Below are 114,463 nucleotides of genomic sequence, written 5' to 3'. Positions count from 1 at the left end.
GGCGGTCGGGGTGGAGGCGCCGGAGCTGCCGGGGCTGCCGGACTCGGTCAATGTGGTCCGGGGAGAGGTGCAGGAGTCGTACAGGACGGGCCTGTTCCTGGTGCGGCCGGACGGCTATGTCGGCTGGGCGGGCGAGACGAGCGACGGGTTGCGGGAGTACGTCGGGCGAGCGGGCCTCTAGTCACGCACGCGGCGCTGTCCCTGGCCCCAGGTCACGCACCGGGCGCCATCCCTGGTCCAGGTCACGCACTGGCCCCTGGTCCCCGGTCACGCACCGGCGAGCGACAGCTTCACCGCGAACCCGAGGAACAGCGCCCCGGCCGCCGAGGTCGCCCCCGCCGACAGTCGCCTGCGCCGCCGGAAGGCACTCGCCAGCTTTGTGCCGCTGAATATCAGCGCGGTCAGGTACAGGAAGCTCGCGAGCTGCGCGAACGCGCCGAGGACGACGAACGACAGCGCCGGGTAGGCGTACCCGGGGTCGACGAACTGCACGAAGAAGGCGACGAAGAACAGGATCGCCTTGGGGTTGAGGAGGCTGATGACGAAGGCGCGGCGGTAGGGCCGCTCGTCGGCGGCACCGGCATCGGCGGCCTCCTCGACGACCGTCTCCCGCCGAGCCCGCCACATCCCCAGGGCGGCTCGCATCATCCCGATCGCCAGCCAGGTCAGATACCCGGCCCCGGCGTACTTCACGATCCCGAACAAAACGGCGTTGGCCTGCAACAGCGAGGCGACTCCGGCCGCCGACAACGTCATCAGCACGGTGTCCCCGCACCACACGCCGGCCGCGGCGGTGTACCCGGCCCGCACACCGCGCCGGGCGGCGACGGACAGCACGTACAGGGAGTTGGGGCCGGGGAGCAGGACGATCAGGACAAGTCCTGCCAAGTAGGTGGGGAGATCGATGACGCCGAGCATGTCGGGAGTGTCGCACGCGGGTACGACAGCCGTCCGACGTGTCTCACGTCCTGGGCCCGGCCCCGGCCCCGGCCGCTTCGGACGACCAGCGGGAAGGGATCCAGATGGCAGACCCCGCCCACGAACTGCCCCTGGGCGAGGTCCAGCCACGGCTTGGGGCGGTCGCCCCGAACCGCATCGGTGAGCAGCTTCACGACGCCGGTGATCGGCTTGGTGGGCAGGACGACCCAGTCGACGTAGCAAGGGACGGTCAGTCGGACCAGCGGGGCCGCCGGCTCCGGGCCGGATTTCCCCCTGAATTCCGTACCGGGCCGCACCCCGAACACGGGCTGCAGGTCCGACGGCTTCTTCTTGTGCTGCGGCTGTGTCCGCGGTAGTTCGGAATTGGGACGGCCGAACTTCTCGATGCCCATGTGCGCCTCCTGGCAACGGGCCGGTGTGCCGGTGTGCCGGACAGAACGCTCCCGGCCGCCGGCCGGTTCCCGGATTTTCCGGGAAATCCCAGTTCAGAAGGCATCCGAGGGCACGTAGGACCCCCACACCTCCCGCAGCGCGTTGCACACCTCGCCCACCGTCGCCCGGGCCCGGAGTGCGTCCTTCATCGGGTACAGGACGTTGTCCTGGCCCTCGGCGGCCTTCGTCAGGGCGGCCAGTGCGGAGTCCACTGCGGCCTGGTCGCGCTCCGCACGGAGTTTCGCGAGCCGTTGCGCCTGCTGGGCCTCGATGGCGGGGTCGACGCGGAGGGGTTCGTACGGTTCCTCCTCATCGAGCTGGAAGCGGTTGACGCCGACCACGACCCGCTCGCCGGCATCCGTCTCCTGCGCGATCCGGTAGGCGCTGTGTTCGATCTCGTTCTTCTGGAAGCCGTGTTCGATGGCCGCAACGGCTCCACCGAGGTCCTCGACTCTCCGCATCAGATCGACCGTCGCGGCCTCGACGTCGTCGGTCATCCTCTCGATGACATACGAGCCCGCGAAGGGGTCGACCGTCGCCGTCACGTCCGTCTCGTAGGCCAGCACCTGCTGGGTGCGCAGGGCCAGGCGGGCCGACTTGTCCGTCGGGAGCGCGATGGCCTCGTCGAAGGAGTTGGTGTGGAGGGACTGGGTGCCGCCGAGGACCGCCGCCAGGCCCTGGACGGCGACCCGCACGAGGTTCACCTCGGGCTGCTGGGCCGTCAGCTGCACACCCGCCGTCTGGGTGTGGAAGCGCAGCATCAGGGACTTGGGGTTCCGCGCGCCGAACTCGTCCCGCATCACGCGGGCCCAGATCCTGCGCGCCGCGCGGAACTTGGCGACCTCCTCCAGGATCGTCGTACGGGCGACGAAGAAGAACGACAGGCGGGGTGCGAAGTCGTCGACGTCCATGCCGGCGGCGACCGCCGTGCGGACGTACTCGATGCCGTCCGCCAGGGTGAACGCGATCTCCTGCGCGGGGCTCGCGCCCGCTTCGGCCATGTGGTAGCCGGAGATCGAGATGGTGTTCCACTTCGGGATCTCGGCCCTGCAGTACTTGAAGATGTCGGCGGTCAGACGGAGGGAGGGCTTGGGCGGGAAGATGTACGTGCCGCGCGCGATGTACTCCTTGAGCACGTCGTTCTGGATCGTGCCGGTCAGCCGGTCCGCCGGGACTCCCTGTTCCTCCGCCACCAGTTGGTACAGCAGGAGCAGCAGCGCGGCCGGGGCGTTGATCGTCATCGACGTCGACACCTGGTCCAGCGGGATCCCGCCGAACAGCACCCGCATGTCGTCGATCGAGTCGATCGCCACGCCCACCTTGCCGACCTCGCCGTGCGCGATCGGGGCGTCGGAGTCGTGGCCCATCTGGGTGGGCAGGTCGAAGGCGACCGACAGGCCCGTCGTGCCGTGCGCGATCAGGTCGCGGTAACGGGCGTTCGACTCCCGCGCCGTGCCGAAGCCCGCGTACTGGCGCATCGTCCAGGGACGGCCGGTGTACATCGTGGGGTAAACGCCCCGGGTGAAGGGGTACGAGCCGGGTTCGCCCAGCTTCTCGGCCGCGTCCCAGCCGGTCAGCGCGTCCGGTCCGTAGACCGGCTCGATGGGCAGTCCGGACTCCGACTCGCGCGCCATGGTGCCGCCTCCCGCGTCGGGACCCCCGCTCACCGGGTCGTCCCCTGAGTTCAACCATGCCGCGTAGTTCGCGACCGGTCACGCGCGGGGAACATCTCAGGTGACATCGGGGTGGTCGGTGTGAGACGCCGGGGGTCGGGATGCGTACCAAAAGCATGGGGATGGGAAGCAGGAACGCCGTACTCGCCGCGGGCGCCGCGCTCACCGTGCTGCTGAGCGGCTGCACGGTGCAGGCCTCCGGCAAGGAGCGGCACTCGCCGATCCGGATAGAGCTGCCGGACCGCAGCCCGTCCCCGAAGTCCTCCCCGCCCGGCGACGACAAGCCGGGCACCACGCCCCCGGCCGCGGCATCCGCCGTGCTCTGGCAGCGGGGCGACACCGGCCGTGACGTACGCGAGCTCCAGGCCCGCCTCCGGCAGGTCGCCTGGCTCTTCGACGGGCCCACCGGGACGTACGACGACCTGACCGAGCAGGCGGTCAGGGGCTTCCAGGGCAAGCGCGGGCTACCGAAGACGGGGAGGACCGACGAGGCCACCTGGCAGCGGCTGCTGAAGATGACGCGTGAACCCGGCAAATGGGACCTGTACCTGATGGGCGGGCAGCCGGCCGACGAGCCGGACGCGCGGTGCCTGACCGGCCGGGTGCTGTGCATCAGCAAGTCGAGCCGGACGCTGCGCTGGATGGTCGACGGGCGGACGGTCCTGACGGCGCCGGTGCGCTTCGGGGCGGAGTACACCCCGACTCGGGAGGGTGTGTTCAGCATCTACTGGAAGTCCCGGCACCATGTGTCGACGCTCTATGACTCGCCCATGCCGTACGCGATGTTCTTCAGCGGCGGCCAGGCGGTGCACTACTCGTCCGACTTCGCGGCCAGGGGGTACGCGGGCGCCTCGCACGGCTGCGTCAACGTGGCGGACGAGCGGGCGATCTCGGAGATGTTCGCCCAGGTGCGGGACGGCGACAAGGTCGTCGTCCACTGGTGAGGCACGGGGCACTGAAGAGATGGGGCGCGGGCGGGACCGGGGGAACGTGTCCCGCCCGCGCCGATGCACGAGCCGCAGGTACGGGGGGAACCCCGGCTCTGTGCGACGGCCGATGACCAGTCGGCTCACTCTCATCAGCGCCGGTGGAGCCGAAAACGTCACTCCCGATGCGAAGATTTTTCAACGAGTTACAAAACCGCAGGTCAGAGGCTTGTTACGAGAATGACCGCGTCGGCCCGTCAACCCGACCCGCTGCACCGAGCCACGACGACGTCCGCGGGATGCCCCGCTCAGAGCGCGCTGTACGACGGCTTCGGCACCAGGGGCGTACGCAGCTGGACGTGGCCCGGCAGGAGGCGGGGCCCGGTCGACGGGGTCCTGGCGGCGCGGACCGTGTGGTGGCCGATGCCGATGCCCTTGAGCCCCTTGCCGATCACCCGGCCGTCGTCGCTGCCCTTGCCCCGGCCCTTGCCGTCGTCCTGGTCGTCGTCGCCCTTGCCCTTGCCCTGCTCGTCGTCCTGACCCTGATCCTGGCCGCCCTGGGCCCGGGTGCTCTCACCAGCGCCGGTCAGGACGCCCTTGCAGTACTTCCACACGCGTGCGGAGCTGCCCGCCGCGCTCTCCAGGGCGCGCCGGCGGTCGCGGGACAGATCCTTGCCGTCGCGTACGTCACGGCAGGCCGGGACGGCCTTCCGCCAGCCGACGGACGGCCCGTCCTGGTCCTCGCCGGCGGCTCCGCGGTCCTTCGCCTCGCCGCCGGGCGCCGCGTCCTGGCTGCTGCCGGGGCCGGTGGGCGCCTTGTCGGTGCCGTCGGGCGTGGGCACGTCCCGCCTGCCGATCTCCGGCGTGGGCGAGAGGAGGGGCCGGTCGGGCGGTACGGCCGCCGAGGCGGTACCGGCGGGACGGCCCGGCTCGTCTCCGCCGAACGGCGTCCGCAGAACTCCGGTTCCGGCCGCGACCGCGACCCCGCCGACCATGCCGACGGCCAGCGCGGCGGCGAGACCCAGCCGCAGGGGACGGCCCCAGCGGGGGCGACGGGCGGCACGCCCGGGGGCGCCGATCCGGACGAGCCCGACATCGGCGGCATCCAAGGCGGGCGAGCCGGAGCGGTGACCGGCTGTAGTGGCAACGTCGTCATGGTTCGCGCGCGCGGCACGGAACGCCGCCAACGCGGCCGCTTCTCCGGGGAGTTCGGCGCTGCTCGGCGCGGGTTCGGCGGTCAGCGCCTCAAGCGTTTTGGCGAGCTGTTCGGCCTCGTCGCGATGGGCCGCCCCGACAGCTTCGAGTGACTCTCCGCTCAGCAAGCGCTCCGCCGTTTCGCGGTCCAGCCACCTGTACTGCTCGTCGGCCATCACACATCCTTCTGCGTCCGCGAACGCAGATGCGTCACACTCGCGGACGTCACCGCACGGTCGCGGGGTGCTCGCTGGGGAGGCAGGGCGTCGAGGACCCCGGCCGATTCCGGATCGTCGCCGAGCAGCTCGGCGAGCCGCTTCAGGCCGCGGTGCGCGGCGGTCCGTACGGCACCCGGCCGTTTGCCGAGGGTCTCCGCGGCCGTCTTGGCGTCGAGGCCCACGACCACGCGCAGGACGACGGCCTCGGCCTGGTCCTGCGGCAGCCGTGCGATGAGGGAGAGGGTGCCGTCGGTGGCGAGGGCCTCCATGGCCTCGCCCGCGGTGTCGGACTCGGCGGCCTTGCCGGTCAGCTCCGTCTCGTCGCCGCCGATCGCGGGGCGGCGGCCGCGCATGCGTATGTGGTCCAGCGCGCGGTTGCGGGCTATTCGGGCGGCCCAGCCGCGGAAGCGGTCCGCGTCCCCGCTGAACCGCTCCAGGTCACGCGCTATCTGCAGCCATGCCTCCGACGCGACGTCCTCGGCGTCGGGATCGCCGACCAGCGTCCGCACGTACCCGAGCAACCGCGGGTGCACGGAGCGGTACACAGTCCGGAACGCGGTCTCGTCTCCGTCCTGTGCCGCAAGCACCGCGGCAGTCAACTCCGCGTCGTCCCCCAGCACTGGATTACCTCAATTGATGGTTGCGGTGCCAAGACCGCAGGTCGTTGCGGTGGTCTTACAGCCTCCGCGTCCGGCGCGAAAGGCACGTTACGGCCTGAAAGCGCTGCTCGTCCATGTCCGTACAACATGCAACTACCTGGGAATCCGCGAAGTGCGCGCCCAGGTGTGACAGAAAACGCAGTCATGGCGCTGTAGAGAGTACGGGCCGCCGCGCGGCCCGTGCCGCGCGACGGCCGGGGCCTCTCCTGTGGGGGGTGGCGGCCCCGGCCGTTGCCTCGGCGCGCGGAATCGCGCCGCACGGCATGTGGGTATCCGTGATCGACATGGCATGTGGGTACGCGTGATCGACCCGGGGCAGCCCCGAGGCGGTCGGTCAGTTCTTCTTCCCGGACTTCTCAGCACTCTCGGTGCTCTCGGCACCCCCGGCGCTCCCGGTACTCCCGGCGCTCCCGCCGGACGCCTTGTCTCCGCCGCCCGCCTCCTGGCCGCTGCCGGTGGCGTCGTTGCCCGTGCTGCCGTTCCCTGTGTCGCCGTTGCCGGTGCTGCCGCCCCCCGTGGCGCCGTTGCCCGTGGTGGCACTGCTCCCGTCGGCCTGCCTGGTCGGCCTGCTCTTCGCCGCCGCCAGCTGCTCGGCGCAGTACGCGGCCACCTTGTCCGCGCCGCCCGCCGCGGCGGTGAGCCGCTGCCAGGCCGTCGCGTCCAGGGCCTGGCCGCTGCCCTTGACCTGGTCGTAGGCGCGGCATCTGGCCTCGGTGTCCTGGGCGGTGGCCGGGTGGCCGTCCCTGCCGGAGGCCCTGCCGGACGTCGCGGAGGAGGGCCCGGTGGCCGGCCGGTCGGGGCCGGTGGCCGACGGGGTGGGCCTGCCCTTGTCGTCGGCGGGGTTGTCCGACGAATCGGACGAGCCGATCGCCGCGAAGGCCACGCCGCCGAGCGTGAGGCTCGCGGCGAACAGGGAGAGAGTGGTCTTCAGCGACAGCGCCAGCCGCCGCCGATTCCGGGGCCGCCAGTCGTCCCGGCGCCGGGTGCGCGCCCGGTGGACCCCGGCGTCCCGGGCGGCCCGGAACGCGGCCACGGCGCGCTGCTCGCCCTCGCTGTCCACGCGGTACCCGCGGAGCACGGCTGCGAAGAGCAGCGCCTCCAGCGCGGCGTCGTCGAACACCACGGCCGGGGCGGACGCGCGGTCGGCGGTGTGACCGGCCTGGTTGCCGGGCCCGGTGCCGAAGGCCACGCCGTCAGGGTGCACGCGCCGACGGCCGGGGGACCCACCGCCGCTCTGCTGTTCACCCATGTCCGTTTCCGTTCCTGTCCGACCTGATTCGTATGGGGGTTGCGTAACGCACGTGTCGTATGTGATCTACGCGACCTGTGTGACAACTGTGGACACACGTGCTCGTAGAGCCAGTACGTCCGACACGGCCTGTACGACTCATCGCACGCCGTCTCGTGTCACCGAGACGCCGATGCGTCGCACTGGCCGACGCCGTCGCCCTCACTGTTCATTTCGATTCCCCCAGCGTCCGGGGGCCGTCATCCGTCACACTTGCGACGCCCAGCTGCTTCGCCAGGCGCTTCAGACCGCGGTACGCGGCCGTCCGCACCGCACCCGGGCGCTTGCCCAGGACGCGTGCCGCGGTGGGCGCGTCGAGTCCGACGACGACCCGGAGCAGCACCGCCTCGGCCTGATCCCGCGGCAGCCCGCCGACCAGGTCCAGGGCCCGTTCCGTGGAGATCGACTCCAGGGCCTGGTCGTGCGTGCTGTGCGGGCCGGGCAGCTCCAGCACGTCCTGCTCCAGCGCCGACGAGCGAGGCCGTACCTTCTGCCTGCGCAGATGGTCCAGCGCCCGGTGCCGGGCGATGGTCGCGCTCCAGCCCCGGAACCCGGCTCCGTCACCCTTGAACCGGCCGAGGTCCCGGGAGATCTCCAGCCAGGCGTCCGACGCCACGTCCTCCGCGTCGTCCCCGACCAGCCCGCGCAGGTACCCGAGCAGTCCCGGCTGCACCAGCCGGTACGCGACGGCGAAGGCGGTCTCGTCACCTTCCTGGGCCCGCGCGACGGCCGCGCCCAATTCCCCGTCGTGCGCGCGCACGCGGCGGGGTTCTCCTCCCTGGCCCAAGAACTGTCCTCGTCCGTACCGGTTCGTGACGAATCCGCACCTTGCGGTACGCCCATCCTGTCGACGTCCCTCCACGCACTTCAGCGCCCGGCTTCACAGAAGTGTCACAGGGCGCGTGTCACAGCCCCTCCGGCAGCACGACGGCTCCCGTGTACGGCCCCGAGGTCCGCTCGGTCACCTCCTGGCCGTAGCGGATGCTCCCCGTCCCGCTCGGGATGCGCAGGACGCACCGGAAGGTGTGCGAGACGACCCGGTACGTCGAGGAGTCGAGGACGAGCGTCTCCTCGGCGCGCTCCACGGTGATCGCGCTCTGAGGTGCCGTGACCCCGGCCGCGCGCAACTGCTTCAGGGTCGGGGCGAGTTCGCGCAGCGCCTTGCGCACGACACCCTGGTCCCGTACGGCGGGCAGCGCGGCGGACGCCGTACGGACGCGCAGCTCGATCCGCCGCCCGGAGGCGCTGTGGGAGACCGCGTCGCCGTAGTCCTCGAAGGCGTCGAGGGCGGCCAGGGGGTCCTCGACCTTGGCCGCGATCTCCGGGTCGGTCACAGGCCCGTGCCGCCAGCCGGCGTCGCCCTCCTTGACGTGACCGACGCCGTCGACGACGTAGACCGCCTCGGACCTGGTCACGCCCTTGCTGGTGCGGATGCGGCCGGTCGAGTGCAGCGCCCACGGCTCGCCGGTCGTGCGGCGCACGGTCGCGGAGTAGGTCGCGCCGCTGGTCCGGCCCTGGAGGACCAGGTCCTCGCCGCCCCGCACGGCGAACCGCCATCCCTTCTGCGCGGCCATCGCCTTCTCTGCCAGTGCGAGGTAGTCCGCGGCGGTCGACGGCTTCGCCGGCTCGGCGGAGGTCTCGGTGGAGGGCGCGGCGGTGGTTCCGGTGGAGCTCTCGGCGGCGGCCCGGCGAGCCGGATCGGCGGGCCGCGTGTCGTCCGCCGCGCAGCCCGTGAGTGCGGCGGAGACGAGAAGGGAGACCGGGAGCAGGGCCGTCACGGCGAGGCGTCCGCTCATGCGACGGCTCTCCGGGCCCGGCCGTGCAGGGTCAGGTAGAAGGTCTGCAGCGACTCGCCGGGGCCGCCGAGTTCGAACCGGTTGTGGACCTTGCCGAGCGGGTTCCAGGCCCGTCCGTCCGGCATGCGCACCCCGACCCGCTGGCCGAAGTAGGCGCACTGGTCGGGGTCGAGGTCCACCCACACCGCCCCGGCGCGACGTACGAGCACCTCACCGACGTAGGCCCCGAGGCCGAGCAGCGGCTCCTGGGCCCGCTCCCGGTCGGCGCCGCCCTTGCGCAGTCCGTCGATCAGGAAGTCGACGATGCGCAGGCTGGCCACCGAGTAGTCCAGCGGCAGCCGGCTGCGGGCGGTGGCACGGGTGACGAAGGTCGCCGCGCAGCGGCGCATCTCCCGGGCGCACGGCGTGCGTTCGTCCACTGTCCTCATGCTCATGGGACCCCCACCCCTTGTCTCGATCGGCGGAAGGCCCTCTTCTGGTCCTCCCGCTGATCAAGCGGGCGTCACCGCATGAACATCACGGGTGGCGCACGTGTTCATTCGCACACAGCGAAGTCACAGGATCCGTACAACCTTTGGATGGCTCGCGCGTCCGCGACACAGACGGTCACGTACAACCATCACCGGTCCCGACGAGTCAGAACCGAGCACGAGGTGGGTCTCAGGGGTGGCATACGATGCGCCCGCCACCCCTCGTAAAATTCTCATAAGAGGATGTACACGTCATGTCTATCCGCAGTCCATTCCGCCCCCTTGGCGGCATATCCGCCGTCGTCGCCCTGCTCGCGGTCGGCGCCGTGGGGTGCTCGGACATCTCGGATGCCGTCGACAGCGCCAAGGACGGCGCGAAGAAGGTGGCCCGCCAGCGGTCGGTGTTCTCGCTGGACATCGGGGACTGCTACAACCCGAACGGGGCGGCCGAGGGCGAGGCGGTCGCCGTCGAGGTCGTGCCCTGCGAGGAGGCCCACGAGGCCCAGGTCGTCGGCGAGTTCTCGGTCGACGAGGTGAAGACGTACCCCGGCGACGACGGCGTCTCGGCGATCGCCGACAAGCGCTGCCCGGTCGAGGCGGGGAAGTTCGCCCCGGACACCTGGGCGCTCCCCAAGGGGGTCGCGGTCTTCTACTACACCCCGACCAAGGAGAGCTGGGCGACCGGTGACCGCGCCGTGAGCTGCACCTACACCAAGGAATCGGGCACGATCACCGGCTCGTTGAAGCCCGGCTCCCTCAAGCCCGAGCAGACCACGTTCCTGAACGGTTCGAACGCTGTCTACGACGCCCTGTGGGCGAACCAGTCCGAGAAGGACACCGTCGAGGACGACCTGCCCGGCTACAAGGCGCAGGCCAAGGCCGTCGCGGCGGCCCTCGACGCCCACCTCAAGGGCCTCAAGGACGTCAAGGGCGCGGAGGTCGCCAAGCTCCGCGCGTCGCTGACGAAGACGGCCGCGCACTGGAAGACGGCCGCCGACGCCGCCGACGCCGACGCGTTCTACATCGCCTACGACGCCGCCTTCACCGGCATCGACCCGAACAAGACGGTCGCCGCCCGCAAGGAGCTGGGCCTGGCCACCACGGTCCCGGCCGACGAGGCCGAGGTCTGGGCGAGCTGACACCCGTCTCCGCCCGCGGGGCCGCGTCCGTCGAGGGCGCGGCCCCGCCGCTTGTTGTGAATCGGTGACGGTTTCTGCAAGTTGTGCGCTGTCTGTAGATGCCACCTGTGTGACAGGTGATGCGACCGTGACCATTTACCAGGGGTGGGACAGTTGAGTCCTCGTAGGACCCATGCGTACAAACCGCTCAGTCTGAAGAGACGTGCTTGGCTGACGGTGGGCGCCGTCGTGCTGAGCGGGGCGGGCGTCGTGACGTACGCCATGGCGGATCCGTCCGCGCCGGCCGACGCCAAGGGCGAGAGCCGCGAGCCGTCGGTGCACACGCTCAAGCTCAAGGACCGCGGCTCCGGCCGCAAGGGCCTGGCCAGGCAGGACACCGAACGGTTCAGCGCGGTGGCGCTGACCTGGAACGACCCCGAGGCGACGGCCAAGGGCACGCCCGAGGTACGCACCCGGGACATCGAGACCGGCAAGTGGTCGGGCTGGCAGCAGGTCACGGCCGAGCCGAGCCAGGCCGACGGCGCGGAGGGCGAACGGGCGGCCCTGCGCGGCGGTACGGAGTCGGTGTGGACCGGCGACTCCGACGGCATCGAGGTGCGCGTCGTGAACGCGGACGGCACCGAGGTGGGCGGCCAGCCGGCCGGCATGGACGTCAAGCTGCTCGACCCCGGCACGGACCCGGAGGGCGCGAGCGCGATCCGCCCGGCCGCCTTCGAGGCGGAGGAGACCACCGCGCCGGCCACGGAGAACCCGACGCCGACCGACCCGGTCACGCCGACGGAGACGGTCACACCGACGGAAACGGTTCTGCCGACCGACACGGCCACACCGACCGACCCCCCGGCGCCCACGGACACCCCGACGCCGACCGGCACGCCCACCGAGTCCGCCTCCCCGACCGCCTCCCCGAGCCCGACCTCCACGGTCCCGGCGCCCCGGCCCTCGACGGTCGTCAAGCCGCCGGTCATCACGCAGGCCGAGTGGGGCGCGTCCACGGACTACGACGGCACTCCCGAGTACGGCACCGAGATCAAGGCCGCCGTCGTGCACCACACCGGTGTCGACAGCGACAACACCCTGTCCTGCGGCGAGTCCCGGGCCCGGATGCGCACCATCCAGCAGGAACATTTCTCCCGCGGCTACTTCGACATCGGCTACAACTTCGTCGTCGACAGGTGCGGCCAGATCTTCGAGGGCCGCAGCGGCGGCACGGACCTGCCGGTGATCGGCGCGCACGACGCCGGGTTCAACACCGACACGGTCGGCATCTCGTACATCGGCAACTACGAGTCGGCCACGCCCAGCCGCGCCGGCCTGGACGCCATCGCGCGGATCGTGGCCTGGAAGTTCGGCATGTACGGCATCGACCCGACCGGCAAGGTGACCCTGACGTCCGGCGTCGACCAGGGCTACAGCGGCAACAAGATCCCGAAGGGCACGTCGGTCACGCTGCCCCGCGTCCTCGGCCACCGGGACACCAACACCACGGCCTGCCCCGGCGCCAACCTCTACTCCAGGCTCAGCCGGATCGCCCAGGTCGCCAAGACCCCGGGTATCTCGCACGCCCTGGCCACCTCGGACTTCGACCGTGACGGCATCACCGACCTGGTCGCCGGCACGCCCCGCGCGCTGAGCAACGGCGGCGCCGTCACCGTCGTCCCGGGCGGCCTCGACGGCCCGGTCCCCGCCTCGAAGCGCACCCTCACCCAGAACAGCCCCGGTGTCCCCGGCTCCCACGAGTCCGGCGACAGCTTCGGCGCCGCGACCGCCTGGGGCGACGTCAACGGCGACGGCTACGCCGACCTCGCGATCGGCGCGCCCGGCGAGGACGACACCAGCGGCCACGCGGACCGGGGCCAGGTCACGGTCATGTACGGCCCGGCGCTGAACACCGGCTTCTCGTACACCACGTCGGGCAGCGTCACGGCGGCCGGCGCCAAGCTCGGCTCGACGGTCGCGGTCGGCGACTTCAACGGCGACGGCAAGGCGGACGTGTTCGCGGCCGGCACCGGCAAGGGCGGCAACTGGAACGCGCGGCTCACCGGCGGCGCGACGGCGACGGGCACACTGACCACGGCCACCGGCTCCGTCGCCTACCTGGACGCCGCGACCGGCGACTTCAACCGGGACGGCTACGCGGACGTCGCCCTCAACTACCGCGACACGGGCGGCATCTCCCGCGTGATCCGTTTCGCGGGCTCGGCGACCGGCCTCACCAAGGCGGGCGTGCTCTCCGTCAAGGGCGGCCGCTCCATCGCCGCGGGCGACGTCAACGGCAACGGCTACGACGACATCGTCATCGGCCAGCCGGTCGCGGCGGAGTCGGGCGGCCTCTCGGGCGGCCAGATCACCATGGTCCCGGGCACGTCGACGGGCTTCACCACGACCGGCATGACCACCATCCACCAGGACAGCGCGAACGTCGCGGGCGGCAACGAGTCCGGTGACCTGTTCGGCGCCTCCGTCTCGGTCGGCGACTACAACGCCGACGGCTTCGCCGACGCCCTCACCGGCGTCCCCGGCGAGGACTTCCCGCGCGGCGGTGTCAACCAGTCCGACGCGGGTGACGTACTGCTGGTCAAGGGCACGTCGACCGGCCTGACCGGCACCGGCTCGATCCGCCTGTCGCAGGAGACGTCCGGCGTCCCCGGCACCGCGGAGACCGGCGACCTGTTCGGCTCATCGGTCTCGCTGAGCGACCTGTCGGGCTACGGCCGCGCGGACCTGACGCTCGGCGCCGAGGGCGAGGACGGCACGGACGGCATCCTGCTGTACCTCCCGAGCAACAGCACGGGCCTCGGCTACTCCCAGGCGGTCATCTACAGCAAGACCGCCCTGGGCACCCCGACGGACGGCCACCTGGGCCAGACGCTGACGCCGTAACCGTCCGATCCACCTGACCCGGCCGGGACCCCGCCCATTCACGGGTCCCGGCCGAGTCATGTCCACACCGGTCGGCTACGACCGCGTCGCGTCCCGGCACAGCAGCCGCAGCGACCCGTCGCCCGCGAAACACCGGCGCGCCTCGTCGATCGGGTCCCACATCCGGCCGTCCGGCGTACGGATCCAGTGGTCGCCGCCCGTCGCCCACCACTCGGCGCCGGTCTGACGGACGATCACCTCACCGGCGTACGCGCCGAGACCGCGCAGTGTGCTCTCCACGGCGGCGTACGGCGTTCCCTCGCCGCGCAGGTTCTCGATCATCCGGTCGACCCGCCACAGGCTCTGCGCCGAGTAGTCGAGCCGCAGCCGCGCTCCCTCGCGCATCACCGCCACCGCGTCCGCCGCCCACCGCACCGGCTTGGCGGCGGCTGTGGGCCTGGTCTCCTGCTGAGTCGTCACATCCAGGAAGAGCGTGGCCGAACGTCATTTCGTCACCCGGATCCGGGGGCTTTCCAGGACCGGTGCAGGACCGCCCCACGCCACCCTCACGACCGGCACAGGACTCCCCCAGGAACCAGGTTTACGCGCAAGTCCAAGTTGACACGAGGGTGACGATTCACCGCTCCCGTGCGCTCCAGTCACTGATGAGCATGTACTTCCATCTCCGGGCGGTGCCGCCCTCGGCACTGCGCAACAGCGCCACCTGGTTCCAGCGCCTCTTCGAGGACGACTGGGACACCGTGCGGGATCGGATAGGCCGCCATCGCGAGGAGGTGCTCGACAAGCTCTACGGCGACGTCGAACTCCTCTACTGCGGCATCCCCCCGAACCACGCGTCGGAAGGCCCGCGCACCCAGGTGGTCCTCGGCGGCCGACCGGTGTTCCACTCCGACCCGGCCCTGCCCCCGTTCATGCTGCTCACCGCGGCCCAGGTGACCGGGGTCGCCGAGTTCCTCAGAACGGCCGACTTCGACGACCTGTGGCGGCACACGCGTGTGCATCTGCTGCGGCCGTACCGCACGTCGGACGTGGAGCCCGAGGCACGCGGCCTGTTCGCGGCGACCCACCGCGACCTGACCGCCTTCTACGCGCAGACGGCGCAGTACGGGGATGCGGTGGTGAAGTGGCTGATGATCTGACGGGGACGGCAGGATCAGGGCGTCAGCCCTTCCCCCGGGCCCGCCGTGACACCACGGCCCGCAGCACCCGGCGCCCCTCGGTCGACACCTCCAGCGCCCGGCGCAACCCGCCCGCGCCGTGCCCGGCGAGGATCTCCAGCACGCTGACCTGGCGGCGAAGTTCGGCGGCGACGAGCGGCGACATGCCCTCCGCACGGCCCACGACGGGCGCCCCGCTCGCGCGCACGGAGTTGAGCGCCTGGGGAAGCGCGCCGCCCGAGGACGCGTCCTCCTTGGCCGGGTCGAGCAGCCGGTGTATCTGCAGCGAGGCGACCGAGCAGGCGTCGGCCCATATCCGCGCCTCGGCGGCGGACCGTACGGCCGGGGCGGCGGCCAGCATCCGCCGGGCGAGCAGCGCGGCCTCGTCCTCCAGGTCCTCGTCGTCCACCACCTCGGCGATGCCCAGCTTGGCGCGCACCTGCTCCAGCAGCCCGCCCCAGGCGGCGGGGTCCCCGCCGGTCGCGAGGTTGGCCCACAGCGGCCGCAACACCTCGTCGTCGCCGCCCAGCAAGGGCACACACCGATCCAAACAAGCCAACCCGCTGGTGGCCAGTCCGCGTTCGTCGGCCTGAGCGATCAGTTCCACCAGGCTCATCCACGCCTCCCTAAGCGGGTGATCTTTGAGGGTCGGGGTCCCCGCACAGGCCCCTGGCAGGCCCCTTCCCTTACCGAGGCCACACCTCCCCTTACTGCGTGCGACGGCCCGTGAGTGTCACAGGGGCACGACGCCGAGCCGGTCGAGCAGCCGGAAGAAGATGTTTTCGGCCAAAGGGTCCGCATCAGCGGTGAGTACGTCGACGAGCGACCCGGCGTTCACCTCGTGCCCGGCCTCGGCGGCCCAGGCGACGGCCCGTTCGGCGGCGTCACCGGGTTCGAGGAAGTAGTCCTCCAGCGTGAGGCCCCCGTCCCCGGCGGCGAGGTACCCGGCCATCGCGGCCCGCGCCAGACAGGTCGTCCACGCCCCGCTCTCCGGCGCCGCCGCCTCCACGACGACGCAGTCGCTGTCCATGACGTACCCGAAGAGCGCGGGCGCCCCGGTCTCCTGGGCCAGTGCGTTCATGCTCCCGATGTCACCGCCGCTGCTCGGGTACTCCCAGACCTGCCAGCCGCCCGGCGCCTCGTCACGCAGGGCCATGCCCTCGGCGCCCGCCAGCGCGTCCAGCTCCGTCAGCGGCCGCTCCCCGCGGCCCACGACGAAGTACCCCCAGTAGCCCATCCCGGTTCCCCCTGGCTGTTCGGTTCGGCTCGGGCCGAATACACCACAGTCGTACGGAGGCCCGCAGCCGTATGGGGCAATCCACAGCCTCAGCCGAGCCGGTCGGCGAGTGCCCTGAACTGGGCCCAGGACAGTTCCGGGCGTCCGGAGTCCCACAGTTTCTGCACCGTCGCCCGCAGCGGCATCCGGATTCCGGCGGCGACCTGGGCCTGGGTCTGCGAGTTCGCCAGATCGCACCAGACCGCGAAGGACCCGCCCAGGATCTGGCCGTCGTAGCTGCTCGGCACGGCCACCGTGCCCCGCACCACCCGCGGCGTCCACTGCCGGTAGATCCGCTCGCCCGTCGGATAGACGAAGGTCTGCGGCTGCCCCAGCACGTAGTAGAGGAACTCGTCGTTGTAGTTGATGACCTTGCGCCCGGCACGCAGATACTCCAACGGCTTCCGTGCGCCGATCTCCTTGCCGGTCCAGTACGCCACCTGGAGCCGCTTGTCCGGCTGGACGGAGGTGTCCCGGAAGAACCCGTCGTTCCACGCCCGCACCGTGCGGCCGTGGGCGCGGACGGTGGCGGCGCGGTCGTTGAGCCACCCGGTCGTGAGGTCGGCGACGGTGCCGCCGGAGCCGTACGCCTTCCGTGCGGCGGCGGCGAGCTGCGGGTAGGACGCCTGGGGGTTGGACACGACCAGCGCCTGGTACTCGTCGCCGCCGAGGTGCCACTGGCCGCCGGGGAACAGGTCGGCGTACTCGTTCAGCAGATCGTCGACGATCCGGGCGGACTCGCCCTTGGAGATGTCGATGGCACCGCGCGTGGCGACCCCCGAGACGTTGCGCAGCTGCAGGTCGGGGTGCGCGGCGATGACGGCACCCAGATGCCCCGGCGAGTCGATCTCGGGCACGACGGTGATGTGCCGGGCGGCCGCCAGCTGCACGATCTTCCTGACCTGGGCCTTGGTGAGGTGCTGCTGGGACACGATCTCGGGATGCGAGGCGGACTCGATCCGGAAGCCCTGGTCGTCGGAGAAGTGCAGGCCCAACTGGTTGAACTTCAGGTCGCCCAGCTCCCGCACCCGGTCCTCGATCCAGTCCGCGGTGAAGTGCTTGCGGGCGATGTCGAGCATGAACCCGCGCACCGGCTTGGCCGGCGCGTCCCGCACGACGCCCTCCGGCGCCGTACCCCCGCCGTGCACCTCCTGCTTCAGCGTCCGGGTCCCGTAGAAGACGCCCGCCTCACCCGGCCCGCTGATGGCGACACGCCCGTCGCGCACGGTCATCGTGTACGACTCCGGGCCCGCGCCCTTGCCACCGCTCAGCGCCAGCCGCACGTCCCCGGCGCGCACGTCCTCCTTCTCACCGGCGTACGTCAGCCCCAGCTCACCGGCGATGAGCCGCCCCTCGTCGGCGAGCTTCGAGTCGCTGACGACGACACGCTCCCCGCGCGCGGGACGCCAGCCGGGGCCACGCGCGGCGGTGTGGGAACTCACGGCGGGGATCGTCCGGGGAGCCTTGGAGAGCGGATACGACCGGGTGGGTGACGGAGTCGGCGCGGCCGGCTCCTTCGGCGCGGCGGACGAAGCGGACTGGGAGGTGCCCGGCGCCGTGCGCCCCTGCTCCGAACGGCCCGATCCTCCGTCGCCGCCGGTGGCCAGGAGCCCGAGGCTCACCCCGGCCGCGACCGTCACGACGACCATCGCGACGATCAGCACCCACGACTGCGTCAGCGCCCTCTTCGCCGGTGACCGGCGCCTGTGCTTGTGCTGGCTCACGGCGCCAACCTAGGCCCTGCGTCCGCTTTGAGGCGTCCACCACACGTTCCGAAACTCTCCCGTTCGACTGAAATTCGGGCATCCGTCGGACACGTCACGTCCACTCTCGATAACGTGAGCACCACTCCTTTCCCAAAATCCTCTGCCGAAACCCACGTGACGCCCACATACCTTCCTGGCCGAGTCGCCATACCGTCGCTCCCCGAGCAGACCCGCACTCCACCGTCCCCGACGGCCCTGGAGTCCTTCAACACCGCCCCCACCGAAGAGGTCCGCCAGACTCTCCTCACCTGCCTGCACAGCCCTCGCTGGGCGGATCGCCTCGCGAGCCATCGCCCGTATCCCGACGTCGACTCCCTCTTGGCGGCTTCCGACGAGGCGGCGTACGACCTGGCTCCGGGGGATCTTGCGGAGGCACTGGCAGGAGAAACGTTGCCGGCGCTGCCGGAGGGTGTGTACGGGGCGGCACATACGGCGATGAGCGCCGCGAATGCCGCGTACGAGGCGAAGTTCGGCCATGCGTTCGTCATCTGCCTGGACGGCCTGGCACCGAACGAGGCCCTGGACCACGTACTGGCGGGCATCCGGTCACGTTTGACGAACGATCCGGAGGAGGAGCGGGTGGTGGCAGCCGAGGAACTCCGGCGCCTGGCAAAGGGGCGTCTGGTGAACGCCCTCAGGGGCGCGGGGAACGGCGCGACCAGCCACAACGAACCGGCAGCCGGCGAATAACAGGACGCCTCACCCCATTAGCCGCCAATACCCCATCCGCGTGCCACTTTGATCACATACCCAGCCCCCCGCTAAGCCGCGCAGCAACACGTGGATACGATGCTGAGGGCCGGTGGACCGTACCCGGCCGGGCCCGACCGACAGCACAAGCCGGCGCGGCCCCAATCCCCGCTCCCGGAGGAACTTCCGTGCCGGCTGGAACGCTGTACCGCGGCCGGGAAGGAATGTGGTCCTGGGTGGCTCATCGAGTCACCGGCGTCCTCATTTTCTTCTTCCTGTTCGTTCACGTGCTGGACACCGCCCTCGTCCGTGTCTCCCCCGAGGACTACGACAAGGTCGTAGCCACGTACAAGACGCCCGTCGTCGCGCTGCTGGAGTACGGCCTAGTCGCCGCCATCCTCTTCCACGCGCTCAACGGCCTGCGCGTCATCGCCGTCGACTTCTGGTCGAAGGGCCCGCGCTACCAGAAGCAGATGCTCTGGTCCGTAGTCGGCCTCTGGCTGGTCCTGATGCTCGGGGCGATCTACCCCGTGCTCGGCCACGCCGCTCGTGAACTGTTCGGGAGCTGACGCGCATGTCCACCACCGAGAAGACCGCCGACGTGTCCGGGATCGGCCCCGTCGAGGGCGCCGAGCTCTACAACGTCGACAACCCGGCCCCCTACATCGAGGCCCCGCGCAAGCGCACCAAGAAGACCCCGAGGTCCACCCGGGGCAACTTCGAGATGGCCGCCTGGCTGTTCATGCGCCTGTCCGGCGTCGTGCTGGTCGTCCTGGTCCTCGGCCACCTGCTGATCCAGCTGGTGCTGGACGGCGGCGTGTCCAAGATCGGCTTCGCCTTCGTGGCCGGCCGCTGGGCGTCCCCGTTCTGGCAGGTCTGGGACCTGCTGATGCTGTGGCTCGCCATGCTGCACGGCGCCAACGGCCTGCGCACGGTCATCAACGACTACGCGGAGCGCGCGAACACCCGGCTGTGGCTGAAGGGCCTGCTCTACACCGCCACGGTGTTCACCATCCTGCTGGGCACGCTGGTGATCTTCACCTTCGACCCGAACATCCGCTAGGCACGGGGCTGAGGCAACCACCATGAAGATCCACAAGTACGACACCGTCATCGTCGGCGCCGGTGGCGCGGGCATGCGCGCGGCCATCGAGTCCACGAAGCGCAGCCGCACCGCGGTGCTGACCAAGCTGTACCCCACCCGCTCCCACACGGGCGCCGCGCAGGGCGGCATGGCCGCCGCGCTGGCCAACGTGGAGGAGGACAACTGGGAGTGGCACACCTTCGACACGGTCAAGGGCGGTGACTACCTGGTCGACCAGGACGCCGCCGAGATCCTGGCGAAGGAGGCCATCGACTCGGTCCTCGACCTGGAGAAGATGGGCCTGCCGTTCAACCGCACCCCGAACGGCACCATCGACCAGCGCCGCTTCGGCGGTCACAGCCGTAACCACGGCGAGGCCCCGGTCCGCCGATCCTGCTACGCCGCGGACCGCACCGGCCACATGATCCTCCAGACGCTGTACCAGAACTGCGTCAAGGAGGGTGTGGAGTTCTTCAACGAGTTCTACGTCCTGGACCAGCTGATCACCGAGGTCGACGGCGTCAAGAGGTCGGCCGGTGTCGTGGCGTACGAGCTGGCGACCGGCGAGATCCACGTCTTCCAGGCGAAGGCCGTGATCTACGCGTCCGGCGGCTGCGGCAAGTTCTTCAAGGTGACGTCGAACGCGCACACCCTGACCGGTGACGGCCAGGCCGCCGTCTACCGTCGCGGGCTGCCGCTGGAGGACATGGAGTTCTTCCAGTTCCACCCGACCGGCATCTGGCGCATGGGCATCCTGCTGACGGAGGGCGCCCGTGGTGAGGGCGGCATCCTCCGCAACAAGGACGGCGAGCGCTTCATGGAGAAGTACGCGCCGGTCATGAAGGACCTCGCGTCCCGTGACGTCGTCTCGCGCTCCATCTACACGGAGATCCGCGAGGGCCGCGGCTGCGGTCCCGAGGGCGACCACGTCTACCTCGACCTCACGCATCTCCCGCCGGAGCAGCTGGACGCCAAGCTCCCGGACATCACGGAGTTCGCGCGGACGTACCTCGGTATCGAGCCCTACACGGACCCGATCCCGATCCAGCCCACCGCGCACTACGCCATGGGCGGCATCCCGACGAACGTCGAGGGTGAGGTCCTTCTCGACAACACCACGGTCGTCCCGGGCCTGTACGCGGCCGGCGAGGTCGCGTGTGTGTCGGTGCACGGCGCCAACCGTCTGGGCACGAACTCCCTCCTGGACATCAACGTGTTCGGCCGCCGTGCGGGTATCGCCGCCGCCGAGTACAGCCAGAAGGCGGAGTTCGTCGAGCTGCCCGAGGACCCGGCGCAGCTGGTGATCGACCAGGTCGAGAACCTGCGCACGTCGACGGGCACCGAGCGGGTGGCGACGCTCCGCAAGGAGCTCCAGGAGACCATGGACGCCAACGTCATGGTGTTCCGCACGGAGCAGACCATCAAGACGGCGGTCGAGAAGATCGCGGAGCTGCGCGAGCGCTACAAGAACGTCTCGATCCAGGACAAGGGCAAGCGGTTCAACACCGACCTGCTGGAGGCCATCGAGCTGGGCAACCTGCTCGACCTGGCCGAGGTCATGGCCGTGTCCGCCCTGGCCCGCAAGGAGTCGCGCGGCGGTCACTACCGCGAGGACTACCCGAACCGCGACGACGTCAACTTCATGCGCCACACCATGGCGTACCGCGAGGTGGGCGACGACGGCACCGAGTCCGTCCGTCTCGACTACAAGCCGGTCGTCCAGACCCGCTACCAGCCGATGGAGCGTAAGTACTGATGGCAACCCCTGTTCTGGACAAGGTGGAGGCCGAGTCCGCCGCGTCCCCGTACATCACGGTCACCTTCCGGGTCCGCCGCTTCAACCCGGAGGTCTCGGCCGAGGCGGTCTGGGAAGACTTCCAGCTGGAGATCGACCCCAAGGAGCGCGTCCTCGACGGCCTCCACAAGATCAAGTGGGACCTGGACGGCACGCTGACCTTCCGTCGCTCGTGCGCCCACGGCATCTGCGGCTCCGACGCGATGCGGATCAACGGCAAGAACCGCCTCGCGTGCAAGACGCTGATCAAGGACATCAACCCCGAGAAGCCGATCACGGTCGAGCCCATCAAGGGCCTCACGGTCCTGAAGGACCTCGTGGTCGACATGGAGCCGTTCTTCCAGGCGTACCGCGACGTCATGCCCTTCCTCATCACGAAGGACACGAACGAGCCGACGCGCGAGCGTTTCCAGACGGCCGAGGACCGCGAGCGCTTCGACGACACCACGAAGTGCATCCTCTGCGCGGCGTGCACGTCGTCCTGCCCGGTCTTCTGGAACGACGGCCAGTACTTCGGCCCGGCCGCCATCGTCAACGCGCACCGCTTCATCTTCGACTCGCGTGACGAGGCGGGCGAGCAGCGTCTGGAGATCCTCAACGACAAGGACGGCGTCTGGCGCTGCCGCACGACCTTCAACTGCACGGACGCCTGCCCGCGCGGTATCGAGGTCACCAAGGCGATCGCCGAGGTCAAGAAGGCGCTGATCACGCGCCGCTTCTGAGCGCTGTTCTCCTTCTACGGTGATGTGGCCCCGTTTCCCGGATGCGTAACCGGGAAACGGGGCCCTCGCTGTCTCACCCCACCTCACCGCCATGTCAACGCCTGTGGCCTGAAAGGCAGTTGAGGTAGTTGAGAGTTCAAGTCAGACTCCGCTCATGGCACTCCTGAGAAGAGCGGCCGCGGTCCTGTCGGCCACGACAGCCGTACTGCTCGCGATACCCCCCACCGCCTCGGCGGCCCCCGCCCCCTACGGGATCCTCGCCAGGGAGAACTTCGACCGCCTCCCCCTGGGCCCGGTGACGGAGGGCCCCGGCTGGACCACCGACACCTCCGACGGCACCCTGACCGTCGCCGCCAACGCCACGGGCCGCGAACTCCGCCTCCACACCGAGGGCAACGGCCGGGCCTTCCTCGTCTTCCCCGGCCTCACCACACCCGGGAACAGCTACTGGGCCCGGCTGCGCCTGCGTGTCGACGCCTTCCCCACCGCCCCCGACTGGGCGCACTGGACCCTCGCCGAGGCGTCCGGCTCGGACTCCCCGACCCTCGTGCGCCCTCTGGGCGGCCAGTACGCCCCCACCGACAAGGGCAACTTCTGGGGCGTCGGCTCCGACCTCGGCCCCACGGGTGACTGGACGTCCTGGAAGACCTCCGCACCGGCCGAGGCCGGCAGGTGGAGTTGCGCGGAGTTCCACCTGGACGCCGCCGACAACCGCGTCACGGTCTACTTCGACGGCGTCGAGCAGCCTGATCTGACCGTCTCCACGAACCAGCACGGCGGCACGTCGGACCCGTTCACCTTCCCGACCTTCGACAAGCTGAAGCTGGGCTGGCAGCTGTACCAGGCCGACCCGACGCCGTCGTCGTACGACATCCGGATGGACGACATCGCGGTGAGCACACGGCGAGTGTCCTGCTCATAGCTGGCTCAGGATCGTCGGATCCGTGATCTTCGTGTCGTCGGCCAGCATCATCGCCTTGCTCAGGATCACCGCCAGCATCCGGTCGCCCTCGTAGGGCAGGTAACCCGTCTGCGGGGCGGCCGGGCTGGACTTGGGGACGATGCACAGGTACTGGTCGTTCGGGGTCATGAGGATGTTGCCCGAGCCGAGGTGGATCTTGTACGTGTGGCGTTCGCCCTTCACGTGCAGGAACCGGCCCTCGATGGTGCAGCGGTCGGCGATCGCCAGCCGCGGTATCAGGCGTTCGAGAAGGGCCCTACGGGTCTGCGCGCTCTGGTTGAGGTCACCGAAGCCGTACGACGTCCAGTACTCGCGGAAGCGGCCGTCGGGGCCGCCGTCCTGCCAGGTCGGGTCGTTGCCGACGCTCGCCACGCCGACGAACAGGTCCACGTCGCGCAGGACTTCGGAGAGGACCAGGGGCGGGACGTCGGACAACGGCAGCGGGTCGACCGGGTCCGTGCCGTCGCGCAGCCACATGTGGTACTCGCCGCCGCAGCAGTGCGCCGAGTTCCGCGGGGCGTCGAGGGGGTAGAAGCGGACCTGGTCGGTGCGCAGCCGCAGGAAGCTGCCGGACTCGGTGATGTCCTCGTAGTGCTCGCCCCCGTCGCCGGCGATCCAGTACTCGGCACGCAGACCCCACTGCGGCAGCTCCCGGACGGCGGGCGGCGCCTCGTCGTCCACGGCCAGGCGCAGCTTGTTGTGCCAGCCCCGGATCGCGGCCAGGGAGTGGAACTGGTGCTGGCGCAGGACATGCGCGGCGAAGCGGTTGGAGTACGTCCCCGTCGCGCGCTCGGCGTCCGTGAGCAGGTACACCTCGCGGTGGGCCTGCTTGAAGGGCTGGGTGATGCCGTGCCGCTCCAGCCAGTCCCGCCAGGCGACGATCTCGGCGGGTTCATGGCCTACGGGGTGCCAGAGCGCGACCCACGTGCCCTCGGTCACCGGCGTGTCGGCCAGCGTCCGCAGCTCACCGTCCGCGTACCCGACCGTCGTACCGTCGACCGTCCACAGCAGACGCCGGGCCAGGGTGCCGACCAGCGGGTGGTCCAGGTAGCGCTCGCGCCACGCGGCGTACGGCCAGGTGCGGCGGGCCAGGAACTGGCGGTCCAGGCGTTCGCTCTGTGCCGAGAGCATCTTGTCGAGGTCCTTGACCGCCGCCTTCAGCTCCCTGAGCTCGTCGGCGTGGTCGCGTCGTACGGCGGCGGGGACGCTCTTGACCGCCTTGCCCTGCGCGTTTCGCCAGCTCAGCACGGCCTTGGGGCCCCGTACTTCCAGCAGTGCCGTGACCTCGCCGAGCCGGTGCTCCGCGCGGCCCACCTCGGTCAGGCCGTAGGCCGGCACGGCCATTTCCTCCACCTCCTCGCGGCCGAGGCCCAGCGCCTGCGCGCGGGCGTCCAGGCCGGCGTTGAGGAGCTTGAGGGTGCCCTTGAAGGTGACGCGGGTGGCCAGACGGGCGAGTTCGGCGAGGGCCGCCTCGCCGTCGATACGGGCCAGGGCGTTGACCGCCGCGTTGGCGACCTTGGGGTTCACCGGTCCGAGGCCCGCGACCTTGCGCAACGACGTCTCGACGAGGGAGCCCAGGGTGCGGGCGGTCTCGGGGTGCGCGGGGAGGAGGGCGAGCAGCCAGGTCAGGCCGCGCAGGGCATCGGCGTTGTACGGGTCGAAGACAGCGTTGGAATCCGGCCCGTAAGTCAGGCCGAGCAGCGGGCGGGTGCGTGGCCGGCCCACCAGGCGCAACCAGGACAGCAGCCGCTCCCGCACCTCGTCGGCGCCGAGGGGCTCGATCAGCGCGTGGCCGGCCTTGTCCCACTTCGCGGCCGGGCGCGTGGTCGTGGCGGTGGCCGCGTGGGCGAGCAGCCGGCGCCAGTCGGCACCGAGCTCGGCCGCGTCGGCGAGGGCCTGGTCGGACCATGCCTCGCCCGGGTTCACGGCGGGGCCGTCCAGCTTCGCGACCAGTGCGCCCAGACGCTTCTTGCCCTGCCACAACGTCAGGCACGAGCGGCGGGCCACGGCGACGAAGCCGGCGGGCAGCTCCCGCCCGTCGGCGAGCTCCAGTTCGGCCAGTCGGACGAGCTCGTCCGTGTCCCACATCACCTCCTGCTCCGCGACCAGAGCGATCCGCGCGGACCGGGTGTCGACCGGCTGCTCCTCGGAACTCGGCCGTCCCGCCAGGAGACCGGCGACCAGAAGCACGAGCCGGCCGCGCGGGGCCGTGTCGTACCCCAGCTCGTGGTAGCGGGCGGCGAGCCCGTGCACGACCTGCGCCTGGAACCCGGCGTCCGCGGCCACGATCGCGTCGATGACCTCGCGGCCCCGCGGACCCCATCGGCCGCCGGTCATCTCGGCGAGCGCGAGCAGTTCGGGAACGATCCGCTCGGCGTCCTCGGCGGCGACGAGGGGGAGGACGTCTCGGACCAGCCGGGTGTACTCGGGGGTCGCGTCGTTCATCAGCCACCCACCAGCGGTACGAGCTTGAGAAACGTGATCTCGGTGCCGAGCGCGAGCTCGATCTCAGTGTCGAGGTCGGTGACCTGACGGTCTCCCACGAGCACGAGGAAGCCGTTGCCCGCGAAGGCCTTGAGCGCGAGCTCGGTCTGGGTCTCGGGGTCTATCCGGCGGGGGGTGCGCAGCGCGTACCCGTTCAGCACGCGCTCGGCGTCCTGCGGCTGCACCAGGCCCTGGAAGACCTCCGGCGTACGCGCGTTGTACTCGGCGACCTCCTGGAACACCCGGCGCCGGATCAACTCGCGCACGGTGAGCCGCTCCTCGGCGATCTCCAGCCCCCAGCCGTCGCTGCGGCTCCCGCTTGTCGTCTCGTCGACGAACCTCACGATTCCCATGACGCCGACAGTACGAGCCAGCACTGACAATCACGCATTCCGGCCGATCATCCCCTTATTCTGACGCCATGTCAGATGACGAGTCGTACGAGTTGCTCGGGTTCGACAACGTGCTGCTGCCGGTCGGCGACCTCGGCGAGGCCGTCCGGTTCTACGAGCGGGCCGGGTTCACGGTCGGGTTCCGGCTGGACGAGGCCGGGATCGCCGGACTGAAGGTCGGGGGCGAGATGCCCGGGATTCTGCTGCGGCACGAGGAGACGCTGGCCCACCGGTCGCCCCCCTGGCTGTGCCCGCGGCTGTGGCTGGAGGTGCCGGACGCGCGGGCGGCGGGGCGGGCGTTGGCCGAGGCGGGTGTCGCGCCGCTCGACGAGCCCATCTCCATGGCCACCGGCTGGACCGTCGAGATCGCCGACCCCTGGGGCAATGTCGTCGGGTTCACGGACTACTCCAAGCGGCCGGAGCTCGGTCGCAGGCCGTGACGCCACGCCCGGCGGGGACGTGACAGAGGCCTCATCCCGTTGAGTTGAACATGTTCAAAGACAGGCCCTACAGTTTTCCCTGTCAGCGTTTTGAACGCGTTCAAGAAGGGGGAAGGCCATGGACCGCACGGTCATCGCCTACGTCATCTACCTGGTCGTCAGCATCGGCCTGACCATCTGGGTCGCCCGCACTCTCAGCCGCAACGGCCGGATCTTCCTCGCCGACGTGCTGCGCGGCAACGAAAAGCTCGCCGACGCCGTGAACCACCTTCTGGTGGTCGGCTTCTACCTCGTCAACCTCGGCTTCGTCGCCCTGTACCTGAGCGACGACGACACCGTCCTCGACACACGCGGCATCTTCGAGGCCCTGTCGACCAAGCTCGGTGTGGTGCTGCTGCTGCTCGGCGTGATGCACCTGGGCAACGTCTACGTGCTCAACAAGATCCGGCGGCGCGGCGTGCTGGAGCGGGAGCAGGTGCCCCCGGTCGCCCCGCAGGACTGGGTCGCCCCGTCGGCCGGGGCGTGACCCGGTGGCCGGGAAGACGGAGCCGGGAGGCGGGCTCGCGGACGGCGGCACCTTCGCGGCGGGCGGGCCGCACGCCCGGAGCACCGGGCCCGCCGCCCCGGTCCGCCGGCTGACCGTCCTCTACGACGCCGAGTGCTCCCTGTGCACCTTCCTGCGCGCCTGGCTCGTGAAGCAGCCGCAGTTGGTGCCGCTGGAGATGGTGCCGGCCGGGTCCGAGGAGGCCCGGCGGCGCCACCCCGACCTCGACCACGGCGCCACGCTCGACGACATCACCGTCGTCGGCGACGCGGGGCAGGTCTACCGGGGCACCGCCGCCTGGGTCGTCACGCTGTGGGCGCTGCGCGAGCACAGGGGACTCGCGCATCGCCTCAGCACCCCGGCCGGGGCACGGCTCGCCAAGGGTGCCGTGCTCGCCGCCGCCAAGTGGCGCGGGGCGCAGCAGGGCGGGACGCAATGGGGCGGGCGGGGCTACCGGCGCGCGGAGGGGTGGTCGTACGACCCGAGTCAGGGCTGGACGTACTACCCGCCCAACTGCGACGACGGTACCTGCGCCACCCGGCCCAATCCGTCCTGAACGCCTCTGCGCCGGACTCCGTTTTGGCATGCGCCCTTCCAAAACGGTGCTGGGGTTGGCACGCTGCCTCCCGGTTCTCCACTCCGCACTCGCACCGACTGACGGTCAGCCAGGCGGCCCGCCCGGTCGCCCGGTTCCCCCATCGCAGAAGGAGTACGCGTGAGAGGCATAGCCCACGTCACCCGCATACCCCGCCCCTTGCTCGGCGCCCTGGTCGGCGTCACCGCACTGCTCACCGCAGGTGCCCTGGCCACACCCGCGGGCGCCGCGCCGAGGGCCGACGGCTCCAACGGGGTCAGCTCGGTCTCGACCGGCGCGCAGACACAGGCCCGGGACTTCTGGACGGCGGAACGGATGCGCGAGGCCGCCCCGCTGGACCTGGTGAGCGTCAACGGCCACCACGACAACGTCTCGAAGCCCCTCAAGGGCGCGGCGACCACCGTCGCGCCCAGCGCCCCGGCCAAGGCGCTCAAGAAGGCCGCGTCCGGCATCGGTCCGATGGCCTTCCCGAACGGCGGCGGCCAGTGGACCGGCGGCGGCGCCGTCGTCTCCACGGCGGGCCGCGTGTTCTTCACCTACCAGGGCCGTACGGCGTCGTGTTCCGGCAACGCCGTCACCAGCGCCAACAAGAGCACCGTCATCACGGCCGGCCACTGCGTGAAGCTGGACGGCGCCTGGCACACCAACTGGGTCTTCGTGCCCGGCTACCACGACGGGCAGGCCCCGTACGGCCGGTGGACCGCGTCGAAGACCCTGTCCACCCCGCAGTGGACGGCGAGCGAGGACATCAACTACGACGTCGGCGCGGCCGTCGTCGCCCCGCTGGACGGCAAGTCGCTCACGGACGTCGTCGGCGGGCAGGGGCTGGCCTTCAACACCGGCTACAACCTGCGCATGTACTCGTTCGGATTCCCGGCCGCCGCCCCGTACGACGGCGAGAAGCTCATCTACTGCAACGGCAACACCAACCGCGACTTCCTGCTGTCGAACGACCACGGCATGAACTGCAACATGACCGGCGGCTCCAGCGGCGGCCCCTGGTTCACGCAGTTCAACGAGTCCACGGGCACCGGCCTGCTGTCCTCGGTGAACAGCTTCAAGTACAACTTCCTGCCCAACCGGATGTACGGCCCGTACTTCGGGGCCGACGCCCAGAACCTCTACCAGACGGCACAGGCCTCCTGACGGACGGCCGAAACACCACTCGTTAGGCTCTCGTTCCGTGCCCTCGAAGAACGACAGCCCTGAACAGGGCGACACGCCCAGCAAGTCCGAGCAGACCCGTGCGCTGATCCTGGAGACCGCCATGCGGCTGTTCCAGGAGCGGGGCTACGACAAGACGACCATGCGGGCGATCGCCCAGGAGGCCGGAGTCTCCGTCGGCAACGCGTACTACTACTTCGCGGGCAAGGAACACCTGATCCAGGGCTTCTACGACCGGATCGCCGCCGAGCACCAGGCGGCGATCCGGGGCGTCCTGGCCCGCGAGACCGACCTGGAGGCGCGGCTCGCGGGGGTGCTGAAGGTGTGGCTGGACATCGCCACGCCGTACCACGAGTTCGCGGTGCAGTTCTTCAAGAACGCCGCCGATCCCGACAGCCCGCTCAGCCCCTTCTCCGCCGAGTCGGAGCACGCGCGCGTGGAGGCCATCAACATCCAGCGGCAGGTGCTGGCGGGCGCGACGAAGACCAAGGTGCCCGAGGAGCTGCGGGACGTTCTGCCGGAGCTGATGTGGCTGGCCCAGATGGGGCTCGTCCTGTACTGGATCTTCGACCGGACCGAGGGCCGCGAGCGCAGCTACCGGCTCGCCGAGCGGGGCGCCCGGCTGACCGCGCGGGGGGTCTCTCTGGCACGGTTCCGGGTGCTGCGCCCGCTGGTGCGCGAGGTGCACGAGCTGTTCACGGACTTCCTGCCGGGGATGACCAACGCGATTCCGGATCCGGCGAAGAAGAAGGCGGACAAGGCGGATAGGCCGGACAAGAAAACCGACGGCAAGGGGGCGCCCGCCGAGGACGAACGCCCCTGAAACCGCCTCCGGCGATGCTCAGTTGACGGCGTCCACCTCGCCCTCGGCCAGCTCCACGTCGTACACCAGCGGCCCGTCCGCCACGACCACCTGCCCGGCCCGGGAGCCGTACGACTCGGCGCTCGTCGCCAGCAGATACGTCCCCGGCGCGGGCACCGAGACGATGTACGAGCCGTCGGCCAGGGAGGACACCCGGTCCAGCTGACGCCCGCCCTTCGTCAGCAGCGTCACCGCGGCGCCGTCGACCGGCTCACCGTCGGTGCCCCGGACGAACCCGTGGACGACGGAGGTCCGGCCCGTCACGGCCGGCTCCTGCTCGGCCTCCACGGCTGCCTCCTCCTTGGGCTCGACCGCGAGATGCGGCAGCCGCTTCTCCAGCCAGTCCGGCAGCCACCAGTTGGCGTTGCCGAGCATGTGCATCGCGGCCGGCACCAGCGCCGTACGCAGGATGAACGCGTCGAGGGCGACGGCCGCCGCGAGGCCGATGCCCGCCATCGCGCCCTCCATGTCGCCGCTCAGCACGAACGCGCTGAACACACAGATCATGATCAGGGCGGCGGAGTTGATGACCCGGCTGGTCTCCGCGAGGCCGACGCGCACCGCGCGCGCGTTGTCCTTGGTGTGCACCCACTCCTCGTGCATCCGGCTCACCAGGAACACCTGGTAGTCCATGGAGAGGCCGAACAGCAGGGACAGCATGATGACCGGCAGGAACGACGTGATCGGCCCTTCCTTGCCGACGCCGATCAGCTCGGTGCCCCAGCCCCACTGGAAGATCGCCACCAGGACACCGAAGGACGCGGCGGCCGCGATGAGGTTCATCAGGGCGGCCGTCAGCGGCACCACCAGCGAGCGGAACGCCACCAGCAGGAGCAGGAAGCCGAGCGCGATGATCGTCGCCACGAAGTACGGCAGACGATCGCCGGTCACCGAGGCGAAGTCCTTGAAGACGGCCGTCACGCCGCCGACATGGGCCTCGGCGCCGGACCGCGGGATCACGTCGTCGCGCAGCCGGTCGATGAGCTGGTCCGTCTGCTCGGACTGGGGCGAGGTGGTCGGGACGACCTGGATCACCGTGACGCCGTTGGCGGGCGGCACGGCGGCCGCCTGGGCGACGCCCTCGGCCGACCGGATGCCGTTGACCAGACCTTCGGGCGCGTCACCCTCGACGACCACCTGGAGCGGACCGTTGAAGCCGGGGCCGAAGCCCTCGGCGAGCAGGTCGTAGGCCTGCCGGGTGGTCTGCGACTCCTGGTGGTTGCCCTGGTCGGTGGCGCCGAGGCGCAGCGACAGCACGGGGATCGCCAGGGCCGCCATCACTACGACGGCCAGCGCCGCGACCGGCCGCGGGTGCCTTTGCACATACGACGACCAGCGCGCCGCGAGGCCGCTCGTCTCCGCCGGTTCCGGTCCCGCCGCGGCGAGCCGGCGCCGCTGCCGGCGGCTGAGCACCCGCATGCCGAGCAGGCCGAGGAGCGCGGGCAGCAGGGTGATCGCGGCCAGCACGCTCAGGACGACGGTGAGCGAGGTCGCGACGACCACACCGTCCAGGAACCGCATGTTCATCACCAGCATTCCGGCCAACGCGATGCATACCGTGCCGCCCGCGAACAGCACCGCGCGGCCGGAGGTGTTGAGGGCGGTCACGGCCGCCTCCTGCGGCTTCATGCCGCGCAGGATGCCGCGCCGGTGCCGGGTGACGATGAACAGGGCGTAGTCGATGCCGACGCCGAGGCCGATCAGCGAGCCGAGCAGCGGGGCCACTTCGGGCACGTCCGTGACATGGCTCATCAGCATCGTCGCGATCATGCCGGTGCCGACGCCCGCGATCGCCACGACGATCGGCAGCAGCATCGCGAAGAGCGAGCCGAAGGCGAGGAACAGCACGACCGCCGCCGCGAGGATGCCGACCGCCTCCGCGATGCCCTGCGGCGGCTCCTGGGTGCGGGCGACGGCCTGGCCGCCCAGCTCGACCCGGAGTCCGTCGGTCTCGGCGGCCTGCGCCTTGTCGACGACGTCCTCGATCAGCTCCTTGGGGACGGCGTTCGCCTGCTCGGTGAAGGTGATCTGGGCGTATGCGATGCGCCCGTCCCGGCTGATCTGCGCGGCTCCTTGTGCCGCGTACGGGTCCGTGACCTCTCCGACCCCCTTCATCCGACCGATCTCGTCGAGCGCGGGCTCGATCCGGGACCGTACGGAATCGTCCCGTACCGATCCGTCGTCCACCTTCCACACCACCGTGTCGGTGTCGCCCGCGCGCTCCGGGAAGGCCTTCTCCATCAGGTCGTACGCGGTCGTGGAGTCCGTGTTCGGGAGGGAGAAGACGTTCGCGTAGTTCGTGCCCGCGGCCGAACTCGCCGCGCCCAGGCCGAACAGTGCCCCCAACCACAGCAACAGGACCACCAGCCGGTGCCGATAGCACCACCGTGCCAATGCCGCCACGCTCAACGCTCCTTATTCGGTTCGGTCGGTCCCCCAGGTCCTGGGCAACAGGATTGGCGGTGGCACGCGCGCGTGGCAGGCGCCGGCCATGACTCTCAAGGAACTCCAATGCGGCCGGCCCACCCGACTGTCAGTGGCCCCGCCGATACTGGGGGCATGACGACGGCTCACGGCACCGTGCTGGTCGTGGAGGACGAGGAGAGCATCGCGGACGTCCTCGCGATCGCCCTGCGCTACCACCGCTTCGAGGTCATGATCGCGGGCACGGTCCGCGAGGCGCTCGCCCTCGCCGAGCGCACCCGGCCCGACGTGGCGCTGCTCGACGTCATGCTCCCGGACGGCGACGGCCGCGCCCTCGGCCGTGAGCTGCGCGAGCGCCGCCCCGACCTGGCGCTGGTCTTCCTCACCGCGCGCGACTCGCCCGCCGAGATCGTCGGCGCCCTCGGCTTCGGCGACGACTACATCACCAAGCCGTTCGACGTCGACGTCGTCATCGCCCGGATCACGGCCGTACTGCGCCGCACCCGCCCGGCCGACGTCCTGCCGCAGCGCCCGCCGCTCAGCTACGGCGACCTGGAGCTGGACGAGACGACGTACTCGGTGCGCCGCGCGGGCCGCACCGTCGAACTCACCCCCACCGAGTACGCGTTGCTGCGGTTCCTGGTGCGCAACGGCGGCCGGATCGTGCCCAAGGAGCAACTCCTGCGCCATGTCTGGCAGTACGAGCACACTCCGCCCGAATCGACCGTCGTGGAGACCTACATCAGCTATCTGCGGCGCAAGCTGGACGCCCTGGGACCGCCGGTGATCACCACCCGGCGGGGCGTCGGATACGGGCTGGCATGAGGGCCCTGAGGATCTTCGAGATCTGCCGCCGGCGCGGCATCCGCTCGCTGCGCGGCAAGCTGACGCTGGCCAACGTGGCACTGCTGGCCGTCGGCATCGTCGTCGCGACCGCGGTCAGCCTGATGACCGCGCGGTTCTATCTGCTCGACAAGGTCGACACCGAGCTGAAAAGCGCGCGCACCACGCTGGCCAACGCCGGGTTCACCCTGCAGCAGATCGAGTCGCTCAGCGAACTGGGCATCGCGCTGGACAAGTTCACCGGCGACGGTGCCACGGACACGGACCCGCTGCCGAGCCCCACCATGGTGTACGTGGCGGTCGACTCCGCGGGCGAGCCGGTGGCCCTCGGCCCGCTGAAGCCGACACCCCGCCAGCACGCGCTCGCCGCCGCCGCGAAGGACCCGGTGGCCCTCGCCGCCGACGGGGAGCCGCGGGACGTACGGGTCGAGGGGGACCGCCACCGGATGGTCGGCGCCCGGCTGTCGGACGGCACCGTCGTGCTGATCGCCGTCCCGACCGAGGGCCTGCACGAGGGCATGGGCAAGGCGCTCAGGATGGACCTGGCCGTCGGCACCCTGCTGCTCGCGCTGCTCGGCTGTCTGACCATGTTCAGCGTGCGCCGCCGGATGCGGCCGCTGGAGGACATGGTGGAGACCTCGTCGGCGATAGCCGAGGGCGATCTGACCCGGCGCATCCCCTCCAACAGCGACCCGACCCTGGAGGTCGAACAGCTGCGGGTGGCCCTCAACTCCATGCTCCACCAGGTGGAGTCGGCGTACCGCACGCGCGAGCGCAGCACGGCCCAGCTGCGCCGCTTCGTCGGCGACGCCTCGCACGAGCTGCGCACCCCGCTGTCCGCGATACGCGGCTATCTCCAGCTGTACGACAAGGGGATGCTGCCGGACCCGGCCGAGCGCAAGCGGGTCTGGGACCGGATGAACGGTGAGGTCGACCGCATGGGCCGCCTCGTCGACGAGCTGCTCACCCTCGCCCGCCTCGACCAGCGGCCCGAACTGCGGTTCCGCAACGTCGACTTGAGCCGTCTGGTGCGCGACGCCGCCGAGGATCTGCGGGTCCAGCAGCCGGAGCGGCCGATATCCGTCGGCGCCGACGGCGCCCTGCTCGTGCGCGCCGACGAGTCCGGGCTGCGCCAGGTCCTCGGCAACCTGCTGAGCAACGTCCGCATCCACACGCCCGCCGATGTGCCGGTGCGGCTGGGGGTGGAGCGGGTCGACGGCGTCGTACGGCTGTGTGTGCAGGACGAGGGGCCGGGGCTGTGCGAGGAGGACGCGGCGCGTGTCTTCGACCGGTTCTTCCGGGCCGGCGGGGGTGCGGGGAGCGGGCTGGGGATGGCGATCGTGCAAGGAGTGGTGGAGTCCCACGGCGGTGCGGTGGCGGTGCGGACGGCGCCGGGTGAGGGGCTGGCGGTGACGGTGACGTTGCCGTCGCGGGGACGTTGACGCTGTCGTCGCGGGGACGGTGGCATTGCCGTCGCGGGGACGTTGACGCTGTCGTCGCGGGGACGGTGGCATTGCCGTCGCGGGGACGGTGACGCTGTCGTCGCGGGGACGGTGGCATTGCCGTCGCGGGAACGGTTCCGGCAGGTGCGGCTTCACGGTCGTAAAACTTTGCCGCGTCTCATGGGCCGGCGTTGGCGAGGATCAGCACCCACACCGTCTTTCCGTGCCGTCCCCGGCTCCACACGCCCCACGCCGCGGCCAGGTTCTCCACCAGATGCAGGCCCCGGCCGGTCTCGTCCCACTCCCTCACCAGCCGTAACCGGGGCTCGACCTGCCCCTCGTCGGACACCTCGATCAGACAGGAACCGTCGGCGAGCGCGGTCACGGCGACCTCGAACTCGCGCTCCAGGAGAGGGCCGTGGCGTACGACGTTGGTGGCCAGCTCGGAGACGAGCAGTACCGCGTCCTCCAGCGCCGGATCCCGCGGCCCGTGCCCCCAGTCGGCCAGGTGCTCCCGGACCCGGCGCCGGGCGAGACCGACGGACGCCGGGTGCCGGGGCAGCCGAAAGGCGTTGCGTCTCAACACGTTTGCTCCTCACCCAGCGCACACCTCCGTCACATGGTGCAGTGCCGAGCGGCGCCCTGGCATCACCGGGAGGAACGTCCAGCGGCGAGATCGCGTCAGATCCAGCTGAGACGCCAGAGGCGGAAGACACCGGTGCCGTCCGACAGATACTGACCGCCCCCGACGTCCTCACTGGTGACGACGTACTCCTTGGCCTGCCACAGCGGGATCACCGGGACGTCGCGAGCCACGGCCTCCTGCACCGAACGGAAGTCCCGGGTGGCCTCGCCGCGGTCGGCGTACTGCTGGCTGGCCGTGATCAGCTGGTCGACGGTCTTGTTGCTGTAGCCGGTGTTCATGGTGGCGTCGGTTCCGATGAGCGGGCCGCCGTAGGTGTCCGGGTCGGGGAAGTCGGCGACCCAGCCGACGGCGTACGCGTCCAGCCGGCCGCTCGCCCAGCGCTTCTGGAAGTCGGTCCACTCGTAGCCCTTGGCCGTCACCTCGAACAGGCCGCCCGCCTCCAACTGCCGCTTGAGCTCGGCGGCTTCCTCGGCGCTCGCGGCACCGCGGCCGGTGGCGTAGCCGTAGGTGAAGCGGACGGGCAGGCTGACGCCGGCCTCGGTGAGCAGGGTGCGCGCCTTGGCGGTGCTGAGCTCGGGATAGGTGTCGAAGAACGACGTCGTATGGCCGGTGATGCCGGTCGGGATCAGCGAATACAGCGGGTCGACGGTGCCCTTGTACACGGTGGCCGCCAGCCTCCCGCGGTCGACCAGCCAGGCCATGGCCTGGCGGACCCGGACGTCGTGCAGGGGCGAGTCCTGGCGGGTGTCGAGGTACAGGTTGCGGATCTCGGAGCTGTCCGCCTCGGAGACACGCTGGCCCGGGTCGGCGGCGTTCAGGCCGGCGAGGACCTCGGGCGGCAGCGTGCGGGTGGCGACGTCGACCCGCTTCGCCTTCCAGGCCTGGTCGAGCGCGTCCGCGTCGGCGTAATAGCGCAGTTCGACGGGGCGGCCGGTGCCGCCGAGGGCGCCCTGGTAGCGCGAGTTGGGGGCGAGGACCGCCTGCTTCTCCTTCGTGTACTCGGTCAGGGTGTACGGGCCGGTGCCGTCGACACCGTTGTCGGTGCGCAGACCGTCGGCCGGATACTTGTCACGGTCGACGATGGAGCCCGCCCCGGTGGCCACCTTGAGCGGGAACGTGGCGTCGGGCGACGACAGATGGAAGGTGACCGTACGGCCGCTCGTGGTCACCGAGCCGAGCGTGTCCAGCAGCGAGGACGGGCCGACATCCGACTTGATCCGCTTGACCCGGTCGAACGAGTACTTGACGTCCTGCGCGGTCATGACGCGCCCGCTCGGGAACGTGAGGCCGTCGCGCAGTTCGCAGCGGTAGGTGCTCAGTTCGGTGCCGACGAACACGCAATTCCGGGCCGCGTCCGGGACGGGTGTGCTGCCGCCCGGCTCGAAGGTCAGCAGTGACTGGAAGACGTTGTTGAACAACGCCCAGGATCCCGCGTCATAGGCGCCGGCCGGATCGAGTGACGTCACCGCGTCCGTCGTACCGACCGTGATGGTCCTGCCCTGGTCGTCCTGCGACGGCAACAACTGCCAGCCGCCCACAGCGACGGCCGCCAGGACAAGCAGTGTCGCAAGAATCCGCATGCGAACCGAACGCATGGGTGCCCTCTCCCCAGGCCCTCGAAGGGCCCCCGCATGAGCAATGGAATTCGCCACTCCCCTTTAGTGGCGCGCACACCTAATCACACCGGTTTCACCACGGGGAAGGGGATTCTGGTGACATGGGAAAGAACTTACCTACAGGCGTTTCCAGCGGATTTCACAGGCAATTCACAGACTGTCCGCCGGCATTCCGGGACCCTGCGCAGTCAGGCCTGACGGGACGCCAGCTCGATCACCGTGATGTCCGACGGAGCGCCCACGCGCGTGGGCGGGCCCCAGGCGCCCGCGCCCCGGCTCACATACAACTGGGTGTCGCCGTAACGCTCCAGGCCGGCCAGGGTCGGATTCGCCAGTTCCGCTATGAGGTTGCCGGGCCAGAGCTGGCCGCCGTGGGTGTGACCGGAGAGCTGGAGGTCGACACCGTGGTCGACGGCGTCGTGGATCTGGACGGGCTGATGGGCGAGGAGCACGCACGCACGTGCCGTGTCCCGGTCGCCGAGGGCCTGGGCGAAGTCGGGGCCCTGGCCCTCGCTCTCGCCCGCGACGTCGTTGACACCGGCCAGGTCGAAGTGGGGCAGCTCGGTACGGGCGTTCTCCAGCGGGCGCAGGCCCAGTCGGCGTACCTCCTCGACCCACTGCCCGGCGCCCGAGAAGTACTCGTGGTTGCCGGTCACGAAGAACGTGCCGTGCCGGGCCCGGAGTTGGGCCAGCGGGGCCGCCGCCGGGCCGAGGTCCTGCACGCTGCCGTCCACCAGGTCGCCGACGACCGCGATGAGGTCGGGCTGGGTGCCGTTGATCGTGTCGACGACCTTCTGGGCGAAGCCCCGGCCGAGCACCGGGCCCAGGTGGACGTCGCTGACGACCGCGATCCGGTAACCGTGCGCCGCGCGCGGGAGCTTGGCCAGCGGGACGGTGACCCGCTTCACCTTCGGACCGCGCAGCACGCCGTACGTGCCGTAGCCGACGGTACCGACGGCGGCCGTGGCGACGGCACCGGCGACGACTCTGGAGACGAAGAGACGGCGGCTGGGGGTGGTGGGGGTCGAGGGTGATTCGGTCGTGGGGGTGGCGGTCGTGGAGGTGGCGGTCGCGGGGGTCGGCGCCGGGTCCGGGGCGGCCGTATGCGTCGGAGCCGGGGCGGAGGACGAGGCGAGCGGCTGCTTCTCGGCCGTCTCTGTGGCCGCCGTCACTCCCGCGGGCACCGGCTTCTGCTCCGGCCCCGGCGCCCGTACGACCTCCTCCGCGCGTGCCCGCCGTTCGAGCCGGCGCCGCAGCAGTGGCCGTACGACCTCACCGGCCAGCACGCCCAGCAGCAGGTATATCGACAGGGCCAGCCACAGGAAGCCCGGCCAGGCCAGGACCTGCTGGAGCCAGAACGGCGCGCCCGTGCGCTCGGCGACCAGGGCGCCCACCGTCAGCGCCCATCCACCGGCGATCACCACCACACCCGCGCGGCGCACGAACCCGGGACCGCGGGTCGTGTCGCGGAACAGACGGCGCCACAGCCACCAGTTGCCCGCCACCAGGACGGACAGCACGAGCAGCGCGACAAGCGCGAAGACGATGACCACGCCGACGTTCCCTTTCCGTTGTGTGACGAGTGAACGCCTGAGGTCCTGGCCGAGTTCCTATGACGTCCGGCGCAGTGCGCGCACTCCGCGCAACCCGATGACGCCGACGACCGTCCCCAATACGAAGGAGACGACGGCGAGCATCAGGTGCACCCAGAAGTAGGCCGTCGGGTGCCCGTCGTCGAAGGCGAGCCCACTGCTGTCCTTGATCAGGTTTTTGACGAAAGTGACCCAGATGACCCAGCTCCACACCCCGAAGGCGAGCAGGAACCAGGAGACGGGGCGGCTGAGCTTCATGAGTTCAGTATCACCGGCTGCTGTCCGGCCCTCCGAGCGGGGTGGGGACAGAAGCGCGACTTCCATGGCCACGGCATGTACGTTCTCCGTCGTGCCCGCACCCAAGAAGACCGCCAGGCGAACCCTGCTGGTCACCTCCGCCGTCGTCTCGTCCCTCGCGCTGACCGCGCCCGTCTCCCACGCGGCCCCCAAGCCGTCACCGAGTACGAGCCCGTCGGCCACTCCCCCGGCGAACATGTCGACCGTGGGCGGCGAGCGACTGGGGCAGCCCGGTACCCAGGCGAATCTCGCGAGCGGCGTCCCCGTGCTGCCCAAGGACGTGACCGCCCGCTCCTGGATCGTCGCCGACGCCGAGTCCGGTGATGTGCTCGCCGCGCACAACGCGCACTGGCGGCTGGCCCCCGCCAGCACCATGAAGATGCTGTTCGCCGACACGGTGCTGCCGAAGTTCCCGAAGAGCGTGGAGCGCAAGGTCGTCCCGTCCGACCTGGCGGACATCGGGTCCGGTTCCAGCATGGTCGGGATAAAGGAGGGCGAGACGTACTCCGTCCACGACCTCTGGCTCGGGGTGTTCCTGCGCTCCGGCAACGACGCCGTGCATGTGCTGTCCAAGATGAACGGCGGAATCGACAAGACCGTCAAGGAGATGAACGAGCACGCCGAGGAGCTGCAGGCCCTCGACACGCACGCGGTGTCCCCCGACGGTTACGACGCTCCGCACCAGGTCTCGTCGGCGTACGACCTGACCCTGATCGCCCGCTCCGGGCTGCAGAAGAAGGACTTCCGCGAGTACTGCTCGACGGTCACCGCCAAGTTCCCGGGCGAGACCAAGAAGAGCAAGAAGGGCAAGTCAGTCCGCGAGTCGTTCGAGATCCAGAACACCAACAGGCTGCTGGCCGGCGACAGCGACATCCCCGTCTACCAGGGCATCGCGGGCGTCAAGAACGGCAACACCACCAACGCCGGCGCCACCTTCACCGGTGTGGCGGAGCGGAACGGCAAGGTGCTGCTCGTCACGGTCATGAACCCGGAGAAGAGCGAGCACAACGAGGTCTACAAGGAGACCTCCAAGCTCTTCGACTGGGGCTTCAAGGCGGCCGGCAAGGTGCAGCCGGTGGGTGAGCTGGTGCCGCCGAAGAGCGCGGCGCAGTCCAGCGCCCAGCCGGGTGCGAACGACTCCGGGGAGGCCGGTGGCTCCGGTGACGGGTCCTCGAAGTCGGCGGTGGGCGCCTCGGCGGCGAACGGCTCCGGCGGCATCGGGATCGCACTCGGGATCACCGGCGGGGTGCTGGTGCTGCTCGCGGGAGGTGCGTTCCTGATCAACCGCCGGTGGCCGCTGCCCGACCTGGTGCGCCGCCGGGGTCGTTCCTGACACCGGGTCGCCCGGACTCCTTCGTCGGGCCCGCCGGTTCCTCGGACTCGGCGGGCTCGGCTGACTCGGTCGAGTCGGCCGAGTCGGCCGAGTCGGTCGGCTCGGCGGAGGAGCCCTCGGATTCGTCGCCGAGTTCGGTCTCCTTGCTCTGCGTCGCCGTCCAGGCCGCGCAGAACACGACCAGCTTCGCGGTGAAGTTGATCCACAGCAGCAGGGCGACCGGCACGCCGAACGCGCCGTACATGCTCTTCGTGGCGACGCCCTGCATATAGCTGCTGAGCAGTAGTTTCAGCAGTTCGAAGCCGATCGCGCCGATCAGCGCGGCCACCAGCAGCCGGCGGCGCGGCGGTTCCACTCCGGGCAGCAGGGTCAGGACGTACAGCAGGAGCAGGAAGTCGGCGAGTACGGCGACCAGGAACGCGGCGATCTGCAGCAGCACGCCGCCCCAGCCGCCCTCGTCGATGCCCATCTGCCGGGTGATCCAGCCGACCAGGGAGGACGCGACCGTGGAGGCCGCGATCGTCACCAGGACGGCGCCGCCGAAGCCGACCAGGACGCCCGTGTCCTTGGCCTTGCGCAGGACGGGGTTCTCCTCCTCGTCCGGCAGTTCCCACACCGCGCGCAGGCACTCGCGCATGTTGCCGACCCAGCTGATGCCGGTGAACAGCAGGACGGCGCCGGCGATGAGACCGACGGTGCCGGCGTTCTGGACCAGGTCGTCGATGTTGAGCTGGTCGGAGATGCCGGGCACCTGGTCGGCGAGCTTGTCCTCCAGTCTGTCCTGCTGATCCTGGCTGAGTGTCGCGGCGGCGACCGCGGCGGCCAGCGTCAGCAGCGGGAAGAGTGCGACGAAGCTGATGAACGTCATCGCGGCGGCCAGCCGTGTCCACTTCACGCGGTCCATACGCTCGTACGAACGCCACGCGTGCGTGGTCATCAACCAGGCCACCACGGGCCCGACGCCGGGAAGTTTCTTCAGCCAGTCCATGATCCGACTCTGCCCTCCGTCCGGAAGACCAACGTCCGAGTGCCCCAAAACCTCAGGACAGTAGCCAGTGCCATACCAATACCCGCTCCGGAGACGGTGTCCGCACGCTGGGACGTGAATCCGAGGCAGTAGTGACTCACGGTGAGACACAGCAGCTGTACGGCCGCTCCGGCGATGTTCACCGCGACGAACACGGCGTAGGGGCGCACGCCCGTCGGGTGGGCGTGGCGGTAGGTGCCGAGGGCGTTGCCGACGTAGGCGACGGTGCAGCCGGCGACGAAGGAGAGGGCCTTGGCGGTGAGGGGGCCGAGGGCGACGGGGCCGCGCAGGAAGGTGAAGAGGGCGAGGTCGACGGCGTAGGCGAGGAGGCCGACGGTGGCGAAGCCGAGGAGTTCGCGGCGGGTGGTGCTCGGGCCCGCCCTCTCCCGCGCGGGTGCGTCTTCCCGTTCCGGCGACCACGCGCGTGTACGTGACGGTTCGCTTGGGTCGGCCCACGCGCGCGTGCCTACCAATCGGCCACCGCCAGCCCGTACATCGCCAGCCACACCACCCCGATGAGGGCGAGCGCGCGGTCCCGCAGGACGACGTCCTCGGGTTCGCCGGCCGTACCGCGGTCGGCGAAGACGGCGTAGCGCAGGATCGCGAGGATGAAGGCGACCATGGACAGCTGCCGCCAGGGCAGCACGCCGGTGTGCGGGACGCCGCCCTCCTCCATGGCCCACAGGCAGTACCCGAGGACGGCGACGCCGGCCGCCAGCTGCCAGACGAAGCGCAGGTAGCCGGTGGTGTACTCGGTGAGCAGCGCGCGCGTGGCGCCCGCTTTCCCGGCCATCTGCACGGCCTCGGAGTAGCGCTTGGCCGACACCATGAACAGCGCCCCGAACCCGGTCGTGATCAGGAACCAGCGCGACAGGGGGATGCCCAGCGCGAGCCCGCCGACCATCGCCCGCATCAGGAACCCGGTCGTGACGACGGCGAGGTCGACGACCAGGACGTGCTTGAGGCTGACGCAGTACGCCAGTTGCATGCCGATGTACGCCGTGAGCAGGACGGCGACGGCGGGCGAGGTCAGCCAGGCCGCGGCGGCCGGCGCGAGGACGGCGAGGGCGCCTCCCACGGCGTAGGCGACGGGCACGGGGACCTGTCCGGCGGCGACCGGGCGGTGGCGCTTGGTGGGGTGTGCGCGGTCGGCCTCGGCATCGCGGGCGTCGTTGATCAGGTAGACGGCGGCAGCGCAGGCCGTGAACAGGGCGAAGACGAGGGCGAGTTGGATCAGGGCGTGGGTCGAGAAGAGCCGGCCCGCGGCGGCCGGGGCGGCGATGACCAGGACGTTCTTGATCCATTGTTTGGGGCGTGCGGTCTTCAGGAGGCCTCTCGGCAGGGCGCGGAGGCCGCGGCTGCGGGGCGGCGGTGCGGACTGGCGGGGGCGCGTGCGCTGCTCGTGGAGCGCCGCCTGTCTGGTGCGTGCGTCACCCGTGAGGGGCGCGGTCTCAGGCATGGGTGCCCCCTCTCCTCATCCAGCCCGCTCCGAGGCATGCGGCGAGCACCCCCAGGGCGGCGCCGGCCGCCACGTCCGAGGGGTAGTGCACGCCGACGACCAGGCGTGACGCGCACATCGCGGCGGCGAGCGGCGGGATCGCGTACGCGCCGAGAGCGCCGTAGGAGACGGCGGCCGCCGCGGCGGAGGTCGCGTGGGAGCTGGGGAAGGAGTGCCGACCGACGGTGCGCACGAGGGGCTCGACATGCGCCGGGCGTGGACGCCGCACCACCCTTTTCACCCCCATGCTGACGAGGTGCGCGCCCGCGGTGAGCGCCGTACCGCGCAACCAGGCGCCGCGCCGCCCACCGTCCACGACGGCCCCCGCCAGGCCCGCCGCCAGCCACAGCACACCGTGCTCACCCGCCCGGGAGAGGACTCGCGCGGCGGAGGCGACGCGGGGGTCACGGCCACGGGCATGGAACGCCGAAAGGATTCGGCAGTCCGCGCGCCCGAGGCTTCCGGGGTCCGTGTCCGGCCGGCTTCGGTGGTCCGCGTCGACGAGGTGATCCATGTGGACTCACTGTTCACGCCGAGGACGCGAGAATTACGGCAATATTGAACGACATCCCATTAATCACCCATTTTGGGGAGAGATGGAATGTTTCAGAACTAATCGATCGCAAATGGACGCTACGGTCGCCGACATGCCTGCCGAGACCGTCTCCTCAGTCACGGGATGGGGCCGCACAGCCCCCACCACCGCCCGTCTGATCCGCCCACGGACGTACGAGGAGGCCGCGACCGCCGTCCGGGACTGCGGAGCCCGCGGGGGCATCCCGAGGGGCCTGGGACGGGCGTACGGGGACGCGGCGCAGAACGCCGGGGGCACGGTGTTCGACATGACCGGCCTGGACCGCATCCACGCGATCGACGCCGACGGCGGCACCGTGCTGTGCGACGCGGGTGTCTCACTGCACCGGCTGATGGAGGTCCTGCTGCCGCTCGGCTGGTTCGTGCCGGTGACGCCCGGCACCCGCTATGTCACGGTCGGCGGCGCGATCGGCGCCGACATCCACGGCAAGAACCACCATGTCTCGGGCGCCTTCTCCCGCCATGTCCTCTCCCTGGAGCTCCTGACCGCCGACGGCGCGATCCGCACCGTCCGCCGCGGTACGCCGCTGTTCGACGCGACCACCGGCGGCATGGGGCTGACCGGCGTGATCCTGACCGCGACGGTCCAGCTCCAGCCGGTCGAGACCTCGCTGATGACGGTCGACACGGAACGCGCGCGGGACCTCGACGACCTGATGGCCCGCCTGGTCGCCACCGACGACCACTACCGCTACTCGGTCGCGTGGATCGACCTGCTGGCACGCGGCGCGGCCATGGGACGCGCCGTCCTCACACGCGGCGACCACGCCCCCCTGGACGCGCTGCGCGACGGCACGCGCGCGCGTAGAGACCCGCTCGCCTTCCGCCCCGCCCGCCTCCCCGCCGCGCCCGCCCGCCTCCCGGAAGGGCTGCTGAGCCGCCGTACCGTGGGCTGGTTCAACGAGCTCTGGTACCGCAGGGCGCCACGCGCGCGTACCGGCGAACTGCAGAAACTCGCCAGTTTCTTCCACCCGCTGGACGGCGTGCCCCACTGGAACCGGATCTACGGCCGGGGCGGCCTCGTGCAGTACCAGTTCGTCGTCGGACGCGGCCAGGAGGACACCCTGCGGCGGATCGTGCGGCGCGTCTGCGAGCACCGGTGCCCGTCCTTCCTCGCCGTCCTCAAGCGCTTCGGGGACGCCGACCCCGGCTGGCTCTCCTTCCCCGTGTCCGGCTGGACGCTCGCCCTGGACATCCCGGCCGGCCTGCCAGGCCTCGCCGCACTCCTCGACGAGCTGGACGAGGAGGTGGCCACGGCCGGCGGGCGCGTCTACCTCGCCAAGGACGCCCGGCTGCGGCCCGAGCTGCTCGCCTCGATGTACCCGCGCGTGGACGACTTCCGCGCGCTGCGCGCCGAGCTGGACCCGCACGGGGTGTTCGTGTCGGACCTGGCCCGCCGCCTCCGCCTCTAGGGGGAAGCCCCCCAGCACCCGCCCTCAGATCTCCCGCACTCCCAGACCCCTAGGAGCTGTCGTGAAGGACGCCTTCGGCATCCCCCAGTCCCTGCTCGTCCTCGGCGGTACGTCCGAGATCGCGCTGGCCACCACACGCCGTCTGATCGCGCGCCGTACCCGCACGGTCTGGCTGGCGGGCCGCCCGTCGCCCGCGCTGGAACAGGCCGCGGCCGACCTGCGGGGCCTCGGCGCGGACGTACGCACGGTGGCCTTCGACGCGCTGGACCCCGAGTCCCACGAGCCGGTGCTCGGCAAGGTCTTCGCGGAGGGCGACGTCGACATGGTCCTGCTGGCCTTCGGAGTCCTCGGCGACCAGGCACGCGACGAGCGCGAGCCGCTCAGCGCCGTGCGGGTCGCCCAGACCAACTACACGGGCGCCGTCTCGGCGGCCCTGGTCAGCGCGAGCGCCCTCCAGTCCCAGGGCCACGGCTCACTCGTCGTCCTCTCCTCCGTCGCCGGCGAGCGGGCCCGCCGCGCCAACTTCATCTACGGCTCCAGCAAGGCCGGCCTCGACACCTTCTGCCAGGGCCTGGGCGACGCCCTGCACGGCACCGGCGTCCACGTGATGGTCGTACGCCCCGGATTCGTCCGCTCGAAGATGACCGCGGGCCTGGAGGAGACCCCCCTCGCGACCACACCGGAAGCTGTGGCGACAGCGATCGAACTGGGCCTGCGCCGCCGCTCGGAGACGGTGTGGGTACCGGGCGCCCTCAGGCTGGTGATGTCAGCACTACGGCACGCTCCGCGGGCGCTGTTTCGTCGCTTGCCGCTCTAGGTGTGCCGTTCGGGCAGGGGGTTCTGCGGCGGCCCAAGGGGCGCGGGGCTCTATTGATATGCGGCTCCGCCGCGCGGGCGCGACCAGCCACAACGCACCCGCGGCCGACCGACGACCCCACGCGGCACCCCCGCCCGGCTCAACCGGCGGAGCTGGCCCGCTCCACATGCCCCGCCTGCGGCGGCACCATCGAGCTGCCGAAGGCGAAGTCCCTGAGCTTGCGCCACACGCCGTCGGCGCCCTGTTCGTAGAGGGCGAAGCCGGTGCAGGGCCAGCCGGCCTCGTAGTCGGCGAGTTCCTCGAAGGCGCGGTCCATCGACTCCTCGTCGATGCCGTGGGCGACCGTGACATGCGGGTGGTACGGGAACTGCAGTTCGCGCGCCACGGGCCCGGAGGCGTCGCGGACCTGCTTCTGCAGCCAGGTGCAGGCCTCGGCGCCCTCGACGACCTGGACGAAGACGACCGGCGAAAGGGGCCGGAAGGTGCCGGTGCCGGACAGTCGCATCGGGAAGGGGCGGCCGGCCGACGCGACCTCGACAAGATGCGCCTCGATCGCGGGCAGCAGCGAGGAGTCGACCTCTGTCGGCGGCAGCAGCGTGACATGCGTGGGGATGCCGTGAGCAGCGGCGTCGCCGAAGCCCGCGCGCCGCTCCTGGAGCAGGCTGCCGTGAGGCTCCGGGACCGCGATCGACACACCGATCGTTACGGTCCCCACGTCGTCTCCTGTCGTCTGTCGGTGAGCTCGCCCGTCGCGAGAAGCTCGTCCTGTTGTGAGCTCATGCCCTGTTGGTGAGCGTGAGTGGCCACTGATGCGGCCATTCGGCTATCGACTGTACGGCCACGGCTGTGCTGCGGGCAGGCGCAACCGTAGTGATGTGCAGCGCTGTGCGGTGGTACGGCCGTGTTCCGGCCGTGTGCCGTGGCGCGGACTCAGTGCTTGGCGGGCAGGAAGCCCACCCTGTCGTACGCCTGGGAGAGCGTCTCCGCGGCGACGGCGCGCGCCTTCTCCGCGCCCTTGGCCAGGATCGAGTCCAGCGTCTCGGGGTCGTCCAGATACTGCTGGGTACGCTCCCGGAAGGGCGTCACGAACTCGACCATGACCTCGGCGAGGTCCGTCTTGAGCGCACCGTAGCCCTTGCCCTCGTACCTCTGCTCCAGTTCCGCGATTCCCGTCCCCGTGAGGGTCGAGTAGATGGTGAGCAGGTTGCTGACGCCCGGCTTGTTCTCGGCGTCGTAGCGGATGACGGTGTCGGTGTCGGTGACCGCGCTCTTGACCTTCTTGGCGGTGGCCTTGGGCTCGTCTAGCAGGTTGATGAGGCCCTTCGGCGTGGACGCCGACTTGCTCATCTTGATCGCCGGGTCCTGAAGGTCGTAGATCTTCGCCGTCTCCTTGAGGATGTACGGCTTCGGGACGGTGAAGGTCTGGCCGAAACGGCCGTTGAAGCGCTCGGCGAGGTCACGGGTGAGCTCGATGTGCTGGCGCTGGTCCTCGCCGACCGGGACCTCGTTGGCCTGGTACAGCAGGATGTCCGCGACCTGCAGGATCGGGTAGGTGAACAGGCCGACCGAGGCCCGGTCCGCGCCCTGCTTGGCGGACTTGTCCTTGAACTGGGTCATACGGGAGGCCTCGCCGAAGCCGGTGAGGCAGTTCATGACCCAGGCGAGCTGGGCGTGCTCGGGGACGTGGCTCTGGACGAAGAGCGTGCAGCGCTCGGGGTCGAGACCGGCAGCGAGGAGCTGCGCGGCGGCGAGCCGAGTGTTGGAGCGCAGCTCGGCCGGGTCCTGCGGGACCGTGATCGCGTGCAGGTCGACGACCATGTAGAACGCGTCGTGGGACTCCTGCAGGGCCACCCACTGGCGGACGGCGCCGAGGTAGTTGCCGAGGTGGAACGAGCCTGCGGTGGGCTGGATTCCGGAGAGCACGCGGGGACGATCAGAGGCCATGTTCACCATTCTCTCAGGTGCGGGGGGCCGATCCGGAACTGGTCGGAAACAGATGGGAACCGATCCGTCTTCCGCGGTGTAACAAGAGTGTGAGGACGCGGGAGGGGGGCCGCATCGTCGATGAGGCCGCGGTGATCGCACGCGTACGCGCCGGGGAGCCGGAGGCGTACGCGCAGCTGGTGCGGGCCCATACGGGCATCGCGCTCAGGGCGGCCGCGGCGCTCGGGGCGGGTGCGGACGCGGAGGACGTGGTGCAGCAGGCCTTCGTCAAGGCGTACTGCTCGCTGGGCCGGTTCAACGACGGCTCGGCGTTCAAGCCATGGCTGCTGGCGATCGTCGCCAATGAGACGAGGAACACAGTGCGCACGGCGGCCCGCCAGCGCACGCTCGCCGGCCGTGAGGCGGCGTTCGCGGAGGCGGAGCCACTGATACCGGAATCGGCCGACCCTGCGGTCGCCGCGCTGGAGATAGAGCGCCGCGCCGCACTGCAGGCCGCCTTGGAGAAGCTGAGCGAGGAGCATCGCCTGGTCGTCACCTACCGCTATCTCCTGGAGATGGACGAGTCCGAGACGGCCCAGGCCCTGGGCTGGCCCCGGGGCACCGTGAAATCCCGGCTGAACCGCGCGCTGCGGAAGCTGGGGCGCTTGCTGCCGGATTTTCAGCCTCGGGAAGGGGGTGATGAGCATGAGTGACGGAAGGACGCCGTACGACGGTGACGGACGGCAGGCGTACGAGCGGGAGGGCGCCGGTGATCGCAGGCGGAGCCCGGAGGCCGCGCGGCTGCCGGAGGAGCTGAGGGCGCTCGGGCGGTCGCTGGACGCGCCGGGCGCGGCGGACGGCGCCGAGACGATGGTCGAGCGGGTGCTCGGGCAGATACTCGCGGAGCAGGTGCCGGTTCCGGTGGCCGAGCCGCCGGGGGCCGCCGAGCGGCTGCGGGCGGTGCGGCGCTGGACACGGCTGCGGTGGCGGTCGCTGACAGCGGCCCTGTGCGGCCTGCTGACAGTGCTCGTGCTCACGCCCCCGGTGCGGGCGGCGGTCTTCGACTGGTTCGGCTTCGCCGGGGTCGAGGTGCGGTACGACCCGTCGGCGGTGCCTTCGCCCGGCGCCGAGGTCCCGGGCTGCGGCCGGTCGACGTCGCTCGCGCAGGCGGAGCGCCGGGCCGGCTTCGAGGCCCTGGTACCCCGGCAGCTCGGGGCCCCGGGCACGGCTGTGGTGGCCGGTGAGCCGCGAGGGCGCTTCCTGGTGAGCCTGTGCTGGCGCGAGGACGGGCGCACGATACGGCTGGACGAGCGCCGGGCGAGCCTGGACATCAGTTTCGCCAAGACGGTGCGCGAACAGCCGGAATGGATCTCCCTGGACACGAACACCTCGGAGGGCGGCTCAGCCGACACGGCCCTGTGGTTCGCCCGGCCGCACCTGCTCACCTACTGGCTGGTGGATGGGAGCGGGGAGCGCTACACGCGCGAGGAGCGCACAGCCGGGCCCACGCTGCTGTGGATGCACCGGGCCGGGGGCGAGGCCGTGACGCTGCGGCTGGAAGGGGTCGCGTCGAAGGAGCGGGCGGTGGAGATCGCGCGATCCCTCGGGTAGCCGTCCGAGCCGCCTCGACATGACCGGTCCGGACATGGCCGGTCTGAAATGGCCGGTCTGAAATGGCCGGTCGGGAAATGGCCGGTCGGGACATGGTCGGTCGGGACATGGTCGGTCGGGACATGGTCGATCTGAAATGGCCGGTCCGGACATCGCCAGTCGGGGAGCCGTCGAAAACCGCCCCGCGGCCTCCGAGCAGCCAGCGGAAAAAGGTGGTCCGGGAGTGGGAACCCAGGCGGGTCGGGCGGTGTACCAGAAGTGAGATGCGGCTCGGGACGGGCCGCACGGGGATCGCTCTGCTTGGGGGTTGGAATGTTCCGACATGGGGTCGGTGGCTTGGGAGACCGGCTGCGAGCGCAGGACGTCGGCTGCTCGGGAGATGGCTCGCCCGAGCGCAGGGGCGGCTGGAAGGTGCGGTGCCGTGAACTCACGGCGCTGACCGGGGCGTTGGGGGCGGCGTTCGCCTTGCTGCTGTGGGGCGCCGCGTCCCCCGCGTCGGCCGGCGGACCGACGAGCGTGCTCCTGGTCTCACCGGAGAGCAGGGAGACGGCCGCGCTGTACTACTCGGACAAGGAGTACGACGAGCTGGCGCGACTGCTCGGCTCACCGGGCAGCGGCACACGTGACAAGCCGCCCGAGGCCGATCTGACGGCATCCCGGCAGATCAACATCACCTGGATGGTCCATGACGTGACGCCCTGGCGCCTCGACCAGGTCTACTCGGCCCACAAGGGACAGGGCGTCTGGATACACACGGCAGCGAAGCTGGACAGCACGACGAACGGCATCTGGCACCGCGCCGATCACCCGACTCGGCTGCGCGCCCTACTCACGAAGCTGGACCTGATGGGCAAGGCTTCGGGCGAGGACGGCGCGGCGGTCTCCCCGCCGTCGGCGTCGCGGGAATCCGGGACGGACGAGGCGGCCGAGGCTGCCCCGGCCCAGGCGGGGTCGGCGGCGGGGCGGGACTCGGGATCGGCCTCGGAATCGGGTGGCGGAACCGACTGGTGGTGGTCCCTGCCCGGCGCCGCGGCGGGAGCGGTGCTGGCGCTGGTGCTGCGCCCCTTCCTCACACGGCTGCCACTGGACCGACGGCGGGGCGAGCCGGGGCCGCATCAGGAGCTGCGTGACATATGAGGGCCGGCCTGGGTGGAAAGCTGCGGCTCACACTGCTCATGGCGGTGTCGACGGCACTGGCCCTGTGGGGCACGGCGACAACCGCCGCGGCCCCCCGGCGCAGGTGCGGGACGTCCCCGACGTGGCGATGGTCGTGACCGGCGTGGGCGGCACGCTGTTGATACGCCGCGCGGCGGCCCGGCAGGAAGCCGGACCGCCGCGGGAGGAGCCACGACAGGGGTTGATCGACCTGGACCTGTGAGGCCCTCGGCGACCGTGCTGGGCGTCAGCCCAGGTCGATCTCCGGGTACAGCGGGAAGCCGGCCACGAGGTCGGTGGCGCGGTGGGAGATCTCGTCCGCGATCTTCGGGTCGAGGACGTGAGCGGCCTTGGACGGGCCGCCCGACTTGGTCGTGCCCGGCTCGGTGGTGGTGAGGACACGGTCGATGAGGGCGGCGACCTCGTCCATCTCGGCGGTGCCCAGGCCGCGGGTGGTCAGGGCGGGGGTGCCGATGCGGATTCCGGAGGTGTACCAGGCGCCGTTGGGGTCGGCGGGGATGGCGTTGCGGTTGGTCACGATGCCGGAGTCAAGGAGCGCGGCCTCGGCCTGGCGGCCGGTGAGGCCGTAGGAGGAGGCGACGTCGATCAGGTTCAGGTGGTTGTCGGTGCCGCCGGTCACCAGGGTCGCGCCCCGGCGCATCAGGCCCTCGGCCAGTGCGCGGGAGTTGTCGACGATGCGCTGGGCGTAGTCCTGGAAGGACGGCTGACGGGCCTCCGCGAGGGCGACGGCCTTGGCGGCCATGACGTGCGGGAGCGGGCCGCCGAGGACCATCGGGCAGCCGCGGTCGACCTGGTCCTTGAGGGAGTCGTCGCACAGGACCATGCCGCCGCGCGGGCCGCGCAGCGACTTGTGGGTGGTGGTGGTGACGATCTGGGCGTGCGGGACCGGGTCGAAGTCGCCGGTGAGGACCTTGCCGGCGACGAGACCCGCGAAGTGGGCCATGTCGACCATGAGCGTGGCGCCGACCTCGTCGGCGATCTCGCGCATGATCCGGAAGTTCACGAGACGGGGGTAGGCGGAGTAGCCGGCGACGATGATGAGCGGCTTGAACTCGCGGGCCGAGGCGCGCAGGGCGTCGTAGTCGATCAGGCCCGTGGCGGGGTCGGTGCCGTAGGAGCGCTGGTCGAACATCTTGCCGGAGATGTTCGGGCGGAAGCCGTGGGTGAGGTGGCCGCCGGCGTCCAGGGACATGCCGAGCATGCGCTGGTTGCCGAAGGCCTGGCGGAGCTCGGCCCACTCGGCCTCTGAGAGGTCGTTGACCTGGCGGGCGCCGGCCTTCTCCAGGGCGGGGGCCTCGACGCGGGAGGCGAGGACGGCCCAGAAGGCGACGAGGTTGGCGTCGATGCCGGAGTGCGGCTGGACGTAGGCGTGGCGGGCGCCGAAGAGCTCCTTGGCGTGTTCGGCGGCGAGGGACTCGACGGTGTCGACGTTGCGGCAGCCGGCGTAGAAGCGGCGGCCGACGGTGCCCTCGGCGTACTTGTCGCTGAACCAGTTGCCCATCGCCAGGAGGGTGGCCGGGGAGGCGTAGTTCTCGGAGGCGATCAGTTTGAGCATCTCGCGCTGGTCGGCGAGCTCCTGGCCGATGGCATCGGCCACGCGCGGCTCGACGGCGCGGATCACGTCGAGGGCGGAACGGAAGGCGGTGGACTCGGTGGAGAGGGGCTCGGCGGGCATGGGGACCTCCGGACGTCGTGTGCAGCGATCACGGTACGGCCCAGGCGCACGGCACTCGATGCTGGACAACTGGGTCCAGTGGGCCGCTCCCCGATGGTCGGTCCCATCCCAGCGCGCCAGTCACGGCCCGTCGATCAGCCTACCGGGCGGGCCGGCGAGGCATGGCCCCGCGTCCATCATGCGAGCAACGATAGGAAGGAGCCGCAAAACACTCGTAAGGCCGGAAATGGACAGTGGCCACGAGCCTCGTGAGGGGCGGAACGCGAGCTCTCGTGGTGGCGGAAACGGAGAGCCCCGTGAGTACGTCGAGCACCACCGAATCCCTGATCGCCGCGGTCGACGCGCACAGCGCGCACACCTATCACCCGTTGCCGGTCGTGATGGCGACGGCGGACGGGGCCTGGATGACGGATGTGGAGGGGCGGCGGTATCTGGATCTGCTGGCCGGGTATTCGGCGCTCAATTTCGGGCACGGCAACCGGCGCATCGTGGAGGCGGCGAAGGCGCAGCTGGAGCGGGTGACTCTGACGTCGCGGGCATTTCATCACGACCGGTTCGCGGCGTTCTGCGAGCAGCTCGCCGAGCTGTGCGGCATGGAGATGGTGCTGCCGATGAACACCGGGGCGGAGGCGGTGGAGACGGCGGTGAAGACCGCCCGGAAGTGGGGGTACCGGGTCAAGGGCGTGCCTGCGGAGATGGCGAAGATCGTGGTCGCGGCGAACAACTTCCACGGCCGTACGACGACGATCATCAGCTTCTCCACCGACCCGGAGGCGCGGGCGGACTTCGGGCCGTACACGCCGGGCTTCGAGATCGTGCCGTACGGGGATCTGACGGCGATGCGGGAGGCGTTGACGGAGAACACCGTGGCCGTGCTGCTGGAGCCGATCCAGGGCGAGGCGGGGGTTCTCGTTCCGCCGCCCGGCTATCTGCCGACGGTGCGGGAGCTGACGCGGGAGCGGGACGTGCTGTTCATCGCGGACGAGATCCAGTCGGGGCTGGGGCGCACGGGGCGTACGTTCGCGTGCGAGCACGAGGGCGTGGTGCCGGACATGTACGTCCTGGGCAAGGCGCTCGGGGGCGGGATCGTGCCGGTGTCGGCGGTGGTGTCCAGCGCGGCGGTGCTCGGGGTGTTCCGGCCCGGGGAGCACGGGTCGACCTTCGGTGGGAATCCGCTGGCCTGTGCGGTGGCGCTGGAGGTGATGGCGATGCTGCGGACGGGCGAGTTCCAGGCGCGGGCGGCCGAGTTGGGTGCGCATCTGCACCGGGAGCTGGGCCTGTTGACCGGGACGGGGCGGGTGACGGCGGTGCGAGGGCGCGGGCTGTGGGCGGGGGTCGACATCGCCCGGGCGTACGGCACCGGGCGGGAGGTGTCCGAGCGGTTGTTGGACCGGGGTGTGCTGGTGAAGGACACCCTCCCCCACAGCCTCAGGGGCGCGGGCGGTACCCCCATGGCGACGATCCGGATCGCGCCGCCCCTGGTGATCGCGAAGGAGGATCTGGACTGGGGGCTCGCCCAGTTGCGGGCCGTGCTCGGGATGTGAGTCGGCCGGGTGCGGGCGCCGGCGGCTTCAGCTGGGCCCGGTGTGGTCGAGGATCGCGGCGGCGAGGGGCTTGTGGATCTCGGGCGGGAGCGCGTGGCCCATGCCGGGGATCTCGACGAGATGGGCGCCGTGGATGACCTGGGCCAGGTGGTGGGCGTGCGGGAGGGGGTAGACGGGTTCGGCGGGGGCTGAGATGACGAGGGTGGGGACCGTGTTCCGGGCGAGTTGTTCGGTGCGGAGCATGCCGGACTGGTCGGCGCGGCCGTGGGCGTCGCCGGGGCGGTGATGGCCGGTGTGTTCGATGACCTTGCGGTCGAGGGCGCGGAAGTAGTCGGCGTCGAAGGGGAGTTGGCCGCCGGACAGGAGCCGCCAGTGAGCGACGCGCCGGTCCAGTTCCGCCTCCCGGCCCTGGTCGGTCCACGGCTCGGACCACAGTTCCATGATGCGGGGGTCGATGCCGGGGAAGTCCCCGGGTGGGGTGCGGGTGCCGTCCGGGTGGCAGTACGGAGTGTCGCTGAGGGCGCCCGTACCGATGAGGGTCGCGCTCAGCAGGCGGTCGGGGTGGTCGGTCATCAGGAGCTGGGTGAGCATGCCGCCCAGCGACATGCCGACGACGTGGGCGCGTGTGACGCCGAGCGCGTCCAGGACCGCGAGGGCGTCGTCGGCGAGGGCGGTGAGGGGGTAGGGGTGGTCGTCGTAGGCCCAGGTGGAGCGGCCGGTGTCGCGGTGGTCGTAACGGATGACGCGGTGCCGGGTGGCGAGGAGGGAGACGAGTTCGTCGGGCCAGCCGAGGCCGGAGGCCTGTGCGCCCATGATCAGGAGGAGGGGAGGTGCGTCGGAGGCTCCTTGGTCTTCTGCCCAGAGGCGGATGCCGGGGGCCGTGTCGAGGTCGATGAGGTGGTCCATGGCGCTCCCTGTGGTGTGCCGCTGATGGGGTGCCCCGGATGGTGCGCTGCGGACGGATGGCTTCGATCGCAGACGCACGAGGCGAGCCTCCACCCGCGAAGGCGAGACGAGACGGATCGTATCGCTTTGTGGGCGGGGTGGCCACAGGGTTTCCCGAGTCGGCCCGGAGTCGGTCCCGAGCCGGTCCCGAGTCGGGTGGCAGCGGCGCTACAGGATCACGTGGGGCAGGAAGCGGGCGTACTCGTCCGTGATCAGGCCGGACGACTCGCGGATGCCGAGGCCCGCCGACTCGTCCTCGACAACCCAGGCGCCGAGGACGACGTGGTTGCCGTCGAAGGTGGGGAGAGGAGCCAACTGCTGGTAGCAGCAGGGCTCTTCGCGTACGACGGGTTCGGCGCCCTTCTCGTGGATGGTCACGCCCGCGCCCTCGCGGCCCAGCAGGGGCTTGGCGACCCAGCCCGTCGTGCCCGCCAGTTCCCTGGGGCCGTCGAGGTGGGCGGGAAGGAGGTTCGGGTGGTCCGGGTAGAGCTCCCAGAGGATGGCGAGGAGGGCCTTGTTGCTGAGGAGCATCTTCCAGGCGGGCTCGATCCACAGGGTGGTGCCGGTGCCGCCGCCGTTGTCGAGGGTGTCGAGGACGTGGCCGGCGAAGCGGTCGGTGGTGAGCCACTCCCAGGGGTAGAGCTTGAAGCAGCTGCGGATGAAACGGAGTCGGGTGTCGACGAAGCGGCCGGAGAGGTGGTCCCAGCCGATCTCCTCCATGGAGACCCAGCCGGTGTCCAGGCCCGCCTGTTCCGCGGTCTCCTTGAGGTAGGCGACGGTCATCATGTCCTCGCCGAGTTCGTCGGCCGAGGAGTACGCGAAATGGAGCGGGGCACCGGGCGGGAGCAGGGCGGACTGTTTCTTCCAGGCGGCGATGAGGCGTTCGTGGAGGGAGTTCCACTGGTCAGCGCCGGGGAAGCGCTCCTCCATCCAGAACCACTGGGGGCTCGCGGCCTCGACCAGTGAGGTGGGGGTATCGGCGTTGTACTCCAGGAGTTTCGCCGGGCCGGTGCCGTCGTAGCGCAGGTCGAAGCGGCCGTAGACGGAGGGGAGTTCGGCGCGGCGGCGCCAGGCCTCGGTGACCGCGGCCACGATGCGCGGGTCGGTGATGCCGAGGTCGGCGAAGCGGTTCTCGGCGACGATGTGCTCGGCCGCCGTCAGGCACATGGCGTGGAGTTCCTCGACGACCTCCTCCAGTGCCTCGACCTCCGGGAGCGAGAAGACGTAGTACGCGCTCTCGTCCCAGTACGGGTGCAGGGAGTTGTCGGGGTGGCGGGTGAGGGGGTAGATGAGCCCCTGCTCCTCGACGGTCTGCTGCCAGCCGGGGCGGGGATCTGTCGTGCGGCGTTCCATTTCGTACGTGCCCTGCCCTGCCTGCTCGACCTGATCTGCCTGACCTGTCTGCCCCGCCTGCCCTGTTCGGTCAGCCGCCGCTGCTGCTGCCGGAGCTGGAGCAGCCGAAGCCGCCTCGGTCCACGGCCTCGCTGCGGCTGAAGGTGCCGAAGTCGGCGCGGCCGTCGTCGACGTCGGCCTCGTAGTACCAGGCGGCGTCGGAGCCGCCGGTCTTCTTCTTGCCGCTCTTGCCCTTGCCGCCGGTGCCGTACGACGAGCTTGAGCTGGTGCCGGAGTTGCAGTTCTTGTCCGCGATGACCTTGTAGCCCTCGTAGGTGTAGCTGTCGCGGTCGACGCAGCGGCGGTCCGGTTCCGAGCCGCAGGAGGTCAGGGCCGCGGCTATGACTCCCATGCCGCCCAGTACGACCGTGCTGGAGCGCAGCCGACGTCGTGATTCCGCCATGTGTGTCTCCCCCGATGACGTCGCTGATGCCGGTGGTGGCGGTCGACGCCGATGTTTCTGGTTGTCTGTTTCTGGTTGTCGTGTGGCGAACAGCTTAGAGATCGCCGCTCGTGTGACTGTCGGAGGGCTGCCCTTCGTCCGCTCCCCTACAGTCGCTTTGTGCTGCTTGGGATGGTGTGTGCACTGGGTGCGGCGGTCTGTTTCGGTACGGCCACGGTCCTGCAGGCGATGGCCGCGCGGGCGGCGAGCGCGCAGGGGGGTCGGGGCGGCGAGGCCGGGATGTTGCTGCGGGCGTTGCGGCAGTGGCGTTATGTGGCCGGGCTTGCGCTGGACGGGCTGGGGTTCGTGTTGCAGGTCGTCGCGCTGCGGGCGCTGCCCATCTATGCCGTGGCGGCGGCGTTGGCGTCCAGTCTCGCGGTGACCGCGGTGGTTGCCGCGCGATTGCTGCGGGTGCGGTTGCGGCGGGGTGAGTGGGGTGCGGTGGGGGTGGTGTGTGCCGGGCTGGCGATGTTGGGGCTCGCGTCGGGGACGGAGGGGGATCTGGGCGGGTCGGACGCGTTGAAGTTCTCGATGCTCGGGGTGGCGGTGGCGGTGTTGGGGGTCGGGCTGGCGGGTGGACTGTTGCCTGAGCGGGGGCGGGGGTTGGTGCTGGGGCTGGCGGCCGGGTTCGGGTTCGGGGTGGTGGAGGTGTCGGTGCGGCTGATCGATTCGGTGGGGGTGTCGGAGTTGCTGGGGAATCCGGCGACGTATGCGTTGCTGGTGGGGGGTGGGGCGGCGTTTCTGGCGCTTACTTCGGCGTTGCAGCGGGGGTCTGTGACGGTGGCTACCGCGGCGATGGTGATCGGGGAGACGGTCGGGCCGGCGGTGGTGGGGGTGGTGTGGCTGGGGGATCGGACGCGGGAGGGGTTGGGGTGGCTGGCTGTCCTGGGGTTTGTGGTGGCTGTGGTGGGGGCGTTGGCGTTGGCGCGGTTCGGGGAGGCGCCGGTCGTCTCCGACGGTGGGGAGCGTGTGGCTGTGCGGTGACCTGTCGTGGTGGGTGGTTTCCTCGCCCCCGCCGCCCCTGCCCGTCCCATCGCCAGGGGCTGTGCCCCTTCGCCCCCGGCCCTCCTGGGGGCTGTGCCCCCAGACCCCCGCTCCGGCCCTCTGAAGGGCCTTGTCCTCAAACGCCGGACAGGCTGAAAGCCTCGACCGGCGGCGGGACGTGACCGCGTTCCCTCAGCTGGAGGCAGGCAACCCTTTACGGCAGCACCCTGCACAACGCCTCCAACGCCCCCGTCCACGCGTGATCCGGTGGTGTCCCGTAGCCCACCACCAGCGCGTCCGCCGGCTCCGTCGTCGCCGACTCGTGGCGGAAGAAGGTCAGGCCGTGGAGGGCCAGGCCCTGCCAGGCCGCCGCTTGGACCACTGACTGTTCCGTGCCGGGTGGGAGGCGGAGGAGGACGTGGAGGCCGGCCGCGATGCCGGTGACGTGGAGGTGGGGGGCGTGCCTGGCCAGGGCGCGGACCAGGGCGTCCCTGCGGCGGCGGTAGCGCAGGCGGGCGGCGCGGACATGGCGGTCGTAGGCACCGGACGTCAGGAACTCGGCCAGGGTCAGCTGGTCCAGCACCCCGCACGTGTCCACATGGCCCTTCGCCGCCGTCACCTCCTCCATCAGCGTCGACGGCAGCACCATCCACGCCAGGCGCAGGCCGGGGGCGAGGGACTTGCTGGCCGTGCCCAGGTAGACGACGTGCTCGGGGTCCAGCCCCTGGAGCGCGCCGACGGGCTGGCGGTCGTAGCGGAACTCTCCGTCGTAGTCGTCCTCCAGGACCAGGCCGCCGGTGCGGCGCGCCCAGTCCACCACCGTCGCCCGGCGGTCCCGGTGCAGCGGCACCCCCATCGGGAACTGGTGGGCGGGCGTGAGCAGCACCGCGCTCTCGTGCGTCAACTCCGCCACACTCGTGCCCAGTTCGTCGAACGGGAGGGGGTGGGTGGACAGTCCGGCCGTCGTCAGTTGCCTCCAGTGCGGCGGCAGGCCGTACGACTCCACCGCCACCCGCTGCGCGCCGCGCGCCCGCAGCACCCTGCCGAGCAGTGACAGACCGTGCCCGAAACCCGCGCACACCACGATGCGTTCGGGATCGGCGCGCACGCCCCTCGCGCGGGAGAGGTATCCGGCGAGGGCCGTGCGCAGGTCGGCATGGCCGCGCGGGTCGCCATAGCCGAGGGCCTGGTGCGGGGCCGCGAGGAAAGCGCGGCGGGCCGCCTTGAGCCACTCCGTGCGGGGGAAGGCGGAGAGGTCGGGGGTGCCGGGGACCAGGTCGTAGGCGGGGCGGGGGCGGGGGCGTGAGCCGTCCCGGCGGGGTGGGGTGGTGGTGCGAGGTGCGGCGGCAGTGGCAGCGGAAACGGAAGCGGTAGCGCCTGGTGAGCTCGGGGCGCCGGGTGAGGCCGGAGAGCCTGGTGAGCCCTGGGCAGCGGTCTGCGGCATCACCGAACCCTCCCTCGCCGGACGGCTCACCGCCCGTCCCGCCGTCCCCTCCCTCACCGGGCCACTCACCGCCCATTCCACCGCCCCCTCCCCCACCGGCCCGCCAACGGCCCGCTCCGCCACCCTCGTCCCCGACCCCTGCCGAGCCGTGAGCCAGCCCTCTGCGACCAGCTCCGCGTAGGCCTCGGCCACCGTGTTGCGGGCGACGCCCAGGTCGGCTGCGAGGGAGCGGGAGGAGGGGAGGCGGGTGGCCGGGGCCAGGCGGCCGGTGCGGACCGCGTCGCGCAGGGCGTCGGTCAGGCCTCGGCGCAGGCCCGGTCCCGCCGGTTCGAGGTGGAGGTCGATGCCCAAAGTGGCCCAAGGTTTCGCCATGGAAATGGACCATACTCCTGGGCTGCTTCGCTCCTAGGGTCGAGATCATGACGACAGCAGACGGCACGACCGCAACGGCCACGTACGCCCCCGAGCGCCCCGCCCGGCTCAGCTGGGCGGAGCACGCACCCGACGTCTACAAGGCGATGATCCGGCTCGACGCGGCCGCCCGGAAGGGACTCGAACCGCAGCTGTACGAGCTGGTGAAGATCCGTGCCTCGCAGATCAACCACTGCGCGTTCTGCCTCGACATGCACACCAAGGACGCGCTCGCGGCGGGCGAGAGCGTCGAGCGGATCGTGCAGCTAGGCGCCTGGGAGGAGTCCGCGCACTTCTACACCCCGAAGGAGCTCGCGGCGATCGAGCTCACGGAGGCCGTGACCGTACTGACCGACGGGTTCGTGCCCGACGAGGTGTACGAGAAGGCCGCCAAGCACTTCGACGAGGCCGAGCTGGCCCAGCTCATCGCCGCGATCACCGTGATCAACGCCTGGAACCGGTTCGGGGTGACCTGCCGTATGGCACCGGGGCACTACCAGCCCGGGCAGCATCAGTGAGCTCACGCACCACCGGTGATGGCCGGCCGTCGCAATCCACCAGGGAGGTACACACCGTGACCCGAGTCGAAGCCTTACGCGCGCTCCACCGCCGCCGCTCCCCCGACGACCCGCTGGTCCTGCCCGGTCCGTGGGACGCCGCCAGTGCCCGCGTCTTCGTCGAGGCCGGGTTCCCGGCACTCGCCACGCCCAGTGCGGGGGTCGCCGCCTCCCTCGGGTACGAGGACGGGCAGACTCCGGCCGACGAGATGTTCGCGGCGGTCGCGCGCATCGTGCGGGCGGTCGACGTGCCGGTGTCGGCGGACATCGAGGGCGGGTACGGGATCCCGCCCGGGGAGCTGGTGGAGCGGCTGCTGGAGACGGGTGCCGTCGGGTGCAACCTGGAGGACTCCGAGGGCGGCGTCCTCAAGGACCCGCGCGCGCACGCCGACTGGCTCGCCGAGGTGCGGCAGGCCGCCGCAGACCGGCTCTTCCTCAACGCCCGGATCGACACCTTCATCCGGGCCCGCCGGGACACCGACCCCAAGCAGGCCGCGGAACAGGCCATCGAGCGGGCCGCGTTGTACGTCGCCGCCGGTGCCGACTGCGTGTACCCGATCGGCGCCCCCGTCGACGTACTGCCGCTGCTGCGGTCCGGCATCCAGGGGCCGGTCAATGTGCACGGCACGGTGACCGGTGGCCCCTCGCCCGCCGAACTCGGCGCACTCGGGGCCACCCGGATCACGTTCGGCCCGGGGCTCCAGCGCAGGGCCGACGAGGCGCTGCGCGAGATCGCGGCCGACCTCGGGAAGTGACCGTCAGGACGGCCGCGCCATCCCGAGGCTCAGGACAGCCACGCCTTCCACGTGGACTCGTGGCTGTCCACCCACTTCTTCGCCGCCTCCTCAGGCGACAGCTTCTGCTCGGCGATCATCAGGGAGACCTGGTTCTGGTCCTCGGTCGTCCACTTGAACTTCTTCAGCAGGGCCGCCGCCTCACCGCCGTTCTTCGAGAAGTCGGCGTTGAGGTACTTCTGCAGCGGGGTGTGCGGGTAGGCGCAGGCGACCTTCTCCGGGTCCGCGTCGCAGCCCTCCTTGTACGCCGGCAGCTTCACCTCGGTCATGGGAACCTTCTTGAACAGCCACTGCGGCTCGTACCAGTACGTCAGGAAGGGCTTCTTGGCCTTGGCGAACTGCTTGATCTGGGTGATCTGCGCGGCCTCCGAACCGGCGAACACCACCTGGTAGTTCAGGTCCAGGTTGTTCACCAGCGCCTTGTCGTTGGTGACGTAGGACGGCGAACCGTCCATCAGCTGGCCCTTGCCGCCGCTCTCCGCGGTGCGCAGCTGATCGGCGTACTTGTTGAGGTTCTTCCACTCGGTGACGTCCGGGTGGGCCTTCGCGAAGTACGTCGGCACGAACCATCCGATGTGACCGGTGACCCCGAGGTCGCCGCCGGGCACGATCGTCCTCTTGTCCTTGACGTAGCGCTGCTCCTGGTCGGGGTGGCCCCAGTCCTCCATGATCGCGTCGACCCGGCCCTGGCTGAGCGCGTCCCAGGCGGGGATCTCGTCGACCTGGACGGTGTCGACGCGGTAGCCGAGCTCGTGCTCCAGGAGGTACTGGGCCACGGCGACGTTGGCCTGGGCGCCGACCCAGGACTGGATGGAGAGCGTCACGGTCTTGGCGCCCTGCGCGTTGGCGAAGGGCGACGACTGCTTGGTCATGTCGGCGGCACCGCAGCCGGTCAGCAACGCCAGGGAGGACACGCCGGCCACCACGGCAGTGGTCCGCATACGTCGGATACGCATTCGCATGTCACGCTCCCTTCTTCGCGCGGCGTTCGGTCGGCTGCGTCACCCGGTCCAGCATCAGACCGAGACAGACGATCGCGGCACCGGCCACCAGGCCGGTCGCCAGGTCGCCCCGGGCGAGGCCGGCGACGACGTCGTAGCCGAGCGCGCCACCGCCGACCAGGCCGCCGATGATGACGACGGCGAGGACCAGGACCACGCCCTGGTTGACGGCGAGCAGCAGTGCCGGGCGGGCCAGCGGGAGCTGGACCTGCCGCAGCTGCTGGGCGGGTGTCGCGCCGAGCGAGCGGGACGACTCCAGGGCGGCCGGGTCGACCTGGCGCAGGCCCTGGGTGGTGATGCGGACGACGGCGGGCAGGGCGTAGACGACGGCCGCGGCGACGGCGGGCGCGCGGCCCACGCCGAACAGTGCGACGACCGGGATCAGGTACACGAACTGCGGCATCGTCTGGAAGACGTCCAGCACGGGGCGCAGCATCCGCTCGACCCGGTCGCTGCGCGCCGCCGCGATGCCGGTCGCGAAGCCCAGGACCAGGGTGACGGCGACGGCCGCCAGGACCTGGGAGAGCGTGTCGAGCGACGAGCCCCACACGCCGAGGACGCCGATCGCGGCCATGGCGAGCACGGCGGTCAGCGCGGTGCGCCAGGTGCCGATCAGCCAGGCGAGCGTGGCGACGATCAGCAGGACCGACCACCAGGGCAGCCACTGCAGGCCGTCGCGCAGCGGGTTGAGGACCCAGGTGGTGAAGTGGGCCGCCCAGTCGGCGGTGCCGCCGATGACGGGGACGCCGGAGTAGAGGTGGTCGGTCATCCAGTCGACGCCGCGGTTGACGGGCTCGGCGAAGTTCAGGGTCCAGGCGTCGGGCCAGTCGAGGCGGCCAGCGAGACGTCCGGCGACGGCCACGGCCAGGGCGGCGGCCAGGGCGTACAGCGAGCGTGCCCGGCCGTTCGGCCGGGGTTCGTCACCGAGCCGCTCCCCCGCCGCACCGGTCACCCGGTCGAGTACGACGGCGAGCAGCACGATCGGGATGCCGGCCGCGAGGGCGGCACCGACGTCGACGGTGGCCAGCGCCTGGTAGACACGGTCACCGAGGCCGCCCGCGCCGATGACGGACGCGATGACCACCATGGACAGCGCCATCATGATCGTCTGGTTGAGGCCGAGGAGGAGTTCCTTGCGGGCCAGCGGGATCCGGGCGGTGAGCAGCCGCTGTCGTGCGGTGGTGCCCATCGACTCGACCGCCTCCAGCACCTCCTTGTCGGCGCCGCGCAGACCGAGGGCGGTGAGGCGGGCCATCGGCGGGGCGGCGTAGACGACGGTGGCCAGGACGGCGGCGGGGACACCCATGCCGAAGACCAGCACGACCGGGAGCAGGTAGGCGTAGGCCGGGAGCACCTGCATGGTGTCCAGCACCGGGCGCAGGGCCCGGTCCATACGGTCGGACAGCCCTGCGGCGAGGCCCAGCACCACACCCACGACGGCCGAGGCGAGCACGGCCACGACCATGAGCGCGAGGGTCTGCATGGTCGGGATCCACATGCCGAGGAACCCGCAGGTCAGGAATGCGACACCGGTACCGGCGGCCAGTTTCCAGTCCGCGACGCGCCAGGCGATCAGGGAGGCGGCGGCGGTGACGCCGGCCCAGCCGGCGGCGAGCAGCACCAGGTAGACGGCTCGTACGGCGACGATGACCGCGTTGCTGAGGTGGCCGAAGAAGTAGAGGAACAGCGGGTGGCTGTCCCGGTTGTCGATGATCCAGTCGCTGACCTTGGTGAGCGGCTCGGAGACGTCGACGGTGAGCGCGCCCGGCCAGGTGCCGCTCGCCCAGCGGGCGTCGGCCAGCGGGACGAGGATCGCGGCGGCGAGCGCGATCAGCAGGAGCTTGCGCACGCCAGGGCGTTTGAGGAAGCCGGGCAGCGCGGTGCGCGGGGCGGCGGCGGTGACCGTGGCCATCACACCACCTCCTTCGCCTGCTCCGTTCCCGCTGCGACGGGCTGCTCCGTCCCCGCGACGATGCCGAGAAGCCCCTCGTGGTCGACCACGCCCAGGCAGCGGCCGTCCTCCATGACGCGGGCCGGGGCCCCGGTGCGCGCCACGGCCTCGATGGCCTCGGACACCGTCGCGTCCGGCGCGAGGGCCGGTCCGCTGCCGGCCTCGTCGGCCGACGCGGTGCGCATGGCCGTACGGACCGTGAGGACCTGTTCGCGCGGGACGTCACGGACGAACTCGCGGACGTAGTCGTCGGCCGGGGAGCCCACGATCTCCTCGGGGGTGCCGAGCTGGACGACGCGGCCGTCGCGCATGAGGGCGATGCGGTCGCCGAGCTTGAGGGCCTCGCTGAGGTCGTGCGTGATGAAGACCATGGTGCGGCCCTCCTCGCGGTGCAGTCGGACGACCTCCTCCTGCATGTCCCGCCGGATCAGCGGGTCGAGCGCGCTGAACGGCTCGTCGAAGAGCAGCACCTCGGGGTCCACCGCCAGGGCTCGGGCCAGGCCGACGCGCTGGCGCTGACCGCCGGAGAGCTGGCCCGGCCTGCGGTGCTCCATGCCCTCCAGGCCGACCTTGGCGACCACGGCGGCGGCCCGCTCACGGCGTTCCGCCTTGCCGACGCCCTGGATCTCCAGGCCGTACGCCACGTTGTCCAGGACCGTGCGGTGGGGCAGCAGGCCGAAGTGCTGGAAGACCATCGCGGCGCGGTGGCGGCGCAGTTCGCGCAGCCGGGTCTTGTCCATGGCGCGGACGTCCTCGCCGTCGATGGCTATCGTGCCGGCCGTCGGTTCGATCAGCCGGGTCAGACAGCGCACCAGCGTGGACTTGCCGGAGCCGGACAGGCCCATGACGACGAAGACCTCGCCCTTGCGGACGTCGAAGGACACGTCTCTGACGGCTGCCGTGCAGCCGGTGCGGGTGCGCAGTTCGGCGGGGGTGAGCTCGGTCAGTTCCGGGTCGGCGGGGACCAGGTGCGGCTTGGGGCCGAAGACCTTCCACAGGCCTTCGACGGAGAAGACCGGCGTCTCGGCCGGGGGCTTGCGGGTCTCGGGCGTCGTGTTCTGCGGCGCCGTCTGAGGGGTCGTACTCATCACGCCTCACCTCCCATCAGGTCGACGGCCTTCTCCCCGACCATGAGCACCCCGATCATCGGGTTCACGGCGGTCATCGTCGGGAAGACGGAGGCGTCGGCGATTCGGATTCCGTTCAGGCCGCGGATCCGCAACTGCGGGTCCACCACGGCCAGTTCATCGTCGGCGGCGCCCATACGGCAGGTGCCCGCCGGGTGGTACACGGTGTGCGCGACCTTGCGCGCGTACTCGCTGAGCTCCTCGTCGCCGGTGACCTCCGGGCCGGGGCACACCTCGCGCTTGAGCCAGCCGGCGAGCGGTTCGGTCTTGGCGATCTCTCGGGCGATCCTGATGCCGTCGACGAGGGTGCGGCCGTCGTAGTCGTCCTCGTCGGTGAAGTACCGGAAGTCGAGCGCGGGCTTCACGGCCGGGTCGGCGCTGGTCAGGTACAGCCGGCCGCGGCTCTTCGGCTTGGGGATGTTCGGGGTCATCGAGACGCCGAACTCCGGCCGCTGGTAGCCGAGGCGCTCCGGGTTGTCCGTGAACGGGACCTGGTAGAAGTGGAACATCAGGTCCGGGCCCTGGTGTTCGGGGTCGCGGCGCACGAAGAGGCCCGCGTCGGAGTCCATCGCGGAGTTGTCCGGGATCGGTCCGTCGGTCTCCCAGACGATCACCGACTCGGGGTGGTCGAGCAGGTTCTCGCCGACGCCCGGCAGGTCGTGGACGACCGGGATGCCCAGCGCCTCCAGGTCCTGGCGGCGCCCGATGCCGGAGTGCATCAGCAGGCGGGGCGTGTCGACGGCGCCCGCGCACAGGACGACCTCGCCTCGGGCGCGGATCAGCAGTTCCTCGCCGTCCTTGGTGCGCACGTGGACGCCCTCGGCGTGGGTGCCGTTCAGCTCCAGCCGGTAGGCCCAGGTCTCCAGCAGGATGGTGAGGTTGTCGCGCTCGTCCATCACGGGGTGCAGATACGCCACCGACGCCGAGGAACGCTTGTTGTTCTCGGGGTGGTAGGCGAGGTCGAAGAAGCCGACGCCCTCGGTGAAGGGCTGCTTGTTGAAGCCCTCGACGCGGGGGACGCCGAGTGCGCCCTGAGCGGCGTCGACGAAGTCACGGGCGATGGCGTTCCGGTCCTTCTCGTCGACCGGGACGATGTTGTTCTTCAGACGCGCGTAGTACGCCTCCATGGGCACCGCGCCCCAGCCCTTGGCGCCGGCCTCCTCCCATTCGTCCCAGTCGGACGGCAGCGGCTTGAAGGCGATGAGGGTGTTGTGGCTCGAACACCCGCCGAGCACGCGGGCGCGGCTGTGCCGGATGTGGGAGTTGCCGCGGGGCTGCTCGGTGGTCGGGTAGTCGTAGTCCAGCTCACCGCCGAGCAGGCCCATCCAGCGGCGCAGGGTGAGGACGTCGTCCCTGTCCACGTCGCTGGGGCCGCCTTCGATGACGGCGACGGTGACGTCCGGGTTCTCGGTGAGGCGGGAGGCGATGACGGAGCCTGCGGTGCCGCCGCCGATGACGACGTAGTCGTACTCGTGGGTCTTCTCGGGCATGGGGTGGTACTCCAAGGGGGGTTGATCAGGGCTGACTCGGGGGTGTCATGGGGAGGTCAGCCCGCGAACCAGCGCACCGGCCCGGGCGCGAGGTTCTGGTAGACGTGCTTGGTCTCGCGGTATTCGGCGAGTCCGGCGGGGCCGAGCTCACGGCCCACCCCGCTCTTGCCGAAGCCGCCCCACTCCGCCTGCGGTAGGTACGGGTGGAAGTCGTTGATCCAGACGGTGCCGTGGCGCAGCCGTCCCGCGACGCGCCGGGCCCGGCCCGCGTCGGCGGTCCAGACGGCGCCGGCGAGGCCGTACTCGGTGTCGTTGGCGAGGGCGATGGCCTCGTCCTCGGTGCGGAAGGTCTCCACGGTGAGGACCGGCCCGAAGACCTCCTCCCGTACGACGCGCATCTCGCGGTGGCAGTGGTCGAGGACGGTCGGCTCGTAGAAGTAGCCGGTGGCGGGCCTGGTGTGGCCGGCCTCGGGGCGCTTGCCGCCGGAGCGCAGCACCGCGCCCTCCTGAAGCGCGGACTCGACGTACGCCTCGACCTTGGCGCGCTGCTGCTCGGAGACGAGCGGCCCGCACTCGACGCCGCCCTCGGTGCCGCGGCCCAGCCGGATGCGCGAGGCCCGGCGCGCCAGCTCGGCGACGAAACGGTCCCGCACGGACTCCTCGATGATCAGGCGGCCGCCCGCCGAGCAGACCTGGCCGCTGTGGATGAAGGCGGCGTTGAGGGCCTGGTCGACGGCGGTGTCGAAGGCCTCGTCGGTGGCGCAGGCGTCGGCGAAGACGACGTTGGGGTTCTTGCCGCCGAGTTCGAGGGCGACCTTCTTGACGCCGGGCGCGGCGGCCTGGGCCACCTTGGTGCCGCTGACCAGGCCACCGGTGAAGGAGACGAGGTCGACGTCGGGGTGCTCGGCGAGCCGGGCGCCGACGGAGTGACCGGGGCCGGTGACGATGTTGGCGACACCGGTCGGCAGCCCCGCCTCGACGAGCAGCTCGATGAGCGCGATGGTCGTCAGCGGGGTGATCTCGCTGGGCTTGACGACGAAGGTGTTCCCGGCGGCGAGCGCGGGCGCGATCTTCCAGCTGGCCTGGAGGAGGGGGTAGTTCCAGGGCGTGATCAGCGCGCACACACCGACCGGCTCGTGTACGACGACGCTGTGGATGTCGGCCGAGCCCGCGTCCACGACCCGGCCCGGGGCCTCGGCGGCGACCAGCTCGGCGAAGTAGCGGAAGGCGTCGGCGACACAGTCGATGTCGACCCGGCCCTCCTCGACGGTCTTGCCGGCGTCGCGGCTCTCCAGCAGCCCGAGCGTCTCGCGGTCGCGTACGAGCAGGTCGGCGACGCGGCGCAGCAGCGCGGCGCGCTCGGCGACCGGTGTGCGGGGCCACTCCCCCTGCCCTCCGTCGAAGGCTCGATGGGCGGCCGCCACGGCCAGGTCGACGTCCTTCTCGTCACCCTCCGCGACCACGGCGAACGGCAGGGCGTCCGCGGGGTCGAGAATGTCGCGCGTGGCACCCGAGGCGGCCTCGCGCCACTCGCCGCCCGCGTGAATCGTCTGCGGCTCCTGCCGCGCCTGCTGTCCGGTCATGATCGGTGTTGCCTTCCGTTCCTGTTCAGCGCCCCTGAGTCACACAGGTGTCACTCATAGGACCGTCTCCGCCTGCCCCCGGTCTCGCATTGCATGCGCAATCAGGGGCGGAAAGTGCGGTGCATCACTGAACATTCACCCAAACATGACAAAAAGGGACACAGCTCGGAGGTACGACCATAGACCAGCACGTGATCTTTGACTAAAGTCAAATAAATATGGAACCCATGGAGCCCCCGGCGCCGGTGGCTGCGGAGCATGTGACGGCCTTTCGCCACTTCAACCGCTACTTCACGCGCCGCATCGGCGTACTGGACGACCACTACCTCGGTCAGGACCGCCCGCTGGGCGAGGCCCGGCTGCTGTTCGAGATCGGGGACGGCGCGTCACTGCGCGAGCTGAGGAGCCGGCTCGGCCTGGACGCCGGATACCTGAGCCGAATGGCGAAGGCCCTGGAGGCCCAGGGCATGGTCCGGCTGAGCGCCCACCCGCGGGACAACCGGCTGCGCATGATCGAACCGACCCGGGCCGGGCGGGTGGAGCTGACGGAGCAGAACCGGCGGGCCGGCGCGGTCGTCGCCGGGCTGCTCGAAGGCCTGACCCCGCCGCAGCGCGCCGAGCTGACCCGGGCCATGGCCACGGCCCAGCGGCTCCTGCGCCTCGCGGGCATCACCGTCGACCTCGTCGACGGCGCGACCCGGGACGCCCTGGCCTGTCTGGACGCCTACGCGGACGACATCGACGAGCGGTTCCCCGAGGGGTTCGACAAGGGCGACCTGGTACGGCCGCACGAGGTGTCCGGCGAGGCAGGCGCGTTCTTCGTCGCCTACGAGGAGGGCCGCCCCGTGGGCTGCGGCGCGCTACGGCGCCTGGAACCCGGCGTCGGCGAGATCCGCCACGTCTGGGTGCACCGCGACGCCCGCCGCCTGGGCCTGGCCCGCCGTCTGCTCGACGCCCTGGAACGCGAGGCGTCCGCACGGGACTTCACCGTCGTACGCCTCGACACGCACGCCGCGCTCAAGGAGGCACAGGCGATGTACCGGGCGTGCGGGTATAGGGAGATCCCGGCGTACGACGACAACGTCTATGCGAGTCACTGGTTCGAGAAGCGTCTGGACCGCTGAGGCCGGATCGACCGGGGTCACCGGCACCGGCCGCCCGCCGGGCAGAAGGACTCCAGCGCCGCGGTGAGCGGTTCGCGGACCAGTTCCGGGGACAGGGACTCGGGGCCGGCGGCGCGGATCGCGTAGAGCGTGCCGTCGACGGCCTCGAAGCGGTGGTCGATGACCTGGCGCGGGCCCTTGTTCTCGTCGTCGTAGCGGTAGGTGACCTCGGACCAGCCGGCAGCCGAGGCGCGCCGCAGGGGCTGGTAGCCGGGCTGGTTCGCGTAGCCGTAGCCGGGGTCGTTCTCGGCGAGGTCGAGGGACTCGGCCGGGGTGTCCTCCGAGAGCGCGAAGATCTGCAGTCCGCGGTCGCCGTCCGGCGAGTCGTAGTGGACGACCGGGGCCTTCACACCCTGCTCCTGCCTGCGGATCCAGCCCTCGGGAACGTGGAGGGTGTAGCCGACGGGGTCCTGGGCGCGGCGGTAGCCGGCGGGTGAGGACAGTGAGGCGGACGCCGAAGGGGAGTTGCCCACGGATGCCGACGGGGTGGTGACGGAGACGCTCGGCAGCGGGGTCCCCACGGCTCTCCCGCCCGCCGTGGAGTCGTCGCGGATGAGGAACCAGACACCGGTGCCGACGCCCGCTCCGAGGACGGCCGCGGTGACGAGGACGAGCAGAAGGCGGCGGACGCGGGCAGGTGCGGGCTGGATGTGGGCAGGTGAGGGCTGCGCAGGAGGCGGTTCGTACGAGGGCGTCGAGAAGGTCTGGGTCCGGGCCGACGCCCACGGCGGTGGGGTGACCGGCTCCCGCGCGGCGGCCCAGGCCGCCTGGCCTCTCTCCTCGCTCGGCTCGTGCTCCGCCCACGAACCGGAGCTGTGGCCGTCGCTGTTGCCGCTGCTGTTGCCGCCCCATCCACTCATGGCAAGTCCCCCGAATCACCCCATGCGTACTGCTTCCGACGCTAGCGGCGAAAACGGCCGCGGGCCCCGCTCCGGAAGCAACCGGAACGGGGCCCGCGCAGGTTCGTGACAGAACCGTGGACTCAGATGAGGCCGACTCAGATGAGGCCGAGGGAACGGACCGCCTCGCGCTCCTCCGCCAGCTCCTTGACGGAGGCGTCGATACGGGCGCGGGAGAACTCGTTGATCTCCAGGCCCTGGACGATCTCGTACTTGCCGTCCTTGGTGGTGACGGGGAAGGAGGAGATGAGCCCCTCCGGGACACCGTACGAACCGTCGGACGGGATACCCATGGACACCCAGTCGCCGTCGGCGGTGCCGTTGACCCAGGTGTGGACGTGGTCGATGGCGGCGTTGGCGGCGGAGGCCGCCGAGGAGGCACCACGGGCCTCGATGATCGCCGCACCGCGCTTGGCGACGGTCGGGATGAAGTCCTCGGCCAGCCACTTCTCGTCGTTCACGACCTCGGCGGCGTTCTTGCCGGCGATGGAGGCGTGGAAGATGTCCGGGTACTGGGTGGCGGAGTGGTTGCCCCAGATGGTCAGCCGCTTGATGTCGGCGACCGTCGAGCCCGTCTTCTTCGCGAGCTGCGTCAGCGCGCGGTTGTGGTCGAGGCGGGTCATCGCGGTGAAGCGCTCGGCCGGTACGTCCGGGGCGGCGGCCTGCGCGATGAGCGCGTTGGTGTTGGCCGGGTTGCCGACGACCAGGACCTTGATGTCGTCCGCGGCGTGGGCGTTGATGGCCTGGCCCTGCGGCTTGAAGATGCCGCCGTTGGCCTCCAGGAGGTCACCGCGCTCCATGCCCTTGGTGCGGGGGCGGGCGCCGACGAGGAGGGCGACATTGGCACCGTCGAAGGCGACGTTCGGGTCGTCCGAGATGTCGATGCCCGCCAGGAGCGGGAACGCGCAGTCGTCGAGCTCCATGGCGGTGCCCTCGGCGGCCTTGAGCGCCGGGGTGATCTCAAGAAGCCGCAGCTTGACCGGCACGTCCGCGCCGAGCAGCTGGCCGGAGGCGATGCGGAACAGCAGGGCGTAGCCGATCTGGCCGGCCGCGCCGGTGACGGTGACGTTCACGGGAGTGCGGGTCATGGCGTTCTCCGTAGGACAGCTGGCGGTGAGGGCATCCCGGCCCCGGGTGCGGGACTTAGAGATGATCGATCTCTTGGCGTCGAGAGATCCACCGGTCAGGCTATCGCGCATCCGGGATCTCGCACGGCCGGGTCCCGTGTGGCCCGTCCCACAGAATGACGATCAGTGACGAACGCCGGGGCGAAGGAGACAAAAAAGGGGGCGGCCGCCGGGTCCGGGAGAGGGGGACCTGGCGGCCGCCGGGTGGGGGTACCGATGCCGGACTCCCGTGGGGGTACGGTGCGCGTGCCCACTTTGCCGGCACCCATTCCTGCCCACCCGAACTTCTTTTACCGGGTGCAGCCCTCCTGCCCAACGGCCAGCGTCGCGCAGGCCTTCGCCTCGCCCGCGTCCTTCACGGCCACCATCGGCGTGTACGCGATCGTGTCCCCGGCGGCGGTGATCGACCCGCTCTCCTTGGCCTTGCCGACCGTCACCACGACCTCGTCGCCCTGCGCGGCCCGGGTGATACGGCCCCACGCCGCGCCGCAGGCCTCGCTGTAGCGCACCTCGACCACGGTCGTACCCACCGTCGTAGTCTTGGCCGTCGTCACGAGGGCACCGCTGCACCCCATGGCCTCCGCGTCCTTGCCGGTGCAGGAGGCACCGCTGCACTTCACCCCGGCCGGCAGGTCGGTGTCGGCCGAAGCGGTCGGCGAGGGCGACTTGGTGGCGTCCTCGTTCTTCTTCGCGCTGCCGCCGTCGGTGATGTAGAAGACCGCCGCGATCACGACCAGCACACCGACGACCCCCGCGAGGAACATCGTCAGCCGCCGCTTCCCACCGCCACCGCCGGAGCCACCGCGAGTGGCGGCCCTGCTCCCCGGACGCGGCCCTTGCGGAGGCTCGCCGTACGGACCGGGCGTCCCGGGCGTCCAGGCAGGCCCCGGCTCCGCGCCGGCGGCCCCGGACCCGGCGGACGCCCCGGAAGACGTCGTACCGGCCCCCGGGGTACCCGTCGGCGCCGGCCCCCGATACCCGGCCAGCTTCCACGAGTTGCCCCCGGAGTCCCCGACCTCCCGGAGGTCGTCCCCGACGGAATCGCGAACTCCCGAGTCCCGGACCACCGCGTCCCGAACCTCCGGCGCCGTGGGCTGCACCGGCACCGCGGGCGGCACGGTCGGGGCGACCCCGGCCGGCCCCGCCACCCCGGGCGTGGGCGCGGCCGTGGCACTGCCGCCCCTGCGCGCGGGCTTGGCCGCCTTGGTGCTCCCCTTGGCGCTTCCCTTGGCGTTCGCGGGCGGCGGGCCGAACTCGCTCAGCGCGGCGCGCGCCTGGGAGATCCGGATGGCCTCCATGGTCATGTCGTGGCGCATCTCCGAACGGCTCCAGGCGCGTTCGGCGAGCTCCCACATGGTCGTCAGGTGAACCGGATTGGTGCCGGTGACCTCGGCGAGCGCCACGATCGCGCCCTTGGGCGCGAGCAGCCGCCCGTTCAGATACCGCTCCCAGGACGTCTTGCTGTATCCCGTGCGGTCGGCCAGCGCCGCGATGCTCAGACCGCTGCGGTCCACGAGCCGCCGCAGCTGACTCGCGAACTCCCTGACCTGCGGATCGAGTTCATCCGGCAAGGCCCTCCAACGAGGCATTGCTTCCCCCCTCTTCCCCCCGGTTCGTGCTGGTGTTTCTCGCGTTCCCCCGCGCGTGGTGCCCGCTGCCGAGTCCCCGTTCTGGCTACCCACAGGGATGCGCCCAGTAAGGATCTCAGTTCCCGGGGTGGGGGCGCACGGGAGCATTGGGACTGCGGGCGTGCACCGTTGCACGCCCGGCAGGTCTCGTCCAGTGTTCCACCGGCTCCCGTCGCCGTCCGACACAACCCTGGCAGTAAGCCCTTGCCGCCACACGGGACGTCCCCGGACCGCCCCAAATCGACCACTCAGAGCCCGACAACCGACCACGCTAGCCCGGCAGTTGAACGACTTCGTTGCAAATCCGCGAACTTGTCAACACATCGCCACACAGAACGCACATAAACGATCACACACGCCACATGCCGACAATCGCGCCAAGTCCGACGCGTGAGCCCCACCCGGCTCAGCCCAGCGCCAGCACCCCGACCACTCCCGTCAGCACCAGCGCCACCACCAGCACTACGGCGACCATCAGCAACCGCCGCGACGGCACCTCCGGCTCCTTCGGCGGCTCCTCCCACCAGGGCAGGGTGGGATCGTCCTCGTACTCCTCACCGCCGCCCCCGGCGACGCCCGATTCCCCGCCCGTCTCCCCGTCCGCGCCCTCCGGCTTGGCCGCCCCGGTCACCCCCACCGGCTTCGGCCACGCCTGCACGGCCAGCTCCCACCGCACCCCGAAGCGCTCCGCCTCCTCCTTGCCGATCCCGGACACCCGGCACAGGGCGACGACCGCCTGCCGGGGCGGGGGCTGGGTGGCGTTGAGGTAGCGCTGCCAGGAGGACTTGCTGTACGCGGTACGCGCGCCCAGGGAGGCCAGGCTCAAGCCCGTGCGGTCCTTGAGCTGCCGCAACTGCTCCACGAAATGCCGCACCTCCGGCGGCAGATCGTCGGGCAGCGGCTGCCAGGCACCCATCGCTCACCTCCGAACCAGATCCGTTCGGGTGACGACTCGGGACCACGCATTGGTTCCCGACACGCGCACCCCGGCGCACCCCTACACCCCCCGACGTCCCCCGACGTCCCCCGACGGACACCGACGTACCGGAACGGTCACCTCCGTGCCACAGCGCACTGACAGCCGTTGAACAGCACCTTCAGGGTGCCCGAGGGTTGACGCAGACGGCGGTCCGTCCTTCCTCGGGGGAGAGGACGGACCGCCGTCACGCACCGGGCCCAAGGCGCAGGCGTCAGCTGTCCACCGTGAAGTGCAGTGCGTCCTTCAGGAACGGCACCTGCAGCAGCGGCTTCGGCTGCGCCATCAACGCCAGCAGCACGATCACGAGGCCCAGCACGCCGTACGTCACGATGTCGGTGAAACGGGACCGTACGGCGAGCATGCCGACGCTCGGCAGGAGCCACCGCAGCAGCGCGCCGGCCAGCAGGGCGCTGCCGATCAGCAGGATGCCGACGCGGAACACGTCGAGCGCGGTGACCAGCAGGCCCACCCCGACCAGGCCGAGGACGAGGAGGACCGGCCACTGCCGGGCGGGGGCCGGCAGATCGCCGGATGCCGCGCGGCCGCCGCCCTCGGGCCGTGCGGTGTCCTTGGTGAACAAGGGGAAGCGCCGAGTGGTCCGGCGGGGCCTGCCCTCGGCATCGGGCGCGCTCACGGGATCACGGACCTCGATCTCATCGATCCCGTCGACCGCGTCGCTCTCATCGACCCGCTCGGCCCGCTCAGACCGCTCGGCCCGCTCGGCCCGCTCAGACCGCTCGGCCCGCTCGGCCCGCTCAGACCGCCCGATCCGCTCGGCCCGCTCGATCCGTTCAGACCGCTCGGCCCGCTCGACCTGCCGCGTCTTCTCCGCCCTGTCGGCGCCGCCCTCAGCCGACACTGCGCTCCGCCGCCTCGACCACGTTGACCAGCAGCTGCGCCCGGGTCATCGGACCCACGCCGCCGGGGTTCGGGGAGATCCAGCCGGCCACCTCGGCGACACCGGGGTGGACGTCGCCCACGATCTTGCCCTCGGCGTTGCGCGAGACACCGACGTCGAGGACGGCGGCGCCCGGCTTCACGTCCTCGGGACGGATCAGATGGGCGGAGCCGGCGGCGGCGATGATGATGTCCGCGCCGCGCAGGTGCGCCGACAGGTCCCGGGTCCCGGTGTGGCACTGGGTCACGGTCGCGTTCTCGCTGCGCCGGGTCAGCAGCAGCGGCATCGGGCGGCCGATGGTGACACCGCGGCCGACGACCACGACCTCGGCGCCCTTGATCTCGACGCCGTACCGGCGCAGGAGCGTGAGCACGCCGTTGGGAGTGCAGGGCAGCGGGGCGGGCTCGTTCAGCACCAGGCGCCCGAGGTTCATCGGGTGGAGTCCGTCGGCGTCCTTGTCCGGGTCCATGAGTTCCAGGATCCGGTTCTCGTCGATGCCCTTGGGGAGGGGCAGCTGGACGATGTAGCCGGTGCAGGCGGGGTCCTCGTTCAGTTCCCGCACCACCGCCTCGATCTCGTCCTGCGTCGCCGTGGCCGGCAGTTCGCGCTGGATGGAGGCGATGCCGACCTGGGCGCAGTCGCGGTGCTTGCCGGCGACGTACTTCTGGCTGCCGGGGTCTTCCCCGACGAGGATCGTGCCGAGGCCGGGCGTGACGCCCTTCTCCTTCAGCGCCGCCACGCGGGCGGTCAGATCGGACTTGATCGCGGCTGCGGTGGCCTTGCCATCGAGAATCTGGGCGGTCATGGCTCCCATCCTCCCGGATGACGCCCTCCCGGTTCCAATCCGGGTCTGACGTGGCCTCCGTCACCCCATCTCCACCCGTATCCGCCCATGATCAGCGATGTTGCACTTGCACAACACATACGGTTTGCGGCTGGACAACCAAGAGGACCCTAAAGAACGATGAGACGCGCATACCGCGGGCAGCACCGGGGGGACGACCGCATCCAAACCGCTTTCCTCCTTACCGTGCCGCGCGTCGTCCCCGCACAGGAACAAACGGAGGAAAGACCGCCATGAGCTTCGGCGACCCGAACAACCCCTACGGCCAGCCCCAGGGCCAGCAGCCGGGCTACGGCTACCCGCAGCAGCAGCCCCAGGCTCCCGGCTACGGCTACCCGCAGGCCCCGCCGGTGGGCGCCTACCCCGGCGCCATGGCTCCGACCTCCATGCCCGGCACGGTGAGCACCGCTCGCGTACTGCTGTGGGTCATCGCCGGTCTCCAGCTCCTCGGCGTCGCGCTGTTCGCCTTCTCCGCGGCGAGCGTCACCGCCGCGAAGAACGACTCGACGCTCAAGGACGACGCGGCGTTCCAGCAGCTGGCCGACTACTCGACCGGCATGCTGTGGGCCATCGCGGCGTTCGCGCTCGCCTGGGGCGTGTGGGCGATCGCGCTGGCGGTGAAGTTCAACTCCGGCGGCAACGGCGTCCGCATCACGGCGCTGGTCTTCGGCATCCTCACCGCGATCCTCGGTATCTACCCGTTCGTCGTGGTGGGCCTCATCCACACCGTGCTCGCCATCCTGATCGCCGTCTTCGTCGGCAACGCCAACGGCTCCGCGTGGTTCAACCGCCCGCGCTACTGACCTCACCGGCAGGCAAGAGCAGGACATAGACGGAGGAAGACCGCCATGAGCTTCGGCGACCCGAACAACCCGTACGGGCCCCCACCGCAACAACCGCCCGCTCCCGGCTACGGCTACCCGCAGCAGGCCCCTCCCGGAGCCCCGCCGCAGCAGCCGTACGGCGCCTACCCGGCCGCTCCGCCGATGCAGCAGCCATACGGCGGTTACCCGCCGGCCGGTCCTGTCGTGATGCCGGGCATCACGAAGGCGGCGCGGATCATGCTGGGGCTGGTGGTCCTCGCGCACGTGATCATCGCGGGCGCCTACATCTGGGTCCTGTCCCGGTGGGACCAGGAGATGGCGGACGCGGGCATCAGCGGCGACACCGACGCCGGGCGCTTCGCCGACGTGGGCAAGGGCGTCGTCGTCTTCTTCGTCGGGCTCGCCGCGGTGTTCGCGGTCCTCGGTCTGGTGCTGCTGCTCCAGTACGCCAAGGGCGGCAACGGCGTTCGCGTGTGCTCGATCGTGTACGGCTCGTTCGCCATCGTCACCGGCATATTCATGCTGGCCGCCTATGGCCTCGGGCTGCTCATCATGATCGCCGCCATCCTGCTGATCGTGTTCTCCGCGAAGCGCGCCACCGCAGAATGGTTCCGGCGGCCGCGTTACTGAGGGCCGCCCGGACTTCACACAGGACCCTCACCGAAGGACCCGTAGTCAGGGCTAAGTTCACGCCAATAACAGCGAAGGGCCGTGTCTCACCCGTATGAGGGGGACACGGCCCCGCCACGTCGTCCTACTCTGACGTGGGTAGCTGTCAGGCACGGGGAGACGCACCTTGTACAGCATCATCGTGGTACCTCCGCCGACCACGGAGGACGAGACCAACCGCACCCAGCTCCGCATCGCGCCGGGTGAGCGGATCACCTTCGGGCGCTCGGTTTCCGACAACGACCTGGCGATCGCGCATGACGGGGTGTCCCGCAGGGCGGGTGAGATCACCGCCCAGGGTGCCTTCTGGATACTCAGCAACCTGAGCCGGGAGCAGACCTACGTCGTGGAGAACCCGGAGGGCGCGGGCGAGCACATCAAGGTCGGGCCGGGGCGGCTCGATGCACCGGTGCCCTTCGAGTTCTCGCGGATCGTGCTGCCCGCGGCCGGCGACCTGCTGGCGATCGAGGTGTGGGCACCGCGGCACGACTACCGCAGCGCGGGCGGCCTGGACGGCGCCACCACCGCGCCCGCCTTCTCCCTGGACCGCACGAAGCGGTACTTCGCGGTCCTGGCCGCCCTGTGCGAACCCCGGCTGCGCGGCGAACCGCACGCCCCGCTGCCCACGGTCGACCAGGTCGTGGACCGGCTCCGCCCCACCTGGGCCGCCGCGTCCCGCACCTCCGTCCAGTGGAACATCGACTACCTCGCCGTGAAGCTGCGCCTCAAGCCCGCCCCGGAGACGGCGGACACCGGCCCGCGTCTCAACGGCAAGAAGGAGTCCCTGGTGTCGCTGGCGCTGCGGTTCGATCTCGTACGGGAGGACGATCTCGTCGTACTGAGAGACACCTCCTCGGCTTCGTCGGCCTCGTCGTCCGGCCGGGCGGCCCGGTGACCGAGCCCTACGCCGTGCCGGTGCCGAAGGGGTACCGGGTGGGCGTGTGGGAGGTGCGGGAGCCGATCGCCACGGGGGCGTTCGGGAGCGTGTACGAGGCGCGGCGCACGGACGGCTCACGGGACCTGCCCCGCACGGCGGCCCTGAAGTTCCTGCCCACCGGCACCGGAACCCCCCGCCAGCTCACCCACCTGCGCGAACTCATCGACCGCGAGGTCGAGTTGCACCGCCGCCTGAAGCAGCCGCGGCTGATCCGGATGTACGACACCCTCGTCGTCGACGACCCGGCCAGCCCTGCCCTCGACGGCGCCACCATCCTCGTACTGGAACGGGCCGAGGGCTCCCTGTCCGCCCTGCTGGCGGCCGAGCCCCGCCCCGCCGCCGGGCCCGCCCTGCTCGCGCAGATCTGCGAGGGACTGGCGCAGCTGCACCACGCCGGGTGGGTGCACGGCGACCTCAAGCCCGCCAACGTACTGCTGATGGCGGACGGTTCGGCCCGGCTCGCCGACTTCAACATGGCGGCGGAACTGGAGGGCACGCACGCGTACACGCCCGCCTTCTCGACGCCCGACTACACGCCCCCCGAGCTGCTCTGGTCGGAGATCGGCGAGCGCGGCCGGCAAATCCGCCCCTCGGCGGACGTCTGGGCGTTCGGTGTCCTGGCCCATCTGCTCCTCACCGACTCCTTCCCGCTTCCCGGTGCCACTCCGAGCGCCCGCCGCGACGCTGCCGCCGCCTACGCCCGTGGCACCGACGACCTGCGTCTGTCCTCCGAACTCCCGGACGTCTGGCGGGAGATCGTCCGCGACTGTCTGACCCGCACGCACGAGGACCGGGTGCCCACCCAGGACCTGCTGCGGCGCGTGGAGGCCGCGGCCGGCACGGGTCGCTCACCGCGCCTGCCGCGGGCCCTCCTCCCCCGTCGCCGTTCCCGCCGTACGGCGGTGGCGGCCGCCGCGGCCGCCGTCGTCGCCGTGTCCGCCCTCGGCTACGGCATCAGCACCTGGGCCGGCGACGGCTCGGACGGCGGCGGAACCCCGGGCGGCGAGCCCACGAAGGTCACGGCCGCCTCCTACGGCGCCGCCGAACTCCGTACCGACAAGGGCATCCCGGTGACCTACCGGCGCCTCATCGTCGACTCCGCCCACAACTGCGTCCACGAGGAGGTCACGCCCGCGCTGATCGCCGCCCTGCTGAAGGCGGAGAGCAACTTCGACCCGGACCTCTCCGACCCGTCCGAGGGCAAGGAGGGCGAGTACGGCATCGCGCGCTGGACGCCGAGCCTGCTGCGGTGGTGGATCCGCGACGACGGCGTACCCGCGACCGAGACCCCCAGGCCGCCCCTCACTCCGGCCGAGTCCATCCCGGCTGTCGGCCGCTACCTCTGCTACATGCAACCGCTCCTCGACAAGAAGAGCCTGTCCGGTGACCGCCAGGTGCTGCTGGCGGCGGCGTACCGGACGTCTACCAAGGTGGTGAACAACGCGGGCGGGGTTCCCCCGAAGTGCCGCGACTACGCCGCCCGCGTCGCTCACTACCTCAAGGAGTACACGCCGCCCGGCAAGAAGTGACCCTGAGAGGTCTGAGGTACCGCGCGCGAGCGGCCGACGGCATCGTGGTCCCGTCCACCAACGGGGGTGGCAGGACCGGAAGGACATCGACCATGAAGCGCATCCTCGCCTCGCTGGGCGCGTCAGCCGTACTCGCCACGGGGGCGGTCGCCCTGACGCCGACGAGCGCCTTGGCGGCGGACGGCTGCTGGGGGAACGCCGGCCAGAAGCAGGGCCCGGGCGGCAAGACGTACACCGCCCGGTACTGCCACAACTACCAGGGCGGCGTCGTCGGCTTCGGCGACAAGGACACCGGCTATCTGTACGCCGGGGACAACTGGTTCGTCTGCCAGGTCAAGTACGGCGAGAACCCGCCGGTGGGCGACGCCCGCAACAACTGGTGGCTCTACACCCAGGGCGACGAGGCCTACTCCGACACCGGCTGGGGCTGGTTCCCCGCGACGAAGGTCTCCGGCGGCAACAACTACGAGCCGATCCCGGGCCTGGCCACCTGCTGACGACACCGGGCACGGCAACGGTCTCCGGCTCCCTCGGGGGAGAGTCGGAGACCGCGCCGCGCCATGCCACGAGAAAGCTTCGGAGCTGTGCTTAGGCACCCCTTACCCTTTTCACGTTGAACGTTGAACCGGGGATCTGAAGGGGGACGGCTCCTTGTACAGCGTCATCGTGGTGCCGCCTGGGTGCGGCAGTGTGGACGACCAGGTGAGGATCGCCACCGGGGAACGGCTCTCGTTCGGCAGGGCCGTGTCGGACGGTGGACTGACCATCGCGCACGAAGGGGTGCCCCGGATCGCCGGGGAGATCACGGCACATCGTTCCTTCTGGCTGCTGAGCAATCTCAGCGAGGACCAGACCTACGTCGTGGAGAACCCGGAAGGCGCGGGAGAGCACGTCAAGGTCGTGCCGGGCCGGGTGGACGCGCCCGTGCCGTTCGAGTTCTCGCGCGTCGTGCTGCCCGCGGCCGGCGAGCTGCTCGCCTTCGACGTGTGGGCGCCGCAGCACACCTTCCGCAGCGCGGCCCGGCACCTGCTCGCCGGAGCCGCCACCGCACCGGCGTTCGCCCTCGACCGCACCAAGCGGTACTTCGCGGTCCTGGCCGCCCTGTGCGAACCCCGCCTGCGCGGCGAGCCGCACGCCCCGCTGCCGACGGTCGAGCAGCTGATGGAACGCCTGCGGCCGGCCTGGCCGACGGTCAGCCGCTCCGCGGTCTACTGGAACATCGACTATCTGACCCTGAAGCTGCGGCTGCGGCCCGGCCCGGACACCGCCGAGCCCGGACAGCGCGTCAGCGGCAAGAAGGAGTCGCTGGTCTCGCTCGCGCTCCGCTTCGACCTGGTCCGCGAGGGCGACCTGGTGGTGCTCGACGCGGCCCCGAGCGGGGCGCCCCGATGACAGGCCGGCAGTCGCCGGAGCAGCCGTACGCGGTCCCCGTCCCGAAGGGGTACCGGGTCGGGCCGTGGGAGGTCCGCGAACCGCTGGCGTCGGGCGCGTTCGCGACGGTGTACGCGGCCAGGCGCCTCGGCGACGAGCCGAAGCTGCCCCGGCAGGCGGCACTGAAATTCCTGCCCACCGGCACCCGCACCCCCCGCCAGCTGCGCCACCTGCGTGAACTGGCCGAGCGGGAGGTGGAGGTGCTCGACCGCCTGCGTGCCCCCCGTCTGATCCGCATGTACGAGACGCTGACCGTCGACGACCCGGACCACCCGGAGCTGGACGGTGCCACGGTCATCGTCCTGGAGCGGGCCGCGGTGTCCCTGGACGCCGTACTGGAGCACAACCCGAGGCCGGAGTCGGGGCCCGCGATGCTGGCGCAGATCTGCGAGGGCCTGCATCAGCTGCATCACGCGAGCTGGGTGCACGGCGATCTGAAACCCGCCAACGTCCTGCTGATGAAGGACGGTTCGGTACGGCTGGCCGACTTCAACCTGGCGGCGAAACTGGAGGGCACGCACGCGTACGCGCCCGTCTTCGCCACCCCCGACTACACCCCACCGGAGCTGTTCTGGGCCGAGATCGACGAGCGCGGGACCCGGATCCGTCCCTCCGCCGACGTCTGGGCCTTCGGGGTCCTCGTGCATGTGGTCCTCACCGGCTCCTTCCCCTTACCAGGTGGCAGCACGGAGGCGCGCACCGACGCGGCGATGCGGTACGCGCGGGGCGCGGAGGAGCTGCGGCTGTCCCCCGAACTGCCCGACGCGTGGCGGGAGATCGTGCGGGACTGTCTGGCCCCCAGACACCGGGACCGCGCCGTGCACGACACGGCCGCACTCCTGCGCCGCGTGGAGGCGGCGGCGGGCGTCGCCCGCTCGGCCCGCCTGCCACGCCTGCGACCCCGGTTCTGGCGGCGGCACCCGGTCCTGGCCGCGGCGCTGGCGACGGTGCTTCTGGCGACGACGGGGACGGTGGGGGCGGCATACCTGTACGTGAACCAGGACGACGGGGTACCGGCGTATGTGGCCCTGCCCACGGAGTCGGCGTCCAGGGGCCCCGACGGCGAGCTGGTCTACGGCTACCACCGTTGTCCGGAGAACAACGTCTGCTTCTTCAGCGAGTACAACGGCAATGGCGACATGTGCAGATGGCAGGGCGACGACGCCGACTGGCAGTCGGGCGACGAGACCTGCGCATGGGCCGCCGGTGCTCCGGTCCGCTCGATCTTCAACAACATCGCGGACGAGCGGAAGAACCACGACGTGACCTACTTCCGCGGGGCTGACTTCGAGCCCGCCGGCGCCGACCGCCGCCGCATGGCACAGCGCAGTGGTTGCACGACCGTGAACTCCATGGGCAACGTGGCGGGAAGGGCCGCGCCACGGTCGCACAAACTGGTGGACAGCTGCTCGACCAAGACGTTGCTGTGGACGATCCTGTCGCTGTTCGACTGATCCGCAAAGGCGCGCCCCCGGTTGACTGGGTGTCACCCGGGGGCGCGTCACCTGACCGCGGTCGGCTAGCGGAGGCCGGTCGGCTTGGCGTTGGGGGCCGCGGCGGCGAACTTCTTGAACGCGGTCTTGGTGCCCGATCCGGCGACACCGTCGATCGCGCCGCGGTAGCCGTAGCCCTTCTTCAGCAGACGCTGCAGCGCCTTCACCGTGTTCTTGCCGGGCTTTCCGTCGATCGCACCGGCGTAGCCGTGGTACCTCTTGAGGGCCTTCTGGAACGACTTCCAGCTGCCGTCGCCGAGCTTCCCGTCGATCGCACCCCTGTAACCGTGGTGCTTCTTCAGCCAGACCTGGACCCGCTTCGCCTGCGTGGCGGTCAGGCCGAAGTTGTTCGTCGCGAGCGTGCCGGCGTCCACGGAAACCGCCGCCTGCTTCGCGACCGGCTCGGACGCCGCGAAGCCGGTACCCGCGCTCGCCAGGCTCCCGGCGGCGATGCCGACGACGGTGACGGCGCTGACGAGCGTCCTGGTCAGGATGCTTGACCGCATGTGCTTCCCCGTTCAACTCAGTGGTCGTTCGTTGACACGGATGAGTTTCCGGGGGCACGCACGGGAGCGGTACCTGAATAGTTACAGGGAGCGGATGAAGACGGCCCAGGTGTCGGTGGGGAACTGGAGTGTGGGGCCGTCCGGGTCCTTGGAGTCGCGGACGGGGGTGACGCCGGGGAGTGCGACGGCCCTGAGCAGATCGTACCTACGGCGCTGCCCCGCGAAGTTGGCCTCAGTCCACACCGGTGGAGGCGCATCGGGGAAGGTCATGATCACGGCCCCAGAGCTCTGCCCGCTTCAGCCGCGCACGGACACGCTGCTCGATCTCCTCAAGCGCCGGTGACGAGTCCGCGTATTGCATGAGAACCCGCATGTACGCCTCGGTCTGGAGAAGACCAGGGATGAGGTCGGGTGCCCACTCCCCGTCCGTCCCCAGCCGCTCATCCGCATGCCGGGCGAAGTCCATCGGCATCCCCCGCTCGCCCCGCTCGATCTGGCTCAGGAACGAGATCCCCCTGAAGCTCCCCTCCACCAACTGCTCCAGCTTCAGCCCCGCTTGCTCCCTCTTGAAGCGCAACTCGGCGCCGTAGAAGCAGGGAACGCTGGTCGACGCGTCAGGGCCCTTCTTCGCGGGCACAACCCACCACCGAAGAACGCACACGGAGGCGTACCTCCATGCCCGACACCCACCTCGAAGAACTCCGCACCGCCCTGGAAGCGAACGGCATCACGCTCCCTTCCCTCGGTGTCGGCCTGCCCTCCTTCACCGCGCTGCCCGCACGCCCCCTCATCGCGCTCGGGAACTGCACTCTCGCCACGGCCGAAGCGCTGGCCGCCGCCCTCCGCAGGGCAGCCGAACGATGACCGAACCGCTCGTCCTCGAACTGCTCGCCCTCCCCAAGGCGTAACCGGAGGTACGCCGAGCCGTCCGCGACCACCTCGGCGCGCCCTGCCCCGAAGTCCAGCTCTGTGCAAGCGAGTTACTGAGGAACGTGATCACCCGCGTCGGCGAGGCCGAGCCTCCGGTTCCGGGACCCTAGGTCCAGAAGACGGTTCCCCGCTCGCCGCTCACCGCCAGGACCGAAGAGTCCGGAGAGAACGCCACGGCGAAGACCGGGTCGTTGCATCCGGTGAGCGGCTCGCCCACGGGTGCCAGGGTGTCCCGGTCCCACAACTGGACGAAGCCGTCGTCGCCGCCGGCGACAGCGAGGAGACGACCGTCCGGGGAGAACGCCACGGCGAAGACCGGACCGGTGCGTGGGAGGGGATCGCCCACCGGCTTGCCGCTGTGTGGATCCCACAGCCGCAAGGCGTCGGGTCCACCGGTGGCGAGCAGACCGCCGTCGGGAGAGAACGCCACCCAGTAGGTTCCGTCCCCACTGCGGGTCAGGAGCTCACTGCTCGCCGGTCGGTTTGCCGTGTCCCACAGCCGCACCGCGCCGGGGCCGCCCATCGCAAGGAGGCGACCGTCCGGCGAGAACGCCACCGAATTGACCGCGTCGTAGTGACTGAGACGTTCGCCGACCGGGGTGTGCGTGGCCGGGTCCCCCAGCCGCACTCCGTGTCTGTCGCCGCTGGCCAGCAGGGCGCCGTCCGGCGAGAACGCCAGGGCGTGGACGGTGCCGTGGTGGGGGATCGGGTCGCCGACCGGCGTGCGGGTGCAGGCGTCCCACAGCTGGACCATCCCGTCGGCGCCGCTTGCCAGGAGCCGACCGTCCGGAGAGAACGCCAACGACGAGACGGTGCCGCTGTGTCCGATCATCGGGTCTGCGATCGGGCGACGGGTGGCCAGGTCCCACAGCAGCACGCCTTCGGCACCGCCGGTCGCGAACAAGGCACCGTCCGGAGCGAACGCCACGGCTCGCACCAGGAAGTACGTGTCGTCGAGCAACCCGATACTCGCCGCGGATCCACGGTGCATCGCGCCCACCACCATCCGCGCGGCGAGCGAGGAGGGCGCCGCCGCGGGGCGTGCCGGTCGGCTGCCGGTCGCCCGCCGCCAGAGCCGAACCCTGCCGTTCTTGCTGCCGGCGGCGAGTCGACGGCCGTCCGCGGAGAACGTCACCGAGACGACTGCGGGGTCGTCAGCGGAGTAGTCCGCGATGAGAGGGTCGCCGATCGGAGTGTGGGTTCCCGGGTCCCACAGCCGCACGGTGCCGTCGTCGACACCGACCGCGAGGTGTCCGTGTGGAGAGAACGCCACCGAGAAGACCGGGCTCTTGTGCTCCAGGGGTTCGCCGACTGTCTCACCGGTCGCCACGTCCCACAGCCATACGGTGTGGTCACTGCCGCCGACGGCGAGGAGACGTCCGTCCGGGGAGAAGGCGACCGAGGAGACCGTGCCTTCGCGTCCGACGAGGGGTTCTCCGACCATGGCGAAGGTCGATGCGTCCCACAGCCTCACGATGCCATCGTTACCGCCGGTGGCGAGTAGGCGACCGCCCGGGTTGAACTCGATCGAGGACACCGCGTCGTTATGCGCGTCGAAGGCTTCACCGACGGGTTCTCGGGTGGCCGCGGCCCACCGGCGCATGGTGCCGTCGGCTCCCCCGGTGAGGAGATGGCGCCCGTCGGGCGAGAACGTCATGCAGCGGACCGTGCTCGCATGCATGAGCGGTTCACCGACCAGGGTGCGAGTGGCCGGGTCCCACTGGTGCACGGAACGTTTGCTGTCACCGACGGCAAGCAGGCTTCCGTCCGGCGAGAAGGCCAGCGAGAGGACCGAGGTGTAGGAGCCGGGTGCGGGGAGGGGTTCACCGACGGGGAGGAGCTTGGCCGAATCCCACAGCCGTACTCTCCCGGAAAGGCCGCTGTCCCCGCCAACTGCGATCAGGCCGCTGACCGGGGAGAACGCCACGGAACAGACCCGGCCGTGCGTGGCGAAGGGCATGCCCATCGGCACGTACCGAACGTCCCCGATGGGCGCGTCACAGTACGGGTCTTCGGCGGTTTCGCGGGGCTGGACGAAGAGCCGCTCGGTGTTCACAGGCGGCGGAGCGGATTCGGGCTCGGACTCGATCTCGGGGGCCGGACTGCTCTCGTGATCCAGCTGCGGCGGTTCGACCGGCGGCAACGGTTCCCGGGTCTGCCGGGCCGGTTCGAGTCGGGCGCGTGGGGGCCGTAGCGCGATCAGACGTTTGCCGTTCGAACGCCATTGCTCCAGAGCCTCGGAAGTGTGACGTGGCGCGGGACACTCCTGCCCGTACTGGTCCCAGGACATCAGAGTCCGCACGAGCAGCATCAACCGGTCGAGGCCGATGTATCTGCCTCTGAACGCGTCGCTCAGCGTCGCCTTGGGCAGCGATTTGCCGAACAGGTCCAGGGCACGCTCATCGATGAGGCGGTAGGACTTCTCTCCCCGGTCCGCGCGCAGCTCTCGCAGCGCCCGCCCCTGCGCCTCCAATGCCTTGTCGTACGCGTTCTCGTCGTGCTGTCCGCTCTGGCGCTCATCCATGGTGTCGGGCCCCCCTCATACGGTGCTGGGCAGGGTAGAGGGACTGCGGCCGAACGGCACCGAACTTCAGCGAACAGACCTGAACCGGGCCTCGGACGGAGGCGGTTCGGCCGAAGGCTGATCTCGAATGACTTCGTTCGACCAGCTCAAGCCATGGCACCGTGCGGGTCCACAGTCGATGCATGACGAACACCCAGAACCAGCAGTCCGCCAACGGACCCGCATCCGAACCGCCGTTCCTGTCCCTTCACACCGCCGTCGTCCTGCTCGCCGCGCTGGCGATCGGTCTCGCCATCGGCGTCCTGACAGCGTTCACCGGCGTGCCCGGTGCGGCCGCAGTCATCGCCGGACTGACCACGACCGGCGCGAGCATCCCTGTCCTGCGCTCCCTCATCCGTTGACCGTCATAACGGCGGGGTGCCACCGCCCGTACGTGGAGTGCACCACGTACGGGCGGACGTCGTGAGCGGTAGCCTTTCGTCAACTTGCGTGACGCAAGCGCGCGTTGTGAGAAGGCAGCACATCGGGGGACCCATGTCAGACGAACGGCCGACGCCGCCGCACCCTCCTGCGACCGAGGGCGCCGCGTTGCAGCAGGCCGGGGCGACTCCGCTGGGGTCCAGGGACCCGGGGCGGATCGGCCCCTACATCCCCCTCGGCCTCCTCGGCAGCGGCGGCATGGGCCATGTCTACCTCGCCCGTCCCGCCGACAACACCCCCGGCCTCGCCGCAGTCAAGGTGATCCGCCCCGAGTACGCCGAGGACGTCCGGTTCCGCAAGCGTTTCGAGCGGGAGGCCGCCGTGCACGGCCGGGTGCACACGCCGCGCACTCCCGGTCTGCTCGGCACCGGGTTCGAGGACTCGCTGCTGTGGATGGCGACGCAGTATCTGCCCGGTCTCAACCTCGCCGACGCCGTCCGCGAGTGCGGCACGCTCGGCGCCGCCGGGGTGTGGCGGCTGGTGGCGGAGCTGGGGCAGGCCCTGTCGGCGCTGTCCGCCGCCGGGGTCGTACACCGGGATCTCAAGCCGTCCAACGTGATCCTGTCGCTGCAGGGCGCGCACGTCATCGACTTCGGTATCGCACAGGCCGCCGACAGCAGCGCCATAACGACGACCGGTGCCCGGGTCGGCACACCCGCCTTCATGTCGCCCGAGTATCTGCGCGAGGGCAACTGCGACACCGCCTCCGACGTCTTCTCGCTGGCCGGGAGCCTGAGTTACGCCGCCACCGGGCACGCGCCCTTCGGGGACGGGACCGGCGTCGACGTGATGCACCGGGTCGCGTTCGAGGAACCCAAGCCGGAGATCATGGCCGAACTCGCCGCCGTGGACCCGGCTTTGGCCGCCCTCCTGACCGCCTGCCTCGCCAAGGACCCCGCCGGACGTCCCACCCCGCGCCAGCTCCTCGACGCCGCGACGGCCGCCGGTCACGGCCGCGCCGCCGCCTGGCACGAGCCGCTGGGCGCCCGGCTGCTGGCCCGGCGGCAGGCCTGCGAGGTACTGGAACAAGTCTCCGTCCAGGAGACCGTCCAACTGCGGGCGCCCACTCGGCCCGCGCCGTTCAGTGCGGCTGCGGCTGCACCCTTCGCTGCCCCCGCCTCCGGCCCCACCCCTCCCTACGGGCCGCCGACGCCGCCGGAGCCGTACGCCACGTCCGCGCAGGTACCGACGCCGGACGACGACGGCAGGCGGCGCAAGCGCAGGGTCTACCTCGCCGTCGTCGCGAGCCTCGCCGTGTGCGCCGTCGCCGCGGGCGCCTTCTTCCTCACCCGACCGTCCACCGAAGAAACGGCCTCCGCCACACCGACGACGAGCCACAGCGCCGGCCCCGGCGACGCCCAGGCCTCCTCCCCCAGCTCCTCCGCCTCGCCCTCCGGCGACAAGGACAAGGGAAAGGAGACCGCTTCGGGGGTCGGGGACAGCGACGCGTCGCAGAGCCCGAAGACATCCGGGGGCGGTGCGGGCGGCACGCAGGCCACTCCCGTCGACAAACCCTCCGCCACCTCCGACGGCGACGCGGGCGGCGACGGTGACGGCAGCGCCCCGACCCCCACCCCCACCAAGACGGCGACCAAGCCCGCCACCCCGCCGTGGATCTCGCAGTGCACGTACTACTCCGGCAGCGAACTGACCCAACGCGGCGACCGTGGACAGCGCGTCGTGCAGGTGCAGTGCATGCTGACCCAGCGCGGCTACAGCGTCGGCGGTGCGGGCGTGGACGGTGAGTTCGGCGCGGAGACCGACGCGGCGGTGCGGCAGTTCCAGGGCGCCAAGGGGCTGGAGGTCGACGGTCAGGTCGGGCCCAACACCTGGGCGGCGCTACGCAGTTCCACGTAGCGCCGCCCGGGTGTTGATGCTCCGTCAGTGGACCTCAGTGGACCGTCAGTGGAAGAAGTGACGCGTCCCCGTGAAGTACATCGTCACGCCCGCCTTCTGCGCGGCCTCGACCACCAGCTCGTCACGGACCGAACCGCCGGGCTGGACCACGGCCTTGACGCCGGCCGCGGTGAGGATCTCCAGGCCGTCGGGGAAGGGGAAGAACGCGTCCGAGGCGGCGTACGCCCCCTGCGCGCGCTCGGCACCGGCCCGCTCCACCGCCAGCTTCGCGGAGTCGACGCGGTTGACCTGGCCCATGCCGACGCCGACCGAGGCGCCGTCCTTGGCGAGCAGGATCGCGTTGGACTTGACGGCCCGGCAGGCCTTCCAGGCGAAGGCGAGCTCGGCCAGCTCCTCGGCGGAGAGCGCCTCGCCGGTCGCGAGGGTCCAGTTCGCCGGGTCGTCGCCGTCGGCCTGGAGGCGGTCGGTGACCTGGAGGAGGGCACCGCCGTCGATGGGCTTGACCTCGACGGGGTTGGCGGGCGCGGCGGGGGCCTTGAGGACGCGGATGTTCTTCTTCTTGGCCAGGGCCTCCAGCGCGCCGTCCTCGTAGTCCGGCGCGACGATGACCTCGGTGAAGATCTCGGCGACCTGCTCCGCCATCTCCTTGCTGACCGGCCGGTTCACCGCGATCACACCGCCGAACGCCGACAGCGGGTCACACGCGTGTGCCTTGCGGTGCGCCTCGGCGACGTCCGCGCCGATGGCGATACCGCAGGGGTTGGCGTGCTTGATGATCGCGACGGCCGGCTCGGCGTGGTCGTACGCGGCACGGCGGGCGGCGTCCGTGTCCGTGTAGTTGTTGTACGACATCTCCTTGCCGTGCAGCTGCTCGGCCTCGGCGAGGCCACCGGTGCCGGAGACGTAGAGCGCGGCGGGCTGGTGCGGGTTCTCGCCGTAGCGGAGGGTGTTCTCGCGCTCCCAGGTGGCGCCGAGGAAGTCGGGGAACTGGGAGTCGTCGACCGGGGCGTAGGAACTCGCGAACCAACTGGCCACCGCCACGTCGTACGCGGCCGTGTGCTGGAAGGCCTCCGCCGCGAGCCGCTTGCGGGTGGTGAGGTCGAAGCCGCCGTCGCGAACGGCCCCGAGGACGTCGGCGTAACGGGCGGGGCTGGTGACGACCGCCACGGACGGGTGGTTCTTGGCGGCGGCGCGCACCATGGACGGGCCACCGATGTCGATCTGCTCCACGCACTCGTCGGGCGAGGCGCCCGAGGCGACGGTCTCGCCGAACGGGTAGAGGTTGACGACGACGAGGTCGAACGGCGCCACGCCCAGCTCGTCCAGCTGCTGCCGGTGGCTGTCCAGGCGCAGGTCGGCGAGGATGCCCGCGTGCACGCGCGGGTGCAGCGTCTTGACGCGGCCGTCCAGGCACTCCGGGAAGCCGGTGAGCTCCTCGACCTTGGTGACGGGGACGCCGGCGGCGGCGATACGGCCGGCCGTGGAGCCGGTCGACACGAGCTCGACGCCCGCCTCGTGCAGCCCGCGCGCGAGGTCTTCGAGGCCCGTCTTGTCGTAGACGCTGACGAGCGCGCGGCGGATGACCCGCTTGGTGCTCTCGCCGCTCTCGGCCGTGACAGTGCTGTCGGCGGTCACTGGATAACTACCTTTCGTCCCTCAATGCGATAGCCGTTGCGGGCGAGCCGCCCCACGACCTCGACGAGCAGCCTTCGCTCGACTTCCTTGATGCGCTCGTGCAGAGCGCTCTCGTCGTCCTCGTCCCGGACCTCGACCACGCCCTGCGCGATGATCGGCCCGGTGTCGACGCCGTCGTCGACGAAGTGGACGGTGCAGCCGGTGACCCTGGCGCCGTACGCGAGGGCGTCGCGGACGCCGTGGGCGCCGGGAAAACTGGGGAGCAGGGCGGGGTGGGTGTTCACGAACCGCCCGCCGAAACGCGCGAGGAACTCCTTCCCCACGATCTTCATGAACCCGGCGGAGATCACGAGGTCGGGCTCGTGGGCGGAGACGGCCTCCGCGAGCGCCGCGTCCCACTCGTCCCGGCTGCCGTAGTCCTTGACCTTGCACACGAAGGTCGGCAGCCCGGCACGCTCGGCCCGCGCCAGCCCCTCGATGTCCGCACGGTCGGCGCCTACGGCCACGATCTCCGCGCCGTATGCCGCGGTGCCGACGGCGGCGATCTCGTCGAGCAGCGCCTGAAGGTTGGTGCCGGATCCGGAGACCAGCACGACCAGGCGCTTGGCACGCTCGGCCACGGGCTTGGCGGCCACGGTGGGGCCCTTTCTCGGGGGTGCGTTCTTCGTGCGGCCGGTCTGTACGTTCATACGAATGCATCGCGCCCCGGGATACGGGGAAGTCTACGAAGCAGCCGACCGTCAGCAACGATACCGGCACACCGGGCGGCCCCCATGGGACGGGGGCGTGGCCGGAAGGTAGCGTCTGCGACGAGCGGGCTCGGGAACGCGGTCGGTGTGCGGTGCGTTCACGAAGTGACAGCTCTTTCAGTTCGCTCCCAATTCACCATCGTTCGTACTCGTCACCGTTCGTACTCGTCATCGTTCGTATTCGCCATCGTGCGCATTCACCAAGGGGAAGACGCTCACTTGATGCCGGACCGCAGCCTGCGACTCCACATGCTCCCCCCGCAGTCGGTACAGGGAGGGGAGCACAACGGCATGCTGCTGCGGGAGCGCCCCGCCTCACCGCCGGACGCGCCCTCGGGCGGGCAGAACGGCGACGAGCGGGGCCGTGACGGCCAGACACAGCAGGACAACCCCTTCGCGCCGCCGCCGGAGGGCACCCCGGACCGCCCCTGGCAGCCTCGGCCGCAGGGCTCGGGGGAGGACGACGGCGACCAGTCCCCCTTGGGCAACCAGTGGAGCGACCGCCAGCCTGGCCGCTCCCCCGGCGGCTTCGGCGACCGCCCCCGAGGCGGCCAGGAGGGTCCCGGAGGCGGCAGCCCCGGCACGGGCATGCGCTGGGACCCCACCGACCCCGCTCAGCGCCGGGCCCGTTTCGCCCTGCTCTCCGGTATGTGGGCCTTCTTCTTCGCCCTGTTCAGCTGGCCGTACGTGGCCCTGCTCCTGGGCGCGCTGGCCCTCTACTGGGGCATCAGCAGCCTCCGCACCAAGCCGCGCACCCCTGAACCGAACGCCCCGGCGCCTCAGGCTTCAGGCCGCCCCCAGACGACGGCGGCGGTGAGCGGCCTCGTCACCGCGTCCCTCGCGATCGCGGTGGTGGCGGCCGGGTTCACGGCACAGATGGTGTACAGCGACTACTACACGTGCACTAATGACGCGCTGACCAACGAGGCCAAGCAGTCGTGCAATGAGCTTTTGCCGGAGCAGTTGCGAGGGGTTCTGGGGAACACGGAATGAGGCCTCGGGGGCTTTAGCCGCAAGGTGGAGGCGGCGGGGGCGAGGAATCCGTCGGCGACACCAGCTGGGCCGGGCCTCTCGCCGTTCACGACGATGCCGTCCCCTCCGACTCGCCGGGTCGCTCCGGCTCCTCGGGGGCTTCCGGCGCGTCCGAGGCCTCAGGAACATCTGGCGTGTCCGGGGCATCCGGTGCGTCCGGTGCGTCCGAGTCCTCAACGGCGTCTGACGGCTTCGACGGCTCCGGCGAGGGTGCAGGCGGCGGCTCCGGCGAAGGCGCAGGCCGGGGCTCCGACGAGGGTGCAGGCGGCGGCTCCGGTGGCGGCTCGTTGGACGGGAAGTCGTACGGCTCGAACGTGGTGTCGTGGTCGTACTCCACGTACGGGATCTCATCGTCGTCGGCATCGTCCGAAAGGCCTTGGCCGCCCTCCCCGGACCGACCGTCCTGACGCGGAACAGCCCGGTCCGGCGCCACCTCCTGGTCGTAGACCGTGCGTCCCGCCCGCGGTTCCGTCCCGGTGGACGCACCGTCACTCTCCCCCGCCCCGGAGTCCCGCGACAGCCACCCGCCGACCAACGGCAGCCTCCCCAACAACTGCCGCCCACCGCCGCCCGGGCCGCGCTCCCTCAACCCCTCCACACAGGGCCAGCCGATCAGCGCCCCCGACGCCTCACCGACCGACACCGCCGACACCGCCCGCCCCGACCGGCACCGCCACCCCCGCACAGCCACGGCCACGGGAACCGCCGTCACCAAAGCCCACCCCAGCGCCGCGCCCCCCACCTGCCACCACACCGGCCCGAACCGCGCGAGCACCCCGACCCCCAACGGCCCACCCGACAGCGCGCCCAACAGGGCGAAGACGACCCCGCAGAAGACAGAGGCCTGTACGGCAACCCCTGCGGTACGCGCACCCGACCAGACCACGACAGGCACACGCCCGGCCGCCCCAGAGTCTCGCCCACCCGGGGCCCGAGCCCCCTCGGACGCTCCCCCACCCTTGGTCCGAGCCCCGCCAGAAGCCGGCCCGCCCCCACCTGCGGCCGCCTCCTCCACACCCATGTCCCCGTCCCCGTCCCACACCGCGGCCCTCGCCACAAACCACCCCACCACCAGCCCGGCGACCACAGGCACCGCCCCGACCCCCCACCGAACCAGTCCCTCAACCCCTGCCCCGGGCACCGCCTCCAGCAGCGGAAACGGCGGCAGCAGCGACGCGGGGGCAGCGGACGTCGGCCCCACCACATGCCCCGCCCCGAGCACGAACCCCGACCCCAGGGCATACGACGCCGCCCACACCGCCGCGTTCGGCACGAGCGCCGCGCACAGCAGCAGTACCGCGAACCGTCCCGACCACCCCTCCGCCAGCTGCGAGAACGACCCCCGCGCCGCCGCGCCGTGCCACACCAGGGACGCCCCCACCAGCACCGCCCCGCCTCCTACGAGCACGGCCACCCCGGCGCCCCCGGCCCGCGCGGCCACACCGAGCCGGGCGCGCGCCGCCACCCCGGGCACCAGCCGCCGTACCCATCGCGGCAACGCGACCAGCACCCGCTCCACCGCCTCGGGCGGCTGCCCGCACGCCGTCCACACGCCCGCCCCCGCGGCGACCGTCACGACCACCGGCACCCACAGGACGGTCCACCACCAGTCGGGCCGCAGCTCACCCCGCGCCGCGAACGCCGCGGCCGCCGCCCCGACCCCGAGGTACCCGAGCACTACGCCCGCCCACACCGTGGGTCCGGGCACGAGCGGCTCCCCTTCCCCGCCGTCCGCCGCAGCGTCCCGCGCCGCCCGGTGCACCAGCAGCACCGGCAGCACGAACAGCAGCAACGGTGTGACGCCGACCGGCGCGGGGACTCCGGAAAGGGTGTCGGCGCGGACCAGTTCGGCGCCGTGCGCCAGCAGCCACAGCACGGCGGCGATCCGCAGCGCACCGCCCGGCCCGCTGTCCGGATACGGCGAACTGACCCACAGCACCATCACCAGTACGGCGAACACACCGAGCCCCAGCCCGGCCGCCACCGCCCCGCCCAGGAAGCTCACACCGAGCCCCGGCCTTCGGCCGTGCAGGTGCGTGAGCGGGGACGACGGGGGCCTGCGGCGAGCGGTCATGTCGATCACGTTCGCCATGCTCCCAACGACACGCGCTTTCCCGTCGTAACAGGCGAACCTCCGATGTGTCGCCCAATATATGTTTATGTACCTTTTCGCACGGAAGGGCGCCCGGTGACGCAGAGCTCTGCACCCCAGCTCCCCCCGCCCGAGGACCGCCGACGCCTGCGCGAGGCCGGTTCCTTGACGCAGGCTCAGGTCGCGTCAAGGGTGGGCGTCAACCGCGAGACGGTACGCGCGTGGGAGACCGGCCGTACGACTCCGCGCGGCATCAGAAGAGAGGCGTACGCACAACTGCTCGACTCCCTTGCGAAAGAGACGGCGGCTCAGGAGGGCGCGGCGGAGCGCAAGGTGACGAAGGATCGGGCCCTCACCCCCGCCCAGGCCTTCGACGCGCTCTACGCCTTCTGCGCCCCCGCCCTCGTCCGGCAGACCTACCTGCTCACCGGACGTCGCGAGCTGGCCCGCGAGTCGGTCGAGCGGGCCTTCCAGCTCGCCTGGCAGCGCTGGCCGGAGGTGGCCCGCGACCGGGACCCGGCGGGCTGGGTGCGGGCGACGGCGTACGACTTCGCCCTCTCCCCCTGGCACCGGTTCCGCCCCCGCTACCGGCACCCCGAACCCCCGCCCTCGGACGCGTCCGACCGCGCCCTGCTCGACGTACTCCTCAAACTCCCGCCACCCCAGCGCCGCACGCTTCTCCTCTACGACGGGGTGGGGCTCGACCTGCCCGAGACTGCGGCGGAGTCGGAGGCGAGCACTCCGGCGACCGCGCGGCGTCTGCTGCACGCCAGGGCCACGGTCGCCGACCGTCTGCCGGCGCTGTCCGATCCCACCGCGCTCCACGAGCGGCTGGCCGAACTGGCCTCCGCGGAACGCCTCCGCGCCGCCCGGCCCCCGACGGTGCGCAGCGGCGGCGAACGCCGGGCCCGGTTCTGGACCCGGGCCGCGATCGCGTTCACGGTGGCTCTCATCGGCACGACCGCGCTGACGCTGCGCACGGCTCCGACCCAGTACGAGCCGCCGGTGCCGCCCGGGGAGACGGTGCGGGGGGTTCCGCCGAGGCTGGCGCCGGGGCCGTTGTCGGACAGGGAGCTGGAACTGCGGGAGAAGCTGCGGGCAGCGACCGCGAGCGGCCCGGAGAGACTCGTACCGCAGACCGGCTGAACGGCAGAACAGGGACCGACCGCCGTGCGAGCTCAAAACGCCGGTAGGCCCGCCCCCGCGCGGGGAGCAGGCCTACCGGCACTCAGCTGGTTGCCTCAGTCGGCTCAGCCGCCGAGGATCTCGCGCGCCAGCTTGGCGGTCTCGGTCGGCGTCTTGCCGACCTTGACGCCCGCGGCCTCCAGGGCCTCCTTCTTCGCCTGGGCGGTGCCCGACGAACCGGAGACGATGGCGCCGGCGTGACCCATGGTCTTGCCCTCGGGCGCGGTGAAGCCCGCAACGTAACCGACGACCGGCTTGGTCACGTTCTTCGCGATGAAGTCCGCGGCCCGCTCCTCGGCGTCGCCACCGATCTCGCCGATCATGACGATCAGGTCGGTCTCGGGGTCGGCCTCGAACGCGGCGAGCGCGTCGATGTGCGTGGTGCCGATGATCGGGTCGCCACCGATGCCGACGGCGGTCGAGAAGCCGATGTCACGCAGCTCGTACATCATCTGGTACGTCAGCGTGCCGGACTTCGAGACCAGGCCGATGCGGCCCGGCTTGGTGATGTCGCCCGGGATGATGCCGACGTTCGACTGGCCCGGGGTGATGATGCCGGGGCAGTTCGGGCCGATGATCCGGGTCTTGTTGCCCTTCTTGCCGGCGTACGCCCAGAACGACGCCGAGTCGTGCACGGCGATGCCCTCGGTGATCACGACGGCGAGCGCGATCTCGGCGTCGATGGCCTCGACGACCGCGTCCTTGGTGAACTTCTCCGGCACGAAGATGACGGAGACGTTGGCGCCGGTCTTCTCGATGGCCTCCTTGACGGTCCCGAAGACGGGTACCTCGGTGCCGTCGAAGTCCACGGTCTGACCCGCCTTGCGCGGGTTCACGCCGCCCACGACGTTGGTGCCGTCACCGAGCATGAGCTTGGTGTGCTTCATGCCGGTGGCGCCCGTCATGCCCTGGACGATGACCTTGCTGTCCTTGTTGAGCCAGATAGCCATGGTGTGTTGTGTCCTCGTCCTGAGTGCTTACTTGGCGGCGTGAGCCAGTTCGGCGGCCTTGTCGGCCGCGCCGTCCATGGTGTCGACGCGCTGGACCAGCGGGTGGTTGGCGTCGGTGAGGATCTGCCGGCCGAGCTCGGCGTTGTTGCCGTCGAGGCGGACGACGAGCGGCTTGGTGACGTTCTCGCCGCGGTCCTCAAGGAGCTTCAGGGCCTGGACGATGCCGTTGGCGACCTCGTCACAGGCGGTGATGCCACCGAAGACGTTGACGAAGACGGACTTGACGTCCGGGTCGCCGAGGATGATCTCCAGGCCGTTGGCCATGACCTGGGCGGAGGCGCCACCGCCGATGTCCAGGAAGTTGGCGGGCTTGACGTTGCCGTGGTTCTCACCGGCGTAGGCGACGACGTCCAGGGTGCTCATGACGAGACCCGCGCCGTTGCCGATGATGCCGACCTCACCGTCGAGCTTGACGTAGTTGAGGTTCTTCTCCTTGGCGGCGGCCTCAAGCGGGTTGGCCGCTGCCTTGTCGTGCAGCTCGTCCCAGTCGTGACGGAACTCGGCGTTGTCGTCGAGCGACACCTTGCCGTCGAGGGCGAGGACGTCACCGGAGGCGACCTTCGCGAGCGGGTTGACCTCGACGAGGAGGGCGTCCGACTTGATGAAGGTGTCCCACAGGGTGATGAGGACGTTCACGACCTTGTCCGCGACCTCGGCCGGGAACTTGGCGGCCTCGACGATCTCGCGGGCCTTGGCCTCGTCCACGCCGTCGATGGCGTCGATCGCGATCTTGGCGACGGCCTCCGGACGGGTGGCCGCCACCTCCTCGATCTCCATGCCGCCCTCGACGGAGGCGATGGAGAGGAAGGTGCGGTTGGCACGGTCGAGGAGGAAGGAGACGTAGTACTCCTCCAGGATCTCCGGGGCCGTCTCGGCGATCATCACCTTGTGGACCGTGTGGCCCTTGATGTCCATGCCGAGGATGTCGGTCGCCCGGGCGACGGCCTCGTCCGCGGTCGCGGCCAGCTTGACGCCACCGGCCTTGCCGCGGCCACCGACCTTCACCTGTGCCTTGACGACGGACTTGCCACCGAGGCGCTCAGTGGCTGCGCGGGCCGCCTCAGGCGTGTCGATGACTTCACCGGCCAGCACCGGTACATCGTGCTTGGCGAAGAGGTCCCTCGCCTGGTACTCGAACAGGTCCACGCGCTTCCGTCCCTATCAGTGATCTCGCGGTTCGTTGGATGCGTGGGCGTGCCGCGAAGGGCAACGTGACGTCCGCTGTCACAAGGGAGGCGCACACGGTGTCCGAGCGCGCGGCATGTCCGTCTCGCAGGTTATCGCTGCTTGAAGGAGGCCCCTAAATCGAGGGTCACACCTGAGCGGTGATACCTGTCACATGATGCCGCGATCAGCGAAGATCACTGGCACGCCGTGCCGAATGTGAGGAAACGGGAACCTGCCGGGACAGGACCTCACCGGGCTGGGGTTGACCCGGTGAGGCCCCTTGAACAGCCCGAAGGGGCACGAATGGGCCGCCCCTGTGGGCTACTGGGCGGGTGATCCCCACCCCAATGGGGATCACCCGGCCCGTCCGCGGGGCTCGGGCCGGATGAGGCCGATGGCTTTCGGCCGTCCGGGGCCGTCTGCCCCACGGAGTCGTCGGTCGCCGGGCAAGCGATGATCACGCTCGCCGGGCGGCTGTTCGGAGGTGCGGTCGGCTGCGATCGGACTCGGTTGGATGCCGCCGTATGAAGCCGGATGCAGCCGGATGCAGCCCGATGCGCTCAGATGCGGTCAGATGCGGTACGAGCCGCCGGCCTGGCCGAGGTCGTACCGGTACGCGTCCTCGAACTGGTTCTGGAAGGCGTTCGGGGCGTTGTCCTGGACGTCGTTGCGGACGTCGTCGCGAAGGTCCTGCGCGTAACCCGGCGTGATCGACCCGGCGGCCTGCCGCGCGCCGCCGACGGCGTTGCCCGCCAGCGGGCCTGCCGAGTCCTGGACGGTGCCGGTCAGGTCCCCGGCGAACGGCGCGGCCTGCCCGGCCACCCCGTGCACGAAGGGGTCGACCTGGCCGACGACACCGCCCGCGAACGGCTGCACGTCACCGGCCACGCCGTACGCCAGGGTCGTGGCGCTGCCGCCGACGCCGTGCACGACCGGCTGGACGGTGTCCGTGACGGTGCCCACCACCGTGTCGACCACGGGCTGCACGGCGCCGGTGACGCCGTACGCGAAGGGCTGCACATGAGCGGTCGCGGTCTCCGCGAAGGGCACGGCCTGTCCGGCCACCCCGTTCACAAAGGGGTCGACCTGGCCGACGACACCGCCCACGAACGGCTGCACATCACCCCCCACGCCGTACGCCAGCCCGCCCGCGTCCGCGACGGCCTGCCCGGCGACCGGCACGACGCCGTGAACAGCGGCGTCGGCGACGGGCGGCAGCACGCTGCCCTCGGCATCGGCGGCGACCCGGCCGGCCAGACCGGTGGCGTACGGGGGAACGTCCGTGGCGACCCCGTGCGCGACCGGGTGCACGTCGGAGACGGCGCCGGAGGCGACGGTCCGGACATCGGCGACGGCGCCGGAAGCGGCCGGCCGGACGTCGGCGACGGTGCCGTGGGCGAGGTACTGGACGTCACCGACCGCACCGTGGGCCACCGGCTGCACACCCTGGACGGCACCACCGACGACCGGCTGGACCCCCTGGAGGGCACCGGCCGCGACCGGCTGCACACCCGCAACCGCCTGGCCGGCAACCGGCCGCACACCCGCGACCGCCTGAGCGGCCACCGGCTGGACATCGGCGACGACCCCGTACGCCAGCGCGGCCGCGGCGTCGACGGTGTGACCGGCGGCCCGGGCGACCCCGGCCACGGCGCCCTGCGCGACCGGGACGACGCCGTCCACGGCCTGGCCGACGACCGGCTGCACGTCGGCGACGGCGTGGGAGGCCACCGGCTGCACGCCCGCGACAGCCTGAGTGGCCACCGGCTGCACACCCGCGACCGCCCGGGCGGCCACCGGCTGGACACCGTCCACCGCGTGCCCGGCGACCGGGGTCACCCCGGCCACGGCGTTGGTGGCGGTGGGGGCGACACCGGCGACGGCGTGCTGGGCGACCGGGGCGACGCCCCCGACTGCGCGTCCGGCGACGGGCGCAACGCCGTTCACGGCCTGGCCGGCGACCGGCGGGACGACCGCGTCGGCGGTCTGCTCGACGACCGGGGTGACCGTGCCGGGGACGGCGCTGACCGTGCCGACGACCCGCTGCTCCACGCCGCCGACCGTGCCGGTGACATGGCCCGGAACTGCGGAGACGGACGCCTCGGCGGCCCCCTTGACCGCGGTGGCCCTGCCGGTGACGGTGGCCTGCGCGTCCGTCGCCGTGGCGGTGGCCCTGCCCTTGACGTGGGCGACGCCGGCCTGGGCGACGTCCTGCACGCCGGCCCCGGTGCGGCCCGCGCCCGCGACGGCGTACTCCGCCTTCGTCCGTACGACGCCCTCGACGCCCCGCGCCTGCGAACGGGCCGCCGCCTGCGTGCCCTGCAGCTTCGTCTGCGCCGCGGCGAGCGCCTGCTCCAGCTCGGGGGCGAAGGCGGAGAGGGGACCGAAGAGGTAGTCGACGGTGCCGGGGTGGTGCGGGGTGTCGTGGGTCGTACCGCGGATGTCGTCGACCGCGTCGGCGGCACCCGCGGAGACATGGGCCTCGGCCTGCGCGGCGGCACTCAGCGCCGCCTTGTCCGCGCGAGCGGCCTTGGCGCCCTGGATGACCTGGGCCGCGGCCTTGGCCTTCGCGGCCTTGGAGGCGGCGGAGGTTCCGGCGGCCGGGACGGTGACCTTGGCGTCGACGTAACGGCGGGCCTGGTCGGCGGTGTCGGCGGGTGCCGTCCTGGCCGTGTCGGCCGCCGTGCCGGTGGCGCCGTCGGTGACGCCGGAGACGGTGCCCGTCACGTCGGAGACGACGCCGTCGACGGTGTCGGTGACGGTGCCCAGGAGGCTGGGGGCGTCGGAGTTGTCGGCCGTATTCGTTACGGCGGTCGCGTCGGAGGCCGTGTCGGTGGCCGTGTCCGGTGCGGAGAGAGTGGAGGCGGGCAGCTCGTCAGCGCTGGCGGCGGTCGAGCCGAGCGCCCAGGCACCGGTGACACCGGCGGCTATGACGATCGAGCGGCGGATGTTCTTGTTCATGCGTGCGTCGGATCCCTAGATCTTGGGGCTCCGAAGGCCCCCGGAGAAACGGAGAGGGAGAGAACCCTGCTGACTCCGAGAACTCCGGGACTTCGGACGGTTGGGGACATTCCGGCGCCGTTTCCGGTCGCGGTCCGGGGAGTTGGGGACCAGCGACACCGGGTACGGCTCCGGCGGCTTCCGTCCGGGGAATGTCAGAGGGACATCCGTGAACTGGGGGGTCCGGACGGGCGGGCAGACCTGTTTCCGCCCCCGCGCGGCAGGTCTACTGCGGGGAGGGCCGGCCTGCTGCCCTACGCGGGGGAAACCGGAATGTCCCCGTGCCTGTCCTGGATCTCATCGGCGCCGCCGGCCACGGCAGCCCCCGGCACCAGCATCAACATGTCCCGTCGGCTCAGCGAGACCGCATGCGCGTCACCGTGCCGAGAGGTGCCGTTGTCCCCCGCCGAGCGATTGCCCGCCACACCGCCCGGCTGCTCGACCGGCGCCTGGTGAACGGGCGTGTAGCCGGGCGGCACAAGACGGTGCGCGCCGCCGGACGCCCAGGTGTTGGGCACAGTGGCATCGGCAACGAACCGCGGCCCGTAGGTCCCGTTCGCGGCACCGGTACGACTCTCGTCGTCACGTGCGCCACCGGAGGCGGGCGCCTCCGACCCCGGCTGCGGCGTCGCGGTGACGGGCGCGGGCAGGATCCGGGCGGGACTGCCGGGCAGGGTCGGCAGACCTGGGGCACCGGGCAGTTCGGGCAGGCCAGGGACTTCGAACCCCGGCAGACTCGGCCAACTCGGCGACTCCGGAGCCGCCGGGAGCAGCGGCAGCGAGGGCAACGCCGACAGCGGCGGTGCCTCGGCCAGGCCAGCGGTCACGGACTCGACGACGGTTACGACCGGGGCGATGACTCGGTCGCCGACGTCCTGGATCAGCGCGGCCGAGGACTGGGGAGTTGTCGGGGTGACCTGGGGCGCGGGGTGGGCCGGGTCGGCCGGGGGCGCCGGGCTGGCCAGGGACGTCGAGGTCGCCGGGTCGGCCGGGGCCGCCGGGCTGTTCGGGGGCGCCGGGCTGGCCGGTGACGCCGAGGTCGCCGGGTCGGCCGGTGCGGGCGCCTCGTTGCCGTGCACACCGAGGCTGGGCGAAGTGTGCGGGCCGGGCTTGGCCGGGTCGAGCAGTCCGGGCTCCGTCTGGGCCTGCTGACCGGACTTGCCCGCGGCCTGCACGGCAGTCCCGGCCGGGTCGGTCACCAACCGCTCGACCGCGCCGACGGAGCTGGAGGGCACCGCGGCCGAGGACGACACGGGGGGCGAAGGAGCCGACGCCGAGGACGAGTGAGCCGACGCAGCCGACGATGTGCCCGAGTCCACCGGCAGCCCGTCCGCCGCATACGCCCGCTCCCCGCACAGGAACCCGAGCGCGAACAGACCGCCCACCAGCAACGCCGCCTGCAGCGCACGCCGTCCGGCCGCAGTGCGCAGAACGCGCAGAGCGGCAACGGGCAAGGCGGCTGGCCAGGTCAAGACGAGGTGGGTCCTCCCGTGCGGCGGAACGAGGTAACGAGGTACACGTGACGAGCAGTGAGTCGGCGCGACACGGTACGGACAGGCGGGGCGCGGCGCACCGCGCAAGCGGCGTCGATCCTCGCACGCCCCTCCCGAGGTCGCGCAAGCCCCCCGCTACCGATGCGCACTCATGTCCGTTTTGCTGGCCCAAGTCGGTCGTCACCAGGTCGACAAATCACCGGCAGTTCCTCGCCATCGCCCTCCTCACATCTCTCTTCTCCCGTCCTGAGATCTCTTCTCCCGTCCTCAGACCTCTCCTCGGTCTCCTCCTCAAACGGCGTCCGGCACCGGAATCGGCCGCTTCTCAATGGCCGCCGCCATCACCTCCGGAAAGAGATCCGGCGTACAGGCGAAGGCCGGTGCCCCCAGCGCGGCGAGCGCGGCCGCGTGTTCCCGGTCGTACGCGGGCGCCCCCTCGTCCGACAGCGCCAGCAGCGTCACGAACTGCACCCCCGACGCCTTCATCGCCGCGACCCGCTTGAGCATCTCGTTCCGTATGCCGCCCTCGTACAGGTCGCTGATCAGCACGACCACCGTCTCCGCGGGCCGGGTGATCTGCGACTGGCAGTACGCGAGCGCCCGGTTGATGTCCGTGCCGCCGCCGAGCTGGGTGCCGAACAGGACGTCGACCGGATCGTCCAGCTGATCGGTGAGGTCGACGACGGAGGTGTCGAAGACCACAAGCCGCGTATCGATGGACCGCATCGACGCCAACACGGCCCCGAACACCGACGCGTACACCACCGACGCCGCCATCGACCCCGACTGGTCGATACAGAGGACGACCTCCTTCTTCACCGACTGCGACGCCCGCCCGTACCCGATGAGCCGCTCCGGCACGACCGTCCGGTACTCCGGGAGGTAGTGCTTGAGGTTGGCGGCGATCGTGCGGTTCCAGTCGATGTCGTGGTGGCGCGGCCGGTTGATACGGGCACTGCGGTCGAGCGCGCCGGTGAGGGTGGCACGAGTCCGGGTGGCGAGCCTCTTCTCCAGGTCCTCGACGACCTTGCGCACGACGGCCCGCGCCGTCTCCTTCGTGGTCTCCGGCATCGCCCGGTTGAGCGAGAGCAGCGTGCCGACGAGATGCACGTCCGCCTCCACCGCCTCCAGCATCTCCGGCTCCAGGAGCAGCGTGTTCAGCCCGAGCCGGTCGATGGCGTCCCGCTGCATGACCTGGACGACGCTCGACGGGAAGTACGTCCGGATGTCCCCGAGCCACCGCGCCACGGACGGTGCCGACGCCCCGAGCCCCGCCGAACGGTCCTTCCCCGACTGCCCCTTGTCCCCCTTGCCGTAGAGAGCGCCCAGCGCCCCGTCCATCGCGGCGTCCCGCCCGGTCAGCGCACATCCGGTGCCGTCGGCGTCGCCCCCGCCCAGCACCATCCGCCACCGCCGCAGTCGCTCCTGCGCCGGGTCCATCGCCCCGGTAATCATCGGCACGCTCCCTCACGAGGCCGCTCCCACAACGGAATCACCGGCACAGTCGTCGTCACGGGCCGCCCCGGCAACCCGCCCGGTCGCCCGACAGTCCCCGCCACCCCGGCCCGCACCCTCGGCTCGCTCACTCCGTCAGTCGTCATCCCGCCGCCCCCACAAGGTTGTTGTCGCCAAGGTCCTTCTCGGCGTCCTCTTCCACCCGGCCCAGCCCCAGCAGCAGCCGCACCACCGGCACCACGGCATCCGCCCGCTCGACGTCGAGCTCCGCCGCGAAGCCGGGTATGCCGGTACCGCCGACCCCCGCACTCCCCCGCTGCCCCGGCCCACGCCGGACCAGCTCGCCCAAGGTCCGCCGCACTCCCGACTCATACGCCGAGAAGGTGCGCCTCAGCAGCGGCAACACATCGGTGAACGCCTCCGCCGGCACCCCCGTGAGCCACGCGTCGACCAACCCGAGCAGCCGCTCGTCGTGCACGAGCAGCATCCCGCCGCCCGAGCCGCCGCCGACGAACCCCTCGATCCAAGCGGCCGCGTCCGCCGGCAGCGTCCCCGGTGACAACGCCAGCCCCATCAGCCGCGCTGCCTCGTCCTGCGCCAACTTCCCGTCGTCCAGCAGCAGCCGCACACCACGCCCCCGGATGACACCGGGCACCGTGTCCCGCAGCGACAGCACCCGGAGCACCGCGTGCCACCGATCTCGCAGCTCCCCGTGGCCGAGGGCGTGCGGCGGGCTGCCCTCGTCCCTACGGCGATCGCGCCCTGACTCGGCCTCCTCCCCCGATGCCCCCGATGCCCCCGATGCCCCCGATGCCACCGCGTCCCCGAGCAGCCCCACCGCCCCATGCACCGCATCCACGTTGCGCCGCATCTCCTCGGCCGCATCCGCGTCCAGAGCGACGCAGGCCGGCGGCAGCCCGACGAAGATGCGCTCGGCGAGTCCCGCGGCGACCTCGGCCAGCGCCCCGGTGTCCGTGCCGCGCACATCGCCGTACCGCAGAGAGCGAACCAGCGCGGGCAGGGCCTGGGCTAGATGGCCGACGTCGGCGTCAAGAGCCGCCCGGTCGGCGAGGATCCGCATCACGGCGGGCAGCGCGTCCGCCAGTTCGGCGAGCAGACAGCGCTCGGCGAGTGCGGTGACGTCGGCGAGACCCTGCGCGCCCACGGCGTCCGCCTCCGCCTTGGCGGTCGCCGCGGCGAACACGGTGGTCCCCCACACCCCGGCCTCCGCGACCCGCACGGACAACTCGGGCTCCCACCGCAGCCGCCACGTCTCCCGGAACGTCCCCGTGCTGCCCCGCGACGTGACCGGCTCACCCCACTCCACACCGAGCAACCGCAGCCGGTGCAGCAGCCTGCTGCGCTCGGCGTCGTTCTCCTTGCGCAGGTCGAGCTCCAACTCCCGCTCCAGCGCCTCCGGTTTGATCCGCAGCCGACGCTGGATCCGGTCGAGGTCCCGCTGCAACGGCACCGCCGGCGCCGACGGCGGCACCTCCCCCAGCACGTCCCCCACGACGAGCCGGTCGCGCACCAGCGCCAACGGCACGTCCGAGCCGTCGCACATCACCGCCCGCACCGCGTCGGTCGTCTCACCCAGCCCCGCCAACGGACGCCCCCGCATCGCCGCGAGCGTCTCGGCCAACCGCACCGCCTCGATGACATGCGCCGAGGACACGATCCGGTCCTCGTCCCGCAGCAGCCCGGCCACCTTGGTCATCCATCGTTCGACCGGCCGGTCCGGTGCGCCGAAGAGGTGCCCGTACCACCCCGGCGAGTCGATCCCCGCCCCGTATCCGCCGGCCCGGGCCAGCCGACGGTACGTCCATGGCACCCAGGTCATGTCCGCCTTGACCTTGGGCAGCCCCTTCAGCAGAGCCTTGTCGGCGGCCACGGTGCTCTTCTGCCGCAGCGCGGGCACATGCCACGCCCCGCACACCACAGCCACCTCGTCCCCGAACTCCCGCTGAGCGACCCGCACTTGGAGCCGCATATACGCCTCCCGCACGAGATCCCGGTCATGTCCCCCGCTCCCGTACGCCTCCCGCAGCGCCCCCATGGCCTCCTCAAGCCCGAGAAACGGCGCGAACGCGTCCCCGTCCCCCACACCCCGGTGCTCGACGACGTCCTCCCACCACCGCTCGGGATCGTCGTAACCAGCTGCATCCGCAAGCACAGCGAGAGGGTCGACCCGGACATCAGCACCGGAGCCGTCCCGCTCACCCTGCTCCCCGGCACCCTGCTCCCCGGCAGACGCTCCGGCGGGCTCGCCCACGGACTTGCCGACAGGCTCTCCGACAGGCTCACTGACGGACTCATCGACAGACTCACCAGCAGACTCGCCGACAGGCTCACCAGCAGACTCGTCGGCCCGCCGGTCGGCAGACTCACCGGCCGGGTCGGCAGACTCATCGGCCGGCTTGCCCGCGGTCGCGGGCTCCTCGTCCTTCCCCCACGCCAGCGTGTGCGTGGCCGGCAGGTCGATGAAGCGGGCCGGAACCCCGTGCTCCAGGGCCCAGCGGATCGCGACCCACTCCGGGGAGAACTCGGCCAGTGGCCAGAAGGCCGAACGGCCGGGCTCGTCCACGGCATGGGCGAGCAGGGCGACCGGCGGCCGCATGCCCTCGTCGGCGGCGAGCGGGATCAGTGCATCCGCCTCGGGCGGCCCCTCGATCAGCACGACCCGAGGCCGGGCCACCTCCAACGCCGCGCGCACGGCCCGCGCCGACCCGGGCCCGTGGTGCCGTACCCCGAGCAGCAGCGGCCCCGGAGGCTTCGCCACTGGAGACTTCGGCACCGGAGCGAGCGCGGCACCGGCGTCCGAGTCCCCCGCCGCCCCGTCCTCGACCCGGTGAGCGCCCACCTCCAGGCCCTCATTCCCAGTCCTGTCCATGCCCATCACCTCGTCCCCCTCGATCCCGACTCCCCGCCGACAAGGCCACGAATCCCGACACCCCCGATAACCCCGACAGCCCTGGCACCCCCGACAACCCCACCCACGCAGCCCCGCTCACCCCACGCCCTACGCACCCCGCCACCCCTCACAGCACGCTCCCCCTCTCCTCCCCGTCTCCTCTCCCTCGCCTACGCAGCCACCGGTCCCGTCCCCGGCCCCCGACCGCCCCGCACGCCACCAGCCGTCACGGCCCCTCCGCCACAGAGGCACCCGACTTCGATCCTCCGCTCGGGCGCCCCCACCCGAGGTCGTCGTCGTTCACGCGCTCACCTCCCGGCACGCCCGGTAGAAGTCCGTCCAACCGTCCCGCTCACGCACGACCGCCTCCAGGTACTCCTGCCAGATGACCCGGTCGGCCGCCGGGTCGCGGACGACGGCGCCGAGGATGCCCGCGGCGATGTCGCCGGGCCGCAGCACTCCGTCGCCGAAGTGGGCGGCCAGGGCGAGCCCATTGGTGACGACGGAGATCGCCTCGGCCGTCGACAGCGTGCCGCTCGGCGACTTCAGCTTCGTGCGGCCGTCGGCCGTCACCCCGTCCCGCAGCTCACGGAAGACGGTGACGACACGGCGGATCTCGTCGATGCCGTCGGGCGCGGCCGGCAGGTCGAGGGAACGGCCGATCTGGTCGACGCGGCGGGAGACGATGTCCACCTCGGCCTCCGGGCTCTCCGGCAGCGGCAGCACGACCGTGTTGAAGCGGCGGCGCAGCGCGCTGGAGAGGTCGTTGACGCCGCGGTCGCGGTCGTTGGCCGTGGCGATGAGGTTGAAGCCGCGGACCGCCTGCACCTCCTGCCCCAACTCCGGTATCGGCAGCGTCTTCTCGGACAGGATCGTGATCAGCGTGTCCTGCACGTCCGCCGGGATACGGGTCAGCTCCTCCACCCGCGCCGTCATCCCCTCGGACATGGCCCGCATGACCGGGCTGGGCACCAGGGCATCCCGGCTCGGGCCGTTGGCCAGCAGCTGCGCGTAGTTCCAGCCGTAGCGGATCGCCTCCTCCGGCGTGCCCGCCGTGCCCTGCACCAGCAGCGTCGAGTCACCGCTGACCGCGGCGGCCAGGTGCTCGGACACCCAGGTCTTGGCGGTGCCGGGCACACCCAGCAGGAGCAGGGCGCGGTCGGTGGCGAGCGTGGTGACGGCGACCTCGACGATGCGGCGCGGGCCCACGTACTTCGGTGTGATCACCGTGCCGTCCGGCAGCGTGCCGCCGAGCAGATACGTGGCCACGGCCCACGGCGACAGCTTCCATCGGGTCGGGCGCGGACGGTCGTCCTGCGCTGCCAGCACGGCGAGTTCATCGGCGAAGGCGTCCTCGGCGTGCGGTCGCAACGCCTCGACCGCCTCCGCCTCCCCAACTTCGACGGATGTCGGGTCTACGGACACAGACATGGCAAAGTCCCCCTCCAGCTCGGCCGGTTCAGCCGTTTCGGATCTGGCATCCACGTTGCACCACGCCACTGACAATGCGTTCCGACCTGCGTAAACGCGTTCGCGAGGCTGCTCGCGGGCCCTCGGCCCCGGCCGATTGTCAGTGGTGGGATCTACCTTCGATGTCATGACTCAGCAGGGGGTGCGCTGGACCGCGGACCAGGTGCTGGCACTGGCGCCTGACGCCGCGTCACGCAAAGCGGGAAGCAAACTCGGAGCGGCGGGGCCGTGGTCCGAGACGGGGAGTTCCGACGAGGGGACGGTGTGGGGGCTGTGCAAGGGCAGTGGCAGCAAGCCGTATCAGACGGTCATCGACATCGCGGACGCGTCCGGGCCCGCGTACAAGTGCAGTTGCCCGAGCCGGAAATTCCCGTGCAAACACGCGCTCGGGCTGCTGCTGCTCTGGGCGGGCGGGGGCGGCGCGGTGCCGCCCGGGCCGCCCCCGGACTGGGCGGGGCAGTGGACAGAGGGGAGAAGGCAGCGCGCCAAGGAGAAGCGGACCGCGGACGCGACCGGTTCCGCATCCGGCACCGGTGACCCGGAGGCGGCGCGGCGCCGGGCGGAGCGCCGGGCCATGCGGGTCACCGCGGGAGCGACGGAGCTGGAGCAGCGCCTGGCGGACCTGCTCCGCGGCGGCCTGGCCGGGGCGGAACAGGCGGGATACGGCCTGTGGGAGGAGACGGCGGCCCGGATGGTCGACGCCCAGGCCCCCGGACTGGCCGCACGGGTACGGGAGCTGGGGGCGATCCCGGCGTCCGGCCCTGGCTGGCCGGTGCGCCTGCTGGAGGAGTGCGCCCTGCTCCACCTTCTCGACCAGGGCTGGCTGGGCCGCGAGCGCCTGCCCGGCGCTCTGACCGACACGGTCCGCTCCCGCATCGGCCTGCCCGCCTCGGCGGACGGCCCGCCGGTGAGGGACCGTTGGCTGGTCCTCGCCCAGTACGACACGGCGGACGTGAAACTGACGACGCGCCGGATATGGCTGTACGGCGCCGATTCGGGCCGTACCGCACTGCTCCTCTCCTACGGCGCCGCCGGCCGTGCCCCGGAGCTGGCGCTGCCGGTGGGGCTGACCCTGGAGGCGGAGGTGTCGGCGTACCCGGGCGCCGGGCAGCTGCGCGCGGCCCTGGGCGAGCAGTTCGCACCGCCCGCCCCGTCGGCGATACGCCCGCCGGGCATGACGACGACCGAGGCGACCGCCCGTTACGGCGCGGCGCTGCGCGACGACCCCTGGCTGGACTCCGTCCCGGTGACCTTGGACCGGGTCGTACCGGCCCCGGACGGCGACTCGTGGCAGCTGGCGGACGCCGACGCGGACACGGCTCTGCCACTCACCCCGGCCGCCCGAGCCCGTCCGGGCCTGTGGCGCCTGGTCGCGCTGTCGGGCGGGGCCCCGGTCAAGGTCTTCGGCGAGTGCGGCCACCGCGGCTTCACCCCGTTGACGGCCTGGCCTGAGGGAGCGGGCGAGGCGGTGCAGCTGTGCTGACCGATACGCCCCGCCCGACGGCCGTACGCCACCCGCCGCCCGTCGCCCGTCGCCCGGGCCGTACGGCACAACTCCGGCCGCACGTCCGCCCGTCACGCGGGACACCCGACCCGGGTGATCCTGCACCCACCGCACGGCACCGAGCATGAAGGCAGAGAGGAAGGAACCTCGTGAACAGTCCCTCCACTCCTGTGGATTCACCGACGCCGAGCGCGTGGGAGGAACTCGTCACGGCCGCGCTGCTCGGGACGGACCGGCGCACGCCACCGGGCTGCGAACCGGGCCGGGAGGCACCGGTGGCCCTGTTGGACGCCGCGGCCGTGGAGACCGTACGGCGCCGGGCCGGGATGCAGCCGACGCGTGCGGCGCAGCGACCGCAGCCGGCACCCGAGGATCCGCGCCCCGCGCTGCCCCAGGCGGCGGCTCGCAGGCTGGCCATGCTGCTCGCCGACCGCCCCGGTACGGCCGGTGGCCGCAGAGGCACGGCACCCGACCTCATGGAACTGCTGCCCCAATGGCTCGCGTCGGCCAACGACCGCGGTTTCGCACCGCCCCCTCAGTCCCTGCCCGCGCTGCTGGACGCGGCGCGGGGGCGGACGGATCTGCGGCCGGCGGCACTGACGTTCGCGGGCCCACGCGCCGTATGGCTCGCCCGGCTGAACCCGGACTGGCGCTTCGCCCTGCGCGCGACACCCGGCGGCGGCACGGCACTGCCGCACCTGGAAGACCCGACCGAGGTCCAACAGCTGTGGCGGGAAGGGCTGTTTGCCGAGCGCGTCGCCCTGCTCTCCGCTATACGGGCGCACGAGCCCGCCGCCGCGCGCGAACTGCTCACCACGACATGGGCGACGGAGCGGGCCGAGGACCGGCTGATGTTCCTCGACTCGCTGCGGACCGGGCTTGCCCCGGAGGACGAGCCGTTCCTGGAGCGGGCGTTGGCCGACCGGAGCCGCAACGTCCGGGCGACGGCCGCTGAGCTGCTCTCCGCGCTGCCGGGCTCGGCGCTCGCCGCACGGATGGCGGCACGCGCCGGAACCTGCGTCGCACTGGACCACACGCAGCGGACGCCGACGATCGGTGTCGAGGCACCACACCAGTGCGATGCGGACATGGAGCGCGACGGGGTCATACCCAAGGCCCCGGCGGGGCGTGGTGAACGGTCGTGGTGGTTCGGCCAGTTGGTGGAGGCGACACCGCTCGGAGCGTGGCCGGAGCGGCTCGGCGGACGCACGCCCCGGGAGATCGTGGCGCTCCCGGTGGCGGACGACTGGCAGAGCGACCTGCACGCGGCGTGGTGCCGGGCGGCGGTACGGCAGCGGGACGCCGAGTGGGCGCGGGCGCTCCTCGGGGCGCCCTCGGCCCCCGAGGCCGGCGGCCCGGGTGCGGTGTCGCTGGCCGAGCGGGCGAAGCTGCTCGGCACCCTGGGCGCCACCGAACGGGCCGGGTGGGTCGCCGGGTTCATCGCGACACATGGCCTGTCAGAGGCGTTTCAGCTGCTCGGAGTGTGTGCGGTGCCCTGGGCGGCGCCGCTCGGGCGCGCGGTGGTCGACGCGCTCAACATCGCGCGGGACGCGGGGAGTTACCCATGGAGTTTCAGTGGCGTGATGGGCCTGGCCGAGCGCTGTCTCGACCCGGCGGAGGCAAGCCGTCTGGATGGCCTGCTGGCGGTACCCGACGAGCCGGAGGACGCGTCGCCGGGAGCCGGGGGGTACTGGGCGGAGGCGTTCCAGCGACTGGGAACGACACTGCGGTTGCGGGCGGCCATGCTCGACGAGCTGGGGACGCCCAGCCCGGATACCCCGTCCGCCCCGCACGGTGCGGCGATCTAGGCCTCGGCCGTTTGCCGGACGTTGGCCCGCACCCAGTCGACGATCGACTGCGTCGTGGCCCCCGGCGTGAAGATCTCCGCGACGCCCTTCTCCTTCAGCGGCGCAATGTCCGCCTCGGGAATGATCCCGCCGCCGAAGACCAGGATGTCCTCCGCGTCGTGCTCCTTGAGGAGTTCGATCACGGCGGCGAAGAGGGTGTTGTGGGCGCCGGAGAGGATGGACAGCCCGATCGCGTCGGCGTCCTCCTGGATCGCGGTGTCGACGATCTGCTCGGGTGTCTGGTGGAGCCCGGTGTAGATGACCTCCATGCCGGCGTCGCGCAGCGCCCGCGCGATCACCTTGGCGCCCCGATCGTGGCCGTCGAGGCCCGGCTTGGCCACCACCACACGGATCGGACCGACTGCCACACCCATCACTGCCTCCATGAAGCGACTACATCCATCCGTACCGACAAGTACCGCTCATGTATGAGTTATGCCGCACTCGGCCTACATGTCATACATGGTGTGCGTATCGCACTTTTCAGTCACGTACCGCGCCGGACGTGCCACGACGACACGGACACCCGGGCGGCACCACCCAGGGAGGTGAACGAACGTTATCGACAGCATCCCGTAACCCGCCGTTTCGCGGTGCGGACCGAGGGGGAAATCACACGATGGGACACGTTCGCCGCGCACCGTTCCAGATCTCTGCGGCACACGGGCCGCAGCAGCCTGCGGTACACGCGTCGCAGCGGGACCACGCGCAATGGGAGCCGCAACGAGGTCGCCGCACCACCGCGCCGCAGGGCCGCGCGACGTGAGGGTGCGGCGTATCGACGGTGGTACGAAGGGCACGTAGGACAGGTAAGGCACGACAGCGGGGAGCCTCGTCGCCACACCGGCAGGGAGCCCCGTCAGGTCACCGGCGCGCCACGGCCAACACGGCCGACGCACATCACGCGCCTCGCTTGCCCCACGCGCCCTCCTCATACCCCGCCGGCCACCTCCGCCGCGACTTCCCACGAGGGCACACGGGGGCCGGAGCCGTCCTCCAGCGTGCCGCAAGGAGGTCGGCCATGAAGGTCACGGGGGCAGCACTCCCCTTTCTTCCGCTCTGTCGTCGCCTGCTCCCGAGCAGACTCGCCGGTCTCTCCCTGGCGCTGCTGAAGGCGACCGCCCTGGAGATCGCGATCCTCGCGGGACATCTGCTCCTCTACCCCTCCGGCATCACACAGGAGCGCCGCACCACCCCGGCGCTCCCCGCACAGGACTCCCCGGACTCGCAGAGCACCACCCAGCTGCCGACGGAGACCAACCCCCCGGTCGTCCTGCTGCACGGCTTCATCGACAACCGCTCGGTCTTCGTCCTGCTGCGCCGCAACCTCGCCCAGCACGGCAGGCACCAGGTCGAGTCACTCAACTACTCGCCGCTCACCTGCGACATCCGCACCGCCGCCGAACTGCTCGGCAGGCATATAGAGGAGATCTGCGAGCGCACCGGCAGCCCGCGGGTCGACATCGTCGGGCACAGCCTCGGCGGGCTAATAGCGCGTTACTACGTGCAGTGCCTCGGCGGCGACCTCAGGGTTCGCATGCTCGTCACGCTCGGCACGCCGCACTCCGGCACCAGCGTGGTACCGCTGGCCAACGCGCACCCGATCGTGCGTCAGATGCGCCCCGGCTCGGCACTCCTCGACGAGCTGGCCCGCCCCGCACCCGGCTGCCGCACGCACTTCGTGAGCTTCTGGAGCGACCTCGACCACCTGATGGACCCGCTGGAGACGGCCTGCATCGACCACCCGGACCTGCTGGCGCAGAACGTCCGCGTGAGCGGCATCGGCCACCTCGCCCTGCCGGTGCACCCCGCGGTGGCGACCGGCATCCGACAGGCCCTCGACGCGCCGGGGACAGGAGCCGAAGCCGCCACAGAGTCCGGCGGCCTGACAGTGGCGTGACCGGCACCCCTCACCAACCGCCCCGGGAGCGCACCCGACACCTGCACCCACACCCGCTCCGACACCTGAGTCACACACGTCTCACAGCCTCGGAACAGCCCAGCGACATCGAACAACCTTCGAACACAAGGCCAAACTCGCGCCCGCAGTCCGCCAAAACACGGCCGAATGCCCGTTTCCTGCGCGAGCGAAACCTGCCGAAGATTGTCGTGCCCGTATACCGCCGGGTACAGTCGCCGCACTGCTCTGGCAGCCCCTGTTGTCGAGGCGAGAGAGAAGTTGGTGAACGATCGTCACCCGTCGGGGACCATGACCTCCCCGGCCTCGGCTTCCGATGCCGCCTCGGCGCACTACGCGTCGTACGGCGCCCAGGAAGCCCACTACGGTGACTCCACCACGTACGCCACGTACGACGCCAACGGATTCGCCACCGCCGGCCACGCCACCGCGACCTTCGACTCGGACCCCCTGTTCGGCAGCCTCCCCGGTGAGAACACGGGCGCGTACGACGCCACGCAGTGGTCCACGGGCAGCCACCAGACGCTGAACTACGACGCCTACGCCGCCCAGCACCACGCCGCCTACGACACCGGCGCGTACGACAACACCGCCTGGGCGACCGGCCACCAGCAGCTCCCCTTCGTCCCGCACCAGGCCACCGGCCACGACGTCTCCGGCCAGTGGGACGCGAGCGCGTGGGCGCAGCCCGACCAGTCCGCCGCCCCGGCCGACCAGACCCAGCAGTGGGAATGGGGCACGCAGACCTTCGAGACCGGGACGTACGACGCCACCCAGTGGAACTCCGACGGCGCCACCGCCACGCACGCGGCCGACGGGTACGAGCAGTCAGCAGAATCCTTCGACCAGCAGGCGACCGCGCACTTCGAGCAGGTCGAGCACGTCGACCTCACCGGCTACGACGATCCGTCCCAGCACGCCGCCGAGCCGGACGCCACCGGTGAACTCCCCGACGCCGCCCCGCTTCTCGACGACCAGGAGGAGGCCACCCCGGCCCCCTCCCCCCGCGCCGCCTCCCGCAGCGGGTCCCGCTCCCGCCGCCGTACGCCCCCCAAGCGTTCCGCGCTGCTGACGGTCGCCGTTCCCTCGGCCTGTGTGATGGGCGTCGCGGGTATCGCCGCCGCTTCGGTCGGCAACCTGACCGACGACAAGGAGACGGCGACGACCGCGTCCGACGCGACCGCCGTCAAGCCGTCCACGGCGAACAACAAGCTGGACACCCAGCTTGAGAGCCTCTCCGCCGGCGCCGACGACTTCGCCGACCGGGCCAGCCGTACGCAGGAGCGCATCGACCTCAAGGCGCAGCAGGCGGCCGAGAAGAAGAAGGCCGCCGAGGAGGCGGCCCGCAAGGAGCGGCTGCGCCCGAAGTTCGCGATCCCGGTCCTCAACCACGGCCTCAGCGCGTATTTCGGCCAGTCCGGCATCAACTGGATGTCCGTGCACACCGGCATCGACTTCCCCGTCTCGTACGGCACGACGGTGATGTCCGCGACCGACGGCACCGTCCGCACGCAGTGGAACAGCGCCTACGGCAACATGATGATCGTGACCGCGAAGGACGGCACGGAGACGTGGTACTGCCACCTCTCCAGCTACCGCGTCGCCTCCGGTACGACGGTGAAGGCGGGCGACCCCATCGCGTACTCCGGCAACTCCGGCAACTCCACCGGCCCGCACCTGCACTTCGAGGTCCGGCCGGGCGGCGGCTCGGCGATAGACCCGCTCTCCTGGCTGCGCAGCCACGGCCTGGACCCGTCGTAGGTCAGCGCACGCAACTCCCGCTGAACCCCCACCGCACGCCGGTGACCCCTTGACGCCTTGGTGAACCCCCGCCCTTCCAGCGGGGGTTCACTGCACACGGCAGCTAGAGCTTCTCCACCGGGGCGTACCTCAGCAGCAACCGCTTCGGCTTGACGTCCCCGAAGTCGATCGTCGCCTCGGCGTTCGCACCCGAGCCCTTCACCGCGGTCACCGTGCCGAGCCCGAACTGGTCGTGCGTGACACGGTCGCCGACGGCCAGCTGGACGACCGGCTTCTCCGAGGTGCGGCGCGTGGCGAAGCCGGACGCGCCCGACGCCGAGGAGCGCGAGCGGGAGGAGGACAGCGAGGCTGCGACTCCGGACACGGGCCCGGAGGA

104 protein-coding genes and 1 riboswitch (2 of these 105 cut by a window edge) are annotated in these 114,463 nt (G+C 71.2%); of the genes, 46 read left to right on the top strand and 58 right to left on the bottom strand.

Going from position 1 to position 114,463, the window contains the following annotated elements; translation table 11 throughout:
* Positions 1–181 carry the 3' portion of an FAD-dependent oxidoreductase gene (locus POF73_RS03165; RefSeq protein ID WP_272112847.1) on the top strand. It extends 1,283 nt beyond the left edge of the window, so only the last 181 of its 1,464 coding nucleotides appear in the window; the start codon falls outside the window, past its left edge; the stop codon is at positions 179–181.
* A gap of 86 nt (positions 182–267) precedes the next feature.
* Here POF73_RS03165 and leuE read toward each other — a convergent pair whose 3' ends face one another.
* From leuE to POF73_RS03150, 3 genes are all read right to left on the bottom strand, one after another.
* Positions 268–918, bottom strand: a complete 651-nt coding sequence (gene leuE, locus POF73_RS03160; RefSeq protein ID WP_272112846.1) for a leucine efflux protein LeuE — start codon at positions 916–918, stop codon at positions 268–270.
* Positions 870–1,331, bottom strand: coding sequence for a hypothetical protein (locus POF73_RS03155; protein WP_272112845.1), 462 nt, complete (start codon positions 1,329–1,331; stop codon positions 870–872). The genes leuE and POF73_RS03155 overlap by 49 nt, the downstream gene beginning before the upstream one ends.
* 93 nt (positions 1,332–1,424) lie before the next feature.
* The gene (locus POF73_RS03150; protein ID WP_272112842.1) at positions 1,425–3,005 is read right to left on the bottom strand and encodes an acyl-CoA mutase large subunit family protein; all 1,581 of its coding nucleotides are present in this window, start codon (positions 3,003–3,005) and stop codon (positions 1,425–1,427) included.
* Between the two features lie 161 nt (positions 3,006–3,166).
* On the opposite strand from POF73_RS03150, the gene POF73_RS03145 reads away from it, so the two are divergent.
* A complete protein-coding gene (locus tag POF73_RS03145; RefSeq protein ID WP_272112841.1) occupies positions 3,167–3,988 on the top strand; it encodes a L,D-transpeptidase family protein in 822 nt (273 codons plus the stop codon).
* A 290-nt stretch (positions 3,989–4,278) separates the two neighbouring features.
* On the opposite strand, the gene POF73_RS03140 is transcribed toward POF73_RS03145, so the two are convergent.
* The 6 genes from POF73_RS03140 to POF73_RS03115 form a co-directional block, all read right to left on the bottom strand.
* A complete protein-coding gene (locus POF73_RS03140) occupies positions 4,279–5,340 on the bottom strand; it encodes a hypothetical protein (protein ID WP_272112840.1) in 1,062 nt (353 codons plus the stop codon).
* On the bottom strand, positions 5,340–6,002 hold the full coding sequence (locus POF73_RS03135) for an RNA polymerase sigma factor (RefSeq protein WP_272112839.1): 663 nt from the start codon (positions 6,000–6,002) through the stop codon (positions 5,340–5,342). The genes POF73_RS03140 and POF73_RS03135 overlap by 1 nt, the downstream gene beginning before the upstream one ends.
* 373 nt (positions 6,003–6,375) lie before the next feature.
* Positions 6,376–7,290 carry a hypothetical protein gene (locus POF73_RS03130; protein WP_272112838.1) on the bottom strand — a complete coding sequence of 305 codons (915 nt, stop codon included), beginning with the start codon at positions 7,288–7,290 and terminating at the stop codon, positions 6,376–6,378.
* 208 nt (positions 7,291–7,498) lie between these two features.
* Positions 7,499–8,116 carry an RNA polymerase sigma factor gene (locus tag POF73_RS03125; protein ID WP_272112837.1) on the bottom strand — a complete coding sequence of 206 codons (618 nt, stop codon included), beginning with the start codon at positions 8,114–8,116 and terminating at the stop codon, positions 7,499–7,501.
* Between the two features lie 118 nt (positions 8,117–8,234).
* A complete protein-coding gene (locus POF73_RS03120) occupies positions 8,235–9,125 on the bottom strand; it encodes a hypothetical protein (protein WP_272112836.1) in 891 nt (296 codons plus the stop codon).
* Positions 9,122–9,553, bottom strand: coding sequence for a hypothetical protein (locus POF73_RS03115; RefSeq protein WP_272112913.1), 432 nt, complete (start codon positions 9,551–9,553; stop codon positions 9,122–9,124). The genes POF73_RS03120 and POF73_RS03115 overlap by 4 nt, the downstream gene beginning before the upstream one ends.
* 296 nt (positions 9,554–9,849) lie before the next feature.
* Here POF73_RS03115 and POF73_RS03110 point away from each other — a divergent pair, with 296 nt between their 5' ends.
* Both POF73_RS03110 and POF73_RS03105 read left to right on the top strand, forming a co-directional pair.
* Entirely contained in the window at positions 9,850–10,734 is an 885-nt protein-coding gene (locus tag POF73_RS03110) for a septum formation family protein (protein ID WP_272112835.1), read from the top strand.
* A 228-nt stretch (positions 10,735–10,962) separates the two neighbouring features.
* Positions 10,963–13,617 (top strand): FG-GAP-like repeat-containing protein, encoded by a 2,655-nt coding sequence (locus tag POF73_RS03105; protein ID WP_272112834.1) that lies wholly within the window; start codon positions 10,963–10,965, stop codon positions 13,615–13,617.
* 75 nt (positions 13,618–13,692) lie between these two features.
* On the opposite strand, the gene POF73_RS03100 is transcribed toward POF73_RS03105, so the two are convergent.
* Positions 13,693–14,076 carry a hypothetical protein gene (locus tag POF73_RS03100; RefSeq protein WP_272112833.1) on the bottom strand — a complete coding sequence of 128 codons (384 nt, stop codon included), beginning with the start codon at positions 14,074–14,076 and terminating at the stop codon, positions 13,693–13,695.
* A gap of 191 nt (positions 14,077–14,267) precedes the next feature.
* Here POF73_RS03100 and POF73_RS03095 point away from each other — a divergent pair, with 191 nt between their 5' ends.
* Positions 14,268–14,756, top strand: a complete 489-nt coding sequence (locus POF73_RS03095; RefSeq protein ID WP_334313574.1) for a DUF1877 family protein — start codon at positions 14,268–14,270, stop codon at positions 14,754–14,756.
* A 22-nt stretch (positions 14,757–14,778) separates the two neighbouring features.
* Here the strand turns inward: POF73_RS03095 and POF73_RS03090 are convergent, their stop codons facing one another.
* From POF73_RS03090 to POF73_RS03080, 3 genes are all read right to left on the bottom strand, one after another.
* Positions 14,779–15,390, bottom strand: a complete 612-nt coding sequence (locus POF73_RS03090; RefSeq protein ID WP_272112831.1) for a hypothetical protein — start codon at positions 15,388–15,390, stop codon at positions 14,779–14,781.
* 117 nt (positions 15,391–15,507) lie between these two features.
* Positions 15,508–16,011, bottom strand: a complete 504-nt coding sequence (locus POF73_RS03085) for a hypothetical protein (protein ID WP_272112830.1) — start codon at positions 16,009–16,011, stop codon at positions 15,508–15,510.
* An 89-nt stretch (positions 16,012–16,100) separates the two neighbouring features.
* Positions 16,101–17,699, bottom strand: a complete 1,599-nt coding sequence (locus POF73_RS03080) for a beta-N-acetylhexosaminidase (RefSeq protein WP_272112912.1) — start codon at positions 17,697–17,699, stop codon at positions 16,101–16,103.
* A gap of 231 nt (positions 17,700–17,930) precedes the next feature.
* On the opposite strand from POF73_RS03080, the gene POF73_RS03075 reads away from it, so the two are divergent.
* From POF73_RS03075 to POF73_RS03050, 6 genes are all read left to right on the top strand, one after another.
* Positions 17,931–18,506, top strand: a complete 576-nt coding sequence (locus POF73_RS03075; protein WP_272112829.1) for a 2-oxo-4-hydroxy-4-carboxy-5-ureidoimidazoline decarboxylase — start codon at positions 17,931–17,933, stop codon at positions 18,504–18,506.
* Between the two features lie 188 nt (positions 18,507–18,694).
* Positions 18,695–19,075, top strand: a complete 381-nt coding sequence (gene sdhC, locus POF73_RS03070) for a succinate dehydrogenase, cytochrome b556 subunit (RefSeq protein WP_272112828.1) — start codon at positions 18,695–18,697, stop codon at positions 19,073–19,075.
* 5 nt (positions 19,076–19,080) lie between these two features.
* Positions 19,081–19,569, top strand: coding sequence for a succinate dehydrogenase hydrophobic membrane anchor subunit (locus POF73_RS03065; RefSeq protein WP_272112826.1), 489 nt, complete (start codon positions 19,081–19,083; stop codon positions 19,567–19,569).
* Positions 19,570–19,591: 22 nt separating this feature from the next.
* Entirely contained in the window at positions 19,592–21,346 is a 1,755-nt protein-coding gene (sdhA, locus tag POF73_RS03060; protein WP_272112824.1) for a succinate dehydrogenase flavoprotein subunit, read from the top strand.
* Complete coding sequence (locus tag POF73_RS03055) at positions 21,346–22,107, top strand: succinate dehydrogenase iron-sulfur subunit (protein ID WP_272112823.1); 762 nt, start codon at positions 21,346–21,348, stop codon at positions 22,105–22,107. The genes sdhA and POF73_RS03055 overlap by 1 nt, the downstream gene beginning before the upstream one ends.
* Before the next feature lie 154 nt (positions 22,108–22,261).
* Complete coding sequence (locus POF73_RS03050) at positions 22,262–23,029, top strand: hypothetical protein (protein WP_272112822.1); 768 nt, start codon at positions 22,262–22,264, stop codon at positions 23,027–23,029.
* Here the strand turns inward: POF73_RS03050 and POF73_RS03045 are convergent.
* Complete coding sequence (locus tag POF73_RS03045; RefSeq protein ID WP_272112821.1) at positions 23,024–25,513, bottom strand: DUF4132 domain-containing protein; 2,490 nt, start codon at positions 25,511–25,513, stop codon at positions 23,024–23,026. The genes POF73_RS03050 and POF73_RS03045 overlap by 6 nt on opposite strands.
* Positions 25,513–25,905, bottom strand: coding sequence for a hypothetical protein (locus POF73_RS03040; protein WP_272112820.1), 393 nt, complete (start codon positions 25,903–25,905; stop codon positions 25,513–25,515). The genes POF73_RS03045 and POF73_RS03040 overlap by 1 nt, the downstream gene beginning before the upstream one ends.
* Before the next feature lie 68 nt (positions 25,906–25,973).
* On the opposite strand from POF73_RS03040, the gene POF73_RS03035 reads away from it, so the two are divergent.
* The 5 genes from POF73_RS03035 (at position 25,974) to POF73_RS03015 (ending at position 29,510) form a co-directional block, all read left to right on the top strand.
* Entirely contained in the window at positions 25,974–26,384 is a 411-nt protein-coding gene (locus POF73_RS03035; protein ID WP_272112819.1) for a VOC family protein, read from the top strand.
* Positions 26,385–26,502: 118 nt separating this feature from the next.
* Positions 26,503–26,910: a hypothetical protein gene (locus POF73_RS03030; protein WP_272112818.1), complete on the top strand. Its 408-nt coding sequence runs from the start codon at positions 26,503–26,505 to the stop codon at positions 26,908–26,910.
* A 109-nt stretch (positions 26,911–27,019) separates the two neighbouring features.
* Positions 27,020–27,484: a thiol-disulfide oxidoreductase DCC family protein gene (locus POF73_RS03025; RefSeq protein WP_272112911.1), complete on the top strand. Its 465-nt coding sequence runs from the start codon at positions 27,020–27,022 to the stop codon at positions 27,482–27,484.
* Positions 27,485–27,643: 159 nt separating this feature from the next.
* The gene (locus POF73_RS03020) at positions 27,644–28,669 is read left to right on the top strand and encodes a trypsin-like serine peptidase (RefSeq protein ID WP_272112817.1); all 1,026 of its coding nucleotides are present in this window, start codon (positions 27,644–27,646) and stop codon (positions 28,667–28,669) included.
* A 37-nt stretch (positions 28,670–28,706) separates the two neighbouring features.
* On the top strand, positions 28,707–29,510 hold the full coding sequence (locus tag POF73_RS03015) for a TetR family transcriptional regulator (protein WP_272112816.1): 804 nt from the start codon (positions 28,707–28,709) through the stop codon (positions 29,508–29,510).
* A gap of 18 nt (positions 29,511–29,528) precedes the next feature.
* Here POF73_RS03015 and POF73_RS03010 read toward each other — a convergent pair whose 3' ends face one another.
* Entirely contained in the window at positions 29,529–31,943 is a 2,415-nt protein-coding gene (locus tag POF73_RS03010) for an MMPL family transporter (protein ID WP_272112910.1), read from the bottom strand.
* A 165-nt stretch (positions 31,944–32,108) separates the two neighbouring features.
* Between POF73_RS03010 and POF73_RS03005 the strand changes: the two genes are divergently transcribed.
* Positions 32,109–32,798, top strand: a complete 690-nt coding sequence (locus POF73_RS03005; protein WP_272112815.1) for a response regulator transcription factor — start codon at positions 32,109–32,111, stop codon at positions 32,796–32,798.
* Positions 32,795–34,258, top strand: coding sequence for a sensor histidine kinase (locus tag POF73_RS03000; RefSeq protein ID WP_272112814.1), 1,464 nt, complete (start codon positions 32,795–32,797; stop codon positions 34,256–34,258). Before POF73_RS03005 ends, POF73_RS03000 begins: the two co-directional genes overlap by 4 nt.
* A 178-nt stretch (positions 34,259–34,436) precedes the next feature.
* Here the strand turns inward: POF73_RS03000 and POF73_RS02995 are convergent, their stop codons facing one another.
* The 4 genes from POF73_RS02995 to POF73_RS02980 form a co-directional block, all read right to left on the bottom strand.
* Positions 34,437–34,844 (bottom strand): ATP-binding protein, encoded by a 408-nt coding sequence (locus POF73_RS02995; RefSeq protein ID WP_272112813.1) that lies wholly within the window; start codon positions 34,842–34,844, stop codon positions 34,437–34,439.
* Between the two features lie 95 nt (positions 34,845–34,939).
* Positions 34,940–36,499: an ABC transporter substrate-binding protein gene (locus POF73_RS02990; protein WP_272112812.1), complete on the bottom strand. Its 1,560-nt coding sequence runs from the start codon at positions 36,497–36,499 to the stop codon at positions 34,940–34,942.
* A 209-nt stretch (positions 36,500–36,708) separates the two neighbouring features.
* A complete protein-coding gene (locus POF73_RS02985; protein WP_272112811.1) occupies positions 36,709–38,073 on the bottom strand; it encodes a metallophosphoesterase in 1,365 nt (454 codons plus the stop codon).
* Positions 38,074–38,130: 57 nt separating this feature from the next.
* Positions 38,131–38,370: an SCO4848 family membrane protein gene (locus tag POF73_RS02980; protein ID WP_272112810.1), complete on the bottom strand. Its 240-nt coding sequence runs from the start codon at positions 38,368–38,370 to the stop codon at positions 38,131–38,133.
* A gap of 91 nt (positions 38,371–38,461) precedes the next feature.
* On the opposite strand from POF73_RS02980, the gene POF73_RS02975 reads away from it, so the two are divergent.
* Complete coding sequence (locus POF73_RS02975; protein ID WP_334313573.1) at positions 38,462–39,742, top strand: D-alanyl-D-alanine carboxypeptidase family protein; 1,281 nt, start codon at positions 38,462–38,464, stop codon at positions 39,740–39,742.
* Here the strand turns inward: POF73_RS02975 and POF73_RS02970 are convergent.
* The 4 genes from POF73_RS02970 to POF73_RS02955 are packed head-to-tail and all read right to left on the bottom strand — an operon-like array spanning position 39,690 to position 42,781.
* Positions 39,690–40,730, bottom strand: coding sequence for a YihY/virulence factor BrkB family protein (locus POF73_RS02970; RefSeq protein WP_272112808.1), 1,041 nt, complete (start codon positions 40,728–40,730; stop codon positions 39,690–39,692). The two genes, POF73_RS02975 and POF73_RS02970, sit on opposite strands and share 53 nt — an antisense overlap.
* The gene (locus POF73_RS02965) at positions 40,718–41,242 is read right to left on the bottom strand and encodes a GtrA family protein (RefSeq protein ID WP_272112807.1); all 525 of its coding nucleotides are present in this window, start codon (positions 41,240–41,242) and stop codon (positions 40,718–40,720) included. Before POF73_RS02965 ends, POF73_RS02970 begins: the two co-directional genes overlap by 13 nt.
* Positions 41,236–42,228, bottom strand: a complete 993-nt coding sequence (locus POF73_RS02960) for a decaprenyl-phosphate phosphoribosyltransferase (protein WP_272112806.1) — start codon at positions 42,226–42,228, stop codon at positions 41,236–41,238. Before POF73_RS02960 ends, POF73_RS02965 begins: the two co-directional genes overlap by 7 nt.
* A complete protein-coding gene (locus POF73_RS02955; RefSeq protein ID WP_272112805.1) occupies positions 42,221–42,781 on the bottom strand; it encodes a phosphatase PAP2 family protein in 561 nt (186 codons plus the stop codon). The genes POF73_RS02960 and POF73_RS02955 overlap by 8 nt, the downstream gene beginning before the upstream one ends.
* A gap of 133 nt (positions 42,782–42,914) precedes the next feature.
* Here POF73_RS02955 and POF73_RS02950 point away from each other — a divergent pair, with 133 nt between their 5' ends.
* On the top strand, positions 42,915–44,273 hold the full coding sequence (locus POF73_RS02950) for an FAD-binding protein (protein WP_272112804.1): 1,359 nt from the start codon (positions 42,915–42,917) through the stop codon (positions 44,271–44,273).
* Between the two features lie 61 nt (positions 44,274–44,334).
* Entirely contained in the window at positions 44,335–45,090 is a 756-nt protein-coding gene (locus POF73_RS02945) for a decaprenylphospho-beta-D-erythro-pentofuranosid-2-ulose 2-reductase (RefSeq protein WP_272112803.1), read from the top strand.
* Between the two features lie 139 nt (positions 45,091–45,229).
* Here the strand turns inward: POF73_RS02945 and POF73_RS02940 are convergent, their stop codons facing one another.
* Together POF73_RS02940 and trpS are read right to left on the bottom strand one after the other, a co-directional pair.
* Positions 45,230–45,805: a 2'-5' RNA ligase family protein gene (locus POF73_RS02940; RefSeq protein ID WP_272112802.1), complete on the bottom strand. Its 576-nt coding sequence runs from the start codon at positions 45,803–45,805 to the stop codon at positions 45,230–45,232.
* 215 nt (positions 45,806–46,020) lie between these two features.
* Positions 46,021–47,034, bottom strand: coding sequence for a tryptophan--tRNA ligase (gene trpS, locus POF73_RS02935; protein WP_272112801.1), 1,014 nt, complete (start codon positions 47,032–47,034; stop codon positions 46,021–46,023).
* Between the two features lie 89 nt (positions 47,035–47,123).
* Between trpS and POF73_RS02930 the strand changes: the two genes are divergently transcribed.
* From POF73_RS02930 to POF73_RS02915, 4 genes are all read left to right on the top strand, one after another.
* The gene (locus POF73_RS02930) at positions 47,124–47,726 is read left to right on the top strand and encodes an RNA polymerase sigma factor (protein ID WP_443049398.1); all 603 of its coding nucleotides are present in this window, start codon (positions 47,124–47,126) and stop codon (positions 47,724–47,726) included.
* Complete coding sequence (locus POF73_RS02925; RefSeq protein WP_272112798.1) at positions 47,713–48,624, top strand: hypothetical protein; 912 nt, start codon at positions 47,713–47,715, stop codon at positions 48,622–48,624. The genes POF73_RS02930 and POF73_RS02925 overlap by 14 nt, the downstream gene beginning before the upstream one ends.
* A gap of 336 nt (positions 48,625–48,960) precedes the next feature.
* A complete protein-coding gene (locus POF73_RS02920; protein ID WP_272112797.1) occupies positions 48,961–49,761 on the top strand; it encodes a hypothetical protein in 801 nt (266 codons plus the stop codon).
* Positions 49,762–49,825: 64 nt separating this feature from the next.
* On the top strand, positions 49,826–50,002 hold the full coding sequence (locus POF73_RS02915; protein ID WP_272112921.1) for a hypothetical protein: 177 nt from the start codon (positions 49,826–49,828) through the stop codon (positions 50,000–50,002).
* Between the two features lie 24 nt (positions 50,003–50,026).
* Here POF73_RS02915 and POF73_RS02910 read toward each other — a convergent pair whose 3' ends face one another.
* Complete coding sequence (locus tag POF73_RS02910) at positions 50,027–51,475, bottom strand: glycine hydroxymethyltransferase (protein WP_272112796.1); 1,449 nt, start codon at positions 51,473–51,475, stop codon at positions 50,027–50,029.
* A gap of 31 nt (positions 51,476–51,506) precedes the next feature.
* A riboswitch (ZMP/ZTP riboswitch) is annotated at positions 51,507–51,609 on the bottom strand.
* Between the two features lie 162 nt (positions 51,610–51,771).
* On the opposite strand from POF73_RS02910, the gene rocD reads away from it, so the two are divergent.
* Positions 51,772–53,019, top strand: a complete 1,248-nt coding sequence (rocD, locus tag POF73_RS02905) for an ornithine--oxo-acid transaminase (protein WP_272112795.1) — start codon at positions 51,772–51,774, stop codon at positions 53,017–53,019.
* A 27-nt stretch (positions 53,020–53,046) separates the two neighbouring features.
* Here rocD and POF73_RS02900 read toward each other — a convergent pair whose 3' ends face one another.
* The 3 genes from POF73_RS02900 to POF73_RS02890 form a co-directional block, all read right to left on the bottom strand.
* Positions 53,047–53,925, bottom strand: coding sequence for an alpha/beta fold hydrolase (locus tag POF73_RS02900; RefSeq protein ID WP_272112794.1), 879 nt, complete (start codon positions 53,923–53,925; stop codon positions 53,047–53,049).
* A gap of 207 nt (positions 53,926–54,132) precedes the next feature.
* Positions 54,133–55,317: a glutathionylspermidine synthase family protein gene (locus tag POF73_RS02895; RefSeq protein WP_272112793.1), complete on the bottom strand. Its 1,185-nt coding sequence runs from the start codon at positions 55,315–55,317 to the stop codon at positions 54,133–54,135.
* A 70-nt stretch (positions 55,318–55,387) separates the two neighbouring features.
* The gene (locus POF73_RS02890) at positions 55,388–55,759 is read right to left on the bottom strand and encodes a hypothetical protein (RefSeq protein ID WP_272112791.1); all 372 of its coding nucleotides are present in this window, start codon (positions 55,757–55,759) and stop codon (positions 55,388–55,390) included.
* Between the two features lie 171 nt (positions 55,760–55,930).
* On the opposite strand from POF73_RS02890, the gene POF73_RS02885 reads away from it, so the two are divergent.
* Positions 55,931–56,782, top strand: a complete 852-nt coding sequence (locus POF73_RS02885; protein WP_272112909.1) for a hypothetical protein — start codon at positions 55,931–55,933, stop codon at positions 56,780–56,782.
* Between the two features lie 214 nt (positions 56,783–56,996).
* Here POF73_RS02885 and POF73_RS02880 read toward each other — a convergent pair whose 3' ends face one another.
* Positions 56,997–58,598: an aminotransferase-like domain-containing protein gene (locus POF73_RS02880; RefSeq protein WP_272112790.1), complete on the bottom strand. Its 1,602-nt coding sequence runs from the start codon at positions 58,596–58,598 to the stop codon at positions 56,997–56,999.
* Positions 58,599–58,645: 47 nt separating this feature from the next.
* Between POF73_RS02880 and POF73_RS02875 the strand changes: the two genes are divergently transcribed.
* Positions 58,646–59,155, top strand: coding sequence for a carboxymuconolactone decarboxylase family protein (locus tag POF73_RS02875; protein WP_272112789.1), 510 nt, complete (start codon positions 58,646–58,648; stop codon positions 59,153–59,155).
* 56 nt (positions 59,156–59,211) lie between these two features.
* Positions 59,212–59,949: an isocitrate lyase/PEP mutase family protein gene (locus POF73_RS02870; protein WP_272112788.1), complete on the top strand. Its 738-nt coding sequence runs from the start codon at positions 59,212–59,214 to the stop codon at positions 59,947–59,949.
* Between the two features lie 29 nt (positions 59,950–59,978).
* Here the strand turns inward: POF73_RS02870 and POF73_RS02865 are convergent, their stop codons facing one another.
* From POF73_RS02865 to POF73_RS02845, 5 genes are read right to left on the bottom strand one after another with little or no spacing between them, the layout of a single operon-like run.
* Positions 59,979–60,950, bottom strand: a complete 972-nt coding sequence (locus tag POF73_RS02865) for an ABC transporter substrate-binding protein (protein WP_443049397.1) — start codon at positions 60,948–60,950, stop codon at positions 59,979–59,981.
* A gap of 1 nt (position 60,951) precedes the next feature.
* Positions 60,952–62,901, bottom strand: a complete 1,950-nt coding sequence (locus POF73_RS02860) for an ABC transporter permease (RefSeq protein ID WP_272112787.1) — start codon at positions 62,899–62,901, stop codon at positions 60,952–60,954.
* A complete protein-coding gene (locus POF73_RS02855; protein ID WP_272112786.1) occupies positions 62,901–64,028 on the bottom strand; it encodes a quaternary amine ABC transporter ATP-binding protein in 1,128 nt (375 codons plus the stop codon). Before POF73_RS02855 ends, POF73_RS02860 begins: the two co-directional genes overlap by 1 nt.
* Positions 64,028–65,557 carry a GMC family oxidoreductase gene (locus tag POF73_RS02850; RefSeq protein ID WP_272112785.1) on the bottom strand — a complete coding sequence of 510 codons (1,530 nt, stop codon included), beginning with the start codon at positions 65,555–65,557 and terminating at the stop codon, positions 64,028–64,030. The genes POF73_RS02855 and POF73_RS02850 overlap by 1 nt, the downstream gene beginning before the upstream one ends.
* A gap of 56 nt (positions 65,558–65,613) precedes the next feature.
* Entirely contained in the window at positions 65,614–67,140 is a 1,527-nt protein-coding gene (locus tag POF73_RS02845) for an aldehyde dehydrogenase family protein (RefSeq protein WP_272112784.1), read from the bottom strand.
* 218 nt (positions 67,141–67,358) lie between these two features.
* Between POF73_RS02845 and POF73_RS02840 the strand changes: the two genes are divergently transcribed.
* The gene (locus tag POF73_RS02840) at positions 67,359–68,264 is read left to right on the top strand and encodes a bifunctional helix-turn-helix transcriptional regulator/GNAT family N-acetyltransferase (protein ID WP_272112782.1); all 906 of its coding nucleotides are present in this window, start codon (positions 67,359–67,361) and stop codon (positions 68,262–68,264) included.
* A 17-nt stretch (positions 68,265–68,281) separates the two neighbouring features.
* On the opposite strand, the gene POF73_RS02835 is transcribed toward POF73_RS02840, so the two are convergent.
* From POF73_RS02835 to POF73_RS02810, 6 genes are all read right to left on the bottom strand, one after another.
* Entirely contained in the window at positions 68,282–69,163 is an 882-nt protein-coding gene (locus POF73_RS02835) for a hypothetical protein (RefSeq protein WP_272112781.1), read from the bottom strand.
* 137 nt (positions 69,164–69,300) lie between these two features.
* Positions 69,301–70,290: a malate dehydrogenase gene (locus POF73_RS02830; RefSeq protein ID WP_272112780.1), complete on the bottom strand. Its 990-nt coding sequence runs from the start codon at positions 70,288–70,290 to the stop codon at positions 69,301–69,303.
* A gap of 329 nt (positions 70,291–70,619) precedes the next feature.
* Entirely contained in the window at positions 70,620–71,900 is a 1,281-nt protein-coding gene (locus tag POF73_RS02825) for a DUF2690 domain-containing protein (RefSeq protein ID WP_272112779.1), read from the bottom strand.
* 463 nt (positions 71,901–72,363) lie between these two features.
* Entirely contained in the window at positions 72,364–72,873 is a 510-nt protein-coding gene (locus tag POF73_RS02820; protein ID WP_272112778.1) for a helix-turn-helix domain-containing protein, read from the bottom strand.
* Positions 72,874–73,147: 274 nt separating this feature from the next.
* Entirely contained in the window at positions 73,148–73,597 is a 450-nt protein-coding gene (locus POF73_RS02815; protein ID WP_272112907.1) for a DUF3017 domain-containing protein, read from the bottom strand.
* A gap of 187 nt (positions 73,598–73,784) precedes the next feature.
* Positions 73,785–74,639: a bifunctional methylenetetrahydrofolate dehydrogenase/methenyltetrahydrofolate cyclohydrolase gene (locus POF73_RS02810; RefSeq protein ID WP_272112777.1), complete on the bottom strand. Its 855-nt coding sequence runs from the start codon at positions 74,637–74,639 to the stop codon at positions 73,785–73,787.
* A 272-nt stretch (positions 74,640–74,911) separates the two neighbouring features.
* On the opposite strand from POF73_RS02810, the gene POF73_RS02805 reads away from it, so the two are divergent.
* The 7 genes from POF73_RS02805 to POF73_RS02775 all read left to right on the top strand — a co-directional run bounded on the left by POF73_RS02805 (position 74,912) and on the right by POF73_RS02775 (position 81,522).
* A complete protein-coding gene (locus tag POF73_RS02805; protein WP_272112776.1) occupies positions 74,912–75,481 on the top strand; it encodes a proline-rich domain-containing protein in 570 nt (189 codons plus the stop codon).
* 45 nt (positions 75,482–75,526) lie between these two features.
* Positions 75,527–76,132 (top strand): hypothetical protein, encoded by a 606-nt coding sequence (locus POF73_RS02800; RefSeq protein ID WP_272112775.1) that lies wholly within the window; start codon positions 75,527–75,529, stop codon positions 76,130–76,132.
* A 166-nt stretch (positions 76,133–76,298) separates the two neighbouring features.
* Positions 76,299–77,066, top strand: a complete 768-nt coding sequence (locus POF73_RS02795; protein WP_272112774.1) for an FHA domain-containing protein — start codon at positions 76,299–76,301, stop codon at positions 77,064–77,066.
* Entirely contained in the window at positions 77,063–78,637 is a 1,575-nt protein-coding gene (locus tag POF73_RS02790; protein ID WP_272112772.1) for a serine/threonine protein kinase, read from the top strand. Before POF73_RS02795 ends, POF73_RS02790 begins: the two co-directional genes overlap by 4 nt.
* Before the next feature lie 92 nt (positions 78,638–78,729).
* Complete coding sequence (locus POF73_RS02785) at positions 78,730–79,134, top strand: hypothetical protein (RefSeq protein ID WP_272112770.1); 405 nt, start codon at positions 78,730–78,732, stop codon at positions 79,132–79,134.
* A 154-nt stretch (positions 79,135–79,288) separates the two neighbouring features.
* On the top strand, positions 79,289–80,029 hold the full coding sequence (locus tag POF73_RS02780) for an FHA domain-containing protein (RefSeq protein WP_272112769.1): 741 nt from the start codon (positions 79,289–79,291) through the stop codon (positions 80,027–80,029).
* Entirely contained in the window at positions 80,026–81,522 is a 1,497-nt protein-coding gene (locus POF73_RS02775; RefSeq protein WP_272112768.1) for a serine/threonine-protein kinase, read from the top strand. The genes POF73_RS02780 and POF73_RS02775 overlap by 4 nt, the downstream gene beginning before the upstream one ends.
* A 65-nt stretch (positions 81,523–81,587) precedes the next feature.
* On the opposite strand, the gene POF73_RS02770 is transcribed toward POF73_RS02775, so the two are convergent.
* The 3 genes from POF73_RS02770 to POF73_RS02760 all read right to left on the bottom strand — a co-directional run bounded on the left by POF73_RS02770 (position 81,588) and on the right by POF73_RS02760 (position 82,704).
* On the bottom strand, positions 81,588–82,067 hold the full coding sequence (locus POF73_RS02770) for a peptidoglycan-binding protein (RefSeq protein ID WP_272112767.1): 480 nt from the start codon (positions 82,065–82,067) through the stop codon (positions 81,588–81,590).
* Positions 82,068–82,148: 81 nt separating this feature from the next.
* Positions 82,149–82,310 (bottom strand): DUF397 domain-containing protein, encoded by a 162-nt coding sequence (locus POF73_RS02765; RefSeq protein ID WP_272112766.1) that lies wholly within the window; start codon positions 82,308–82,310, stop codon positions 82,149–82,151.
* Positions 82,300–82,704: a Scr1 family TA system antitoxin-like transcriptional regulator gene (locus POF73_RS02760; protein WP_272112765.1), complete on the bottom strand. Its 405-nt coding sequence runs from the start codon at positions 82,702–82,704 to the stop codon at positions 82,300–82,302. The genes POF73_RS02765 and POF73_RS02760 overlap by 11 nt, the downstream gene beginning before the upstream one ends.
* Before the next feature lie 38 nt (positions 82,705–82,742).
* Here POF73_RS02760 and POF73_RS02755 point away from each other — a divergent pair, with 38 nt between their 5' ends.
* The gene (locus POF73_RS02755; protein WP_272112764.1) at positions 82,743–82,931 is read left to right on the top strand and encodes a hypothetical protein; all 189 of its coding nucleotides are present in this window, start codon (positions 82,743–82,745) and stop codon (positions 82,929–82,931) included.
* A 172-nt stretch (positions 82,932–83,103) separates the two neighbouring features.
* Here the strand turns inward: POF73_RS02755 and POF73_RS02750 are convergent, their stop codons facing one another.
* A complete protein-coding gene (locus tag POF73_RS02750; RefSeq protein WP_272112763.1) occupies positions 83,104–85,521 on the bottom strand; it encodes a WD40 repeat domain-containing protein in 2,418 nt (805 codons plus the stop codon).
* A gap of 182 nt (positions 85,522–85,703) precedes the next feature.
* Here POF73_RS02750 and POF73_RS02745 point away from each other — a divergent pair, with 182 nt between their 5' ends.
* Both POF73_RS02745 and POF73_RS02740 read left to right on the top strand, forming a co-directional pair.
* Complete coding sequence (locus POF73_RS02745; RefSeq protein WP_030954381.1) at positions 85,704–85,922, top strand: hypothetical protein; 219 nt, start codon at positions 85,704–85,706, stop codon at positions 85,920–85,922.
* 133 nt (positions 85,923–86,055) lie between these two features.
* On the top strand, positions 86,056–87,858 hold the full coding sequence (locus POF73_RS02740) for a serine/threonine-protein kinase (RefSeq protein ID WP_272112762.1): 1,803 nt from the start codon (positions 86,056–86,058) through the stop codon (positions 87,856–87,858).
* Between the two features lie 45 nt (positions 87,859–87,903).
* On the opposite strand, the gene purH is transcribed toward POF73_RS02740, so the two are convergent.
* Together purH and purN are read right to left on the bottom strand one after the other, a co-directional pair.
* Positions 87,904–89,493, bottom strand: a complete 1,590-nt coding sequence (purH, locus tag POF73_RS02735; RefSeq protein WP_272112761.1) for a bifunctional phosphoribosylaminoimidazolecarboxamide formyltransferase/IMP cyclohydrolase — start codon at positions 89,491–89,493, stop codon at positions 87,904–87,906.
* Entirely contained in the window at positions 89,490–90,128 is a 639-nt protein-coding gene (gene purN, locus POF73_RS02730) for a phosphoribosylglycinamide formyltransferase (protein WP_272112906.1), read from the bottom strand. Before purN ends, purH begins: the two co-directional genes overlap by 4 nt.
* 336 nt (positions 90,129–90,464) lie before the next feature.
* On the opposite strand from purN, the gene POF73_RS02725 reads away from it, so the two are divergent.
* On the top strand, positions 90,465–91,235 hold the full coding sequence (locus POF73_RS02725; RefSeq protein ID WP_272112760.1) for a hypothetical protein: 771 nt from the start codon (positions 90,465–90,467) through the stop codon (positions 91,233–91,235).
* An 85-nt stretch (positions 91,236–91,320) separates the two neighbouring features.
* Here POF73_RS02725 and POF73_RS02720 read toward each other — a convergent pair whose 3' ends face one another.
* Entirely contained in the window at positions 91,321–93,366 is a 2,046-nt protein-coding gene (locus tag POF73_RS02720) for a cell division protein PerM (RefSeq protein ID WP_272112759.1), read from the bottom strand.
* 96 nt (positions 93,367–93,462) lie between these two features.
* On the opposite strand from POF73_RS02720, the gene POF73_RS02715 reads away from it, so the two are divergent.
* Positions 93,463–94,512, top strand: coding sequence for a helix-turn-helix domain-containing protein (locus tag POF73_RS02715; RefSeq protein WP_272112758.1), 1,050 nt, complete (start codon positions 93,463–93,465; stop codon positions 94,510–94,512).
* A gap of 104 nt (positions 94,513–94,616) precedes the next feature.
* Here the strand turns inward: POF73_RS02715 and sucD are convergent, their stop codons facing one another.
* From sucD to POF73_RS02680, 7 genes are all read right to left on the bottom strand, one after another.
* Positions 94,617–95,501 carry a succinate--CoA ligase subunit alpha gene (gene sucD / locus POF73_RS02710; protein WP_272112757.1) on the bottom strand — a complete coding sequence of 295 codons (885 nt, stop codon included), beginning with the start codon at positions 95,499–95,501 and terminating at the stop codon, positions 94,617–94,619.
* A gap of 27 nt (positions 95,502–95,528) precedes the next feature.
* Positions 95,529–96,707 carry an ADP-forming succinate--CoA ligase subunit beta gene (gene sucC / locus POF73_RS02705; RefSeq protein WP_272112756.1) on the bottom strand — a complete coding sequence of 393 codons (1,179 nt, stop codon included), beginning with the start codon at positions 96,705–96,707 and terminating at the stop codon, positions 95,529–95,531.
* A 591-nt stretch (positions 96,708–97,298) separates the two neighbouring features.
* Positions 97,299–99,689, bottom strand: a complete 2,391-nt coding sequence (locus tag POF73_RS02700) for a hypothetical protein (RefSeq protein WP_272112755.1) — start codon at positions 99,687–99,689, stop codon at positions 97,299–97,301.
* Between the two features lie 293 nt (positions 99,690–99,982).
* A complete protein-coding gene (locus POF73_RS02695) occupies positions 99,983–101,200 on the bottom strand; it encodes a hypothetical protein (RefSeq protein WP_272112754.1) in 1,218 nt (405 codons plus the stop codon).
* 312 nt (positions 101,201–101,512) lie between these two features.
* On the bottom strand, positions 101,513–102,676 hold the full coding sequence (locus tag POF73_RS02690; RefSeq protein ID WP_272112753.1) for a VWA domain-containing protein: 1,164 nt from the start codon (positions 102,674–102,676) through the stop codon (positions 101,513–101,515).
* Positions 102,677–102,818: 142 nt separating this feature from the next.
* On the bottom strand, positions 102,819–105,566 hold the full coding sequence (locus POF73_RS02685; RefSeq protein ID WP_272112752.1) for a DUF5682 family protein: 2,748 nt from the start codon (positions 105,564–105,566) through the stop codon (positions 102,819–102,821).
* A 321-nt stretch (positions 105,567–105,887) separates the two neighbouring features.
* Complete coding sequence (locus tag POF73_RS02680; protein WP_272112751.1) at positions 105,888–107,018, bottom strand: ATP-binding protein; 1,131 nt, start codon at positions 107,016–107,018, stop codon at positions 105,888–105,890.
* Positions 107,019–107,184: 166 nt separating this feature from the next.
* Here POF73_RS02680 and POF73_RS02675 point away from each other — a divergent pair, with 166 nt between their 5' ends.
* Together POF73_RS02675 and POF73_RS02670 are read left to right on the top strand one after the other, a co-directional pair.
* On the top strand, positions 107,185–108,540 hold the full coding sequence (locus POF73_RS02675) for an SWIM zinc finger family protein (protein ID WP_272112750.1): 1,356 nt from the start codon (positions 107,185–107,187) through the stop codon (positions 108,538–108,540).
* 170 nt (positions 108,541–108,710) lie between these two features.
* The gene (locus POF73_RS02670) at positions 108,711–110,369 is read left to right on the top strand and encodes a DUF5691 domain-containing protein (RefSeq protein WP_272112749.1); all 1,659 of its coding nucleotides are present in this window, start codon (positions 108,711–108,713) and stop codon (positions 110,367–110,369) included.
* Here the strand turns inward: POF73_RS02670 and POF73_RS02665 are convergent.
* Positions 110,366–110,782: a cobalamin B12-binding domain-containing protein gene (locus POF73_RS02665; protein ID WP_272112748.1), complete on the bottom strand. Its 417-nt coding sequence runs from the start codon at positions 110,780–110,782 to the stop codon at positions 110,366–110,368. The genes POF73_RS02670 and POF73_RS02665 overlap by 4 nt on opposite strands.
* A 647-nt stretch (positions 110,783–111,429) precedes the next feature.
* Between POF73_RS02665 and POF73_RS02660 the strand changes: the two genes are divergently transcribed.
* Positions 111,430–112,308 carry a lipase family alpha/beta hydrolase gene (locus POF73_RS02660; RefSeq protein ID WP_272112747.1) on the top strand — a complete coding sequence of 293 codons (879 nt, stop codon included), beginning with the start codon at positions 111,430–111,432 and terminating at the stop codon, positions 112,306–112,308.
* 309 nt (positions 112,309–112,617) lie between these two features.
* Positions 112,618–114,087, top strand: a complete 1,470-nt coding sequence (locus tag POF73_RS02655) for a M23 family metallopeptidase (RefSeq protein ID WP_272112905.1) — start codon at positions 112,618–112,620, stop codon at positions 114,085–114,087.
* Positions 114,088–114,190: 103 nt separating this feature from the next.
* Here the strand turns inward: POF73_RS02655 and pcrA are convergent, their stop codons facing one another.
* A protein-coding gene (gene pcrA / locus POF73_RS02650) for a DNA helicase PcrA (protein WP_272112746.1) crosses the window boundary here: on the bottom strand, positions 114,191–114,463 show its 3' end. 2,214 nt of this gene lie beyond the right edge of the window; the window shows 273 of its 2,487 coding nt (coding positions 2,215–2,487); its start codon lies off the right edge, out of view; the stop codon is at positions 114,191–114,193.

This window comes from Streptomyces sp. HD, assembly GCF_028369295.1.
GTDB lineage: Bacteria > Actinomycetota > Actinomycetes > Streptomycetales > Streptomycetaceae > Streptomyces.
This window is presented reverse-complemented; position numbering and strand designations above follow the sequence as displayed.

What these genes read in the sequence shown, in the direction of transcription:
- leuE (WP_272112846.1), bottom strand. Translation starts at nt 918, where the DNA reads ATGCTCGGCGTCATCGATCTCCCCACCTACTTGGCAGGACTTGTCCTG.
- POF73_RS03155 (WP_272112845.1), bottom strand. Translation starts at nt 1,331, where the DNA reads ATGGGCATCGAGAAGTTCGGCCGTCCCAATTCCGAACTACCGCGGACA.
- POF73_RS03150 (WP_272112842.1), bottom strand. Translation starts at nt 3,005, where the DNA reads ATGGCGCGCGAGTCGGAGTCCGGACTGCCCATCGAGCCGGTCTACGGA.
- POF73_RS03145 (WP_272112841.1), top strand. Translation starts at nt 3,167, where the DNA reads ATGGGAAGCAGGAACGCCGTACTCGCCGCGGGCGCCGCGCTCACCGTG.
- POF73_RS03140 (WP_272112840.1), bottom strand. Translation starts at nt 5,340, where the DNA reads ATGGCCGACGAGCAGTACAGGTGGCTGGACCGCGAAACGGCGGAGCGC.
- POF73_RS03130 (WP_272112838.1), bottom strand. Translation starts at nt 7,290, where the DNA reads ATGGGTGAACAGCAGAGCGGCGGTGGGTCCCCCGGCCGTCGGCGCGTG.
- POF73_RS03120 (WP_272112836.1), bottom strand. Translation starts at nt 9,125, where the DNA reads ATGAGCGGACGCCTCGCCGTGACGGCCCTGCTCCCGGTCTCCCTTCTC.
- POF73_RS03115 (WP_272112913.1), bottom strand. Translation starts at nt 9,553, where the DNA reads ATGAGGACAGTGGACGAACGCACGCCGTGCGCCCGGGAGATGCGCCGC.
- POF73_RS03110 (WP_272112835.1), top strand. Translation starts at nt 9,850, where the DNA reads ATGTCTATCCGCAGTCCATTCCGCCCCCTTGGCGGCATATCCGCCGTC.
- POF73_RS03095 (WP_334313574.1), top strand. Translation starts at nt 14,268, where the DNA reads ATGTACTTCCATCTCCGGGCGGTGCCGCCCTCGGCACTGCGCAACAGC.
- POF73_RS03090 (WP_272112831.1), bottom strand. Translation starts at nt 15,390, where the DNA reads ATGAGCCTGGTGGAACTGATCGCTCAGGCCGACGAACGCGGACTGGCC.
- POF73_RS03085 (WP_272112830.1), bottom strand. Translation starts at nt 16,011, where the DNA reads ATGGGCTACTGGGGGTACTTCGTCGTGGGCCGCGGGGAGCGGCCGCTG.
- POF73_RS03080 (WP_272112912.1), bottom strand. Translation starts at nt 17,699, where the DNA reads ATGGTCGTCGTGACGGTCGCGGCCGGGGTGAGCCTCGGGCTCCTGGCC.
- POF73_RS03065 (WP_272112826.1), top strand. Translation starts at nt 19,081, where the DNA reads ATGTCCACCACCGAGAAGACCGCCGACGTGTCCGGGATCGGCCCCGTC.
- sdhA (WP_272112824.1), top strand. Translation starts at nt 19,592, where the DNA reads ATGAAGATCCACAAGTACGACACCGTCATCGTCGGCGCCGGTGGCGCG.
- POF73_RS03055 (WP_272112823.1), top strand. Translation starts at nt 21,346, where the DNA reads ATGGCAACCCCTGTTCTGGACAAGGTGGAGGCCGAGTCCGCCGCGTCC.
- POF73_RS03050 (WP_272112822.1), top strand. Translation starts at nt 22,262, where the DNA reads ATGGCACTCCTGAGAAGAGCGGCCGCGGTCCTGTCGGCCACGACAGCC.
- POF73_RS03045 (WP_272112821.1), bottom strand. Translation starts at nt 25,513, where the DNA reads ATGAACGACGCGACCCCCGAGTACACCCGGCTGGTCCGAGACGTCCTC.
- POF73_RS03040 (WP_272112820.1), bottom strand. Translation starts at nt 25,905, where the DNA reads ATGGGAATCGTGAGGTTCGTCGACGAGACGACAAGCGGGAGCCGCAGC.
- POF73_RS03035 (WP_272112819.1), top strand. Translation starts at nt 25,974, where the DNA reads ATGTCAGATGACGAGTCGTACGAGTTGCTCGGGTTCGACAACGTGCTG.
- POF73_RS03030 (WP_272112818.1), top strand. Translation starts at nt 26,503, where the DNA reads ATGGACCGCACGGTCATCGCCTACGTCATCTACCTGGTCGTCAGCATC.
- POF73_RS03005 (WP_272112815.1), top strand. Translation starts at nt 32,109, where the DNA reads ATGACGACGGCTCACGGCACCGTGCTGGTCGTGGAGGACGAGGAGAGC.
- POF73_RS03000 (WP_272112814.1), top strand. Translation starts at nt 32,795, where the DNA reads ATGAGGGCCCTGAGGATCTTCGAGATCTGCCGCCGGCGCGGCATCCGC.
- POF73_RS02990 (WP_272112812.1), bottom strand. Translation starts at nt 36,499, where the DNA reads ATGCGTTCGGTTCGCATGCGGATTCTTGCGACACTGCTTGTCCTGGCG.
- POF73_RS02980 (WP_272112810.1), bottom strand. Translation starts at nt 38,370, where the DNA reads ATGAAGCTCAGCCGCCCCGTCTCCTGGTTCCTGCTCGCCTTCGGGGTG.
- POF73_RS02970 (WP_272112808.1), bottom strand. Translation starts at nt 40,730, where the DNA reads ATGGACTGGCTGAAGAAACTTCCCGGCGTCGGGCCCGTGGTGGCCTGG.
- POF73_RS02960 (WP_272112806.1), bottom strand. Translation starts at nt 42,228, where the DNA reads ATGCCTGAGACCGCGCCCCTCACGGGTGACGCACGCACCAGACAGGCG.
- POF73_RS02955 (WP_272112805.1), bottom strand. Translation starts at nt 42,781, where the DNA reads ATGGATCACCTCGTCGACGCGGACCACCGAAGCCGGCCGGACACGGAC.
- POF73_RS02950 (WP_272112804.1), top strand. Translation starts at nt 42,915, where the DNA reads ATGCCTGCCGAGACCGTCTCCTCAGTCACGGGATGGGGCCGCACAGCC.
- trpS (WP_272112801.1), bottom strand. Translation starts at nt 47,034, where the DNA reads ATGGCCTCTGATCGTCCCCGCGTGCTCTCCGGAATCCAGCCCACCGCA.
- POF73_RS02925 (WP_272112798.1), top strand. Translation starts at nt 47,713, where the DNA reads ATGAGCATGAGTGACGGAAGGACGCCGTACGACGGTGACGGACGGCAG.
- POF73_RS02910 (WP_272112796.1), bottom strand. Translation starts at nt 51,475, where the DNA reads ATGCCCGCCGAGCCCCTCTCCACCGAGTCCACCGCCTTCCGTTCCGCC.
- POF73_RS02900 (WP_272112794.1), bottom strand. Translation starts at nt 53,925, where the DNA reads ATGGACCACCTCATCGACCTCGACACGGCCCCCGGCATCCGCCTCTGG.
- POF73_RS02895 (WP_272112793.1), bottom strand. Translation starts at nt 55,317, where the DNA reads ATGGAACGCCGCACGACAGATCCCCGCCCCGGCTGGCAGCAGACCGTC.
- POF73_RS02890 (WP_272112791.1), bottom strand. Translation starts at nt 55,759, where the DNA reads ATGGCGGAATCACGACGTCGGCTGCGCTCCAGCACGGTCGTACTGGGC.
- POF73_RS02885 (WP_272112909.1), top strand. Translation starts at nt 55,931, where the DNA reads ATGGTGTGTGCACTGGGTGCGGCGGTCTGTTTCGGTACGGCCACGGTC.
- POF73_RS02880 (WP_272112790.1), bottom strand. Translation starts at nt 58,598, where the DNA reads ATGGCGAAACCTTGGGCCACTTTGGGCATCGACCTCCACCTCGAACCG.
- POF73_RS02875 (WP_272112789.1), top strand. Translation starts at nt 58,646, where the DNA reads ATGACGACAGCAGACGGCACGACCGCAACGGCCACGTACGCCCCCGAG.
- POF73_RS02865 (WP_443049397.1), bottom strand. Translation starts at nt 60,950, where the DNA reads ATGCGAATGCGTATCCGACGTATGCGGACCACTGCCGTGGTGGCCGGC.
- POF73_RS02860 (WP_272112787.1), bottom strand. Translation starts at nt 62,901, where the DNA reads ATGGCCACGGTCACCGCCGCCGCCCCGCGCACCGCGCTGCCCGGCTTC.
- POF73_RS02855 (WP_272112786.1), bottom strand. Translation starts at nt 64,028, where the DNA reads ATGAGTACGACCCCTCAGACGGCGCCGCAGAACACGACGCCCGAGACC.
- POF73_RS02850 (WP_272112785.1), bottom strand. Translation starts at nt 65,557, where the DNA reads ATGCCCGAGAAGACCCACGAGTACGACTACGTCGTCATCGGCGGCGGC.
- POF73_RS02845 (WP_272112784.1), bottom strand. Translation starts at nt 67,140, where the DNA reads ATGACCGGACAGCAGGCGCGGCAGGAGCCGCAGACGATTCACGCGGGC.
- POF73_RS02840 (WP_272112782.1), top strand. Translation starts at nt 67,359, where the DNA reads ATGGAACCCATGGAGCCCCCGGCGCCGGTGGCTGCGGAGCATGTGACG.
- POF73_RS02835 (WP_272112781.1), bottom strand. Translation starts at nt 69,163, where the DNA reads ATGAGTGGATGGGGCGGCAACAGCAGCGGCAACAGCGACGGCCACAGC.
- POF73_RS02830 (WP_272112780.1), bottom strand. Translation starts at nt 70,290, where the DNA reads ATGACCCGCACTCCCGTGAACGTCACCGTCACCGGCGCGGCCGGCCAG.
- POF73_RS02820 (WP_272112778.1), bottom strand. Translation starts at nt 72,873, where the DNA reads ATGGGTGCCTGGCAGCCGCTGCCCGACGATCTGCCGCCGGAGGTGCGG.
- POF73_RS02810 (WP_272112777.1), bottom strand. Translation starts at nt 74,639, where the DNA reads ATGACCGCCCAGATTCTCGATGGCAAGGCCACCGCAGCCGCGATCAAG.
- POF73_RS02805 (WP_272112776.1), top strand. Translation starts at nt 74,912, where the DNA reads ATGAGCTTCGGCGACCCGAACAACCCCTACGGCCAGCCCCAGGGCCAG.
- POF73_RS02800 (WP_272112775.1), top strand. Translation starts at nt 75,527, where the DNA reads ATGAGCTTCGGCGACCCGAACAACCCGTACGGGCCCCCACCGCAACAA.
- POF73_RS02785 (WP_272112770.1), top strand. Translation starts at nt 78,730, where the DNA reads ATGAAGCGCATCCTCGCCTCGCTGGGCGCGTCAGCCGTACTCGCCACG.
- POF73_RS02775 (WP_272112768.1), top strand. Translation starts at nt 80,026, where the DNA reads ATGACAGGCCGGCAGTCGCCGGAGCAGCCGTACGCGGTCCCCGTCCCG.
- POF73_RS02770 (WP_272112767.1), bottom strand. Translation starts at nt 82,067, where the DNA reads ATGCGGTCAAGCATCCTGACCAGGACGCTCGTCAGCGCCGTCACCGTC.
- POF73_RS02755 (WP_272112764.1), top strand. Translation starts at nt 82,743, where the DNA reads ATGCCCGACACCCACCTCGAAGAACTCCGCACCGCCCTGGAAGCGAAC.
- POF73_RS02750 (WP_272112763.1), bottom strand. Translation starts at nt 85,521, where the DNA reads ATGGATGAGCGCCAGAGCGGACAGCACGACGAGAACGCGTACGACAAG.
- POF73_RS02745 (WP_030954381.1), top strand. Translation starts at nt 85,704, where the DNA reads ATGACGAACACCCAGAACCAGCAGTCCGCCAACGGACCCGCATCCGAA.
- POF73_RS02740 (WP_272112762.1), top strand. Translation starts at nt 86,056, where the DNA reads ATGTCAGACGAACGGCCGACGCCGCCGCACCCTCCTGCGACCGAGGGC.
- POF73_RS02725 (WP_272112760.1), top strand. Translation starts at nt 90,465, where the DNA reads ATGCCGGACCGCAGCCTGCGACTCCACATGCTCCCCCCGCAGTCGGTA.
- POF73_RS02720 (WP_272112759.1), bottom strand. Translation starts at nt 93,366, where the DNA reads ATGGCGAACGTGATCGACATGACCGCTCGCCGCAGGCCCCCGTCGTCC.
- sucD (WP_272112757.1), bottom strand. Translation starts at nt 95,501, where the DNA reads ATGGCTATCTGGCTCAACAAGGACAGCAAGGTCATCGTCCAGGGCATG.
- POF73_RS02700 (WP_272112755.1), bottom strand. Translation starts at nt 99,689, where the DNA reads ATGAACAAGAACATCCGCCGCTCGATCGTCATAGCCGCCGGTGTCACC.
- POF73_RS02690 (WP_272112753.1), bottom strand. Translation starts at nt 102,676, where the DNA reads ATGATTACCGGGGCGATGGACCCGGCGCAGGAGCGACTGCGGCGGTGG.
- POF73_RS02685 (WP_272112752.1), bottom strand. Translation starts at nt 105,566, where the DNA reads ATGGACAGGACTGGGAATGAGGGCCTGGAGGTGGGCGCTCACCGGGTC.
- POF73_RS02680 (WP_272112751.1), bottom strand. Translation starts at nt 107,018, where the DNA reads ATGTCTGTGTCCGTAGACCCGACATCCGTCGAAGTTGGGGAGGCGGAG.
- POF73_RS02675 (WP_272112750.1), top strand. Translation starts at nt 107,185, where the DNA reads ATGACTCAGCAGGGGGTGCGCTGGACCGCGGACCAGGTGCTGGCACTG.
- POF73_RS02665 (WP_272112748.1), bottom strand. Translation starts at nt 110,782, where the DNA reads ATGGGTGTGGCAGTCGGTCCGATCCGTGTGGTGGTGGCCAAGCCGGGC.
- POF73_RS02660 (WP_272112747.1), top strand. Translation starts at nt 111,430, where the DNA reads ATGAAGGTCACGGGGGCAGCACTCCCCTTTCTTCCGCTCTGTCGTCGC.
- POF73_RS02655 (WP_272112905.1), top strand. Translation starts at nt 112,618, where the DNA reads ATGACCTCCCCGGCCTCGGCTTCCGATGCCGCCTCGGCGCACTACGCG.